Here is a 115,343-nt window from a genome sequence, read left to right on the forward strand (position 1 = left end):
CGCATACTTCGAGCGGCTGGGTGCACCCCGACTCTCATAACCTCAACTTCCCGAACCGCCCGGTGCGGACCCGCATGCCGGGTGGTGTGGCAGGGGCACGGCCTTATGGCCGTCCCCTATGCCGTTTTTGGCGGCGTTTTACCGCGACGCACCATTGCGCTTGCGGAATATTTCGGGGCCGAAATGAATGTAACCGGCTTTCATGCTGGTTCAGCGGGTAGAACGACAGCGCCGCCGTGTAAGCCTTGTTCAATGCAGTGAGAAAGCGAAATCGAGCTTCCGTCATCCGCCTCCGACTATGAAATGCGCGCTTACAAGTGCTAACGGCTTCACGCGATGCGGGCCGCTAAAGTGGGTCTCAAGCGTACGGCGTCTGTTCGGTAGCGAATCGCACGATTCGGGCAAACACGGACGCTGGCCAGGAATAAAACTTTGACGGGAGGTCATTATGAAAACCTTTGGCAAGGCATCGCGCTCGCTGATCGCAACGCTGCTCGCGGGCGGCGCACTCGTCGCGGCTGGTAGCGCATTCGCGCAAGACCGCGTGATCGTCGAGCACCGCCCGGCGCCGGTCGTGTACGATCAACCGCACATGATGCCGGCGGGCGTATCGATCAACATCGGCTGGCACGGCGATCGTTACTGGGACGGCCACCGCTACTGGGCGCACGACGACTGGATGCGCCGTCATCCGCGCGACTACGATCCGCACCATCGAGGCGGCGATCACGACGATCACCGCCTGCCGCCCCCGCGCTACTAATGCGCACCTGAGCGCGCCGCAACAGGCGGCGCGGGTCCACGAAGCCGGTCTTCCCTCCACGGAAAGACCGGCTTCGTCGCATTTGGGCTTGCAAGTCCCACCGGGGGAATGCAGCGTGCTGCGCTATGCTTCGGGACTTTGATCGACGGTAGCGGGAGTGCGTGTGGACAAGACGACGCAGGATGTGGCGATAGGGGTGGTGGGCACCGGACTGATGGGTGTCGGCATTGCGACGAAGGCTGCGCTGCATGGATACCGGACGATCGTTCACGACGTCGATCCGGCCCGGCTCGCGGGCGTCGCGCCGAAAGCGCAAGCGGTGCTCGACGAGCTGATCGACGCGGGCCGGATCGACGATGCCGCCAAACAGGCGGCGCTCGCGCGCATCGAAACGCACGTGCAGCTCGCCGCGGTCGCGCAAGCGCGCTTCGTGATCGAGGCGATTCCCGAGGTGCTCGAACTCAAGCATCGCCTTTACGCGACACTGACCGGCCTGCTCGCCGACGATGCGATCCTCGCGAGCAACACCAGCGGCTTCCCGCCCGACCAGCTCGCCACCCCGCTGCGTGCAAAGGAACGCTTCGTGATCGCGCATTTCTGGAACCCGCCGCACATGATTCCGCTCGTCGAGGTCGTGCCGGGCACCGAGACCGCGCCCGAAGTCGTGCAGCAAACCGCCGGGCTGATGAGCGCGATCGGCATGGAGCCGGTCGTGCTCGCGAAGGCGATTGCTGGCTTCGTCGGCAATCGGCTGCAGTTCGCGGTGCTGCGCGAGGCCTTGCATATCGTGCGTTCGGGGGCGGCAACGCCCGAAGTCGTCGATCGCGTGATGAAGGCTTCGCTCGGACGCCGCTGGGGCATCGTCGGACCGTTCGAAAGCGCGGATATGGGCGGGCTCGACACCTTCGTCGACATCGCGTCGCATCTGATGCCGCAACTCGCAAAGGACGAGGACGTGATCGATCTGCTGCGCGCGCAGGTCGACGCCGGGCGGGTGGGCGTGCGCAGCGGCTCGGGTTTTCATGACTGGGACGAAGCGCGGATCGCGCGGGTCAAGGAGGGGCGCAAGCGCGTGATCGGGCGCGGCTAGTGCTGTATAAGTAGCCGTTCCGGAGCTGCTTCTGCGCCGCTTTTTGCGCCGACCATCACACGAGTCTCAAGTCATGTCTCACTACTTCTACGATCCCGCCGCCGGCCACGGCCTGCCGCACGATCCTTTCAAGGCGATCGTCGCGCCACGGCTGATCGGCTGGATTTCGTCGCGCGATGGGCAAGGCGCGCTCAACCTTGCGCCATACAGCTTTTTCGGCGCGTTCGCGACCTTTCCGCCGATCATCGGTTTCAGCAGCGAGGGCCGCAAGGACAGCCTCGCCAACATCGAGGCGACCGGTGAATTCGTGTGGAATCTCGCCACCCGGCCGCTTGCCGAGCAGATGAACCGCTCGTCGGCACCGGTCGCGCCGCACGTAGACGAGTTCGCACTGGCCGGGCTCACGCCCGCGCCGGGCCGCAACGTCGCGGTGCCGCACGTGGCCGAATCGCCCGCTGCGCTCGAATGCAAGCTGCTGCAGATCGTGCGTCTGCAGGATGTCGACGGCAAGCCGATGGACAACTATCTGTCGCTCGGCCAGGTGGTCGGCGTGCATATCGACGAGGCCTATCTGAAGGACGGCCTGTTCGACACGCACGCCGCGCAGCCGATCATGCGCGCGGGCTATCGTGCCGACTATGCGCAGATCGGCGAAATGTTCCAGATGATCCGGCCAACGGCCTGAACGCTCAGGACGTCACGGACGGCGGTTTGCGTGACGGCTGCCCGGACGATTGGGCCGAGGAATCGCCGTTGCCGCTCTCGCTCCCGCCTACGGGCGCATCCACCTCCACTCCGACAACAGAGGCCGCGACCGGCGCGGCCGCCGTGACTTCGGCCGCGGTCGCCGCGGGCACCGGCTGGATCGGACGCGCGCGTGAACTGACGAGCACCGCGCGCGGCTCGTTGTCGTAAATCACGGCCCGCACGCGCGGATAAATGTGCCGCTCCCAGCGACGTCCGCTGAACACGCCGTAGTGGCCGACGCCCGTCTGCACGTAATGCGTCTTCAGGTACGGCCGCAGACGATCGCAGATGTCCTGCGCGGCGAGCGTCTGACCGACCGCGCAGATATCGTCCTTTTCGCCTTCCACGGTCAGCAATGCGGTGCGGCGAATCTTCGACGGCTCGACCAGACGCCCCTCGACTTCGAGCGCGCGCAACGGCAGCGCATGCTGCTGAAAGACCGTGTCGACGGTTTCCAGATAGAAGTCGGCCGTCAGATCCATCGTCGCGAAGTACTCTTCGTAGAACGTGCGAATGGTGTCGGCTTTTTGCGGATCACCCTTGCCGCGCTCGTAGTACATCGTTTCGAACGAGTCGGCGTGGCGGCCCGGATTCATCGCCATGAACGAGGCCAACTGAACGAAGCCCGGATACACGCGACGCTGCGCGCCCGCAAAGCCGAACGGCACCGCGCTGATCAGGTTGCGCTCGAACCACTCGATCGGCCGGCTCCTCGCCAGTTCGTTGACACGGGTCGGATTGATGCGCGTGTCGATCGGGCCGGCCATCAGAGTCATGCTGGCCGGCTGCGCAGGATGGTCGTCGGCGGCCATCAGCGCGACGGCGGCGAGCGCCGCGACGGTCGGTTGGCAGACCGCCAGCAGATGCGTGCCGGACCCGATCGTCGCGGTGAAGTCGATCACGTGGCGCACGAACTCGTCGAAGCCGAAGCGGCCCTCGCCGAGCGGGACGTCGCGCGGATTGTGCCAGTCGGTGATATAGACGTCGTGCTCGGGCAGCATCGTGCGCACGGTTGCGCGCAGCAGCGTCGCGAAGTGTCCCGACATCGGCGCAACCATCAGCACGCGTGGCTGCGGCGTCGAAAGCACGGCGTCCTTGCGAAAATGCAGCAGCGAGCAGAACGGCGTGCGCGCGACGACTTCCTCGACCACCGCGACCGGCCCGCCTTCGGTGACGACGCTGTCGATGCCGAACGGTGGCCGCGTCGGCGTGAGTCCGCCGAGTATCAGCAGTTCGCAGGTCGCGCGCAGCGAGCGTCCGTGGGGCGTAGCCGCGAATGTCGGCCACGCATCGAGCGAGTGGTTCGCCAGCGCCGCGCCGTGTCGCAGCGGTAGCAGCATGTCGGCGCAGGCCTGATAGGCGGGATAGGCGAACAGATTCATACTTTCACTCGAATGCGCCAGAAAAACAGGAACCCGAATAAAAGCAAGCGGTGCGCCAGGCGCTGGCGCGCGTCGCCCGGTATGCCGCGGTATGTCGCGGCATGTCTCGCGTGCGTCGGCATATCACTTGCGTGCGTAGGCGAAACGGGCCGGCCTTGCCGCGCTTTGGTGCGCGCGCGCACCGCGGCGTGCATGAGTGCAGGCACGCGCGGCGCGATACCCGATCTGGAGGACACACGCATGGGAAATACTACGCTCACGATTAGCAGCAGGAACTATTCGTCGTGGTCGCTGCGCGGCTGGCTGCTGACGAAGTTCAGCGGCTTGCCGTTCGAGGAACTCGTCGTGCCGATCGACGACCCCGCGACGCGCGCCGAACTACTGCTGCTCTCGCCGTCGATTCTGGTGCCATGCCTCGTGCACGACGGCGTCAAGGTCTGGGACACGCTGGCGATCGCCGAATATCTGAACGAGCTGAAGCCGCAAGCCGCGCTGTTGCCGCATGAGATCCGCGCCCGCGCGCATTGCCGCTCGATCTGCGGCGAGATGCATTCGGGGTTTGCGTCGTTGCGCTCGGCGCTGCCGATGAACCTGAAGGCGCATTTCCCGGGCTTCAAGGTCTGGGCGCGCGCGCAGTCGGATATCGAGCGGATCGTGACGATCTGGCGTGAATGCCTGAAGGAGTACGGCGGTCCGTTCCTGTTCGGCGAGCGGACCGCGGCGGACGCGATGTACGCGCCGGTGGTCACGCGTTTCGTGACCTATGACGTGCAACTCGAGCCGGATATCGTCGAATACGGGCAGCACATCATGGCGCTGCCCGAAATGCGCGAGTGGATCTCGCTAGCGCGGCAGGAGGTCGAGGAGATCGACGAACTGGATGTCGAGTTCTGAGCGCGGCGGGCGCCGTGCGCCGCCGCCCGCAGTAGGCAGATCCGTTAGCCGCGCTCCCCTTCCAGCTTGAACACGCTGACCAACTGCGCGAGCCGCGCAGCCTGCTCGCGCAATTCGGCCGCGGCGGTTTCCGCATCGACGACGATCGTCGCATTCTGCTGCGTCGCCTCGCCGATCTGCGTGACCGCCCGGTTGACCTGCTCGATGCCGCCCGACTGCTCGCGCGACGCGACGTTGATCTCGCTCATGATCGCGCGGACCTGACCGACCTGAGTGACGATGCCTTGCATCGTCGCGCTCGCTTCTTCGGCAATCCGAAAACCGCTGTCGACGTTCGCGCCCGACGCCGCGATCACTCCCTCGATCTCCTTCACTGCCGCCGCGCTGCGCTGCGCGAGCGCGCGCACTTCCGACGCGACGACCGCAAAGCCCTTGCCGTGCTCGCCCGCGCGCGCCGCTTCGACGGCCGCGTTCAGCGCGAGGATGTTGGTCTGGAAGGCGATGCCCTCGATCACCGTCGTGATCTCGGCGATTTTCTGCGACGAGCGGCCGATCTCGCCCATCGTCGACACCACGCGTTCGACCGCGCGGCCGCCTTCGAGCGCGGCGTCGGCGGCTTGCGTGACGAGCGTGTTCGCTTCGGTCGCGTGATCGGCATTCTGCTGCACGGTCGACGTGATCTGCTCCATGCTCGCGGCAGTTTCCTCGAGGCTGCTTGCTTGGGTCGCGATGCGCATCGCGATGTTGCCGCTGCCGGCGGCGATTTTCTCGGTACCCGCCGACATGCCGGCCGACGCGTTGCGCACCTGCGCGACGATGCGCGCGAGCCCTTCGCCGATGCCGTCGATCGCCTGCATCAGACGGCCGATCTCGTCGGCGCGCGTGCGGCCGTGTGCCACGCGCACGCTCAGATCGCCCGCGGCGAGGCGCTCGGACGCACGCGCGGCTTCCTCGAGCGGACGGCTGACGAGGCGCCGCACCGCGATGAGGAACACGATCGCGAACAGGCCGACCAGCGCGAGGCCGAGCAGCAGGAACGCGTTGCGGGTGCGCACGACGTCGGCCATCACTTCGTCGCGCGGCGCGACGCCGCCGACGAGCCACTGCCACTCCGGCACCGTGACGAACGACACGAACTTGTCGCCCGCGTCGCTCTCGCCGAGGGTTGCGTCGGCCGAGCGGTAGTCGAGCTCGCCCTGCTTCATGTCGAGCATGCGCTGATACGGTGCGTTCGCGTCGTCGGCTTTCTGGCCGGCGGCAGCCGGATGCACGAGCAGCTTGCCGCGCTCCGCGCCGCTCGACGCGTCGAGCACGAAGTAATAGCCGGTCGCGCCGATCTTCAGCGCGCGGATGCCGTCCTGGACCGACTGGATCTCCTTGTCCACGTCGACGCCGACGAACAGCGCGCCGATCACTCGGCCGCTCGCGTCGGTGATCGGCTTGTACTGCGTGATCATGCGCTTGCCGAACAGCGGGGCGAGGCCGGTGTACGTGCGGTTCGCGAGCAGCGGCGCATAGGCGGGCCCCTTGCGGTCGAGCAGCGTGCCGATCGCGCGGGTGCCGTCCTGCTTCTTCAGCGACGTGGTCACGCGCACGAAGTCGTCGCCGCTGCGCGCAAAAATGGTCGCGATCGCGCCGCTGCGTTGGAGGAACTGGTCGGGAATCGTGAAGTCGAGGTTCAGCACCTTGTCGCCGGCTTTGAAAGTCGGCGTCGCGGTGCCGCCGATATCGACCTTCTGCGTGTCGTCGAGCGAGAAGTCGGTGGGCAGGAAGCTAGCGAATAGCGCCATCGATCGATCGACCTCGGCCGACAGCGCCTTGTCGAACAGCGCGATCATCGCGGCGATCGAGCGGTCTTTGTCGGCGATGCGCGCGAGCACCTGGTCGCGCACCTGGTCGCCGGCGGCCCGTGCGAGCGCCCACGCGAAGGTGCTGAAAATGACCGCGACCAGCACGCACGAGAGCACGGCAAGCCGTGCGCCGACGCTGGCGCGGCGCGAGAAGAATGAGTTCATGGGCAGGCGTGAAATGGGGATTGGGCGATGCTCGTCGGGCGTGGCCGCGATCGGGCATCGATTGACTTGTTTACGGCTCGGGAGACGGCGGGCTTGAGGGTGTCTGAAAGGCGGCCGTAACAGGCTGAAAGGGCCGCAATGGGCCCCCCAAAAGGACGAGACGGAAGGCGGGAAGGGTGTTCCTATGCTGCTTGGCGCGCCTGAGCGACGGTGCGACCGGGCGCTGTGCGCCAAGTCCGCAACAGCAGCGCATTGGTGACGACGCTGACGCTCGAAAACGCCATCGCCGCGCCCGCGAGCATCGGATTGAGCAAGCCGAACGCGGCCAGCGGAATGCCGATCAGGTTGTACACGAATGCCCAGAACAGGTTCTGCTGGATCTTGCGCCAGGTTCTGCGCGAGATGTCGATCGCATCGGCGACCAGCGCCGGGTCGCCGCGCATCAGCGTGATGCCGGCGGCGTGCATGGCGACGTCGGTGCCGGTTGCCATCGCGATGCCGATGTCGGCGGCGGCGAGTGCGGGCGCGTCGTTGATGCCGTCGCCCGCCATCGCGACGATGCCGGCGTGGCGCATCTTCAGGTCGCGGATCACGCGGGCCTTGTCGTCGGGCAGCACCTCGGCGTGGAATTCGTCGATGCCGAGCGCCCGCGCGACGCTCGCCGCACTGCCGTGGTTATCGCCGGTCACGAGCACGCTGCGGATGCCCATTTGCGCGAGCCGCGCGACAGCCGCGCGCGCGGTCGGCTTCACCGTGTCGCCGAACGCGATCAGCGCGAGCGCTTCGGGGGAGTCGGGCGCGCGCGTCATCAGCCACGACACCGTGTTGCCCGCCGCTTCGAGTTCCTGCGCGCGCGCGGTGAGCGCGGGCGGCAGCGCGATATCGAGCTCATGCAGCCAGCGCGTGCTGCCGAGCGCGAGGGTGCGGCCGTCGACGTCGGCTTCGACGCCCCGGCCGGCGACGGCGCGAGCGGCGGTGGCGCTTAGCCCGCCGGCTTCGCCAGCGATTTGCCCGAGTTGAGCCTCGGACGCGCGCACCACCGCCCGCGCCAGCGGATGATCGCTATGCCGCTGCACTGCCGCCGCGAGCACGAGCGCTTCGTCGCGGCTCACGCCGCCGACCGGCTCGAACGCCGTCACCGATGGCTGGCCGAGCGTCAGCGTGCCGGTTTTATCGAACGCGACGATCGACACGCGATGCGCGACTTCGAGCGCTTCCGCGTCCTTGATCAGCACGCCGTGGCGCGCGGCGACGCCGGTGCCGGCCATGATCGCGGCGGGTGTCGCGAGTCCGAGCGCGCACGGGCAGGCGATCACCAGCACCGCGACCGCGTTCAGGATCGCGGTTTCCGCGCCCGCGCCGGCGAGCAGCCAGCCGATCAGCGTCAGAGCGGCGAGCGCGAGAATGGCCGGCACGAAGATTTCGCTGACGCGGTCAACCAGCCGCTGGATCGGCGCCTTCTCGGCCTGCGCGCTTTCGACGAGCCGGATGATGCGCGCGAGCGTCGTCTCCGCGCCGATCGCGGTGGTCGTGACCACGAGCGCGCCTTCGCCGTTGATCGAGCCGGCCGTGACGGCGTCGCCGGTCTGCTTCGGCACCGGCAGGCTTTCGCCGGTGATCAGCGCTTCGTCGATATGCGTGCGGCCTTCGAGCACCGCGCCGTCGACCGGCACGCGCTCGCCCGGCCGCACGATCACGATGCTGCCGACCCGCACCTGCGCGAGCGGCACCTCGCGTTCGCCGGCGCCGTCGCGGATGCGCGCGCGCTCGGGGCGCAGCGCGTTGAGCGCGCGGATCGCGTCGGTGGTCTGGCGCTTCGCGCGCGCCTCGAGCCATTTGCCGAAGCGCACCAGCGTGATCACGACTGCCGATGCCTCGAAGTACAGATGCATCGTGTCGCCCGGATGCACCGCGAGTTCGTAGACGCTGATGCCGTACGCGGCCGATGTGCCGAGCGCGACCAGCAGGTCCATGTTGCCCGCGCCGGCGCGCACCGCGCGCCAGGCGGCGCGATAGAAGCGCGCGCCGAACACGAACTGCACGATCGACGCGAGCACGAACTGCGGCCACGCCGGCAGCATCGCGTGCAGGCCGAACCATTCGCCGAACATCGGTGCGACGAGCGGCAGCGTCAGCAGCGCGCACGCGCCGACGCTCGCGAGGTCGCGGCGAATTTGAACCTGCTTGTGGTCGACGGCCGGGGCAGGCGTCGTGTCGATGATGTCGCTGACGGCGCCAGTCGAGGCGGCCGTCGCCGCCATTGTCTCGGCCGGAGCGACAGCAGCGGGCGGCGCGCTCAGCGTCGCTTCGTAGCCGGCCTTTCTGACGGCGGCGATCAGCGCGGCGGCATCGGCGGATGCGGTGCCTTGCGGATGAACGGTGGCGGTTTCGGTCGCCAGATTGACCGACGCGCGCGCGACGCCAGGCACCTTCGCGAGCGCCTTTTCGACGCGCAACGCGCAGGCTGCGCAGGTCATGCCGCCGATCTCCAGTTCGGTGGTCGGCGGCGTGTCGGCGGGTGTCGCGGCAAGCGTCGCGATTGTCTGTTCGGCGACATCGGCGTTGGCGACCGGTGTCGCTTCGTATCCGGCCTTGCGCACGGCCTCGGCCAGTTGCTGAGGCGCGAGCGTCGCGTCGCTTTCCACGCGGGCGCGCTCGGTCGCGAGATTCACCGATGCGCGCACCACCCCCGGCAGCCTGGTCAGCGCTTTTTCGACGCGGCTCGCGCACGACGCGCAAGTCATCCCGCCGATGTCGAGTTCGACGACGCGCGTGAGTGAAGGGGAAGGGGAAGGGGCAGCGTCGGCGGGGCGCTGCGGGTTGGCAAGTCCGGTCATGGCAGGCAAGGCTCGTGGCGGCATTGGGCCGCATGGTGAAGCCAGTATCGACCTTCCCATGACGGGAAGGTCAAGGCCGGATTATGCGCCCGCCGTCAAAACGCCGGCGGCGCATCGAGCATCGCCTGTCCCACCGCTTTCTGTTGATCGCCGTCGCGCGCGAGCAGCGTTTGCGCCGCGCCGCGCCGGTCTTCGGCCGCCTTGTTCTGGCCGAGCTTCCATTTGCCGACGAGCCGCGTCACTTCGATCTCGATACCGACGATCGCACCGAGCATCTGCGCGATGTAGTCGGCCGGCGCGTCGCCCATCTTCCACGGCACCGGCTCGCCGGCTTCCATCTTGCGCGTGAGTCGCGCGACGAGGCCGCGCACGAACGATTCATCGTCATGCACCACAATCCTGCCATGAGCATGTACGACCATGTAGTTGTAGGTCGGCACCTGTTTGCGCGTTTCGTGTTTGCTCGGGTACCAGCTCGGCGAAATATAGGCGGTCGGCCCCTGGAAGATCACGAGCGCTTCGGGATGAGTCGCGGCTTCCTGCCAGACCGGGTTCGCCCGCGCGACGTGCGCGCGCAGCACCAGACGTGACGAATCCGCCGCGTCCGCCTGCGCCTCGAACGGCAAATGATTCGCGTCGAGCCCATTGGGGCCGTGCGTAATCAGCGCGCCGAAAGAGTGCTCGGCGATCAGGCGGTGAAGAACCTCTGGACGGTTCTCTTCGAAATGGGCGGGCATGTACATTGAAACGCTCCGAATGCAGGACGACGAAAGAGTGAGGGCGAATCGGCAAGAAGGCGGATCGACGGATTCGCGAATCAAAAAGCATCGCGCGCTCGCGCTAGCCGTTGGCCCGGGAACATAATGTGGCAACGACGCTGCTTTGTGCTTGCCTGGCTAGGAAGGATACGATACAACGCGAGGTTGTCGGAATCGCAATCCGCGGACTCGCTGCGCAGTGTTTCGGGAGAACCGCGCATGCACGTGGCGCTGCACACCGGCATCTCCTATAGGACTGCATGCTCCGCACTCTGAACGAATGATAAAAAATCTCCGAGAACTGTTTTTGCTGCAACGAACCTGCATATCGCTCGCGGGTATCGCACTGCTGGCCAGCTGCGCGTCGACCCCCACCGCGACGCAACAAAGCAACGGCTGGGTCAAGGACGAAGTCGCCGACTCGTACGTATTCGGCTATCCGCTCGTGCTGATGAGCGCCGCGCGCGATGCGGCGGTCGGCACCGAGCCGGGCCAGGCTCCGTTCAACACGCTGCGCCACGCGCAGGCGCTGCCGCCGATCGGCGCGACCAACCCGCCGCAGCCGAGCATCGACACGCTCGACTCGACCGGCTGGCTCGACCTTGCAGCCGAGCCGGTGATCCTGGCGCTACCTGATTCGCATGGCCGTTACGTCGATGCACGCGTGCTCGACATGTGGACCAACGTCGCGTGGTCGACCGGACCGCAGTTCGCCGCGGGCACGGGCACGGCGAAGGGCCTGCGCGCGCAGACGATCGCGTTCGTCGCACCGGGCTGGAAGGGCGATCTGCCGAAGGGTGCGACGCGCGTCGAAGTGCCGACCCGCAACGCCTGGATCAGCGTGCGCATCCAGTCGAGCGGCGCGCGCGATCTGAACGCGGTGCGCAAGCTGCAGCGCGCGATCCGTCTGGAGCCGCTGAGCGTGTTCGTCGGCGACGCCGAGCCGGCGGTGCCGCCGCGCGGTTACGCAAGCAGCGTCGCAGGCCCGAGCGGCACGCCGGCGCAGCAGGTCGCCGCGCTCGATGCAAGCGGCTTCTTCGGCCGTCTTGCCGACGCGTTGCCTGACAATCCGCCGACACCGGCCGATCCGCATGCGCTCAAATTCCTCTCCGACCTCGGCGTGACGCCCGGCGATCCCGTGACGCTGCCGAAGTCATCCGCTGTGCTCGCGGCCGGTCTCGCCGATGGTCGCGAGCGCGTCGCGACGCCGCCGTCGAATCTGCTGAGCGCGAACGGCTGGAGCTGGCTCGGCGACGGCGTCGGCAACTATGGTCCCGACTACGCATTGCGCGCGTATGCGGCGAGCGCGGAGTTGGGGATCGGTACGAAGGATGACGAAGTACGCGCGGTCGTCACGCAGGACAGCGACGGTCACACGCTGAACGGCGCGAATCGCTACGTGATCCACTTCGCGGCGAACCAGTTGCCGCCGGTGCGCGGATTCTGGACCATCACCGCGTACACGAAGGATGGCGCGCTGAGCGAGAACGCGCCGGCGCGGCTCGCGGTTGGCGATCGCAATGGCGCGCGCCGCAATCGCGACGGTTCGCTCGACGTGGTCGTGTCGTCGACGCGCAGCCGCACCGGCAACTGGCTGCCCGCACCGCGCGCGGATATGCAACTGGTGCTGCGCCTGTATGCGCCGAAGCCGCAAGCCACCGACGGCAGCTGGCAGCCGCCGCCGGTCGTGCGGCAATGACGTGAACGGCGCGCGGGCAAACCGCGCGCCGTCCGGTGTCGTTATCTAACGCTCGCGATAATTTTCTTCGCGAGAAAACCGGTCGGTCAGCAGCACGAATCGTCAAGGTGGGCCTGACATTCCTGTCTAACCATTGATTCAAGACTTATACTGCCGCATGCGGGATTTCAGTTTTTCGCGGCGGGCTTGCCGCCGCATTCCTCCACGTCGAGCATGGCAAGCCTCAATAAAGCATCGTTAGCCTCCTCCATTCAGACTGTGCGCGCAGTCGCGCAGTCGCACCGTACGCGGCGAATTCTCGTCGGTCTGTTGATCTTCGTCGTCGTGATCGGCCTGCTCGGCTTTTTCGCGGCGCCGCCGCTGATTCGCCATATCGCGAGCCAGCAACTGAGCAAGCAGCTCGACCGGCCGGCGTCGATCGGCCGCGTTGCACTCAATCCGTACACCCTGCGTTTCGAAGCCGACAACGTGCATATCGGCGAGCGCGGCGGCGCGGGCGACTTCGTCGATATATCGCGGCTCATCGTGAAGCCGTCGTGGAGTTCGCTGTTTCGCGGCGCGCCGATCGTCGACGAAGTGCAGGTCGATTCGCCGCGCTTTCATCTTGTTCGCCTCGATGCGCAGCACTTCAATTTCAGCGACCTGATCGAGAAGTTCGCGAACCAGCCGGCAAAACCCAACAGCAAACCGACGCAGTTCTCCGTCTCCAACATTCGCGTCGAAAACGGCCAGGTCAAGTTCGACGACCGCGTGCTCGGCACGAGCCACGTGATCGATCAATGGAAGCTCGGCATTCCGTTCATCGCGACGTTGCCGTCGAAGACCGATATCTTCGTCGAGCCGCTGCTGCGTGCGCGCATCGACGGCGACAGTCAGCTCGCGATCGACGGCAGGACCAAACCGTTCGCGGCGTCGCGCGAGTCGGAAGTGTCGCTGCGCTTCGACGATCTCGACGTGCCGAAGCTGGTGTCCTACGCGCCATCGAAGCTGCCGGTGATCGTGCAGTCGGGCAAGCTGTCCACTGACCTGAAGCTGAACTTCGTGATGGCGAACGACACGCCGTCGCTGCGCGTGGCCGGCACCGTCGACCTGAACGACGTGGACGTGCAGGATCAGGGCAAGGCGCCGTTTTTCGCCGCGCGCGCGGTGCATGTAGCGGCGGCATCGCTCGAGCCGTTGAAGAGCGTCTATCATTTCGACGATATCCGCATCGACGCGCCGAGCGCGAGTGTCGCGCGCGACAAGAACGGTGTATTGAGCGTCGAGCATATGTTCGCGCCCGCGCCCGGAAAACCGGCGGCAAAGGAAACCGCGGACACGAATGGCAAGCCCAAAACCGCCGCCGCCGAAAAAGCGGCCCCGCCGTTCGACGTCGCGATCAAACGTTTCACACTCAACGATGGCACCGTCAACGTACACGACGAGGCCGCGTCCCGTCCGGTCGAAGCCGGTCTGCAAAATCTCGCGGTCACGCTGACCGATTTCTCGACGCTCGCGTCGGCGCCCGCCCATTACACGCTGAACACGAACCTGAAGGACGGCGGCGGTTCGCTCGCCGCCGACGGCACGGTCGGCCTCGCAGCCAAGACGGCGAGCGCGAAGCTCGATCTGAAGTCGCTGAAGCTGCCGCCGCTGCAGCCGTATCTCGACACCGCGACGTCCGCGCAGGTGCTCGATGGTGCGTTGTCCGCGACGACGAATATCGACGCGAACTGGTCGAAGTCGCCCATGGCGCTGATGGTTGCGGACACGAAGCTGGACATGCAGAAGGTGAAGCTCGCGGCGCGCGGCGACAAGACGCCGGTGATCTCGCTCGCGCAGGGCAACGTGGTGGTCAAGCAGGTCGACGTCGCGGCGCGCACGGCCGACGTGACGAGCGTCGACGCAACCGGCCTCGCGGTCGACGCGCAGCGCCTGAAGGACGGCACCGTCAATCTGAACGCGCTCGCGGGGGCGCATCAACAGGCGACGGAGCGCACGGCGATTCACGCGGCGAAAAAAGCGCAGGCCGAGGGCCCCGCATGGCGCTACAAGATCGGCGAATTGACGCTCAAAGACGCGACCGCCGAGTTCACCGACAACATGACGGCGCAGCCGGTCAAACTGAGCTTCACGCCGGTGCAGTTGAAGGTGCAGCAGATCAGCGACGACCTGAGCCGACCGCTGCCCGTCGATCTGCAGGCGACGTTGAACAAAAAGGGCACGCTCGGCGTAAAGGGCGACGTCACGACGACGCCGCTCAAGCTGGCCGTCAAGGTCAACGCGAATCAGCTCGACGCGGCCGCGTTCGAGCCGTACTTCGGCAGCCAGCTGAACGCGTCGCTCGCGAGCGCGCTGCTGAATGCGAACGGCGATCTCTCGGTCAGCCAGGCGAAGTCGCTGAAGGCGAACTTTCGCGGCGACATGGCGCTCGTCGCCGTGCGCATGATCGACAAGGCGACCTCCGACCCGTTCGCGGGCTGGGGCTCGCTTGCGCTGACGAACCTGAAGGCCGATTACGACGAGCACGGGGGGACCGTGGTCGACGCGGGGCGTGTGACGTTCTCGAAGTTCTATGGCCGCGTGCTGCTCGACGCGCAAGGCAAGCTGAACTTGAAGGATGTGGTCGCGCACGAGGGCGGTACGACGCAGTCGCTGACGCGCAGCAAGAGCGGCTCGCACCCGATTCCGCTGACGCCCGAGGCGGTGTCCGAAGCGGTCGCGGCGTCGGCGCCGGCGGCGGTCGCGGCAGCATCGGCTGCGGCGCCGGGCAAGGCAACCACCACGCCTGCGGCCACCGCCACGGCCACGACGCCGCCACAAAATCCGCTCAAGATGCACTTCGGGCAACTGGTGTTGCAACAGGGCCGCGTGACCTACACCGACAACTTCGTCAAGCCGAACTACACGGCGAACCTCGTCGACATTCAGGGCAGCATCGGCGCGTTCGGTACGGAAACGACCACGCCCGCACCGGTCGATGTCGCCGCGAAACTCGCGGCCAACGGTCCGCTGACGATTCGCGGCACCGTCAATCCGCTGATCGCGAAACCGGCGCTCGATCTGACCGCGACCGCGCACGACATCGAGCTGACCAACCTGACGCCGTATTCGGCGAAATACGCGGGCTATCCAATCACGAAGGGCAAGCTCAACGTCGATCTGCACTATCAGCTTGCGAACGACCAGCTGAACGCGAACAACCACCTGTTCATCGATCAACTGACGTTCGGCGATCATATCGACAACGACACCGCGACCAAGCTGCCGGTGCGTTTCGCAATCTCGCTGCTGAAGAACTCGCGTGGCGAGATCGACGTGAACCTGCCGGTGTCGGGCTCGCTGTCGAACCCTGAGTTCAGCATAGGCGGGCTGATCTGGCATGCGGTGCTCAATCTGCTCGAGAAGGCGGTGACCGCGCCGTTCTCGCTGATCGCGCATGCGTTCGGCGGCAATGGCGAAGACCTCGGCTACGTCGAATTCGAGGCCGGCTCGGCCACGCTCACCGACGCCGACAAGCAGAAACTCGACACGATCGTCAAGGCACTCACCGACAAGCCGTCAATCCGCATGGACCTGATCGGCCGCGTCGATCCGAAGGTCGACGAGCCGGCGCTGCGCACGCTGTACGTCGATCAGATGGTCAAGCGGCAGAAGATCAAGGACGCGGTGGGTAACGGCGAGAGCGTCGATCCGTCGACGGTCACGGTCGATCAGAAAGACTACGAAAAGTATCTGACCAAGGCCTACAAGTCCTCCGACTTCAAGAAACCGCGCAACTTCATCGGCATGACGAAGACGCTGCCGGACGACGACATGAAGAGCGCGCTCGCGGCCAACGCGCCGATCGACGACGCAAGCCTGCGCCAGCTTGCGCAGCAGCGCGCACAGAGCGTGCAACAGTACCTGGAGGGCAAGATCGACAGCAGCCGCGTGTTTATCGTCGCGCCGAAGATGAATGCCGACGATATCAAGGACAAAGGTGCGACGACGCGGGTCGATTTCGGCTTGAAGTGATGGTGGCGGGCGATCAGGTCTGTTGCTTGTCACCCGACAGATTTTGCCGCGGCGTATCGTGCAGGCTCGGGCACATGGCAGTGGGAAACCGCTTTCGTCCAGGGCGGAGGCGGTATCCCGAGCACCTTTCTGCGCAATGGCATAAGCCTTGCGAGTGGTCCGGTCACTCCCAATCCGGACACAAGGACCATTGCCATGACGACTCTTACCATCCACGATTTGCCGCGTCTCGATCTGCTTGATCGAAACGGCATGCACGCCATTCGAGGCGGTTTAGCGCTCTCCAGCGTGCTAGCTCCTACGGAGCCATGTCGATTGGCCATTCCGACTGATCCCTGTCGGTCGGTCATTCCCACCGAACCCTGCACGTCCTTCGCGGGCTAGGTGCGGTCCCGTCGAGTTAGGCACCAGAAAAACAAACGCGCCGGACATTGCGTACCGGCGCGTTTCATACAGGACACGTCTTCAGACGTATCTATCAGGACCGTTCAGTCCTGCGGGATGCTCGCTGGCTCTTACCGAAGCCACGCGAGCGGCTTACATAGCAGTGGTCAGAGTCAGTATTCAAAGGCATTCCCTCCAAGGTGAAGTTGAGCATTCAGCCTGCGTTGCATCAGGAGGACACGTCTCACGGGGCGCCGCAGCCTGGGACGGCGTGCGGCCGTCATATGTGCGCTGTGCACGAGCGCGGCGCTGACGCCCGGGGGTGAGACGCATCCCACACACGTCTTCTCATGATCGAAGACGCCCTCGGCGGCTACTCCAACTACTTCAACTGTTTGCCGCCTCAAGGAAAATGTAAGGTATTTCCGACGAAGAAGAAACCAGGCAGGTTGTCGCGCGGCATGTTGTCGTGATGCCGAACTTCGCATCAGGTTCGAGTCCCCTCCGCACGCTGCGTGACCAAAAAAAAAGCCCGACCTGAGGTCGGGCTCCAAAGTCGGCTGCGCCCTCCACAGGACGCAGCCCCTGCAAAACAGCGAGGCTACATGCGTTGCCGCGAGGCTCAAGCAGCCAGCAGCGAGCGCAGCACGAACGGCAGAATCCCGCCGTGCTTGTAGTAGTCGACTTCGATCGGCGTGTCGATACGCAGCAGCACCGGAACGCGCTTGTCGCCGTCCTTGCCGTGGATCACGAGCGTGACTTCCTGTTGCGGCTTGAAGTCGTCTCCGAGGCCTTCGATGTCGTACGTTTCTTCGCCGGTGATACCGAGCGACTGCACGCTATCCGAGCCCTTGAACTGCAGCGGCAGAACGCCCATGCCGACGAGGTTCGAACGGTGGATCCGCTCGAAGCTGCGTGCGACCACGGCCTTCACGCCCAGCAGCTGCGTGCCCTTGGCCGCCCAGTCGCGCGACGAACCCGTGCCGTACTCTTCGCCCGCGAACACGATGGTCGGCGTGCCGGCGTCGATGTACTTCATCGCCGCGTCGTAGATCGACAGCTGTTCGCCGCTCGGCTGGTGAATCGTCAGGCCGCCTTCGACGCGCGTGCCGTCCGCCTTTGCCGGGATCATCAGGTTCTTGATACGGACGTTCGCGAACGTGCCGCGCATCATCACGTCGTGGTTGCCGCGACGCGAGCCGTAGCTGTTGAAGTCGGCCTTCTGCACGCCGTTTTCCTTCAGCCAGCGGCCTGCCGGCGAGTCTTCCTTGATCGAGCCCGCCGGGCTGATGTGGTCGGTCGTGACCGAGTCACCGAAGATGCCCAGAGCGCGCGCGCCCTTGACCGGCGCGATGCTGGAGGCCGGCGTCATCGAGAAGTCCTTGCCGAAGAACGGCGGCTCGGCGATGTAGGTCGACTTCGGCCAGTCGTAGACCTGACCTTCTTCGCCCTCGATCTTGCTCCACAGGTCGCCCTTCTTCGTGAGCTGCGAGTAGTTCTTGCGGAACGCGTCGGCATCCATCGCGTACTTCAGCAGCGCGTTGACTTCGTCGCTGGTCGGCCAGATGTCGCCGAGGTAGATGTCCTTGCCGCCCTTGCCCTTGCCGACCGGCTCGGTCATCAGGTCGCGCGTGATGTTGCCGGCGATCGCGTACGCGACGACGAGCGGCGGCGACGCGAGGAAGTTCGCGCGGATGTTCGGGTGGATACGCGCTTCGAAGTTACGGTTGCCCGACAGCACTGCTGCCGCGACGATGTCGTTCTTCGTGATCGCTTCGTTCAGTTCCGGCGTCAGGTCGCCCGCATTGCCGATGCAGGTCGTGCAGCCGTATGCGGCCAGCGTGAAGCCGAGCTTGTCGAGGTACTTCAGCAGGTCGGTCTTCGTCAGGTACTCGGTGACGATGCGCGATCCCGGAGCCAGCGACGTCTTGATGTGCGGAGCAACCGTCAGGCCAGCCTCGACAGCTTTCTTCGCGAGCAGACCGGCGGCGAGCAGCACGCTCGGGTTCGACGTGTTCGTGCACGACGTGATCGCGGCGATCAGCACGTCGCCGTTCTTCACGTCGACGCCGTTGCTCGTCGTGTATTGCGCGTCGAGATCGGAGGCCTTTTTCGCGAAGCCGTTTTCAGAGACCGGCTTCGAGAACAGGTCGATGAAGGTCGACTTCACGTGGCCGATCTCGATGCGGTCCTGCGGACGCTTCGGGCCTGCCAGCGACGGCGCGACCGTGGCGAGATCCAGCGTGACGACCTTCGTGTAATCGATGTCGCCATCGGCCGGAATGCCGAACAGCTCCTGCGCCTTGAAGTAGTTCTCGAACGCGGAGATTTCCGCTTCCGTGCGGCCCGTGCCGTGGAAGAACTCGATGGTCTTTTCGTCGACCGGGAAGAAGCCCATCGTCGCGCCGTATTCCGGCGCCATGTTGCCGATCGTCGCGCGGTCCGGCACCGACAGCGAGCGCGTGCCTTCGCCGAAGAACTCGACGAACTTGCCGACGACCTTCTCCTTGCGCAGCAGTTCAGTGATCGTCAGCACGAGGTCGGTCGCGGTCACGCCTTCGATCAGCTTGCCCTTCAGGTGCACACCGACGACGTCCGGCGTCAGGAAGTACACCGGCTGGCCGAGCATGCCTGCTTCGGCTTCGATACCGCCCACGCCCCAGCCCACCACGCCGATGCCGTTGATCATCGTCGTGTGGCTGTCCGTGCCGACCAGCGAGTCCGGGTAGTACACGGTGTCCGCGCCGTCGGCCTTCTTGTGCACGCCGCGCGCGAGATATTCGAGGTTCACCTGGTGAACGATGCCGACGCCCGGCGGCACGACCTTGAACGTGTCGAACGCCTGCATGCCCCACTTCATGAACTGATAGCGCTCGTTGTTGCGCTGGAATTCCAGCTTCATGTTCAGGTCGAGCGCGTTCTTCTCGCGGAAGTGGTCGACCTGCACCGAGTGGTCGACGACGAGGTCCACCGGCACCAGCGGCTCGATCGACTTCGGATTCTTGCCGACGGCCTTCGCGACGCCGCGCATCGCGGCGATGTCGGCGAGCAGCGGCACGCCGGTGAAGTCCTGCAACACGACGCGCGACACGACGAACGGAATTTCATCGACGCGCGCCGCGTTCGGCTTCCAGTTCGCGAGTTGCGTGACGTGTTCTTCGGCGATTTTCTTGCCGTCGTAGTTGCGCAGCACCGATTCCAGCACGATACGGATCGAGACCGGCAGACGGTCGATTTTGAGGTTCAGAGCCTTGCCGAGTTGCGGCAGGGAGTAGAACTTGCCTTTGCCGGAACCGCTGTCGAATTCCTTGAGCGTTTTGTGGAGGTTGTGGGCCATGGTGTTTTCCTTGGTTTGGATCGCGGAACTACAGTACTCAGCCTAGATGACGTAAAGATCGACGTATTCATTGACCGGCGTCGCTTCGAGCTTGGCCTGGTCGAGCGAGACGTCGAGAATCGCCAGTTGTTGCTTGACCGGAAAGCGCCGCGCGAGGTTGGTCTTGAACTTCTCGACCAGCAACGGAATACCGTCCTCACGACGGCGCTTATGACCGATCGGGTATTCGACTACGACTTCCCCGAACTTCGACCCGTCGTTGAATTCGATCGTCAGTGCATTGGCGATCGAACGCTTCTCCGGGTCGTGATAATCCTTCGTGAACTGTGGATCTTCTACGCATTCCATTTTCGCGCGCAACGCATCGATACGCGAGTCCTGCGCCACTGAATCTTCGTAATCGGCAGCCGTCAGACGGCCGAAAATCAGCGGCACCGCGATCATGTACTGGATGCAATGATCACGGTCGGCCGGATTGTTCAGCGGGCCTTTTTTATCGATGATGCGAATCGCGGCTTCGTGCGTGCGGATCGTCACGCGGCGAATGTCTTCGACGCGCCGGCCTTGGCGCGAGAGCTGCGCATGCAGCGCGAGAGCGGCTTCCACGGCGGTTTGCGCGTGGAACTCGGCCGGAAACGAGATCTTGAACAGCACGTTTTCCATCACGTACGAGCCGTACGGACGCTGGAACCGGAACGCGTTGCCGTTGAACAGCACGTCGTAGAAGCCCCACGTTTTCGCGCTGAGCACCGACGGATAGCCCATCTCGCCGGTCTTCGAGATCAGCGCGAGGCGCACGGCGCGCGCGGTGGCGTCGCCGGCAGCCCACGATTTGCGCGAACCGGTGTTCGGCGCATGGCGGTAGGTGCGCAGCGCCTGCCCATCGACGAGCGCCTGCGATACCGCGTTGATCAGCTCTTCGCGCGTGAGGCCGATCAGCTGGCCGACCACCGCGGTCGACGCGAGCTTGACGAGCAGCACATGATCGAGCCCGACCTTGTTGAACGAGTTCTCGAGCGCGATGCAGCCTTGAATTTCGTGCGCCTTGATCATTGCGATCAGGACGTCTTTCATTGTCAGCGGCGCTTTGCCGGCTGCGATGGCGGTACGCGAGAGCCAGTCGGCCGTCGCGAGAATGCCGCCGAGGTTATCGGACGGATGGCCCCATTCGGCCGCGAGCCAGGTGTCGTTGAAGTCGAGCCAGCGGATCATCGCGCCGATGTTGAAGGCGGCCTGAACGGGGTCCAGCTGGAACGACGTGCCCGGCACCTTCGCGCCGTTGGGGACGATCGTGCCTGCCACGATTGGTCCCATCAGCTTGGTGCAGGCCGGGTAGGTAAGCGCCTCGAGTCCGCAACCGAGCGTGTCGATCAGGCAATGACGCGCGGTTTCCAGCGCGAGCGCGCTGTCGATCCGGTAATCCAGCACGTAGTCGACGATATCGACCAGGACGGCGTCCGGGGCGGGTCGTACGTTGGAGATCGGGGCGGACATCGGGGGCTTCCCTGGCGGCGAAAATCAGTTGCCGGTCTTGTTGATCGCGTTCGATTGCGTTGCAGCCGGCGCGCCCTGTTCCATCGCGACCGTCTTGCACTCGTCGGCGAGACGCGAGCTGTCCTTGTCCTGGAACAGCATGGCCTTCGTCGGGATCACGACGAGGTCCATACCGGTTGCTGCGTCGTGGAAGCGGTCAGCGCCCGTCGTGGTCGCTTCGCGCGGCAGGTTGTAGTTCTTGTTCGCCCAGTGAACCGTGACGATCTGGTCACGCTTCATGTCGCCTTTCATTTCGAAAGCCAGACCGTCCTTGCACGACCACTTTTCCGACCCTTCCGGGATCGGATCGACCTTCGCTTCCTTCACCGGATTAGCCTTGCGCTTGACGAGGCGGCGCGGCTCCGGGCGCTTGGCGACGGCCTTCTTCGTGGTGGTGGTGGCCGTGTCCGCAGCAGCGGCGTCAGTCGCGACGGTCAGCATCGTCGTAGACAGGGCGCCAATCATGGCGGCGATCATCAGCTTTTTCATGGAGAAAACCTTTCTATCAAATCAGTTAAACAGTGCGCGGACGACCGGTCCGGCGGCCGCGCGGGTTGAACTGCACGCGCTGTGGAGCGCACAGCGACCGCTATTTTCTCCTATTTAGCGGCACGTACTTTAAATTCTCGGGTCCGGTGTAATTCGCGCTCGGCCGGATGATCTTGTTGTCGACGCGCTGCTCGATGATGTGCGCGCTCCAGCCGGCCGTACGCGAGATCACGAACAGCGGCGTGAACATCGCGGTCGGCACGCCCATCATGTGGTACGACACTGCGCTGAACCAGTCGAGGTTCGCGAACATCTTCTTGGCGTCCCACATCACCGATTCGAGCCGATCGGCGATCGAGAACAGCTTCATGTTGCCCGCTTCCTTCGATAGCTTCTTCGCGACTTCCTTGATGACCTTGTTGCGCGGGTCCGAGATCGTGTACACCGGATGGCCGAAGCCGATCACGACTTCCTTGTTCTCGACGCGGCGGCGGATGTCGGCTTCGGCTTCGTCGGGTGTCTGGTAGCGCGACTGGATGTCGAACGCGGCTTCGTTGGCGCCGCCGTGCTTCGGGCCGCGCAGCGCGCCGATCGCGCCGGTGATCGCCGAATACATGTCCGAGCCCGTGCCCGCGATCACGCGGCCCGTGAACGTCGACGCATTGAACTCGTGCTCCGCGTACAGGTTCAGCGACACGTGCATCGCCTCGACCCACGCCTTCGACGGCTCGACGCCATGCAGCAGATGCAGGAAATGGCCGCCGATCGAATCGTCGTCGGTTTCGACCTCGATGCGCTTGCCGTTATGTGAATAGTGATACCAGTACAGCAGCATCGAGCCGAGCGAGGCCATCAGCTTGTCGGCGATATCGCGCGCGCCGGGCAGGTTGTGATCGTCCTTCTCCGGCAGCACCGTGCCGAGCACCGACACGCCGGTGCGCATCACGTCCATCGGATGCGCGGCGGCCGGAATCCATTCAAGCGCGGCCTTCACGTTGGCGGGCAGGCCGCGCATCGACTTCAGCTTGGTCTTGTAGGCGGTCAGTTCGGCCTGCGTGGGCAGCTTGCCGTGGACCAGCAGGTAAGCGATCTCTTCGAATTCGCACGCGCCGGCGATGTCGAGAATGTCGTAGCCGCGATAGTGCAGATCGTTGCCGGTCTTGCCGACCGTGCACAGCGCGGTGTTGCCTGCGGTCACGCCCGACAGCGCGACGGATTTCTTCGGTTTGAAGCCGCTTTGCGTTTCGTTGCCGCCTGTTGCGTCAGCGGCTTGCGTCGTCTCGCTCATGTTCCGCCTTCTCCTGTGTGCCGGCTCATCGCCGTCGCCGTTTGAAAAACGCGTCGCTTATGCCACTGACTGTCCGTTAGCGCCAACTTGCGCAAAGAGCGGCGCCGCTTCTTGCGGAACAGCGCGGCCGGTGCTCTGCGCGCGGCGCAGCACCGACCAGTAATAGCGGTAGCTCGCACGGTCGTGCAGCGTATCACCGTGACGCGTCGGGCCCCAATGCGCGGACTGCGCGGCCAACAGGATTTCGGTGGCCGTCGCGATTTCTTCGTCGCGCGGCGCGAACGCGGCGACGATCGCCTCGATCTGCGCCGGATGAATGCTCCACATGCGCGTGTAGCCGAATTCATTGCGGGCGCGCTGCGCGTCGTTCGCGACCACGCTCATGTCGCGCACTTCGGTGCTGACGTTGTGCGACGGCACCTTGCCGTACGCATGGCAGGCCGCCGAAATTTCGAGCTTCGCGCGCCGCACGAGCGGATGATCGAATTGGCCCGGCGAGCGCATCGCGGTATCGGGGATAGCGCCGTCGTGCGCGGAGACGAAGTCCATCAGGCCGAAGCTCAGCGCCTCGACGCCTGGCAGCGCGGCCAGTTCGAACACGCGCGTGAGCGCGCCGTGAGTTTCGACCAGCAACTGCACCGGCACTGGTTGCGCGATGCCGAGTTCGCGCCGCGTCGCCTCGATGAACGCGATCATTTCGGCGGCATCGTGGACGTTGCGAATTTTGGGCAGCGTGATGTAGGCGGGTGCCCGCTTTGCGGCGCGCAGAATCAGCCGCACGTCGTCGCGCCAGTGCGCGTGAGCGAAGTCGTGGATGCGTACGCCGACGCGGCCGAAGCGGTCATGCTCGCTGCCCAGCAGCGATGCGACCAGTTCCGCGTGCTCGGCCTCGCGGCCGACCTGCGCGCCGTCTTCGCAATCGAGCGTGATATCGAACACCGGACCGAGTTGCTGCTGTAACGCGAGCGACTTCAGCATCAGCTTTTCGCTTCCCGCGTAGTGGTCGCAGGCAGGCAGCACAGCGGGCGGCGCTTCGCCCTCAAACAGCACTTCGGCGGGTGTGAGAACGCGCATCTTCGGCGTGTGGGGCGTGGTGAGGATTAGGAATGTCGGATTCGGGTGTGCTCTGCGCAAGCGCGGTCGGGCGACGGCAAAGCACGTTCGAATCAGAGGCGAATGGCGACGATCGCAGCGCCATGCGCACGAAAAAAACCGGAACCCGCCGCGCTGACGCTTCGGAGTTCCGGTTCATCGGCATCAGATGATCAGATGCTTAGCCGAGCAGGTGCTGAACGCCGTCGCGCTCTTCCAGCAGTTCCTGCAGCGTGGCGTCCATCTTTTCGCGCGAGAACGCGTCGATTGCCAGACCTTCGACGCGCTTGTACTCGCCGTTTTCGCAGGTCACGGGCACGCCGTAGATGATGTCTTCAGGGATGCCGTACGAGCCGTCCGACGGGATGCCCATCGTGACCCACTTGCCGTTGGTGCCGAGCACCCAGTCACGCACGTGGTCGATCGCAGCGTTGGCCGCCGATGCCGCCGACGACAGGCCGCGCGCTTCGATGATCGCCGCGCCGCGCTTGCCGACGGTCGGGATGAACGTGTTGCGGTTCCATTCTTCGTCGTTGATCAGCTTGGTCAGGTCCTGACCTTCAGCCGTTGCGACGCGGAAGTCCGGGTACATGGTCGGCGAGTGGTTGCCCCACACCGCGAGCTTCTCGATCGACGCGACCGGCTTGCCCGACTTGGCCGCCAGTTGCGACAGCGCGCGGTTGTGGTCCAGACGCAGCATCGCGGTGAAGTTCTTCTTCGGCAGATCCGGCGCCGACTTCATTGCGATGTACGCGTTCGTGTTGGCCGGGTTGCCGACCACCAGAACCTTCACGTCGCGGCTGGCGACTTCGTTAAGCGCCTTGCCCTGAACCGTGAAGATTTCGGCGTTGGCCGACAGCAGATCCTTGCGCTCCATGCCCTTCGAACGCGGACGCGCGCCGACGAGCAGGGCGATGTCGGCGTCCTTGAACGCGACCTTCGGGTCGTCCGTGATCACGACGCCCGACAGCAGCGGGAATGCGCAATCATCCAGTTCCATCACGACGCCTTTGACGGCGGCTTGCGCTTGCGGCAGATCGAGCAGTTGCAGGATCACCGGCTGGTCCTTGCCGAGCAGGTCGCCATTGGCGATGCGGAACAGCAGGGAGTAAGCGATTTGACCTGCGGCGCCGGTGACGGCAACGCGCTTTGCGGGCTTAGCCATTGAGAAATCTCCAGGACGATGCGTTAGACGCTAGGGAAAACGCCATTCTATATGCGCGTTCAGCGAAGCGTTATGAAACACGGCGGAATTCACTGTTCGCGTGCGGGCTCGGAATGTGCCGAGACCGGGCGGCGCGTTGAGGCAAGACCGCCGTGCCGGAAATCCGTACTACCGAGCGGGACGGGATGGCCCAGGGCTTACGCCGGGGCCGCAACTGCACAGTGCGGGCTCCTGCGAACAGCGCGTTTCGGCGAGTGTCGGGCCAGCGGCTGCAACACGGAACAGCACGCGAATGCAACGGATGGCGGCGAATCGAAACCTGGACTGCGTAGGGGACGGCATGGTGCAGAGTGGCGGCCGGAGCGTCGCGGCGCTGCATCAAACAGCTGCCGCAAAATCCCGCAAACCCTTGCTCGACAAGGAGTGTAGGAGTCGAAACCGACAAAGTCAACAGTATCTTATGTCTTATATAAGACACATCTATCGAGGGGAAAACCCTAGACGTGCCCCGGCGCTTTATGATGAAATGCGCGCATGAATTCGAACCCGGCGAATCCTGTAAACCCGAATGGCCAGGGGGCCGCGGGCGAAGCTGTATCCGCTGTTTCCGCTGCTGCGTCGCCGACCTTCAGCCCCTTGTATCAGCAGATCAAGGGCTTGATTACGCAGAGCCTCGAAAGCGGCGAATGGAAGCCGGGCGAGATCATTCCTAGTGAAGTCGAACTGGCCGCGCGTTTCAAGGTGAGTCAGGGTACGGTGCGCAAGGCGATCGACGAGCTGGCCGCCGACAACCTGCTGGTGCGCCGTCAGGGCAAGGGCACGTTCGTTGCGACGCACAACGAGGAACGCGCGCAGTTCCGTTTCCTGAGATTGCTCGCCGACGACGGCGCGGAGCATCCGCACGTGAGCCGTCTGCTCGAATGCCGGCGGCTGCGCGCATCGGCGGAAATTGCCCGGCAACTCGATCTGAAGCCGGCCGATCCGGTCGTGCTGATCAAGCGTTTGCTGCAGTTCGACGGCGAAGTGACCGTGCTCGACGAAATCTGGCTGCCAGGCGCCGTGTTCCGCGGGCTCACACTCGAGCGGCTTTCAGAGTACAAAGGTCCCCTCTACGCGATGTTCGAGACCGAATTCGGCACCCGCATGATTCGCGCGACGGAAAAAATCCGCGCTGTCGCGGCGGAGCCTTCCGTGGCAGACCTGCTGCGTGTGCCGGCGGGTTTTCCGTTGCTCTCGGTCGAGCGCGTGTCCTATACCTATGGGGATCGGCCGGTTGAAGTCCGGCGAGGTTGGTATGTCACAACCGGGTATTACTATCAGAACGATCTGAGCTGAATCGGGCTGAAACGAGGCGCGGCGTCCCACACGCGTGCCGATCGGAAGGCGCTTTCATAGCGCGCGCAGCAAGGACCTGGCGTGGTTTTCGCTGCAGCGCGATATAAAAAGGCGCTAAAATTGCGGATTAGTGTGACTACATAGTAGGGGTCTAGCATGGCAGAAGCGGTAAAGAAACCGAGGCCGGAATTCCGGAACATCGGTATTGGGCAAATATTGACGGCATACCGTCTCCCGCTGGCGGGGCGCGTGTCGATTCTGCATCGTGTGAGCGGTGCCTTGTTGTTTCTTTTCCTTCCGTTCCTGCTGTTCCTCTTCGATCAGAGCCTGACTTCCGAACTGAGCTTCGAAGTCTTCAAGGGCTTCCTCTCCAACATCATCGTCAAGCTGATCACGCTGGTTCTCGCGTGGGCTTTCCTGTTCCATTTCTGCGCCGGCATCCGTCACCTCTTGATGGATACGAATCACGATGCCGTGTCGAAAGAAAAGGGCAAGTCGACCTCTATCGTCGTGTTTGTCGTGTCGTCGCTGCTCACCATCGCATTCGCGGCAAAACTGTTCGGAGCATTCTAAAAAATGGCAGCCAATAACCGAATCGGTTCGAAGCGTCTCGTCGTCGGCGCGCATTACGGTCTACGCGACTGGCTCGCGCAACGCGTCACCGCCGTCGTGATGGCGGTGTACACGGTGATTCTGCTCGCGTGGTTCTTCCTCGCGCGCGACTTCTCGTACGACGGCTGGGCGTCGATCTTCGCGACGCAGTGGATGAAACTCGCCACGTTCGTCACGCTTCTCTCGCTCTTCTACCACGCGTGGGTGGGTGTGCGCGACATCTGGATGGATTACGTGAAGCCCGTTGGCACGCGTCTCGTCCTGCAGGCGCTGACGATCCTCTGGCTGCTCGCATGTGCGGGCTACGCTGCGCAGATTCTCTGGAGAGTATAAAAGCATGGTTGCAATCAAGAATTCTCTGCCGCGTCGCAAGTTTGACGTGGTTATCGTCGGCGCGGGCGGCTCGGGGATGCGCGCGTCGCTGCAACTGGCGCGCGCCGGTCTGTCGGTATGCGTGCTGTCCAAAGTGTTTCCGACGCGTTCGCACACGGTCGCTGCTCAGGGCGGCATCGGCGCTTCGCTCGGCAACATGAGCGAAGACAACTGGCACTATCACTTCTACGACACGATCAAGGGCTCCGACTGGCTCGGCGACCAGGACGCGATCGAGTTCATGTGCCGTGAAGCACCGAACGCCGTCTACGAACTCGAACACTTCGGCATGCCGTTCGACCGTAACGCCGACGGCACGATCTATCAGCGCCCGTTCGGCGGCCACACCGCGAACTACGGCGAAAAGCCGGTGCAACGCGCTTGCGCAGCGGCTGACCGTACCGGTCACGCGCTGCTGCACACGCTGTACCAGCAGAACGTTGCTGCCAAGACGCAATTCTTCGTCGAATGGATGGCGCTGGACCTGATCCGCGACGCCGACGGCGACGTGCTCGGCGTGACCGCGCTGGAAATGGAAACCGGCGACGTCTACATCCTCGAAGGCAAGACCACGCTGTTCGCCACAGGCGGCGCAGGCCGGATCTTCGCGGCATCGACCAACGCGTTCATCAACACCGGCGACGGCCTCGGCATGGCGGCCCGTTCGGGCATCGCGCTGCAGGACATGGAATTCTGGCAATTCCACCCGACCGGCGTGGCCGGCGCGGGCGTGCTGATCACCGAAGGCGTGCGCGGCGAAGGCGGTATTCTGCGTAACTCGAACGGCGAGCGTTTCATGGAACGCTACGCGCCGACGCTGAAGGACCTGGCGCCGCGCGACTTCGTTTCGCGTTCGATGGACCAGGAAATCAAGGAAGGCCGCGGCGTGGGTCCGAACAAGGATCACGTGCTGCTCGACCTGTCGCACATCGGCGCCGAGACGATCATGAAGCGTCTGCCGTCGATCCGCGAAATCGCGCTGAAGTTCGCGAACGTCGACTGCATCAAGGAGCCGATCCCGGTCGTGCCGACCATCCACTACCAGATGGGCGGTATTCCGACGAACATCAACGGCCAGGTCGTCGGTACGCCGAAGGGCCACGAAGAAGTCGTCAACGGTTTCTACGCAGTGGGCGAATGCTCGTGCGTGTCGGTGCACGGTGCGAACCGTCTCGGCACGAACTCGCTGCTCGACCTCGTGGTGTTCGGCCGCGCTGCCGGCAATCACATCGTCAAGCACGTGAAGGAACTGAAGGAACACAAGCCGCTGCCGGCAGATGCAGCCGACTTCGCGCTGTCGCGTCTGGCGAAGCTCGATAGCTCGTCGTCGGGCGAGTACGCCCAGTCGGTCGCGAACGACATCCGCGGCACGATGCAGAAGCACGCTGGCGTGTTCCGCACCTCGGCGCTGCTGGCCGAAGGCGTCGAAGCCATCCGCGAAGTGGCGGCACGCGTCGACAACATCCATCTGAAGGATAAGTCGAAGGTCTTCAACACGGCCCGCGTCGAAGCGCTGGAAGTGGCGAACCTGATCGAAGTGGCACGCGCCACGATGGTCTCCGCCGAAGCGCGCAAGGAAAGCCGTGGCGCGCACGCGCATAACGACTTCGAACATCGCGACGACGAAAACTGGCTGCGCCATACGTTGTGGTTCAGCGAAAGCGATCGCCTCGACTACAAGCCGGTGCACATGAAGCCGCTGACCGTCGAATCGGTTCCGCCGAAAGCGCGTACCTTCTAAGGCACAAGTCAAAGGAATTCAGAGAAATGGCCAAGCGTACATTTGAAATTTACCGCTACGATCCGGACAAGGACGCCGCTCCGCGCATGCAAACGTACGAGATCGAAATCGACTCGCACGAACGCATGCTGCTCGACGCGCTCGTCAAGCTGAAGGCGCTCGACGAAACCCTGTCGTTCCGTCGCTCGTGCCGCGAAGGCGTGTGCGGTTCGGACGCAATGAACATCAACGGCAAGAACGGCCTCGCGTGCCTGACGAACCTGAACGACCTGCCGCAGAAGATCGTGCTGCGTCCGCTGCCGGGCCTGCCCGTCGTGCGTGACCTGATCTGCGACTTCACGCAGTTCTTCAACCAGTATCACTCGATCAAACCGTACCTGATCAACGATACGCCGCCGCCGGAAAAGGAACGTCTCCAGTCGCCGGAAGAACGCGACGAGCTCGACGGCCTGTACGAATGTATCCTGTGCGCGAGCTGCTCGACGTCGTGCCCGAGCTTCTGGTGGAATCCGGACAAGTTCGTCGGCCCGGCCGGTCTGCTGCAAGCCTACCGCTTCATCGCGGACAGCCGCGACCAGGCAACCGGCGAGCGCCTCGATAACCTGGAAGACCCGTATCGTCTGTTCCGTTGCCACACGATCATGAACTGCGTCGACGTTTGCCCGAAGGGCCTGAACCCGACCAAGGCAATCGGCAAGATCAAGGAATTGATGGTTCGCCGCGCTGTCTAGTATCAATGAGCCCCGCGCTCCCTGGCGCAGGCTGTCCCCGAGAGGGCAGTCAGCGCGCCTGGGCGCGGCGCGGGGTGTACCGACATGACCGATACATCGCATCAGTCCGACCCTCTCCGCCGCGCGCGTCTTCGCTGGCGCGCACGGCGGGGCCTGCTGGAAAACGACCTGATTTTCGAGCGTTTTTTCAGCCGATATGAGCATGACCTCAGCGATGCCGACGTTGGCGCACTCACGCGCCTGCTCGAGCTGAGCGATAACGACCTGATGGACTTGCTGCTCGCACGCAAGGAACCAGAAGGCGATCTAGCCGACCCGGACGTGGTCCGGGTTCTGGAGTTGCTGCGCAATGCTTGAGCGCCGCCAGTCCGTTGTTCCAGGCGTGCAATTATCGAAACCCTGTATCCATACTTCGATTGAGGATGTGCTATGACCCCGTCAGATGTTAAAGCCACGCTATCGTTCAGCGACAATTCGCCGAGCGTTGAAATGCCGATTTACAAGGGCACGATTGGCCCGGATGTAATCGACATTCGCAAACTGTACGGCCAGACCGGCAAATTCACGTACGACCCGGGCTTCATGTCGACGGCGGCGTGCAATTCGGCGATCACCTACATCGACGGCGACAAGGGCGAACTGCTCTACCGCGGCTACGCGATCGACAACCTCGCGCAGAATGCCGACTTCCTCGAAACCTGCTATCTGCTGCTGAACGGCGAACTGCCGAACGAAAAGCAGAAGACCGAATTCGTCGGCACCGTCACGAAGCACACGATGGTGCACGAGCAGATGCAGTTCTTCTTCCGCGGCTTCCGTCGCGATGCGCACCCGATGGCGATTCTGGTTGCCGCTGTCGGCGCGCTGTCGGCGTTCTATCACGACTCGCTCGACATCAATAACCCGCGTCACCGCGAAGTGTCGGCGATCCGCATGATCGCCAAGCTGCCCACGCTGGTCGCAATGGCGTACAAGTACAGCATCGGCCAGCCTTTCGTGTATCCGAAGAACGACCTGTCGTACAGCGCAAACTTCATGCGCATGATGTTCTCGAATCCGTGCGAAGAGTACGTGGTCAACGACGTGCTGGTGCGCGCGCTCGACCGTATCCTGATCCTGCACGCGGACCACGAGCAGAACGCGTCGACGTCGACCGTGCGTCTCGCCGGTTCGTCGGGTGCGAATCCGTTCGCGTGTATCGCGGCGGGTATCGCGTGTCTGTGGGGCCCGGCGCACGGCGGTGCGAACGAAGCCGCACTGAACATGCTGGAAGAAATCGGCTCGGTCGACAACATTCCCGAGTTCATCAAGCAGGTGAAGGACAAGAACTCGGGCGTGAAGCTGATGGGCTTCGGTCACCGCGTGTACAAGAACTATGATCCGCGCGCGAAGCTGATGCGCGAAACCTGCCACGAAGTGCTCGAAGAGCTGGGCCTGCACGACGACCCGCTGTTCAAGCTGGCGATGGAACTCGAAAAGATCGCGCTCGAAGACGAATACTTCGTGTCGCGCAAGCTGTACCCGAACGTCGACTTCTACTCGGGTATCGTGCAGCGCGCGTTGGGCATTCCGACGTCGATGTTCACGTGTATCTTCGCGATGGCACGCACGGTCGGCTGGATCGCGCAGTGGAACGAAATGATCGCCGATCCTGAGCAGAAGATTGGTCGTCCGCGTCAGCTGTTCGTCGGCGAGACGCTGCGTCAAGCGAAGCCGATCGCACAGCGCTAAGCGCTGATCGACCGCGATACGCGCGCCTGGCCGCGGCATTCGTGCCGCGCACAAGCGCGAAATCGGAGTAAATAAAACGCCTCAACGGGTCTGCCGTTGGGGCGTTTCTGTTTCTGCGGCCGCCGCGGATCGTGCATGCGGCGCATTGGCGCCGCCGCTCGCCGATGCTTGCCGGGTAACACCGATACAGGTATTGGCACTACCAGCCAACCCCATGTTTTTTATCGGTTTTTTCGCTGTTTAAGCAGCCCATCGCGGTGCGTCGCGTGGCATAATCGACCGACACAGTCAGCCCGCAGTCATTACTACCCCGCATACCATGGCACAGACTCTCTACGACAAATTGTGGAACACGCACGTGGTCCACACGGAAGACGACGGCACAGCGATTCTCTACATCGACCGTCACCTGCTGCATGAAGTGACCAGCCCGCAGGCGTTCGAAGGCCTGAAAATGGCTCACCGTCCGGTGTGGCGCATCAGCGCGAACCTGGCCGTGTCCGACCACAACGTGCCAACCACGGACCGCAGCCACGGCATCGCCGATCCGGTCTCGAAGCTGCAGGTCGACACGCTCGACGCGAACTGCGACGCCTTCGGCATCACGCAGTTCAAGATGAACGACCAGCGTCAGGGCATCGTCCACATCATCGGGCCGGAACAGGGCGCAACGCTGCCGGGTATGACGATCGTCTGCGGCGACTCGCACACGTCCACGCACGGCGCGTTCGGCGCGCTCGCGCACGGCATCGGCACGTCGGAAGTCGAGCACGTGCTGGCCACGCAAACGCTGCTGCAGAAGAAGAGCAAGAACATGCTCGTGAAGGTCGAGGGCCAATTGCCGCGCGGCTGTACCGCGAAGGACATCGTGCTCGCGATCATCGGCAAAATCGGCACCGCGGGCGGTACCGGTTACGCGATGGAATTCGGCGGCTCGACGATCCGTTCGCTGACGATGGAAGGCCGCATGACGGTCTGCAACATGGCGATCGAAGCGGGCGCGCGCGCCGGCATGGTCGCCGTCGACGACACCACGGTCGAATACCTGAAAGGCCGTCCGTTCTCGCCGCAGGGCGTCGAGTGGGATCACGCGGTCGAGTACTGGAAGCAGTTCAAGTCGGACGAGGGCGCACATTTCGATCGCGTGGTCGAGCTGAACGCGGCCGAAATCGTGCCGCAGGTGACTTGGGGCACGTCGCCGGAAATGGTCACGCCGGTCGACGGCCGCGTGCCGGATCCGGAGCGCGAGAAGGACCCGGTCAAGCGCGACGCGATGGAGCGTGCGCTCAAGTACATGGCGCTCGAGCCGAACGCGCCGATCGAGTCGATCAAGCCGGATAAAATCTTCATCGGGTCGTGCACCAACGCGCGCATCGAAGACATTCGCGCCGCGGCTTACGTCGTGAAGAAGCTCGGCCGCCGCGTCGCGCCGAACATCCGTCTGGCGATGGTCGTGCCGGGTTCGGGGCTCGTGAAGGCGCAGGCGGAGCGTGAAGGCCTCGACAAGGTCTTTACCGAGGCCGGGTTCGAATGGCGTGAGCCGGGTTGCTCGATGTGTCTGGCAATGAACGCCGACCGGCTCGAGCCGGGCGAGCGCTGCGCGTCCACGTCGAACCGGAACTTCGAAGGTCGTCAGGGCGCCGGTGGGCGCACGCACCTGGTGAGCCCCGCAATGGCCGCGGCTGCAGCCATCGAAGGGCATTTCGTCGACATTCGCAAGCTTGGATGAATCGCATGATGAAGAACATGAATCGCATCACTCTATTGCGCCGCTTCGCACTCGGCACGCTCGCCGGGCTTCTGCTCGGCCTGGCCGGATGCAACACGGTGCACGGATTCGGCCAGGACATGTCGCACCTCGGCAATTCGATCAGCAATCACGCTGAGAAATAAGCGGTTTTTGATTTTTGCCGGCGATGCGGCGCGGGGGTCCAACCGCCGGTCGCATCGCCCGGTCCTGAACAGGCGCAAGCGTCATGGATAAATTCATCGTACACACCGGCGTCGTGGCGCCGCTCGATCGCGAGAACGTCGACACGGACGCGATCATTCCGAAGCAGTTCCTGAAGTCGATCAAGCGCACGGGCTTCGGTCCGAACGCGTTCGACGAATGGCGCTACCTCGACCACGGCGAACCGGGTCAGGACAACTCGAAGCGTCCGCTGAACCCGGACTTCGTGCTGAACCAGCCGCGCTATCAGGGCGCCTCGGTGCTGCTCGCGCGCAAGAATTTCGGTTGCGGCAGCTCGCGCGAACACGCGCCCTGGGCGTTGCAGCAGTACGGCTTTCGCGCGCTGATCGCGCCGAGCTTCGCCGACATCTTTTACAACAACTGCTTCAAGAACGGCGTGCTGCCGATCGTGCTGACCGAACAGCAGGTCGATCATCTGTTCAACGAGACGTATGCGTTCAACGGCTTCGAGCTGACGATCGACCTCGAAGCGCAAGTCGTGCGCACAGCCGACGGCGGCACCGAATATCCGTTCGAAGTCGCGGCGTTCCGCAAGTACTGCCTGCTGAACGGTTTCGACGACATCGGCCTCACGCTGCGTCACGCGGACAAGATCCGCCAGTTCGAAGCGGAGCGTCTCGCGAAGCAACCGTGGCTGAACAATCGCCTCGTCCGTTAAGCGAACCCGTTAGAGCGTAGGCGCGTCTAGTCCGCGCCCGCGTCGGTTTGCGCGAGAAACACCCGAAAAAATCATCAAGGAATTCGCATGAAGATCGCAGTATTGCCGGGCGACGGCATCGGTCCCGAAATCGTCAAGGAGGCCGTCAAGGTCCTGAACGTGCTCGGCGAGAAGTTCGAACTCGAAGAAGCGCCGGTCGGCGGCGCGGGCTACGAAGCGAAGGGCCATCCGCTGCCCGATTCGACGCTCGCACTGGCGAAGGAAGCCGACGCGATCCTGTTCGGCGCGGTCGGCGACTGGAAATACGACAAGCTCGAACGCGCTCTGCGCCCGGAGCAGGCGATCCTCGGTCTGCGCAAGCACCTGGAACTGTTCGCGAACTTCCGTCCGGCGATCTGCTACCCGCAACTGACGGGTGCGTCGTCGCTGAAGGAAGAGATCGTTTCGGGCCTCGACATCCTGATCGTGCGCGAACTGAACGGCGACATCTACTTCGGCGCGCCGCGCGGCGTGCGTACGTCGCCGGACGGCCTGTTCGCCGGCGCGAAGGAAGGCTTCGACACGATGCGCTATTCGGAACCGGAAGTGCGCCGCATCGCGCACGTCGCGTTCCAGGCGGCGCAAAAGCGCGGCAAGAAGCTGACCTCGGTCGATAAAGCCAATGTGCTCGAAACGTCGCAGTTCTGGAAGGACGTGATGATCGACGTGTCGAAGGAATATGCGGACGTCGAGCTGTCGCACATGTACGTCGACAACGCCGCGATGCAGCTCGTGAAGGCGCCGAAGTCGTTCGACGTGATCGTGACGGGCAACATGTTCGGCGACATCCTTTCCGACGAAGCGGCCATGCTGACCGGCTCGATCGGCATGCTGCCGTCGGCGTCGCTCGACAAGAACAACAAGGGGTTGTACGAGCCGTCGCACGGTTCCGCACCGGATATCGCCGGCAAGGGCGTTGCGAATCCGCTCGCTACGATTCTCTCCGCCGCGATGATGTTGCGCTATTCGCTGAATAAGGCCGAGCAGGCTGATCGCATCGAAACCGCGGTGAAGAAGGTGCTCGAACAAGGCTATCGCACCGGCGACATTCTCACGCCGGGTTGCAAGCAGGTCGGCACCGCCGCGATGGGCGATGCCGTCGTGGCCGCGCTGTAAAACGCGTGCAGTAGTCAGGTCACCAATACTGATCGTTAAAGCGCGAATCCGCCTTGAAACAGGCCGATTCGCGCGTCATACGGCGAAGAACGCCGCCAGTTTTCTGTTTTCGTGTATATTGTTGCGATGGCTCAGATCTCCCAAATCTCCTCGATTTCCAAATTGCACGGCACAACGGCCCGTGCAATCGAGTTCGCCATTACCATCAAAACCATTACCCCGAAAACGATCACGAAGCGCTGATCGTCCGTCGTGCCCGCCCATCTTCCCCGCGCGGTCACTGCGGGCAAAGATGCGGGGAAGTTTCCATTCGAAGGGTATGAAGTCATGAACGTAGGTCTCGTAGGTTGGCGCGGCATGGTCGGCAGCGTCCTGATGCAACGCATGCAGCAGGAAGGCGATTTCGACTTGATCGAACCGGTGTTTTTCAGCACCAGCAACGCGGGTGGCAACGCGCCGTCGTTCGCCAAAAACGAGACCAAGCTCAAAGATGCGACAAGCATTGAAGACCTGAAGAAGTGCGACGCGATCATCTCCTGCCAGGGCGGTGACTACACGAACGAAGTGTTCCCGAAGCTGCGCGCGGCGGGCTGGAACGGTTACTGGATCGACGCGGCTTCGTCGCTGCGCATGAAGGACGATGCGGTCATCATTCTCGATCCGGTCAACCTCGACGTGATCAAGAACGCGCTCGTCAAAGGTCAGAAGAACTTCATCGGCGGCAACTGCACGGTCAGCCTGATGCTGATGGCGCTGGGCGGCCTGTTCCGCGAAAACCTCGTCGACTGGATGACGGCCATGACTTACCAGGCCGCATCGGGCGCGGGTGCGCAGAACATGCGCGAATTGCTGTCACAAATGGGCACGCTGAACGGCGCGGTGAAGAACGAACTGGCTGACCCGGCTTCGGCGATTCTCGACATCGACCGCCGCGTGCTCGAAGCGATGAACAGCGACAGCATGCCGACCGACCATTTCGGCGTGCCGCTCGCGGGCTCGCTGATTCCGTGGATCGACAAGGATCTCGGCAACGGCATGTCGAAGGAAGAGTGGAAGGGCGGCGCGGAGACCAACAAGATTCTCGGCAAGCCGGCCATGGGCACGCCGGGTTCGATTCCGGTCGACGGTCTGTGCGTGCGAATCGGCGCAATGCGCTGTCACTCGCAAGCGCTGACGATCAAGCTGAACAAGGACGTGCCGCTCGACGAAGTGAACAGCATCCTCGCGTCGGGCAACGACTGGGTCAAGGTCGTGCCGAACGAGCGCGAAGCGTCGATGCGCGATCTGTCCCCGGCGGTCGTCACCGGTACGCTGACGGTGCCGGTCGGTCGCGTGCGCAAGCTCGCGATGGGTGGCGAATATCTGTCGGCCTTCACGGTCGGCGATCAGCTGCTGTGGGGCGCGGCTGAACCGCTGCGTCGTATGCTTCGCATTGTGCTCGACAAGTAAAGTAAACTACGCGCTCACGACGCGTAGACAACTCAAGAAGCGTCGCGCTTGCGCGGCGCTTTTTTCATTCTGTGCTCCGATCATCTTGTCTCTTTCCATTCGCAAAAAAGGCTGCGCGCTGACGCGCCAGGAGTCCCGATGAACTTTCGACGCTCCGCTCTTCGGGCCATGTTCATTCGTCACGAGAAGGTGCGATCTAGCAGCCGTCCGGCGGCGATGGCCGCTGGTGCCGCTTTCGCCATTGCTTTGCTCGGCGGTGGCCCGGGCAATGCGCTTGCCGCGCCGGCTCGTGCCACGGGCACGCCGGATACCGCTTCCGCTGGCAGTTCCACTACCGCTGTCGTTGCCGTCGCCGCGGGCGCGCAGTACACCGTACACGCAGGGCAGTCGCTGAACGATGTCGCGATCGCTATTACTCAGTCGCATGACCGCGCGGTTCTCGCGCGCGCGACGCGCGCATTGTTCGACACGAATCCGGCTGCGTTCATGAATCACGATCCGAGCCGCATGCGTGTGGGCGCGGTGTTGATTGTGCCGGCTCTCGATGCGTCGGGGGCCTTGGCGGCTTCGTCGACCGGGGCTGCGGCGGGGGCGTCCGAGTCCACGGCGGCTGTGCCCGCTTCTGCGCCGACGGCGGCACCTGCCGAGGCTGCGGCCAGCACGGCGAGTGCGGCCAGCGCCGCAGCTCAAGCGACGACGCCAGCCGCATCCGAGGTCTCTGGCGCGGCCAGCGCGGCGGTATCGACTGGCGCGGCGGCGGGCGGCTTGGCTTCGTCCGCGCCAGTGGCCGGTTCGGCGCCCGTGGCGGCGAGTGGCACCCAGGAATGGACCGGATCGATTCAATCGGCGCCGAGCGCGCCTGCCGGGCAAGCGCCGTCGGCGGCAACCGCGACTGCACCGGCGGCCGCACCCGCGCAGGCGGCTTCGCAGCCGCGTCAGCAGGTGTCGAGTCTGCAGCAACTGCTGGCGCTGAAAAACCGTGTGCTGATGGAATTGCAGAAACACGGTATCGGCGGGGTGCCGGTCGCTTCGGGGCCGAAGCCGACGAGCGCTGCGCAGCCCGCAGCGGCAGGTTCAGCGGCGACAGTGCCCGTGGCGCCGCAGCACGCGAATGCGGCGACGTCGCCGTCGAATGAGGGCGGGCTGTCTCAGCGCAATTTGAGCATCGCGGCGGCCGTGGGCGCGGCATTGGTCGTTCTGCTCGCTGCTCTGCGCATGGGTCGCCGCAAGCGCGAAAAGGAGGCTGCGGCGCGGGCTACCGAGGCAACTGATACCGAAGTGGCCGGATCGGCGCGTGACGCCGATTCGCGCGATGGCAGCGCGGTGGCAGGGCAGGCAGCTGTCACGGAAGCATCGGACGCGCAAGATCAGGAGCGTGCGCGGCAGGCCGCTGCGGCGGCAGCGGCGGAGCATGCGGCTGCGGAGCTCGAGGCAGCTGAGCGGGCAGCGGCAGAAAGCGCAGCGGCAGAACGTGCAGCAGCCGAGCAAGCCGCCGCGGAAAGAGCCGCAGCCGAACAGGCCGCAGAGGAGCGAGCAGCAGCAGAGCGAGCAGCAGCCGAGGAACATGCCGCGGCCGAACGCGTGGCAGCGGAACGCGCAGCAGCCGAACAAGCAGCAGCCGAACAAGCAGCAGCCGAACAAGCAGCGGCACGCGTCGCCGCCGAACATGCGGAAGCGGAACGCACAGCAGCAGCGCGCATCGCAGCCGAGCGCGCCGCAGAGGAACAGGCGACACAGCATGCAGGCACGCCCGAACCTACCGCACCGACGGCGCCACTCGCCGGCATCCCGCCGTCCAGCGAAAGCGAGCCGTCCACTGAGCCTCCATCGGTCGCACCGGCCGCCGACGAGACGCTGCGCTCCGCGGCCACGGCCGCCAATCTCGCCGCCGCGGCAGAGCTCGGCGCCGACGCGTTGCCGCTGGGGCCGCTCGAACCGGCCATCGGTGCGACGCAGGACGAGAACGCGCATCGCGTGCAATGGGACGAGGAATCCACAGAAAGCCCGAGCGCACCGCACACCGCGACGGCCGAACCGCAGTCTCCCCTGGACGTTCCACCCCCAGTGATCGATTTCACGCAACAGCAGATCGAACCGCTCGCCACCACGTCGCTCGGTCAGCCGTTAGGCGACATCCCCGTGCCGACGCAACCCGCGCCGTCCGCGCCGACCGAATTCCCGCGCGACGCCGCCGACGCATTCGGCAGCCTGAACATGCCGCTGCCGCCGCGCATCGAAGTGCCCACCGTCGGCGAAGCGGTGCCGTCCGCGTCGCTGTCGACGCAACCGGTCGCATCGCCCGACACGACCGCGCAGCAGGCCTTCGGCGTCCACGGCGCGGACGACGACGCGCCGCACATCGCCGACCAGATCGCCGCCGGCACAGCGGGTCACGGCGCCGTCGCAGGTCTCGGCGCGGCTGGCTTCGGCGCGCTGAAGCTCGACTTCGACCTCGAGTTGCCGCCGAGCCCGGCCCAGCCGCTGCCGGCCTTCACGCCGGCCGATCTCGCCCGCATCGCGCGCAACAAGCTGGAGTTGGCCTCCGAGTACATCGAGCTCGGCGATCTGGGGGGGGCGCGCGCGCTCATCAACGAAGTGATCGAAGCGAACGATCCAGCCACGCGCACCGAAGCCCGCGCGTTGCTTTCGACCCTCGCGCCGCTGTCGTGAAGCGCATCGCATTAGGCGTCCAGTACGACGGCGCCGCGTTCGCTGGATGGCAGTCGCAGCCGCATGGCAACACGGTTCAGGACGAACTCGAACGGGCGCTGCGCGAATTCACGCGCACGCCCGTGCATACGGTGGTCGCGGGCCGCACTGACCGCGGCGTGCATGGCTTGGGCCAGGTCGTACATTTCGACACCGAACTCGACCGCGTCGATATCTCCTGGGTGCGCGGCCCGAACGCGTTTCTGCCGAAGACGATCGGGGTGCAATGGGCCAAGCCGATGCCCGACGATTTTCACGCGCGGTTTTCGGCATTCGAGCGGACCTATTACTACGTGCTGTACGTCAGTCCGGTTCGCTCACCGATGCTCACGACGCGCGCCGGCTGGGTGCACACGCCGCTCGACGTCGACGCGATGCGTTCTGCCGCCGAGCATCTGATCGGCGAGCACGACTTTTCGGCCTTTCGTTCGTCGCAATGCCAGTCGAAGACGCCGTTCAAGCATCTGTACCAGATCGACGTCAAACGACAGGGTAACTTCGTGCATTTTCGCTTTCGCGCGAACGCGTTCCTGCATCACATGGTGCGCAACGTGATGGGCTGTCTGATTGAAATCGGCAGCGGCCGCCGCCCGGCCGCGTGGATGGCCGACGTGCTCGCGAGCCGCAGCCGCGACTGCGCGGCGCCGACCTTCATGCCCGACGGCCTGTATCTCGCGCAAGTGGGCTATCCTGAGCAATTCGGCGTGCCCGACCCGGCGACGGGCAGCGTGCCGTGGAGCAGCGTATGGACCGAGCAACCGGAAACATGAAAGCCGCAGAGACCCCCGCCAACCAGGCCGACGCCGCCGCCTTGCAAAGCGTGCCGCATCGCACGCGCATCAAGCTGTGCGGACTGTCGAAGCCCGCCGACATCGCACACGCGATCGACCTCGGCGCCGACGCGATCGGCCTCGTGTTCTATCCGCCGAGCGCGCGCTCGGTGAGCGTCGCGCAAGCGGTCGAGCTCGTGCACGACGTGCCGCCGTTCGTGTCGGTCGTCGGCCTGTTCGTCAACGCGACGCCGGACTGGGTCCAGGAAGTCGCGAGCAATGTGAACCTGACGATGTTGCAGTTCCACGGCGACGAGACGCCGGAACAGTGCGAGACGCTCGCCGGCGTTGCGGGTTTGCCTTGGTTGCGTGCGCTGCGAGTCGCGGCGGATACTCGATCGGCCGATTTGGTAAAATCGGCGTTCAACTATTCAGCAGCCAGTGGTCTTCTGTTCGACACCCATGTCGAAGGCTACGGCGGCGGCGGGAAGGTTTTCGATTGGTCACTTATTCCAGCAGAGCTCGCGCATCGGGCCGTTTTGAGTGGTGGGTTGAACACGCAAAACGTCAGTGATGCGATCCATCGCGTGCGCCCGTACGCGGTCGATGTCTCGAGCGGCATCGAAGTGCCGGGCGCCCGGGGCGTGAAAGATCACGCCCGGATGGCGGCGTTCGTACGCGCGGTGCGCGCCGCGGACGCTGAATGATTCAGGCTCGCGGGCGCTTTCCGAGGAAAGCCGCGAGCCATCCTGAGAAGAGTGATCACCATGTACAACTTGCCTGACGAAAGAGGCCACTTCGGCCAGTTTGGCGGCGTGTTCGTAGCCGAAACGCTGTTTTCCGCACTCGACGAGCTGCGCGAAGCGTACGAGAAATATCAGAAAGACCCGGAATTCGTCGCCGAATACGAGCGCGAACTGAAGTATTTCGTGGGTCGCCCCTCCCCGATTTATCATGCACAGCGCTGGAGCGAATTGCTCGGCGGCGCGCAGGTTTATCTGAAGCGTGAAGACCTGAATCACACCGGCGCGCACAAGATCAACAACGTGATCGGCCAGGCGCTGCTCGCCAAGCGCATGGGCAAGCCGCGCGTGATCGCTGAAACCGGTGCCGGTCAGCACGGCGTGGCCACGGCGACGATCTGCGCGCGCTTCGGCATGGAGTGCGTGGTCTACATGGGCGCCGAGGACGTACGCCGCCAGGCCGCCAACGTGTACCGCATGAAGCTGCTCGGCGCGACCGTCGTGCCGGTCGAATCGGGTTCGCGCACGCTGAAGGATGCGCTGAACGAAGCGATGCGCGACTGGGTCACCAACGTCGAAAATACGTTCTACATCATCGGCACGGTTGCGGGTCCGCATCCGTATCCGATGATGGTGCGCGACTTCCAGCGTGTGATCGGCGACGAATGCCGCGTGCAAATGCCCGAACTCGCCGGTCGCCAGCCGGATGCGGTCATCGCATGTGTTGGCGGCGGTTCGAATGCAATGGGTATCTTTTATCCGTACATCGATGACAAATCCGTGCAGTTGATTGGTGTCGAAGCGGCCGGCGACGGCATCGAAACGGGTCGCCACGCGGCTTCGCTGATCGGCGGCAGCCCCGGTGTGTTGCACGGCAATCGTACGTATCTGCTGCAGGATGAAGACGGCCAGATCATCGAGACGCATTCGGTATCGGCAGGTCTCGACTATCCGGGCGTCGGCCCCGAGCACGCGTGGCTAAAAGAGAGCAACCGCGCGCAGTATGTCGGCATTACCGACGAAGAAGCGTTGAAGGCGTTCCACGACTGCTGCCGCATCGAGGGCATTATTCCTGCGCTGGAGTCGAGCCACGCGCTCGCGTACGCCACGAAGCTCGCGCCGACCTTGTCGAAAGACAAGATCCTGCTGGTCAACCTGTCGGGCCGCGGCGACAAGGACATGCACACGGTCGCCGAGCGATCGGGTATCCAGTTCTGAGCCGCGGCGATGCGCGACGAGTTCGACGAGCCGCAACCGGCGATTGAAACCACGAATCCGGCCGCCAAAGTACCGGCGGCCGCGGCATCTGCACCGCTGCTTGCGCAAGTGCCGGCCGGCATTCAGCTGTTGAACCGCGATTTTCTGACCGATGTAGCGAACATTCCCGACGGGTCGATCGACCTGATCGTCTGCGATCCGCCTTACGGACTGGGGAAGGACTATGGCAACGACTCGGACATGCGCACGGGCGAGGAATTTCTCGTCTGGACGCGTGGCTGGCTCGAGCGGGCTGTCCCGAAGCTCAAGCCGTCGGGTTCGCTCTACATTTTCTGCACCTGGCAATACGCGCCGGAAATCTTCAGTTTCCTGAAGACGAAACTCGTGATGGTCAACGAAATCATCTGGGACCGGCGCGTGCCGAGTATGGGCGGCACCACGCGCCGCTTCACGTCGGTGCACGACAACATCGGTTTTTTCGCGGTGTCGAAGGACTATTTCTTCGATCTCGATCCCGTCCGCATCCCGTACGATGCAGTCACGAAGAAGGCGCGTTCGCGAAAGTTGTTCGAAGGAAGCAAGTGGCTGGAGCTTGGCTATAATCCGAAGGATGTCTGGTCGGTCTCGCGTCTGCATCGGCAACATGCCGAGCGCGTCGCGCATCCGACCCAGAAACCCCTGGAAATCGTCGAGCGGATGGTGCTGTCCAGCTGCCCGAAGGGCGGCCGCGTGCTCGACCCGTTCATGGGCAGCGGTACCACCGCAGTCGCTTGCGTCCGTCATCAGCGCGAATTCGTCGGCTATGAGATCAACGAGAGCTATTGCGCGATAGCGCGCGAGCGCGTCAGCGCCGCCGCTACGCCTGCTCCAACGCGTCGGACCCGATCGAAGCCCAAAGTGCAGCCGTCGACCGAAGTGCAGTGAAAACCGCGAAATATGCCGCTAATTTCGCCTAAAGGCGCGCGCGGTGATGAGCGCGCAGTAGCCCTCATTCGAGAATACTTCCATGTCCCGTATCAAGAACACGTTTGCCGCGCTGTCGGCCCAAGGTAAGAAAGGCTTGATCCCGTTCATGACCGCAGGCGATCCGGACCCGGCTCGCACGGTCGAATTCATGCACGCGCTCGCCGCCGGCGGCGCCGATGTGATTGAACTCGGCGTGCCGTTTTCCGATCCGATGGCCGACGGTCCCGTGATCCAGCAGTCGTCCGAACGTGCGCTCGCAAAGGGCGTGTCGCTGCGTCACGTGCTGGCCGACGTCCAGCGCTTCCGCCAAACCGACGACAAAACCCCCGTTGTGCTGATGGGCTATGCGAACCCGATCGAGCGGATGGGCGCCGAGGCCTTCGCGAAAGCCGCGAAGGAAGCCGGTGTCGACGGCGTGCTGGTGGTCGATTATCCGCCTGAAGAATGCGTTAACTTCGCTGAACAGATGCAGTCTGCCGGTATCGATCCGATCTTTTTGCTCGCGCCGACCTCAACCGACGAACGTATCGCCGAAGTCGGCCGCATCGCCAGTGGTTACGTCTACTATGTGTCGCTGAAAGGGGTCACCGGCGCCGCAAATCTGGACGTTTCCAGCATCGCGAGTAAAATCCCGGCCATCAAGTCGCGCGTCCCCCTGCCAGTGGGCGTCGGTTTCGGCATTCGCGACGCGCAAACGGCGCGTGCGGTGGGCGAGGTGGCCGATGCCGTCGTGATCGGCAGCCGTATCGTTCAATTGCTCGAACAGGCAGCGCCCGACGCCGCTGCCGAGACGCTCAAGCGTTTCGTTGCCGAAGTGCGCGAGGCGCTCGATAGCGTCGCGACTGCCCGATAACAGTTATTTTTGTCGCGGTAACGTGAGCGGCGGGCTCGTCCCGCCGTTTGCGCGACTGCTGACCCAGAAGGATTCCCTATGAGCTGGCTCGATAAGCTGCTGCCGCCAAAAATCAAACAAACCGACCCGAAGAACCGCAAGGGAATTCCGGAAGGCCTGTGGATCAAGTGCCCGTCGTGCGAAGCCGTGCTGTATCGCAACGACGTGGAGGCCAATCTGCATGTTTGCCCGAAGTGCGACCATCACATGCGCATCGGCGCGCGTGAGCGGCTCGACAGCCTGCTCGATCCGGAAGGCCGCTACGAAATCGGCCAGGAAATCGTTCCGGTCGACGCGCTGAAGTTCAAAGATAGCCGCAAGTATCCCGAGCGCATCAAAGAGGCGATGGATGAAACGGACGAGACCGATGCAATGGTCGTGATGGGCGGCGCGATTCACACGCTGCCGGTCGTCGTGGCGAACTTCGAGTTCTCGTTCATGGGCGGCTCGATGGGTTCGGTGGTCGGCGAGCGTTTCGTGCGCGGCGCACAGAACGCGCTCGAACAGAAAGTGCCGTTCATCTGCTTCACCGCTTCGGGCGGTGCGCGGATGCAGGAAAGCCTGCTGTCGCTGATGCAGATGGCGAAGACCACCGCGATGCTCACGAAGCTGGCCGAAGCCAAGCTGCCGTTCATCTCGGTGCTGACCGACCCGACGATGGGCGGCGTGTCAGCGAGTTTCGCGTTCCTCGGCGACGTCGTGATCGCCGAGCCGAAGGCGCTGATCGGCTTTGCCGGCCCGCGTGTGATTGAACAGACGGTGCGCGAGAAACTGCCGGAAGGGTTCCAACGCGCCGAGTTCCTGTTGCAAAAGGGCGCGATCGACATGATCGTCGATCGTCGCAAGCTGCGCGAAGAGATAGCGCAATTGCTGGCGCTGTTGAGCCATCAGCCGGCGGACGCGGTCGCGTAAGAACCGGCACCGAAGCAATCAACAAAATAGCGCGCCGCGTGAGCAATCAAGCGGCGCGCTGTCATTTCCGGGATAATTACGGTCGCCTGCGATGCCGTTTCGAGGTTTATGCGCACAAACCCGGTCTCCACCCATGACCGGCGACCGCGATCCGGACCGCGACCGCCTGACCAGCACCCTTCGCAGCACTGCAGACAGAACTACCGCGACTCACTCAAGATTCACCCGATGACGACATTCCCCACCCTCGACGCGTGGCTCACGCACCTTGAATCCGCGCATCCGGTCGGCATCGACATGGGTTTGAGCCGCATCTCCCAGGTACGCGATGCGATGCAGCTGTCGTTCGCGTGCCCGATCATCACGGTCGGCGGCACGAACGGCAAAGGCTCGACGTGCGCGATTCTCGAAGCGATTCTGCTGCGCGCGGGCTACACCGTCGGCTGCCATACGTCGCCGCATCTGCTGTCGTTCAACGAACGCGCGCGCATCAACGGCGCAATGGCGAGCGACGCAGATCTGCTGCCGCACTTCGAAGCGGTCGAAGCCGCGCGCCAGAGCCTGGCCAAACCGGTTTCGCTGACCTACTTCGAATTTACGACGCTGGCGATCATGAGCCTGTTCGCGTCGCGCGGCCTCGACGCGGTGATTTTCGAGGTCGGCCTCGGCGGGCGTCTCGACGCGGTCAATATCCTCGATACCGACTGCGCGATCATCACCAGCATCGACATCGATCACACCGACTATCTCGGCGACACGCGCGAGAAAATCGCCTTCGAAAAGGCCGGTATCTTCCGCCCCGGCAAGCCGGCAATCTGCGCGGACCCGGTGCCGCCGCAATCGCTGATCGATCACGCGGAAAAGATCGGCGCGCAATTGTGGCTGTTCGGCCGCGACTTCCGTTACGAAGGCCAAGCCGGCAGCGAGCGTCAGCAGTGGAGCTACGTCGGACCGACGCTGCGGCGCTCGGCGCTCGCCTATCCGTCGCTGCGCGGCGCGAATCAGCTGATCAACACGTCGGCGGCGCTGGCCGGGCTCGAAGCATTGCGCGACCGTCTGCCGGTGTCGGCGCAGGACATCCGGCTCGGCATCGCCAACGTGGATTTGCCGGGCCGTTTCCAGGTGCTGCCGGGCAAGCCGTCCATCGTGCTCGATGTCGGCCACAACCCGCATGCCGCCGCGGTGCTTGGGCAGAATCTCGGCAACATGGGCTTTTTCCCTTACACGTACGCCGTGTTCGGTGCGATGCGCGACAAGGACATCGCCGGCGTGCTCAGTCATCTGAAAGGCGAGATCGATCACTGGTGCGTGACCGATCTGCCGACCCCGCGCGCCGCGTCCGCGCAAGAGCTGGAAACCGCGTTGCGCGAGTTGGGCGTGGACGACAGCGCCGACAGCAGCGTCACGCGTTACTCGACGCCGGCAGAGGCTTTCCAGGACGCGCTAAAACGTGCGTCAGAGAATGATAGAATCGTGGTTTTCGGCAGTTTCTATACGGTAGCGGGTGTGATGGCCTACCGGAAATCGCAGCAACACTGAGCGGGCGCCAGGCTCGAACCAAGCGATTCATGGGAATTTTCTCGTTCGGCAAGAAAGACGACGCGCCTAGCCGGCGCGGCGCAAACACCAGTTCCAATCGGGCCGCCCGCGGTGAGCGCGTCGAGCGGCGTACCCGCCGCACCGAGCGCACCGTCGATGCAGATGCAATGCTGCTCGACCCCACGCTGCCGGAAAAGCAGCGCGCGCGCCGCCGGCTCGTCGGCGCAATCGCACTGGTCGTCGCGGCGGTAATCATTCTGCCGATGGTGCTGGATTCGCACCCGAAGCCCGTCACCGACGACATCTCGATCGACATCCCCAACCGGCCCGCGCCGAGGCTCTCCAGATCCACCGCCAACGAAGACGTGCAAGCTGGCGTCGCGCCGGACAATCCGCCGGCCGCCGACAGCGGCATCGCGGCGTCCAGCCTCGCGCCGGCAGCGACCGCGGCATCCGCGGCGACAACGGCGGCGGCCCCGGCCTCTGCCGCGAAACCAACGCAATCGGCTCAATCGACCGCAGCGAAACAGGGCACGGCCCCGTCCGTCGCCACCGGCACCGTTACCGCCGCGACGCCGAAGCCCGCCGCGAAGCCGCAAACGCAGTCACTTGCTGCCAACCCCAGTCCCGCCGCGCCCGCCAAACAGACGAAACCACCCGCCGCCGCACCGTCGGCATCGACCGACGACGACGCGAATCCGGCCACCGCCAGCGCCGACGCGAACTCCGGCACGCCGGCCTCGCCGCCGGGCAACCGTTTCGCGGTGCAGCTCGGCGCCTTCTCGAACGAAGCGAATGCGCGCAATTGGGCCGCGAAGTTGAAAGCGGCGGGCGTGCCCACATATACCGAGCACCGGAAGCAAGCCGACGGTTCTACGCTGACATTGCTGCGTGCGGGCCCGTTCGCCGACCGCGCCGCGGCCACCGCCGCTGTCGCGAAGGTCCGCGAGGCGGGCCTCGTATCGGGCTCGAACGGCGGCAGCGCACAGTAAGCGAGCGATGTTCACTGCCTTCGACTACGCTGTAATGGCGGTGATCGGTTTGTCGGCGCTGCGAGGCGCCTGGCGCGGTTTGCTGTCGGAAGTGTTTGGTTTGATCGGCTGGGTCGCGGCGTTTTTCGTCGCCTGCGAGTTCGTCGGCTACGTGGTCCCGTACATCCCGTCCACCTGGCCGGGCGGCGCGTTGACGCAGTGGCTGCTGGCTTTTTCGCTCGTGGTGATCGGCGTAGTGCTGGTCGCGAGCGTGGTGAGCGCGCTGCTCAGCCGTCTCGTGCAGGTCACGGGCCTGGGCGGTGCGGACCGCTCGCTCGGTTTGATGTTCGGCCTCGTCCGCGGGGTCGTTCTGGTGCTGATTCTGGTCGCCCTCGCAGGCTTGACCGAACTGCCCAAAGAGGAATTCTGGCGCAACGCGCTGCTTCGTCCATATGCGGTTGCGGGCGTACGCGCGATGAAACCGCTGCTCCCCGAGGCGCTCGCCGCTTACGTCCATGTGGACGATCTGGGCGCCCCGAGCAACGCGCAACAGGACTCCGGCGCATACCGGCTGCCATGACGGCGTAGCGCGTCCCGTCGCATCGAAGCGCGGGCGCGAGCATAGGCACCGGTCGCCATCACGAATTTTGTACCTTTGAAGGACATGCCATGTGCGGCATCGTAGGCGTAGTTTCCCACTCCCCGGTCAACCAGCTGATCTATGACAGCCTGCTGCTGCTGCAGCATCGCGGTCAGGACGCTGCCGGCATCGCGACGGCGAACGGCAGCAATTTCCACATGCACAAGGCCAACGGCATGGTGCGCGACGTGTTCCGCACGCGCAACATGCGTAGCCTGCCGGGCACGACCGGCATCGGCCAGGTCCGTTACCCGACCGCCGGTTCGGCGTCGAGCGAAGAAGAGGCGCAGCCGTTCTACGTGAACGCGCCGTTCGGCATCATCCTCGCGCACAACGGCAACCTGACCAACTGGCAGCAGCTGAAAGATGAGATGTTCCGCATCGATCGCCGCCACGTGAACACCAATTCCGATACCGAAGTGCTGCTCAACGTGTTCGCGCACGAATTGCAACTGTCGAGTTCGGGTCTGCAACTCGATCCGGCCGCGCTGTTCAAGGCGGTATCGGGCGTGCATCGGCGGGTGCGGGGTTCTTATGCGATCGTCGCGCTGATCGCCGGCTACGGTCTGCTCGGCGTCCGCGACCCGTTCGGTATTCGCCCTCTGTGCCTCGGCAAGCTGGAAACGGCTGAAGGCGTCGAGTGGATGCTGGCGTCGGAATCGGTGGCGATCGAAGGCATCGGTTTCGAATTCGTGCGCGACGTGCAGCCGGGCGAGGCGGTTTTCATCGACGCGGAAGGCCAACTGCATTCGCAGCAGTGCGCGACGGCTCCGAGCCTGAACCCCTGCATCTTCGAACTCGTGTATCTGGCGCGTCCGGATTCGGTGCTCGACGGCGTGCCGGTCTACAACGTGCGTCTGCGCATGGGTGACTACCTCGCCGAGAAGATCAAGCGCGAGCTGCCCGACGTCGCGATCGACGTCGTGATGCCGATTCCCGACTCGTCGCGCCCGGCCGCGATGCAGGTCGCGAAGAAGCTCGGCGTCGAGTATCGCGAGGGCTTCTTCAAGAACCGCTATGTAGGCCGTACCTTCATCATGCCGGGCCAGGCGGTGCGCAAGAAGTCGGTGCGCCAGAAGCTGAACGCGATGAACATCGAGTTCAAGGGCAAGAACGTGCTGATCGTCGACGACTCGATCGTGCGCGGCACGACGTCGCACGAAATCGTGCAGATGGCGCGCGATGCGGGCGCGAACAAGGTGATTTTCGCGTCGGCGGCGCCGCCGGTGAAATTCCCGAACGTCTACGGCATCGACATGCCGACGCGCGGCGAACTGGTCGCGCACGGCCGCTCGGACGAGGAAGTCGCGCGCATGATCGGCGCGGATCACCTCGTGTACCAGGACGTCGACGCGCTGAAGCAGGCGGTGCGCGATATCAACCCGGCGCTGAAGGCGTTCGAGGCTTCGTGCTTCGACGGCAACTACGTGACCGGCGACATCACGACCGAGTACCTCGACCGCATCGAAAGCGCGCGTCTCGCGCCGTCGTCGCAATCGGATCGCGATGCCGCGAGCGAAGCGATCGACGGTGGCGGCCCGGCGCGTTCGCAGCTGCATCTGCAACTGTCGGTGGGTTGAGCGCACACACCGCACCTTTCCGCACACGAAGCCCGCTTATGCCGATGCAAAGCGGGCTTTTTTGTTGCTGCCTCATTTAGCCGCCGAGGCAGCGACCGACTCCTGGAGACCAGACCCAACATGGACGACTCCCTGAACCTCGACTTCGACACGCTGGCCGTCCGCTCGGGCACCGCGCGCAGCGACTTCAACGAGCACTCGGAAGCGATCTTCCTCACCTCGAGCTTCGTGTTCGCGAGCGCCGCGGAAGCCGCCGAGCGCTTCAGGAACTCCGAAGACTATTTCACGTACTCGCGCTTCTCGAATCCGACCGTCTCGATGTTCCAGGACCGGCTGGCCGCGCTCGAAGGCGGCGAGGCCTGTATCGCGACGGCGTCGGGGATGGCCGCGATCATGTCGGTCGTGATGTCGACGTTGCAGGCGGGCGACCACCTCGTGAGCTCGCGGGCGCTGTTCGGCTCGACGCTCGGCATGTTCTCGCAGATCTTCAGCAAGTTCGGCATCACGACCACGTTCGTCGATCCGACCGATTTGAACGCGTGGAACGAAGCGGTGCGTCCCGAAACGAAGATGTTCTTCCTCGAAACGCCTTCCAACCCGCTGACCGAGGTTTCGGATATCGAAGCGATCGGCAGGATCGCGAAGGCCGCGAATGCGCTGTTCGTCGTCGATAACTGCTTCTGCAGCCCGGCGTTGCAGCAACCGCTGAAACTGGGCGCGGACGTCGTCATGCATTCGGCGACCAAGTTCCTCGACGGCCAAGGCCGTGTGCTCGGCGGCGCGCTGGTCGGTTCGAAGCAATTCATCATGGAAAAGGTGTTTCCGTTCGTGCGCAGTGCCGGGCCGACGCTGTCCGCGTTCAACGCGTGGGTACTGTTGAAAGGCATGGAAACGCTGTCGCTGCGTGTCGAAAAGCAGTCGGCGAATGCGCTCGAAATCGCGCGCTGGCTCGACTCGCATCCGGCCGTCGATCGCGTGTTCTATCCGGGGCTCGAATCGCATCCGCAGCATGCGCTCGCGATGCGTCAGCAGAAGTCGGGCGGCGCGATCGTGTCGTTCGAACTGAAGGGCGACACGCCGGAACAGATGCGTGCGAACGCATGGCGCGTGATCGACGGCACTAAGGTCTGTTCGATCACCGGCAACCTGGGCGACACGCGTACGACGATCACGCATCCGGCAACGACCACGCACGGCCGCATCACGCCCGAAGCGCGCGCGGCGGCGGGCATCAGCGAAGGTCTGATCCGGCTTGCGGTGGGGCTCGAAAACGCGGCCGATATCCGTGCGGATCTGCAGCGTGGATTAGAAGGCTGACAGGAACCTTCGCCGCCCTCAGTGCCGCAACGCGCGCCACTGCCCGGGCGCCAGCCCAAAACGCCGCGTAAATGCGTGCGTGTAAGCGCTCTGATCGCCGAAGCCAATGTCGAGCGCGATATCGGTCAACGAAAGACGTGGGTCCGCGAGCAGCGTGACCGACGTGTCGAGCCGCAGCCGCTGCAAATAGCGATGCGGTGTCTCGCCGAACGCATCGGTAAACAGTTGGTGAAAACGCCGCATGCCGAAGCCGCAGTGCGCGGCGAGGTCGGCGATCTTCAGCGGCTCGGACAGATGCGCGCGCAGCCAGCGGTCGATGCGCGCGAAATCGAGCCGAACGCCTTCGCTCTGGGCACCGGCGAGCGCCCCGGAATCGACGACCAGCGCGGCGCCCAGACGTGCGGCGGCATCCCAATGGAAGCGACGGTGACCGAAGGCATCGTCTTGCGCTTCGCCCACGCCGCCCGCCGCATGCGCGGCAATCGTGTGCACGAGTTGCGCGAGCGCTGGATCGACGGCCACGGCTCGCGCGCGCTCAAACAGCCGCTCGGGCACCGCCAGCGACGTCGCGGGCAAATCGAGTACGAGCTGCCGGTTGGTGCCGACGCCCGAATATTCGTGCCGCGCGCCGGCCGGGATCAGCCATGCGGAGCCGGCGTCGATCTGCTCCGCGACGCCGTCCACCGCCATCACCATCGCGCCGTCGAGCCCCAGCACGACCTGGTGGAAGTCGTGCACGTCCGACGCTTCGATCGCGCCATAGCAGCGCAGCGAAACGTTAGGGGCAGTGACGGCGGCGTGGCCCATGACAATATTTACGTGCAGCTCAGACTGCGAGCAGTTCGACTTCGAACACGAGCGTCGCGTTCGGCGGAATCACGCCGCCCGCGCCGCGCACGCCGTAGCCGAGTTGCGGCGGAATGGTCAGCTTGCGCTTGCCGCCGACTTTCATGCCTTGCACGCCTTCGTCCCAGCCCTTGATGACCATGCCGCCGCCCAGCACGAACGCGAACGGGTCATTGCGGTCCTTGCTCGAATCGAACTTCTGGCCGTCGGTCAGCCAGCCCGTGTAGTGCACGGTCACGGTCTTGCCGGCGACGGCTTCGGCGCCGGTGCCTTCCACGAGGTCTTCGTACTTCAGGCCGGATTCGGTCGTCACAGTCGACATGCGTTGCTCCTCAGATCAAAAAACGTAAAAGCGACATTGTAGGCGCGTTGACGCCGATCGCCGAATCTTGTCCGGTTCCGCGCATGGCATGCGGATTGCGGCGCGCCTCGCGGTTCGGCCCGGACTGGTCGGTCGGAACGGGATGCCTATAATGAGGCTTCCCCCCATCATCCAGCACTGCCTGAGAGGACTCGATCGTGACTACGTCACCCACCGGGACTGCTGGCGCCCAGCCGGCGTCGGCCGGCTTCGTCATCTCCGAACGCAGCGCGCTGCTGCGCGCGGAAACCGCGTTGTTCATGCGCGATCATGTGCTGTCGCTGGTGTCGCACGACCTGCGCGGTCCGTTGAATGCGATTCATAGCTGGGCGTACGTGCTCGAGCGCAAGCTCGACGCGAACGATCCCAACTCGCAGCGCGCGATCACCGGCATCCGCAGCGGCGTCGATCAGCAGGTGAAGCTGCTCGAGACGATCGTCGACGCGACGCGCGCCGAAACGAAATCGCTCGCGCTCACGTATGAACCTTTTCCGCTGCATCCGCTGCTCGCCGAAACCATCGAGGAAGTCCGCGCCGGCCTCGCCCGCGCGCGCGGCGTCGAAGTGCGGCTCGACTCGCAGATCGCCACCGAGCAACTGAACGGCGACCGCGCTCGTCTCGCCGCCGCGCTGTGGCTGATGCTGACGTTCGCCGTCGAAGCGAGCGCGCGGGGCGCCGAGGTCGCACTGGCCGCGCGCGCGGACAACGGCACATGGCATGCGAGCGTCGCGTACGAGCCGAACGAGGCCGCGTTGAACGACGCGGCGCTGCCGCACGTGCTCGAAGCGTTCGCGCGCAAGCAGGCGGGCGAGCCGCGCGAGGCGAAGCGCATCGCGTGGGTGTTCGCGTTGTGCAAGCGCGTCGCGGAGGCGCATGGCGGCAGCTTCGAGCAAAGCGATTCGACGGAAGCGGGCAGCGTCACCGCGACGCCCGCCACGCTCGTGCTGCGCGTGCCGTTCAGCGCGGCGGTGCCGAAATGAGCGTCGCGCGCGAATGCGTTCGCGCACAATGAAGATTTCATAGGGCTTTCAACCCTATACTGACAACTTTTGTTGCCGGAGCCCGTCGCTTTGATTCAGGTTGTCGCCCTCATCGGTGCAATGTTTCTGGTTGCACTCAATGGCTTTTTCGTCGCTGCCGAATTCGGTCTGGTCAAACTTCGGCAGACCCGCGTGCAAAGCCTCGCCACCCAGCATGGCATGCGCGGCCGTCTGCTCGCGAAGGTGCACGGACAGCTCGACGCATATCTGTCGGCGTGTCAGCTCGGCATCACGCTAGCGTCGCTCGGGCTCGGCTGGATCGGCGAGCCGGCTTTCGCGCAACTGCTGATGCCCCTCTTCTCGTTGATCGGCGTCGAGTCCGAGAGGCTGATCCACGGCATTTCGCTGTTCTTCGCGTTTTCGTGCATTTCGTTCCTGCATATCGTGGTCGGCGAGCTCGCGCCGAAGTCTCTGGCGATCCGCGAGGCGGAGAAAATTTCGCTGTGGGCCGCAACACCGCTGTACGGTTTCTACTGGGCGATGTACCCCGCCATCTGGTTGCTCAACACGAGCGCGAACACGGTGCTGAAGGCCGCGGGCCTCGATACCGACCACGGCCACGACTCGCATTACTCGACCGAGGAACTCAAGCTGATCCTGCGCGGCCGCCGCGCGAACGTCGCGAGCGAACTCGGTTCGTCGACCGGCGCGTACAGCCAGGACGAATGGAACACGATCGCGCATTCTCTCGACTTCTCGCGTATGACCGTATCGGATCTGATGCGGCCGTCGCATGAAATGGTCTGCCTGCGGCGCGATCTGCCGCTGCGCGAGAACATGCAGGTGGTCGCGCGGCACCGCTTCAGCCGCTATCCGCTGTTCGAGGATGCCTCGGGCGAACGCGTGGCCGGCATGATCCATCTGAAGGACCTGCTGCTCGCGCGTCAGGCGGGCAGCACGCTCGAAGACCTGTCGCGCTACGTGCGCCCCGTGCAGTACGTGAAGCCGGACATGCCGGCGCTCGAACTGTTCCGGCGCTTTCGCAAAGGCGCGCCGCACTTCGCGCTGGTCGGCCACAAGAACGAAAAACCGATCGGCTTCCTGACGCTCGACAACCTGCTCGGCGCGCTGGTCGGACAGATCCACGACGAGTTCCGCCAGGGCGACGCCGACTGGACCCGCATGGACGACGGCACGCTGATGGGCAAGGGCAGCTTGCCGGTGGTGTCGCTCGAACGGGCGCTGGGTATCGACATCGACGAGGGCAAGGCCGAGTCCGTGGGCGGCCTCGTGATCCAGGCCCTCAACGATCTGCCCGGCGAAGGGCAGCGCGTCGAGTTCGAAGACTTCGACGTCGTGGTCAAGAAGATGAAGGGACCGCGCATCGTGCTGGTGCGCGTGTATCCGAAGGTGTTCGACGACGAGGGTGGTTGAGGCCCGAGCGGACCCGAAGCCTCCACCCTGTTCATCCGCCTCAGCTTCGAGGCACCCCATCCTCCACCAGCACCGCGACCGGCATCGCGGCGAGCGCGTCGCGCAGATACAGCAGCGCGTGATCGTCGACTTTCGGCGCGGCGGGGCTCAGCCAGTCGAACAGCGCGCGCGCCGACAGATCGGGCGGCATTTCGACGGCCGTATCCGCCCATTGCGCGGATTCGACGAGCGGCAGATCGGCATCGTCGCCAAGCAAGCCCGCAGCCAACCGGCTGGCGATCACTACGGCCCACGCATTGCCGTGGCGCCGTGCAAACGCGATCACATTCGACGCATGCGCGCCGCGCACCGTGAGCGGCAGATACGTGCCCTGACTCAGCAACTCCGGCAGATGCGTGCGCAGCGCCAGCACGCGTTGGATCACCGCGAGCTTCACGCGTCCGTCGCGCCAGTCCGCGAGGAATTCCGACGGCGGCGTTTGCGCTTGGGGCAGCCACGCCTCGCGTTTCGCGAAATCCACGGGCCGCCGATTGTCCGGATCGACGAGGCTGAAGTCCCACAGCTCGGTGCCTTGGTAAAGATCGGGGATTCCGGGTGACGCAAGACGCAGCACCGTCTGCTGCAGACTGTTGAGCGCGCCCGCGCGGCCAATCCGCTCGACGAACGCCGACAGCTCCTTTAGAAAGGCGTCGCGCCGCTGCGGCGCGAGGATGCCGAACAGGAACTCGCGGCAGCCGGCTTCGTAGGCTTCGTCGGGGGCGAGCCAGCTGGTTTGCAGCTTCGCCTCGCGCAGCTCCTTCAACTGCCATTGCGCGACGCGTTCGGCCAGCTCCTTGACGCCGGCTTCGTCGTCGGCACGCAGATCGGGCGGCCAACAACCCACCAGCGTCTGGTACAGCATATCCTCGGCGGCGGGGCCGGGAGCCCATGCGTCGCTCTTGTCCTGGCTCACGCTGCTGATCGGCGTGCCGTCGAGCGCGCGACGCTGCGGCGCGTTCAACGTCGACCACGCACGCAGCGTCGCGCCCCATTCGTCGGCGATCTCACTCAACACCGCGAGCCGCGCGCGCACGTCTTCACCGCGCTTGTGATCGTGCGTGGCGGTCGCCAGCATCGCATGCGGAAAACGTTGCGCGCGCTCGAGATTGCCCGCGTGAAACTGCTCGACCGACAGCGCGAACTCGCCCGGGTCCGAGCCGACTTCGTTGCGCGACAGCAGACGGCCATAGCGATAGCAGGCGGTGTCTTCGATCGCCTTCGCAGCGAGCGGCGCGGTCAGCTGCGAAAACAGCGTTTGCGCGCTGCGCCGGGACGATCCCGCATGCGGCGGCGCGCCGCCGCCTTGCGCCTGCTGCTGCGACTGCGCGCCGGGCCGCGCGGGCGGCGCCTCTTCCGCGCTGCCGCCGAGCCATGCATTCACGCGCTCGAGCGCCGCGTCGTCCGAGCGCGGCAGCGAAGCGCGCGCGCCTGCGAGCGCCTGCTCGAAATAGACGTTGTCGGCGGCGCTGCGCAGTCCACCCAGCGGATACATGCGGTACACGGGGAAATGCACGACCAGTTCGGTCAGCACGCGGCGCAGCGCCGGGTACGTGAAGTCGCGCGTGCTCAGCGAATCGCGTGCGATCCGATGCAGCGCGCGCGCCGCGCGGTCCAGTTCCGCCGAGAAGTTTTCCGCGAGAATCTTGCGCCGTGCAGCGTGCGCTTCATCGGCGAAGCGCGCGCTGCGGCCGGTCAGTTCGGCCCACGTGTTGGCGAGCGGCTCGGCGCCGGCCGGATCGTGCAGCAGCGCGCCGACGTCGCGCATGAAGTCGTAGCCGGTCGTACCGTCGACGGGCCAGTCGTCGCGCAACGGCTCGCCGCGGCCGAGAATTTTTTCGACCACCACGTACGGCGCGGTGTCGCGCAACTCGCTGAGCCGCTGGCGCAAACGCTGGCAGTATTCGCGCGGCTCGGCGAGCCCGTCGATATGATCGATCCGCAAGCCGTCGATGAGCCCTTCGCGGTAGAGGCGAAAGATCAGTGCATGCACCGCCTCGAACACCTCGGGCCGCTCGACGCGCACGGCGGCGAGCGTCGAAATGTCGAAGAAGCGCCGCCAGTTCACTTCGTCGGAGGCGGTGCGCCACCACGCGAGCCGGAAATGCTGCCGCTCGATCAGCCGATGCAGCCGGTCGCGCGTGACCGGATCTTGCGGCGCGTAAGTCTCCAGCACGAACTCGATCGCCGACGCGCCCTCGCGCGCGACGAACTCGCGCAGCGCGTCACGCGCCTCGGCGGCGCGCGGCTGATCGGCGGGCTGCGTCGTGAGTCCGTGAAAGCGATTGGCGAGCGCGCTCAGATCGGCGCGGTCGGCGCCTTGCAGGATCGCCGCGTAATCGACCGGGCAGACCGGGAACACGTGCGGGCCGTAGCCGATATAAAAGCGACCGCTGTCGGCGGCGAAATGCAGCGCGATGCGGCCCGCCACCAGTTCATCGCCGTACGACGCCCCGAGCGTCGGCAGCAGCACCTTGCCGCGCAGCGCGGGATCGGGCGAATGCCAGTCGACGTCGAAATGACGCGCAAACGCGCTGTGGCGGCCCCATTCGAGGATATCGAGCCACCACGCGTTGCTCGAACCGCCGACGCCCATATGATTCGGCACGATGTCGACGATGAGCCCCATGCCGTGCGCGCGCAGCTTGTCGACGAGGCGCTTCAAGCCCGCCTCGCCGCCGTATTCGGCGCTGACCTGGGTGTAGTCGACGGTGTCGTAGCCGTGCATCGAGCCGGGCTCGGCCGTCGTGATCGGCGACGCGTACAGATGGCTGATGCCGAGCGCGGCGAAGTATTCGACGTGGCGCACGGCGTCGTCGAACGTGAAGCCCCGATGGAACTGGAGGCGCAGTGTGGAGCGTGGGACGGTCATGGCGTGTCGGGCTCCGCGGAAGTGTTCGGTGAAGGCGCGGCGGCGCGGCGAGCGCCGTCGACGGCCAGCAGTCGGTCGGTGAAGACGGGGTCGTCGAACATCGCGTCGATGGGCAGCGCCATGCGGCGGCGCCAGTTCGGATGTTCGTCGATCGAGCCCGGCAGATTCGGCTGCTCGGCAAGCGCGAGCAGGTCTTCGAGCGGGAACGTGACGAGCGGCCCGGGCGTCGCGGCGACGAATGCGAGCGCTTCGTCGACCGGCGGGTTGTCGGCGTCGGGCGGCGCGACGCCGGGTGCGGCCACGCCCGCTCGCTGGAACGCGCGCCACAAGTCGGCGCGCTGCTGCGCGCGCTCTTCGAGCGCCGCGTCTTCGGGGTCGCGGCCGTCGGCGCGCGCCATCGTCTGGCCGATGCGGTTGCGCCACATGATGTCGCTGCCGCGCCACCAGCCGGCGACTGTTGGCAGATCGTGCGTGGTCGTGGTGGCGACCGCATAGCGGTCCCACTCGGCCGGCGCCTTGAAGCCGTGGCCGTCGGGCGCGGCTTCGAACCACAGCACGCGAATCCCTTCGATGCCGTGCTCGTCGAGCCGCTCGCGAAAACCGGACGGCACGGTGCCGAGATCCTCGCCGATCACGATCGCGCGATGCCGCCACGATTCGAGCGCGATCAGCCGCAGCAGGTCTTCGAGCGGATAGCGCAGATACGCGCCGTTGCGCGCGCTTTCGCCTTCGGGCACGAGCCACAGACGCCGCAAGCCGAGAATGTGATCGATGCGGATGCCGCCGGCATGCGCGAACGCCGCGCGCAGCATGTCGATGAACGCGGCGAAGCCTTGCGTGCGCATCGCGCGCGGCGAAAAGGTGGTGAGTCCCCACGACTGGCCGGCCTGGTTGAACAGATCGGGTGGCGCGCCGACCGACACGCCCTGCAGCATGTCGTCGGGGTAGGACCATGCATGACTGCCTGCGCTGTCGCAACCCACCGCGAGATCGGCGATCAGGCCGACCGCCATGCCGGCTTCGCGCGCGGTCTGCTGCGCGTGCAACAGGCCGCGCGATGCCAGCCACTGCAGGAACAGATGAAAATCGACCTCGTTGCGATGCGCGGCAGCGAACGCGTCGACTTCGGGGCTGCGCGGGTCGCGCAACGCGTCGGGCCAATTGCGCCAATGGCCGTCGCCGCCTTGCGCGAGTTGCGCGGCTTGCAGCGCTTCGAAGCGCGCGTGATCTTCGAGCGCGCGCCCCGCGCGTTCGCAGAAGCCGTGAAATTCGAGTGCTCGCGGCGAGTGCTGCGGGCGCTCGTTCGCGTTGAACTGCTCGTACAGCGCGCGCAATATCGTGAGTTTCAACGCTGTCGCGTGCGGCCAGTCGATCAGCGGTAGGTCTTCTAATTTCGACGATGCGTTGCCGGCCTGCGCCGATGCCGATGCGCACGCGTGGGCGCCGAACACCGCCGCCGGATCGATATGTGTGACGTTGAGCCACAAACGCGACGACGGTGCGTACGGGCTGAAGCGCTCGGGCTGTGCGCTGAACATTGCGTGGGTCGGACTGACGGCGAGCGCGTGCGCGCCGCGCTGCGCGCCGTGCCGTGCAAGCTGCGCGAGCGCCGTGTAATCGCCGATGCCGCCATCGCCGACGCGACGCAAGCCATAGAGCTGCGCGGCGATGCCCCACAGGGGCGGCATGGGCGGCACGCCTTTGCGTTCGCCATCGCCATCGCCGCCGTGCAGCGTGCGCCATGCGTCGGCGACGGTGTAGCAGCGCGGCGGCGCGACCGCGAGCGTCATGCGCTGGTCGTTGATCACGAGCGTGTGATAGCCGGCTTCGTCGATCGGCGCGAGCAGCGCTTCCTCGCCTTTCGGCGCGGTGAAGCGGCCGTCGATGATCGCGCCGCTCTCCAGCTCGATCCGGTAATGGCTGCCCGACTTGACCGCGGCCGCCGGCAGCGCGATGCCACGCCCGATCACCGCGGTCATCAGCGGCGGCAGCCTGCGGCCCGATAGTTCGGCCTCCAGGGCAGCGGCGCTGTGGCGGATATCGGTGGCATTGCCGCACGGCAGACCCATGCGTTCGAGCAGCGTGCCAAGTGTCTTCTCGGGCACGTGCTGCGTGTTGTGGTGCGCGTCCTGCCACTCCACCTCGAAGCCTGCGCGGGTGGCGAGCGCGGCGAGCCGGTCGTTGGGGCGTCGGGTCGTCACGCGCGCTGCTCCTCGTGCGACGCGATGCGCGCGTCATGGCGGCTCGCGAATTCGTTGATGTCGCCGGTCAGCCATGCGATGCACGCATCAGCGGGCAATACCCGCGCGTCGGCCTGCTCGCGCGCGCGTGGCGGCGTCTCGAAAACGATCTTGCCGGCGGGGATGTCGTCGAATGCGACGTTCTGTTGCGACAGATTCAGCGCGATCGACAGCGTCTCGCCATCACCGAGTTTCCAACGCGCGACCAGCGCGTTCGCGTCGCCGCCACCCGCGTCGCGCAGCACGGTCGCGCCGCACGCCTTCGTATGTTTCAGGCGCGGCGTGATCAGCTTCGCGCGCACCGCGAGCGCGGACTTGTAGTAGTGCATCCAGTCGAGCCGATCCGGTGTCGGCTTCGCATCGGGCGCGGGTGGCGACGACGCGGCGAAGGTCTGGGCATCGTTCGGATCGGGAATCTGCGCGCGGCTTTTCTCGTCGCTGAACGCGGCGAAGCGCGCGAATTCACGGCGTCGCCCTTCGCGCACGGCATCGGCGAGAGCGCCGGTGTAATCGGTGAAAAACAGGAACGGTTGCGTCGAGCCGTATTCTTCGTCCATGAACAGCAGCGGAATCTGCGGCGACAGCAACAGCAACGCGGTCGCGGCGCGCAGCGCGTCGTCCGAAGTCAGCTTGCGCAGACGTTCGCCGAACGCACGGTTGCCGACCTGATCGTGGTTCTGCAAAAACATCACGAACGACGTGGGCGGCAGATGCGCGCTCGCTTCGCCACGCGGCGCACCATCGTGCAGCGGCGACGGCTCGCCCTGATACGCGAAGCCTTCGGACAGCACGCGCGCGAGCCGGCGAATCGGTTCGCTCGCATACGCGTGGTAATAGCCTTCGGTTTCGCCGGTCAGCAGCACGTGCAGCGTGTTGTGCGCGTCGTCGTTCCATTGCGCGTCGAAATGCGCGTCGAGCAGGCTCGCGCTGTTGTGCTCGTTTTCGAGCACCAGATGCACGTGGCGGCCATGCTGCACGCGCGCGCGGATATGGTCCGACAGCTCGCGCAGCCACGCGGGGTTGTCGATCGCATGCACCGCGTCGAAGCGCAGTCCGTCGAAGCGGTACTCGTTGATCCAGTAGACCGCGTTGTCGGTAAAGAAGTCGCTGACTTCGCTGCGCTCGAAGTCGATCGCGGGGCCCCATGGCGTGTTCACTCCCGCGCGGAAAAACGGCTCTGCGTACGTATGCAGATAGTTGCCGTCCGGTCCGAAGTGGTTGTAGACGACATCGAGAAACACCATCAGGCCGACACCATGCGCGGCGTCGATCAGTGCCTTCAGTTCTTCGGGACGGCCGTAGGCGGAATCGGGCGCGTACGGCAGCACGCCGTCGTAACCCCAGTTGCGACCGCCGGGAAAGTCGTTCAACGGCATCAGTTCGATTGCGGTGACGCCGAGCGCGGCGAACTCCGGCAGGCGTTTTTGCACGCCCGCATAGCCGCCCATTGCACCGACGTGCAATTCGTACAGTACCGTTTCTTCCCAGGGCCGGCCGTGCCATTCGGTGTGTTCCCAGTGGTACGCGCGCGGATCGATGACCTCGCTCGGGCCATGCACGTCCCGCGGCTGGAATCGCGAGGCCGGATCGGGCACTGTCTGCTTGCCGTCGAGCTGGAACCGATACAGCGTGCCCGCACCGGCCTCCACGGTGGCCTCGAACCAGCCGTTGCCGGTCGGCGCCATGTCGTGCGTACCTTGCGCGTGGCCGCTTTCGATGACCACCTGCACGCTGTTGCACGACGGTGCCCAAAAACGGAACCGCGTGCGCGGTCGCGTGCCGCTCGCGCCGATCAACTGCGCGCTGAACGGCAGGCAGTGCGCGTGATGATGCGTGTGAGGATCAATCGGACTATCGGACATGTCTTCACCATTCGACTCTGCAAACGCGCCTGGATAGCAAGGTGACGCGACGCAAGCATTGCGTTGCAACATTCTTGCCACCTCGGCTGCGTTGCGATTTGTCCACGCTCAAACTATGTCGCCGCAGTGCATCGTTCATTGCGAACCATCGTCGTTTGGTGGCTGCGCGCCGGGGTCGGGCGGCAGCGCGGTCAACAACCGCGGCCCGTGCTGCGCGCCGGCCACCCAGCCGGCTTGCCAATCCGCTTCGCCGGTCGGCTGCGCGGCGAGTATCACGAGGCCGTGTGCGCCGACCTCGAGTTCGGCCGTCGCTAGCCGCTGCGGCGCGCGGTCCGGATCGGCGGTGTCCAGCAGCACATGCCATTCCAGGTGCGGCGCGGGAGGCGAGAACTGCAGCGGTTCGTCGTGAGCGTTGAGCATCAATAACAATACTTCGGTTTCGCCATTCAGGCCCGGTCCCGCGCGACGCAATGTGAACGCACGGCCCTCCGGGTCCTGCCACGCTTCGATCGTCAGCGGATCGCCGTGTTCGTCGAACCAGCCGACGTCGAACAGGCCGGGCAGCACCTCACGGTCGCCGAACAGAAAGCGCGTTTCACGCAACAGCGGGTGGCGCTTGCGCAAGCCGATCACGCGCGCGACGAACTCGGTCATGCGCCGGCCTTCCGGCGAATCCGCAAGGTCCCAGTCGATCCAGGATAGGTCGTTATCCTGACAGTAAGCATTGTTGTTGCCGCGCTGGGTGCGCAGCGCTTCGTCGCCGGCGAGCACCATCGGGGTGCCGAGCGCGATCATCAGTGTCGCGATCAGCGAGCGCGACACGCGGCGGCGCGTGGCGAGAATCGCGGGGTCGTCGGTCGCGCCTTCGACACCCCAGTTGCGGCTGCAATTCTCGTTGTGGCCGTCGTTGTTGTCTTCCTGGTTGGCTTCGTTGTGCTTCTGCTCGTACGCGGTGACATCGGCCAACGTGAAGCCGTCATGCGACGTGACGAAGTTGAGCGATGCCCAAGGCTTGCGATGCCGCCGGTTGAACAGATCGGCCGAACCGGTCAGGCGCGCGGCGAGGTCGGGCCGCAGGCCGGCGTCGCCGCGCCAGAACCGTCGCACCGTGTCACGGAAACGGTCGTTCCATTCGCTGAAACCCGGCGGATGATTGCCTAGCTGATAGCCGCCAGGGCCGAGATCCCAGGGCTCGGAAATCAGCTTGCGTTGCGACAGCACCGGGTCCTGGCGCAACGCGTCGAACAGGCCCGAACCCGGGTCGAAGCCGTGGCTTTCGCGCCCGAGCGTCACGCCGAGATCGAAACGGAAGCCGTCGATGTTGAACGCGGTCGACCAGTAGCGCAGCGAATCCATCACCATCTGCATCACGCGCGGATGGGGCAGATTGACCGTATTGCCGCAGCCGGTGTCGTTGATATGGTGACGCTCGTCGCCGGGGATCAGCCGGTAGTAGCTGGCGTTGTCGAGGCCGCGCCATGAGACGGTCGGGCCCATCTCGTTGCTTTCGCAGGTGTGGTTGTAGACCACGTCGAGAATCACCTCGATGCCGGCCGCGTGAAGTTGCCGCACGGCGATGCGCATTTCGTCGAGCCGGTGCGTGCTCAGGTAGGTCGGCTCCGGCGCGAAGAACGCGGCCGTGTTGTAGCCCCAGTAGTTGCGCAGGCCGCGCTCCACGAGGAAGCGGTCGTTCAGAAACGCGTGCACGGGCAGCAGCTCGACCGCGGTCACGCCAAGCTTCAGCAGATGCTCGATGAACTCGGGCGCCGCGAGCGCCGCGAACGTGCCGCGTTCATGCTGGCGCAGGTCGGAGCGCAGCATCGACGCTCCGCGCAAGTGCGTTTCGTAGATCACGGTTTCGCCCCACGGCACGTCGGGACGCCGGTCGTGCGACGAGTCGAACGCCTCGTCGACGACAACGCACTTGGGCATCGCGGGCGCGGAATCGCGCCGGTCGATCGAAAGGTCCGCGCGATTCGAATGCACGCGATAGCCGAACAGCGCGTCGGACCAGCGAAACTGCCCGACGAGCTTGCGCGCATACGGGTCGAGCAGCAGCTTGTGCGGATTGAAGCGATGCCCGAAATGCGGCTGATACGGCCCGTGCGCGCGAAAGCCGTACGCGGTGCCAGGATGCGCGTTCGGCAGATAGCCGTGCCAAATCTCGTCAGTGCATTCGGGCATGGCGAAGCGGCGGATCTCCTTGCGTCCAGTGGAATCGAACAGGCACAGCTCGATTTTTTGCGCATTGGCCGAGAACACCGCGAAGTTGACACCCAGCCCGTCCCAGCTCGCGCCGAGCGGATACGGTGAGCCGGGCAGCAACCGGTCGGGCAACGCATGCGACATGTTTTCCCTTTCCTGTTCTGATTGTCGAGCTAGAGCCCGGGTCTGTCCGAGTCTTCATGCAACGGGGGCGCGGCGCTTGCCTTCGCGCCGCGCGCCTGTGCTGCGGCACGTTTCGTTAGTCCGCGCGCAAGACGATCGTTGCGAGTGGCGGCAAAGTCAGCGCGGCCGAATGCGGCCTGCCGTGGCTCGATAGCTGGTCGGAATGGATCAGCCCGCCGTTGCCGATGTTCGAGCCGCCGTATACGGCCGCATCGGTATTGAGGACTTCCACCCAGCGCCCGCCGCGCGGCATGCCGAGCCGATAGCCGAGTCGCGGCACCGGCGTCATGTTGCACACCACGACGAACTCCTGGCCCGCGCCGTCGGTGCGCCGATAGGCGAACACGCTGTTGGCGCTGTCGTCGCCGATCAACCATTCGAAGCCGCCCGGTTCGCTGTCGAGTAGATGCAGCCCCGGCTCGTTGCGATACAGATGGTTCAGGTCGCGCACCAGCAACTGCACGCCGTGGTGGGCCGGATCGTCGAGAAGATGCCAATGCGGCGAGCCGTCATGGTCGAACTCCGCCATCTGGCCGAATTCGCCGCCCATGAACATCAGCTTCTTGCCCGGGTGCGTCCACATGAAACCGAAATACGCGCGCAGATTCGCGAAACGCTGCCAGCGGTCGCCGGGCATCTTGCCGAGCAGCGAGCCCTTGCCGTGCACCACCTCGTCATGCGACAGCGGCAGCACGAAGCGCTCGGAATACGCGTACACCATGCCGAACGTCATGTTGTGGTGGTGATACTGGCGATACACCGGGTCTTCGTGCATGTAGTGCAGCGTGTCGTGCATCCAGCCCATGTTCCACTTGAAGTCGAAGCCGAGACCGCCATCCGCGACGCGCGCGGTGACGCCCGGCCATGCGGTCGATTCCTCGGCGACCGTGATCGCGCCGGGTGCGCCCGGCACATAGCGGACTTCATGATTCAAGCGCTTCAGGAACGCGATCGATTCGAGATTCTCGCGGCCGCCATAGATGTTCGGCACCCACTCGCCGGCCGCGCGCGAGTAGTCGCGATACAGCATCGACGCGACCGCATCCACGCGCAGGCCGTCGACGTGATAGCGCTGCAGCCACGCGAGCCCCGACGCGATCAGGAACGCGCTGACCTCGTTGCGGCCGAGGTTGTAGATCATCGTGTTCCAGTCCTGGTGATAGCCCTCGCGCGGGTCGGCATGTTCGTAGAGCGGGGTGCCGTCGAAATCGATCAGGCCATGCGCGTCGTTCGGGAAATGCGCGGGCACCCAGTCGAGAATCACGCCGAGCCCCGCTTCGTGCGCGCGATCGACGAAACGCGCGAACTGCTCGGGCTTGCCGAAGCGCGCGGACGGCGCGAACTGTCCGAGCGGCTGGTAGCCCCACGAGCCGCCGAACGGATGCTCGGCGATCGGCAGAAATTCGATGTGCGTGAAGCCCATGCTCTTCGCGTACGGAATCAGCCGCTCGGCGAGCTCTTCCCAGACGAGACCGCGCTGGCCTTCCTCGGCGATGCGCAGCCACGACTCCGCGTGCACTTCATAGATCGCGATCGGCGTGCGCGCGGTCTGCTTGCCGGCGCGCGACTGGATCCACTCGTGATCGGTCCAGGGAAACTGCTCGATCTCGTCGACGTGCGCGACGATCGACGCGGTGCCCGGCGGCTTTTCCGTCTGCATCGCGCACGGATCGGCCTTCAAAGGCAGCGGATGGCCGTCGCGCGACAGCAGCTCGTACTTGTAGCGCGTGCCGGCGCCGACGCGCGGCACGAACAGCTCCCACACACCCGCCTCGTGACGCAGCCGCATCGGATGACGGCGGCCGTCCCACGCGTTGAAGTCGCCGACCACCGACACGCGCCGCGCATTCGGCGCCCACACGGCAAAACGCACGCCCGGCACGCCGTCGATGTCGACTGGCCGCGCGCCCAGACATTCGAGCACCGCGTACGGATCGCCGTGTGCGAGACGTTGGAGCGGCTCGTCGCCGAGCACCGGACCGAACGAATAGGTATCCTCCACTTCCTGCACGACGCCATGCCAGTCGATGCGCAAGCGATACGGCATCGCCGACGTGATGCGGCCCGCGAACAGGCCAGGCCGCAATTGCTCGAGCTCGCCGAGCGTCGCGCCATCGGCGCGCGAAATCACGGTGACGTGCGCGGCATTCGGCAGCAGCGCGCGCACGATCGGACCCGCGTCCGTCTGATGCAGCCCCAGCTGCGAAAACGGATCGGGGTGGCGCGCTTCGACGAGCGCGTCGATATCGACGGGTTGAAGGCCTGCGGCCGGATCATGCTCACTCATAGTCGCCCTCGGCCGGGTTGGGCGGCGTAGCGGAGCCGGACACCCGGGTTGATGGATCGTAATGCGGCGGTGCGCCGGTGTCGCCGAGCAGACGGCTCGTGAGCGCGGCGAGGCCGCGCACCGGTAAGCCGAGCCACGTCGGCCGGTTGGCCGCCTCGTAGCGAATCTCGTAAGCGGCCTTCTCGATCAGGAACAGATCGAGCAGCGCCTCTTCGGATTCGGGCGCGACGAGCGGTTCCGACGACTGCGCGGCGGCCGCCCGGTATTCGGCGAGGAACGCCGCGGTCGCGTGGGAGCGGAAGCGCTCGAACAGAGCACGCTTGCGATCGGCGGTCTGTTGCGGCGCGCTTTCGGTGGTCGATTGCGCGGCCGCGCTCGCATACGACAGCGAGCGCATCAGACCGGCCACGTCACGCAACGGGCTCGATTTCTGGCGACGCTCCTCGAGCGAACGCGCGGGCTCGCCCTCGAAGTCGATCAGATACGCGTCGCCGTGCGCGACCAATACCTGACCGAGATGGAAGTCGCCGTGGATGCGGATGCGCAACGCCCCCGCGTCGCCCGGCACGAGATTGTCGACCGCCTTGACCAGCGCGGCGCGCCGATCGATCAGACTTTGCGCGAGCCCCTTCGTGTCCGCGTCGCTCATCTCCGCGATGCGCGGCGCGAGCAGATCGAGCGCGCTCGCGAGCATCGTCTGCGTTGCGTCGACCCATGCTCTCACCTGCTCGGCGTTGGCATGTTCCGGCGCGAACGCGGGGTCGTCGCTCGGCGTGGCGAGCGCGACGTGCAGCTCGCCGAGCCGTCGGCCGATGATGCCCGCGAGTTCGCCGTAGCCGTCCAGCAGAATCGACTCGTTCGTGCGGTCGGGTGCGGTCTGCGTTTCGGTGTCGACCGCGATCGCGAGTTCGTCGACCGAGCGGCGCAGATAATCGAGCGACCAGTTCCACGCATCGCCCTGATTGTCGATAAAGCCCTGCAGGATCGCGAGCGTATGCGGCACGCCCTCGGGATCGACGCGCACCACTTCGCCATACAGCGGCGCGGTGTTCGCATAACCGAGCTGCGTCAGATAGCGGCTGATTTCCGCTTCCGGATGGATGCCGCTGACGAGCCGCCGCACCAGCTTCAGCACCGCCGCATCGGCGATGATGAGCGAGCTGTTGCTCTGCTCGGCCGCAAGCCACCGAATCTCGGGCCGCTCGCCGAGATTGTCGAGTTCGGCGAAGCGCTCGGTCGGCAGGAACTTGATTTCGCTCTTCTGCACGGTCGGCACGACCGCGTGTTCGCGCATCTTGCGCAGCACGTTGTGCGCGAAGATCGGCAGCGAGAACGCGTCGGTCAGATGGCCGACGTTGCGGCCGCGCCGCACGCGCGCCAACGCGAGTTGCAGGAATAGCGGCGTGGTGGTTTCGCCGCCCCACGTGATCGCGATCGGCACCACGTAGCGCTCGGTGTGATCGCCGACGTCCGCTTCGATTTCAGTGAATGCGAAGCCGCCGTTCGGAATCGTGGTCAGAGCGGCGAGCCGCACCGCATGCATCTTCTGATCCTTCGACGCGAACCAGCGGCGCCGGCTCAGCCACGACGGCAGCACTTCGGATTCGAGCAGCCGCACGTTTTCGGGTGTCGGCCCGGTCTGCCCCTCGCGGATCACGATCGTGACGAACTCGGGCAGCGGCTCGGAATGCGCCTGCGCCCACGTCGGACGCCCACCGCCTTCGCACAGCATGAACCACAGGAAGCCGTACGGCGGGAACGTCAGCAGATAGGTCAGCTGGCCGATCGCGGGGAACACCGAATCGGCGGTCATCTCGATCGGCACGAAGCCGTTGAATTCGGACAGGTCCAGCTCGACCGCCTGCGGCGCGCGCGACAGATTCGCGACGCACAGGATCGGCGCCTCGCCGGGCATCTCGCGCAGATACGCGAGAATCTTGCGGTTTTCCGGCTTCAGAAAGCGGATCGTGCCGCGCCCAAAGGTCTGCTTCGCGCGCCGCGTCGCCAGCATGCGGCGCGTCCAGTTCAACAGCGAATGCGGGTCGCGGCTCTGCGCTTCGACGTTGACCGCGTCGAAGCCGTACAGCGTACCCATCACGGGCGGCAGCACCAGTTGCTCGGGGTCGGCGCGCGAGAAACCGCCGTTGCGATCCGACGACCACTGCATCGGCGTGCGCACGCCGTCGCGGTCGCCGAGGTGGATGTTGTCGCCCATGCCGAGTTCGTCGCCGTAGTAGATGACGGGGGTACCGGGCATCGACAGCAGCAGCGAGTTGATCAGCTCGATGCGGCGGCGGTCGCGCTCCATCAGCGGCGCGAGACGGCGGCGAATGCCGAGATTCAAACGTGCGCGGCGATCGCTCGCATAGGTGTTCCACAGATAGTCGCGCTCGGAATCGGTGACCATTTCGAGCGTCAGCTCGTCGTGATTGCGCAGGAAGATCGCCCACTGGTTCGAATCGGGGAGGTCCGGCGTCTGCTTCATGATGTCGGTGATCGGGAAGCGGTCCTCGCTCGCGATCGACATATAGATGCGCGGCATCAGCGGGAAGTGGAACGCCATATGGCATTCGTCTTCGTTGCCGAAGTACTCCTTCACGTCCTCGGGCCACTGGTTCGCCTCGGCGAGCAGCATCCGGTTCGGATACTCGGCGTCGATGGTCGCGCGAATCCGCTTCAGGATCTCGTGCGTTTCCGGCAGGTTCTCGTTGTTGGTGCCTTCACGCTCGACCAGGTACGGCACCGCATCGAGCCTTAGCCCATCGATGCCCATGTCGAGCCAGAAGCGCATCACCTGCAGCACCTCTCTCATCACTGCCGGATTGTCGAAGTTCAGATCGGGCTGGTGCGAGTAGAAGCGGTGCCAGTAGTACGCGCCCGCAACCGGATCGTGGGTCCAGTTCGACGGTTCCGAGTCGATGAAGATGATGCGCGTCTCCGCGTACTTCTGATCGGTATCGGACCACACGTAGTAGTTGCGATAGTTCGAGCCGGCCTTCGCGCGCCGTGCGCGCTGGAACCACGGATGCTGATCCGACGTGTGATTGATGACGAGCTCGGTGATCACGCGGATGCCGCGCGCGTGCGCTTCCTGGATGAAGCGCCGCACGTCCGCGAGCTGACCGTAGTCGGGATGCACGTTGCGGTAGTCGGCGATGTCGTAGCCGTCGTCACGGCGTGGCGACGGATAGAACGGCAGCAGCCAGATCGCGTTGACGCCGAGCTCGGCGATATAGTCGAGCTTGGCGATCAGGCCGGGGAAATCGCCGACGCCGTCGTTGTTCGCATCGAAAAACGACTTGATGTGCACCTGGTAGATGATCGCGTCCTTGTACCACAGCGGATCGTCGCTGAGCGCCGCGGGCTTGCCGCGCCGGCGCGTGCGTACCTTCGCCGCGGTGCCGACGGCCGTGGCCGTTTGCGCCTCGTGCGTGGATTGGGCTGGATCGTCGCGCTTCATGTTCCACCTTCCATCCAGGTTGGGGTGACAGCGTCTGCGTGAAGAGTGCTGTCGTGTTCGTGGTCGCTGTCCTCCGGGCGATCGGCGGGCAGGCCGCCTAGCGGCGCGATGCGCCAGATCGAGAACGGTTGGCCCGAGCCGAGCCGCACGTGCTGCCAGCGTCCGTGCCATTCGAAGCGTGCGCCGGTCATCTGGTCGATCACTTCGAGCGCGGCGTGGTCGTCCAGATGCCAGCGCTGGAACGTGTCCCACGACAACTCGATGTCCGCGCCCTGCTCGTTGAACGGATCGAGATTGATCGCGACGACGATCACGTTGTCGCGCGACTCGGTCGCTTTCTCGAAGAACAGGATGTGATCGTTGTGCGCGGTGAGGAACGTGAGACCGAGATGCGTTTGCAGCGCCGGATTCGCGCGCCGGATGCGATTCAGTGCGGTGATCTCGCCGACGATATTGCCGGGCCGGTGCCAGTCCCACGCGCGCAACTGATACTTCTCGGAGTCCAGGTACTCTTCGCTGTTCGGCAGCGCGGTGGCCTCGCACAGTTCGAAGCCGCTATACACGCCCCACAGACCGGCGAGTGTCGCGGCCAGCGACGCGCGGATCAGAAAGCCCGTGCGTCCCTGCGATTGCAGATGGCGCGGGTTGATGTCCGGCGTATTGACGAAGAAGTTCGGCCGGTAGAAATCGCGCGCGCCGGTCTGCGTGAGCTCAACCATGTACTCGGTGAAGTCGCGCTTCGACTCGCGCCACGTGAAGTACGTGTACGACTGCGAGAAGCCGATCTTGCCGAGCCGGTTCATCATGCGCGGCCGCGTGAACGCTTCCGCGAGGAAAATGACATCAGGGTGGCGCGCGCGCACGTCGGCGATCATCCATTCCCAGAACGGCAGCGGTTTGGTGTGCGGATTGTCGACGCGGAAAATGCGCACACCCGCGTCGACCCAGAACAGGATCACGTCGCGCAACGCGAGCCACAGGTCGGGCTTCGCATCGCGCGCGTAGAAGTCCGGGTTGACGATGTCCTGATACTTCTTCGGCGGATTCTCGGCGTAGCGCAGCGTGCCGTCGGGGCGCCACGCGAACCACGTCGGATGCTCCTTCAGCCACGGGTGATCGGGCGAGCACTGGATCGCGAAGTCGAGCGCGATTTCGAGGCCGTGCGCATGCGCGGCGGCGAGCATCGCCTTGAAATCGTCGAGCGTGCCAAGCTGCGGATGCACGGCGGTGTGGCCGCCTTCGGCCGCGCCGATCGCATACGGACTGCCCACATCGCCCGGCTGCGCGGTCAGCGTGTTGTTGCGGCCCTTGCGGTTCGCGAGGCCGATCGGATGAATCGGCGGGAAGTACAGCACGTCGAAGCCCATGTCGCGGATGCGCGGCAGTTTCGCGGTGACGTCCGCGAACGTGCCGTGGCGCGATTCGTCGTCGCTCATCGAGCGCGGGAAGATTTCGTACCAGCTCGCGAAATAGGCGGCGGTGCGTTCCGCGTCGATCTTGTAGGTGACCTGATCGCGGCTCAGAAACGGCCGGTGGCGCGCGGCGGTCATCGCTGCCGCGGTGGCGGGCGCGAGAATCAGCGCGAGCTTCTGTTCGGCGTCGGCCTTCTGGAAGTCGCGCACGATGTGTTCGAGCTGTTCCTTGTCCGCGCCTTCGCCGGTCTCGACTTCGGCGAGCACGAGCGCGAACAGGTGCGCGGCTTCGTCGAGTTCGATCTCGACGGTCTGATTCGCCTTCAGCTTCTTCTGGATGTGCTCGACCAGCGATGCAAAGTCGTCGCGCCACGCGATCACGGTGAATTCGTAGCGACCGATCCGCTCGAGCGGAATGCGCGCGCTCCACAAGTCGAGACCGGCCGGCGGTGCGGGCGACATCAGTTCTTCGTGCCACGCGGTTTCGTCGGCCGCGCGCCACAGCACGGCGGCCGCGATCTTGTCGTGACCTTCGGCGAAGATCGCCGCGCGAATCTCCGCGCGCTCGCCGACGCTGCGCTTGGCCGCGAAGCGGCCGTTTTCGACCGACGGCGACACGCTCTCGATCGCGACGCGCGGCGCCTCGATCGCGTCGAGCACGGTCTTGTGGCCGCTGCGCTTGCTGTTCGACTTGTCGATGGGCGGCGCGAGGTAGATCGGCTGTTCCGCGAACGCACGCAGCAGCCGCACCGCGCCGGGCGCAAGCGCGAACGGCGCGAGGGCCGCGGGTTCGTTTCGGCCGCGTGCATCGAGCGGCACGAAGCGCGTAAAGCTGCCCGGCACGCCCGCGAGGAAGCGCGCGGGATCGACCCGCACTGGCGCGCCGAGTTCGGGATTCACGGCGATCAGGAGTGCTTCGCTGGCGTCGCGCAGATCGGCCGCGTCGGCGCGCAGCAGAACCGCGGCCGATGCCCCGGGTCCGCTCAATTGGCGCAATTCACCGTTGGCGTGCAGCGTCGGCGTATTGCGCGCGAAGTCGTTCGCTTGAGTGACGGCGGCGCTCAGATCGAAGCGGCGCGACTGCACCGCGCGCGCGAACTGCGCGGCGTCGCCGCGCGTTTGCGACATCGGTTCGGCGATGCCGTATTCGAAGCCCATCGGCATCATCCAGCCGCTGCCCACTGCAACCGACGTGAACAGCGCGCGTCGATACGCCCGCTCGACGATCGCCGCATCGTGCACGTCGCTCAACTCGGCGGCGAGGCGCGTGCCGTACGGCGCCTCGGGAAAGGCGATCGGCGCGCCGACGCGCGCGAGCGCCGCATGCTCCTCGGCCATCCAGCTCGAACGGAAGTCCCACCAGCGCACCGACGAAAACGCGCTGTCGAAGCCGGCTGCCTCGAGCCCGGGCAGATCGCCGCGCGCGAGGCCCGGCGTGGCCGCGAGAAAGCGCACGTGCGGATGCTTCGCACGCACTTCATCGCCGAGCTGACGCCATACGGCAGCCGGCACGCGATGCGGCGAATCGAAACGGAAGCCGCCGACCCCCGCCTCGGCGAGCGCGAGCAGTTGCTGGGCCCACCAGACGCACAGCGGGGCACTCGTCGCAGGGTCGTCGAAATTCGCGTAGGCGACGTTGTCTTCGCGATGCACGTGGCGCGGATCGAGCCGCGCGAGCTCGGACTCGCGCGCGTGAAACCAGTCCGAATGTTCGCTGTACAGCACGCCGTCGGCGGCCACGCGGTCGATCACCAGATCGATCAGGAGCGTCAGATTATTGCGGCGCGCGGCATCGGCGAGCATGCGCACGGCGTCGGGCACCGAATGCTGTGCCTCGAACACCGGATGCAGCCGCGCGTGATTGCCAACCACCTGAGCGTGGCCCGCCTGGCCCGGCTCGAACAGCCCGGCGATCAACGCGTGATCGAAGCCGAGCCCGGCCGCGTGAGCGAACTGCGCGGGCCAGGCATCGAGGGGCCCGACGAGAAGAGAGTGAAAAAAGTAAATCCGCGGCGCGTACCCGTTTGGAGGTTCCATCGGTCGTTTCCAGAGTTGTCCTGCTGCGGTGTGGATGCAGTGGGCATGCGATCACAGCGCTCATTGGGCTTCCCGAGCCGGATACCGCGCGATGCGTCAGCGGGGGCACGTACTGGTCAATGTAGTGCAAAGATCGTCACCCCGCTGGCCAGTCGCGGGTGCTTTCGCGCCAGACGCCGGTCCGGTGGGACTGGTCGTCACTCGTCGCGGAAAGGGAGCAAACCATGTGCCAACGCGGCGGCCCGCTAGCGGGAAAAAGGGGGAGGTTACGTTGAGATGGCGGGTGCCGAAGGTGCGCGCCCGCACGGAGCGCGTGCGATTAAGCAGGCATTGTTACGCACGCCGCGGATGGCGCGGCATGTAAAACGGGACGACGAGGGTCGGATTTACACGGACGGACGCGCGCAGCCAGGGTGACGCTCACGTGGCAGCCGTGTGGCACGCCCGTGGCATTCGCATGAAATTCATCCGAGCGCCGCGCAATGGCCGAGTCACGAACCCAGCAGCCCCGCCGCGATGTTCACGCACAAGCCGAGCACCGCGACGTTGAAGTAGAACGACAGGACCGATTGCGCGAGTGTCGCGCGACGAATTTCGCGCGAACGCAGCACCACGTCGGAGGTCTGCGACGCGACCGCGATCGTGAACGAGTAGTACAGGAAGTCCCAGTAGTTCGGCAGTAAATGATGATCGGGAAATTTCAACGCGGTCTCTTTCGCGTCGGTGCCGTAGTAGAGGCGCGCGTAGTGCAGCGTGAAGATCGTCGGAATCAGAAACCATGCGCCGATCAGCGTCAGACCGGTCAGCAGGTAGTGCCAGAAGGTCGTTGCGCCGCCCGAGCCCTTCGCCGTCGCCAGTTCGAGCACGATCGCGGCGATGCTTGCGATCGTCGCGATGCAGATCACGACCAGCACGACGCCCGCGTTTTCGTCGTCGCGTATCGCGCGTTCGCGCACGCGGTGCTCGTCGGCGAGAGCCATGTGCACCCAGATCATCAGCAGGTAGCTCCAGATGGCCGCGTCCCAACCGATCAGTGTGCGCGCCATCGGGCTCGTATGATCGGGCACGAGGAACGCGACGACGATCCCGATCACGAGGCCGATCACCGTGCGGGGCCGATTGCGAAGAACTTGCGGATAGTAGTTGATGGACATGAGTCGAGATGTACGACGAAGTGTAGGGCACTCGGTGTCGCCGATTCTACGCGTGCAACGAGGACCGATTGTCGAATGGTGGGTCACAGGCTATAGTCTTTCGCAGCGGCCTTGCGCGCCGCTTTCAGTTGAAAGGCGATTGGCAGAAAACGGCAGCAATCGTTGCGTTCATGCATACAACGCCACACATGCGGCGCGCGTGAATCGCGCGCACGGATTCGAGACCGCTGAAGCGGCGTCAGACCAGGTTTGGGGAAGAGCAAACGAAGCGGCACGCGAACGGCATCATGCCTTCTCCGTGCAGCTCGTCGAGAACGACTCATCATCTGGAGCCCCCATGACAGATGTTCCTGAGGATAACGATGCGCATCCCCACATGACGCATCGGCAAGGAGCGAAGTCCTATCGCAGTGCCACGCGTTTCACCGGTTTGTCCCCGTCGTTTTCCGCTTCGCGCAGGGCCTGGGTGCTCGGTTCGTGCGCGGCGGCCGCGGCGCTCGCGTTCGCCGGCGCGAGCCGTTCGCTGTCGTGGATCGCGCCCGCGTTCGCCGCTACGCCGCCAGCCGGCGGCGGACTCGATGCCTTCCTCGCGCTTTCGCAACACCTCACCGGCCGGAGCAGTTTCGACACCGTGCTCGGCCAGCGTGTCTACGATGCGCTGTCGCGTGCCGATAAGCAGTTCGCGCAGAACGTCGCCGCGCTGAACACCTGGCTGCAAGGCCACGGCGGCGTGCCGTCCGATACCGTCACGCAGGCGCTGCAGACCGACCAGCCCGCACTCGCAAAAGCGGTCGGCGCGATCATGCGCGCGTGGTATCTCGGACTCGTCGGCGACATGCCGCACGTCCAGGTGATCGCGTATGAAAAGGCGCTGATGTTCGCGCCTGTGCAAGACGTGCTCACGATTCCCTCCTATTGCCGCGACGTGCCGTTCTACTGGACGCAGAAGCCGCTGCACGCGTGAGCCGCGCGGGCTCGCCAGCGGGCCACGCCAGCAGCGCACGAACCAAGCCCGCAACAGGCAGGGCACCGGAGAGAGAAACGATGGCAAACACACAATCCGCCGATATCGTCGTGGTCGGCTCGGGCGTCGCCGGCAGTCTGGTTGCGCACCAGCTGGCACTGGCGGGCGCGTCGGTGATCCTGCTCGAAGCCGGGCCGCGCATTGCGCGCTGGCAGATCGTCGAGAACTTCCGCAATTCGCCGGCCAAGTCCGACTTCGCGACGCCGTATCCGTCGACGCCTTACGCGCCGCATCCCGAATACGCGCCCGCGAACAACTACCTGATCCAGAAGGGCGATTATCCGTACAACTCACAATACGTGCGGCTCGTCGGCGGCACGACGTGGCACTGGGCGGCCGCCGCGTGGCGGCTGCTGCCGTCGGACTTCCAGTTGCACAAGCTGTATGGCGTCGGGCGCGACTGGCCGTATCCGTACGAAGCGCTCGAGCCGTGGTACGTGGCCGCCGAAGTGCAGCTCGGCGTGTCCGGTCCGGATAGTTCGATCGATCTCGGTTCGCCGCGCTCGAAGCCCTATCCGATGCAGCAGTTGCCGCTGTCGTACATGGATCAGCGTTTCAGCGACGTGCTCAACGCGCAGGGCTTCAAGGTCGTGCCCGAACCGGTTGCGCGCAACAGCCGGCCGTACGATGCGCGGCCGACCTGCTGCGGCAACAACAACTGCATGCCGATCTGCCCGATCGCCGCGATGTACAACGGCGTGATCCATGCGGAGAAGGCCGAGCAGGCCGGTGCGAAGCTGATTCCCGAAGCGGTCGTGTATCGCATCGAAGCGGACGATAAAGGGCTCATCACCGCGGTCCACTACAAGGACCCGAACGGCAATAGCACACGCGTCACCGGCAAGCTGTTCGTGCTCGCGGCGAACGGCATCGAAACGCCGAAGCTGATGCTGATGTCGACCTCGGACAAATTCCCGCACGGCGTCGGCAACAGCTCCGATCAGGTTGGCCGCAACCTGATGGATCATCCGGGCACCGGCGTCACGTTTCTCGCCAACGAACCGCTATGGCCCGGCCGCGGCCCGATGGAGATGACCTCGATCGTCAACTTCCGCGACGGCGCGTTCCGCTCCGACCACGCGTCGAAGAAGCTGCATCTGTCGAACGGCGTGCCGACCATGGGCGTTACCGCCGATCTGCTGAAAAAAGGCCTGACCGGCGCCGAGCTCGACCGGCAGATTCGCGACCGCGCGGCACGCACGCTGAGCATCAACAGCTTTCACGAACATCTGCCGGAGCCGCAGAACCGCATCGTGCCGTCGGCGGATCACAAGGACGCGCTCGGCATTGCGCAGCCCGAGATCTACTACTCGATCAACGACTATGTGAAGAAGAGCGCCGCCGATACGCACGAACAGTATGCGAAGATCGCGGCGCTATTCGGCGGCACCGAAGTCTCGTTCGACGACAGCTTCGCGCCGAACAATCACATCATGGGCACGACGATCATGGGCAGCGATGCGGCGAGTTCGGTCGTCGACGCGGACTGCCGCACGCACGATCATGCGAACCTGTTCATCGCAAGCAGCGGCGTGATGCCTACCGCCGCGTCGGTGAACTGCACGCTGACGATCGCGGCCTTGTCGCTGAAGCTGGCCGACAAGCTGAAGCGCGAAATTTGAGCTCTGACCGGAGAGCCACAATGCTGAAGAACACCTCTCGCGCGCAGCCCGATTCTGCGCGGATGCAGGGCACCCGCCGCCGCTTCGGCGGCGCGGCGCTCGCGGCCGCGTTTTCGCTGTTCGCGCTGTCGATTGCGTGGCACGAGTCGCACGGCCCGGACGCAGTTTCGACCGACGAAATGCCGATCACCCAGGCGCGCGCCGACGACGCGGCGCAGGCGTCGGACGGCGGCCCGGCCACGCTCGACGGTAGCGCCGCGAAGAATGGCGAACTCGTGAAGCGCGGCCAATACCTGACCCGTGCCGCCGATTGCGCGGCCTGTCATACGGCCGACAAGTCGCGCCCATTCGCGGGCGGCCTGCCGATCGGCACACCGTTCGGCACGATCGTGACGCCCAACATCACGCCCGATCCCGACACCGGCATCGGCCGATGGAGCGACGCCGATTTCATGCGCGCGATGCACGAAGGCATCGGCAAGGGCGGCGAGCGGCTCTATCCGGCGTTTCCGTACACGGCCTACACGCGCGTGACCAATGAGGACGTGCTCGCGATCCGCGCTTATCTGAACACGCTCACGCCGATTCACTACACGCCGCCCGCGAACAGCCTCAAGTTCCCGTTCAATCAGCGCTGGCTGATGGTGTTCTGGAACATGTTCAACTTCACCGAAGGGCGCTTCGTGCCGGACCCGAAGCAGAGCGCCGAATGGAACCGAGGCGCGTATCTGGTCGAAGGGCTCGCGCATTGCGAGGAATGCCATACGCCGCGCAATTTCATGCAGGGGCTGCAGTCCAGCGCGCGTTTCTCCGGTGCGGTGCAGGCCGGCTGGCATGCGTTCAACATCACGCCGGACAAGCTGAGCGGCGTCGGCAGCTGGCGCGACGACGAACTCACGTCGTATCTGTCGACCGGCGCGGCGCCGGGCCGCGCGAACGCGGCCGGACCGATGGGCGAAGTGGTCGCGAACAGCACGCAGTATCTGACGCCGGTGGATCTGCGCTCGATCGTCGCATTCTTGCGCTCGGTGCCGGCCGTGAGCGGCGGTGACGCGCGTCCTCGTCATCAATGGGGCAATCCCGCCAACGATGTCGCTGCGCTGCGCGGCACCGCGATCACCGGCGTGAACGGCGCGCAGCTGTTCGTCGCCAATTGCGCGACCTGCCATAACTGGACCGGGCAGGGCGTGGGCGCGAGCGCGCCGGGCGCGTATCCGTCGCTGATCCACAACTCGACGGTCGGCGCGAACGACGCGAACAATCTCGCGTTGGTGATTCTGCACGGCGTGAACCGCACCACCACGCACGCGGACGTGCTGATGCCCGGGTTCGGCGGCCATCTCGACGACGAGCAGATCGCGGCGATCACCAACTACGTGACGAAACAGTTCGGCAATCCGCAGGCGACGATCACGACCGGCCAGGTGGCGAAGCTGCGCACGCTGCAATAGCAGGCGAGGGGACACGGGCGCCGCGGCAGGAGTGATTCGCGAAAATATGCAATTCCGGTAACGCATGCCGCAAATGTGTCGTTTCAGCGTGGTTTTTGCGTCGTTCGATGTCTTTCTTGCTCGATGAGGCGTGCGGATACGATAGGCACCCCGCATACGCGGGCGCGTCGGCGGCATTATCATGATGAGATGAATGCCACTCCCGCCAACTTCGTTCAACATCACGACGCCAACGTGGCCGGCCGCGATTTCGTGGTCGGTGATCTGCACGGTTGCGTCGATGCGTTGCGCTACCTGCTGCGTCAGATCGCGTTCGATCCGACGTGCGACCGGTTGTTTTCCGTCGGCGACCTGGTCGATCGGGGCGAGCACTCGGAGCAGGCGCTCGCGCTGCTCGCGAAGCCGTGGTTCTATGCGGTGCTCGGCAATCACGAAGACGCGCTGTGCGCGGTCGCCGACGGCCGCTTGCGGCGGCAGTGGTGGTACGGCATCGGCGGCGCGTGGGCGGCCGACGTGCCCGACGAACGTCTGCGTTACTACGCCGAGCATCTGCGCGCGCTGCCGCTCGTGCGCGTGATCGGCAGCGGCAAGACGCGCTTCAACGTTCTGCACGCCGAATTTTTCGGCTCGGATGCGGATCTCGACGCGGGCAATTATTCGGCCGAAACGCGCCAGCAATTGCTGTGGGGTCGCGAGCTCGCGCTCGGTCACGGCGATCCGCTGCGGCAGCGCGGGCTGTCGCTGACCTATTGCGGCCATACGCCGGTACGCGACATCACGCAGATCGGCTCGCAGGTGTTCATCGATACCGGCGCGTTCGGGCCGGACGGCACGCTGACGATCGTGCAGCCGCAGGCGCTGCGTCGCTGGTCGATCTCGGTCGAGGCCGCTCGCGCGGAAGGCGCGGCGGAACTGGCCTTGCCTTGAGCGGCTGAAGTCGCCACGCGGCTGCGCCGCTCCTCCGTCACCCGACCTGGCTCAACTCGAACACCATATCCACGCTCGTGCCGTTCCAGTTGTATTCGAGGTATGCCGCGTGATGGCAGTCGCGCAGCAGCGTCGTGCGGAACGCCGCGAGGCATTCGCCGGCGCTGTCGCGCACCGACGGATAGACGATGCCCGGCGCGCCCGCCTCGCGAACCGCGCGCCCGAGCGCCTGGCCGGCAACGTAGTCGTCGGGCGATAGCACGGCTTCATCGAGCTCGGGGTCGCGACGCAAGTCGACCACGCCGCCTTGCGCGACTACCGTGTAAAGACGCATCTGCTGACGCATCGGCGGCTCGGCGGTCGCTTTGAGGAACTGACCGGTGTGATAGCGCGTTTCGGCGATCGCCGTCTCGCGTGAACGCGCGCAGTAGAACACCCCATACGTGCCGTCGGAAAAGCGGCTGCCAAGCGGATTCAGATGCGTAAGCGCGGCCATGATCGGCCCGTAGCCCGGCCCGAAGCGGCGCTCCTCGCGCGGCACCAGATCGAGTTCGCCGATTTCGGTGCGCAGTCGGTCGTTGGTCATCGCTTCGAGCGCGTACAGCGCTTCGAAATCTTCCGGCGACGCGACGCGGTCGAACAGGTTGATGGCCGGAAAGCGCGTCGGAATCACACGATACGCGGGCGTCCAGTCGAGCGCGGCGCTGGTCCAGCGGTCCTGCCATTGCGGTTTTGTCACGCCCAGCCGCCTCGCATTGCGTCGAGATACTGGCGCACGGCCACGAGATCGCTGATGTTGCCCGCCAGCATGCGGTCCAGCGCGCGTTTGCCGCCGAACGGCGGCGCGCTGTTGGGGCGTTTGACCCAGGTGTCGGCGGCGCTCGGCTGCGGCAGCAGAATCTGCAGCGCCTTGTAGATGCCAAGCAGCAGCGACAGTCGCTCCAGCGTGTCGTGGCTGAGTCGCGCGGTCTCGGGCGTCGCCCTCCACTTGAAGAACGTCGAGCGGCCCGGCTTGCCGAGCAGCACGATCTGCTCGTCGGCGCTCAGGTCCCAGTCGCGCGCGATGTTGAAGAACGCACGCAGACCCGCCGCGGACATCTGCGTCAGCGTGGGTTCGGAAAGCGATCGTCGCGGCGATGCCTCGGGCGAGGAAATTCGGGCAGCGTGAGCCATTTCGGGTAAGTCCCTATGTGTACTTTTTAAGGATATTAGTCCATAAATGGATTTTTGCAAGAGAATATAATCCCGGCTCGTTTTGGCAGTCGTCGATCAGGAGAGCAGCAGATGCGGGTTCGAGCAGTGGCAGCGGCGCTGGCCGTGTGGTGTGTGTCGGAGGCGGCGTTGGCCGCCGGTTATGCGGAAGTATGGAATCCGCCGGAGGCGAGCGGACACGTTACCAGGCAGGCGCACGCGCGGAACCAGCCCGGAGCGGCGAAGGTGAAGGTGAAGGCGGCCACGCGGAGCGGCGTCAAGCCCAAGGCCGATGCGCATGCGCAGCAGGCTACCCGTGTCCGGCACGCGGTGCCTCATGTCGCATCGGCCGGCGCGGGCCACGGCGGCAAGCTCGCGGCGCATGGCGGCGGCGTGAAAGTCGCGGCCTCGAGCCAGAACCGGTCGCACGCCACCGTCACCGCGCGGGCCGCGAAGCACGCGCAGCCGCATGTACAACTGGCGCACGCGAAACCGGCTCCGGGCAAGGTCGTGCATGCCGATTTCGCGGCAGCTCACACCGCGCGTCCGCACGTGGACAAAGTCGGGGCCAAGCCGGCGGTTTCCCGTGCGAATCCGGTCAGGCCCGCGGTGCAGACTTCGCCGGATACGTCCGCAAACGTTAGCGACATCGCGCCAATGGGCTCCGCGCCCAATCCGGCGACTGCCAGCAGCGGTTCGCTGCCGCCGATCATCCACTGAGGCCGCTTCGAGCAGTGGGGCGTGGTCCGGCATCGGTCGCCGTGTCACGCCGCGGCGAGGCCGTTTGCGAGCAGCCGCAGCGTTTCCGCCGAGCGAGCCTCGCGCACGCGCGAATGCAGCGTCACACGCGATTCCGGCAGTGCCGGCAGGCCGAGCCGCGCGCCGACGTCGAGCAGACCGCGCGGCGCAACCCGGCGCGCGAGCGGCGACACGGCGAGCCCGGCGGCCACGGCCGCGCCCACCGCCGCGACACCACCACCCACAAACACCTCCTGCCATGCGACCCCCGCCGCTGTGAGCGTGCGCAGCGCGACGTCGCGCACGTTACACGGCGGGCTCAATAGCGCGAGCGCCAGCGGCTCATCGAGTCGGGGCAGCCACGTCGGCGTCGCGAGCCAGCCGAGCGGTTCGCTGAACAGCGTCTGCGCGTCGTCGCGCGGTGGTTCGTCGGCGCCGTAGCGGACGATCGCCGCATCGAGCCGGCGTTCGTCGAACTGCGCGAGCAGCGCCGCCGACGTGCCCATGTGCAACTCGACCACCAGACCCGGATCGTGCGCGTTGAGCCGGCCCAGCAGGTGCGGCAGATCAGGTCCCGCGACGTGCTCGCTGAGCCCGAGCACGAGCCGGCGCCGCTCCACCGACAGCGCACCGAGCGCGCGCTCGTGCGCGTTCAGCAACTCGCGCGCGGCGCCGAGAAACGCGTGACCGTCGGCGGACAGACGCACCACGCGCGGAGTGCGCTCCAGCAACTGCTTGCCAAGGTGCGCCTCCAGTCGCTTCAACTTCAGGCTGACGGCCGATTGCGTGGTGTCGAGCGCGTCGGCGGCGCGCGTGAAGCTGCGCAGATCGGCGACCAGCACGAAGGCCCGCACCGCATCGAGATCGAGGACTTTCATTTCAGATGGAAATGGATGAAATAGGCATGGATATCTGTTTATTATGATCTAGCGCGCCTAAGCTGTGTTCAACCCAACACCGCAACAAGGAGCCCGTCATGCCGCTCACCCGAATCTCACTGCGCGCCGGCAAGCCGGCCGACTACCGCCAAGCGCTGACCGCCAGTATTCAGCGCTCGCTGGTGGACACGTTCAACGTGCCGAAGGACGACATGTTCATGCTGATCACCGAGCACACCGCCGGCAACATGATCTACGACCGGCAATACCAGAATATCGAGCGCGGCGACGATCTCGTCGTGATCCAGCTGACCGTCAGCAACACACGCTCGGTCGAGCAGAAGAAGGCGCTGTACCGGCGCATCGTCGATGAACTCGGCAAGTCGCCCGGCGTGCGGCCCGAGGATGTGTTCATCAATCTCGTCGAGGTCGAGAAGGAGAACTGGTCGTTTGGGAATGGGATTGCGCAGTACGCCTCCCCGTTGTAGCCACGCATTGGGCGGGCGCAGATGGCTCACATGGGACGCCCGCCGCTTTAGCGCTGACTGGGCGCTATTCACAGCGAAGTCGCCACCCACCCTTGTTCTCCCGATCCGTCGAGCATCACGATCGATATTTCCATAAATCTTGAAATGTCGAAGCCATTGACGTATGCTCTGCTCATGAACCCGAACCTTGCTGTCCGTGCGCTCGGCGCGCTTGCTCATGACTCGCGACTCGCGATCTTCCGTCTTCTGGTTGTCGCGGGCCGCGAAGGCATGCCCGCCGGCGAAATCGGCCAACAGTTGGGTCTTGCGCCGTCGAGCCTGTCGTTCCACCTGAAGGATCTGTCTCACGCCGACTTGGTGAAGTCTCGTCAGGACGGACGCTTCGTCATTTACACGGCAAATTTCGACGCGATGACTGACCTGATCGGTTTTCTTACGGAGAACTGCTGTGCCGGCGCATCCTGCGCCGCAGGCGATGTTCCCAACGTCTGCAGCAGCAGACAATGACCGGAACTCCGTCATGACCACGAATGTTCTGATCCTCTGCACCCACAACTCGGCGCGCAGCGTGCTGGGCGAAGGCATGCTCAATCATTGGGCCAAAAAGCTTGGCAAGGATGTGCGCGCCTATAGCGCAGGCAGCGCGCCGAGCGGCCGCCTTAACCCGTTCGCTCTGGAAGCGCTCACGAACGCGGGTATCGATACAGCGGGGTATCGCAGTAAAAGCTGGGATGAGTTCGTGGCGCAAGGCGCTCCGCAAATGCGCGTGGTGATCACGGTGTGCGACAGCGCTGCGGCGGAGGAATGTCCGTACTGGCCCGGTAGTCCCGTCAAGGTGCATTGGGGATACGCCGACCCGTCCAATGCGCCGGGAGGCGACGAAGGCAAACGGCAGGCGTTCGAGTTGACGCGCCAGGCGATTGGCTATCGCATGCTGCAACTTCTGGCATTGCCCCTGGATACCTTGAACAATGCCGACCTTCAGCGAGCCCTGAACCGCATCCAGCAAAGCTGATTTCCGTCGAACAGTCGAATGAATATCCCAAACATCGCGTCGCCGACACAAGCGCCGAGGCCCGCCATCAGTTTCTTCGAGCGATATCTGACCGTATGGGTCGCGCTGTGCATCGTCGTCGGGATCGTGCTGGGCCAGGTCTTTCCCGGCGTCTTTCAGCACATCGGGCGGATGGAATACGCCCACGTCAACCTCCCGGTCGGACTGCTGATCTGGGTGATGATCATCCCGATGCTCATCAAGGTCGATTTCGGTTCACTGCATGAGGTCCGTCAGCACGTTAAGGGGATCGGCGTCACGCTTTTTGTGAACTGGCTCGTCAAGCCGTTCTCGATGGCATTTCTGGGCTGGCTGTTCATCAAGAACCTCTTTGCGCCCATGCTGCCCGCCGACCAGCTCAATAGTTATGTCGCCGGGCTGATCTTGCTGGCCGCCGCGCCGTGTACGGCGATGGTGTTCGTTTGGAGCCGGCTGACCGGTGGCGATCCGTTGTTTACGCTGTCACAGGTCGCCTTGAACGACAGCATCATGATCATCGCCTTCGCACCACTGGTCGGGCTGCTGCTTGGCATGTCGGCCATTACCGTGCCGTGGGCGACGCTGCTCACATCCGTCGTGCTCTACATCGTCATTCCGGTCATCCTCGCGCAGTTCTTGCGGAAGGCGCTGCTCGCAAAGGGGCCGCAGACATTCGACGCGTTCATGGCGAAGCTGGGCCCCTGGTCCATTACGGCACTGCTGGTGACGCTCGTGCTGCTGTTCGCGTTCCAGGGCGAGGCGATCATCAGGCAGCCGCTGGTCATCGTGCTGCTGGCTGTTCCGATCCTGATCCAGGTGTTTTTCAACTCGGCCCTTGCGTACTGGCTCAATCGTGCGGTTGGTGAAAAGCACAACATTGCCTGCCCGTCCGCGCTGATCGGAGCATCCAACTTCTTCGAGCTGGCTGTCGCGACCGCGATTGGTCTGTTCGGCTTCGAATCGGGTGCTGCGCTCGCAACCGTGGTCGGCGTGCTCGTCGAAGTGCCGGTGATGCTGGTCGTAGTGCGCGTCGTGAACCGTTCCAGGAACTGGTACGAATGTGCCTGAATGGCACCGGGGAAAGTACATGAACCACGTTACCCTCTTGCCGAACCCTCAGCGCGGACCGTTCCGCAAGGAAGACGGCGAAGTGGTCATCGATGCAGAGGGCAAACGTGTCTGAGCGCATCGTTGATCTACCCCAACTCGACGCGGCGCTGTTTCGCGTACCCGACATCGACCAGTTGCGGCCCGCGACCGCATCGACTCATCCGCCGCGTATCCTGCTGCTCTACGGCTCGCTTCGCGAGCGTTCGTTCAGCCGCCTGCTGACGGAAGAAGCCGCGCGCCTGCTCACGGCGATGGGCGCCGAGGTACGCACGTTCAACCCGAGCGGTCTGCCGCTGCCGGACGATGCACCGGATACCCACCCGAAGGTGGCCGAACTACGAGAACTGGTGCAATGGTCGGAGGGCATGGTCTGGTGCTCGCCTGAGCGCCACGGTGCGATGACCGGGATCATGAAGTCGCAGATCGACTGGATTCCTCTTTCGGTCGGGGCCGTCCGTCCGACGCAGGGAAAAACGCTCGCGGTAATGCAGGTGAGCGGCGGATCGCAGTCGTTCAACGCGGTAAACCAGATGCGTGTCCTCGGGCGCTGGATGCGCATGTTGACCATTCCCAACCAGTCGTCTGTCGCGAAGGCGTTCCTTGAGTTTGACGAGGCTGGACGCATGAAGCCTTCCTCCTATTTCGACCGTGTCGTGGATGTGATGGAAGAACTGGTCAAGTTCACCTTGCTGACCCGCGACATTGGCCCGTATCTGGTCGACAGATACAGCGAGCGCAAGGAAAGCGCCGAGGAACTGTCGAAGCGCGTGAATCAGACTGGCCACTGACTCCGCCATACGCAATCGCTTTGCTCTCGACTGCATAGAAACTACCTACTCAGGAGTTAGCCGTGTCTTCATGCTGCCGCCCGAAGAGCGCCTCTGCGCCCCAGGTGTCCAAACAACAGTTCGACTCGTTTCCGCCCGTCGCAATCATCGGTGGAGGCCCAGTTGGTCTCGCTGCGGCCGCTCATCTGATCCAGCAAGGGTTGAATCCGGTCATCTTCGAAGCGGAAGAAACGGCAGGCGCTGCGCCGCTGGCCTGGGGCCATGTTCATATGTTTTCGTCGTGGCAGTACAACATCGACCGCGCTTCGCGTGCGTTGCTCGAACGGCAAGGATGGTCGGCACCTGACGCTGACGCCTATCCGACGGGGCGGGAACTGGCCGAGCAGTATCTGCTGCCGCTCGCGCGCACGCCTGAGATTGCTGGTTGTCTGCGTCTTGGCACGCGCGTCACCGGTATCGCCCGCATTCGCACGGGCAAAGTCAAGAGCGCGCAGCGCGAGCAGCAGCCGTTCGAAATCCGCTTCGAGGAACGAAATGGCGAAGAAGGGCGCTTCGTTGCGGGCGCCGTCATCGTTGCGACGGGCACGTGGGGGAATCCGGCTCCGGCTGGCGCGTCCGGATTGTCGGCTATCGGTGAAAAGGCGGCTCACGCACATATCCGTTACGGCATGCCCGACGTTCTGGGCTCAGACCGTAGCCGTTACGCGGGCAAAAAGGTGCTGGTCATCGGCTCTGGACACTCGGCTATCGGCACGCTGATCGACCTCGCCAAGCTGGCAACGCAGGAGCCTGGCGCGACACTCGTCTGGGCGATGCGACGCTCGCAGCCAGGTCAGGTCTACGGCGGGGGCGACGCTGACCAGTTGCCGGAGCGCGGCGCACTGGGTCAGCGGCTCAAGCAACTGGTCAACGCGGGTCGCATCGAACTGCTGACGCCGTTTGCCGTCGACGAAATCAGGGTGAACCGTAGTGCCCTCGAGGTTCGGGACGCTGACGGGCGTGCCGTCGAGGTCGACGAAATGATCGTAGCGACGGGGCTTCGACCGGAACTGCAGATCCTGCGAGAAGTCCGTCTCGATCTCGACGCGGCGCTGGAATGCCCTCGCGCCCTCGCCCCGCTGATCGATCCGAATCTCCATTCATGCGGCACGGTGCGGCCGCATGGCGCCGAGATACTGGCGCAGCCCGATACGGGACTCTACATCGCCGGAATGGCCAGCTATGGCCGCGCTCCGACTTTCCTGATGGCGACGGGCTACGAACAGGTGCGCTCCATTGCGGCATGGCTCGCGGGCGACATCGAGGCCGCGCGTCGCGTCGAACTCGAGCTGCCGGAAACGGGTGTATGCAGTACCGACCGTGATGTGAGCGGGCAGGACGGCAGCAAGAGCTCGTGCTGTGCGCCGGCAACGGTGCCGGTCGCAGGGAAGGCATGTTGCGCGACGTTGTAACAGGCAGCATTAATTCAGGTTAAACCGGGCGCACAACAGGGGCATAAGGAAGTGACAGCGTTCGCGCAGCAGCAGGATCAAGGTTCGATCGCGACATGGGCACTAGCCACCGCGCAACTCGTTTCGTGGGGAGCGATCTACTACGCGTTCTCGCTCTTTGTCGTACCGATGGAACATGCGCTCGGTTGGAGCCGGACATCGACCAACGCGGCGCTGTCTGTCGGGTTGCTCGTGTCCGGGCTGGCTGCGTATCCGGTCGGCACCTGGATCGACCACGGACACGGCCGGGCCGTCATGGTGGTGGGATCGCTGCCCGCATCCGCAATGCTCGTGATGTGGTCACAGGCAAACAGCCTGGCGATGCTATTCGTCGCATGGGTGGGCCTCGGCATCTCGATGGCGGCCACGCTGTACGACCCGGTTTTCGCAGTGATCACGCGAAATTATCCGGGCAGCTTCCGCACGAAGATCACGCTGATAACCCTTGTCGCTGGATTCGCGAGCACCGCATTCATTCCGCTCACGCAGTTGCTCATCAATCTGCTGGGGTGGCGTCACGCGCTGCTCGCGCTAGCGGCGATAAATCTTTGCGTATGCCTACCCATTCACGCACTGGCGATCCGCGGAAACGACGCGCGCCATGCTGCTGCGGTCGACAAGGGCGCGGTCAAGGCGGTGAACGCCGCGTCCACCCGGCGCGCGCTACGCTCACCGGTGTTCTGGGCGCTCGCGGTGTGCTTTACCGCCTACTACGTCACGTTCGCGGCGTTGACTTTTCACCTTGTTCCGCTGATGGCCGAGCGTCATGTCCAACAGTCAACCATCCTGTTGACGATGGCGCTCATCGGCCCGGCTCAGGTTCTCGCGCGTGTTCTGTGGTTCGCATTTGGACGCAACGTCTCTCCGAAGATCGTCGGCTTGGTCATCACGACCGCTTTTCCGGTGTCGGTGGTGATCCTGCTGATTGCCGGGGCATCGCCCGTGCTGCTGATCGTTTTCGCGCTGATCTACGGCGGAGCGAACGGCATGATGACCATCCTGCGTGGAACGATTGTGCAGGACGTAATGTGGGTCGAAGGATTTGGCGCGATTAACGGGCTGCTTTCTACGCCGTCCAATATTGCAAAGGGCGTCGCGCCGATTTCAGCCGCGATGATCTGGACAATCGGGCAGAGCTATTTTCCAGTGGAGTGGGCTGTGCTGTTGGTGTCACTGGTTTCTCTGGCGGCGTTTGGCGTGGCAATGGCTTGCGCGCGTCGAACCAATATTTCCGTGAATCCGGTGACGGAGCGCGCCGGCTAGTCCTTACCCCACCGCCAGCGCGGCGGCTCGCCCTTCAGCCTGCACACGACCGTGAGGGCCGCGGTTAATAGCGCGACCAGCAACGCGAACGTGAGCGGATGCACCACGGGTTGAACCCGGAAAACGACCACTCCGAGCAACACGAAATACGCGAGCAGCGTCATCCATCCTTGCCAGCGCACGGGAAAGCCCCAGCCCCAGCCATAGCGTTTGGCCGGGAACCAGTATTCATGAGAAGGTGACATCGCGCGGTCTCCTGATTTGGGCGCTTGTTCATTGTCGACGATTTCGCGCGTGACTATATTTCGTTGACCGGTTTCAACCCGAGTCCATCGACAGGAAACGCTCCATGCAACCCGCAACCGAACAAAAAACCGTGCTTCTGATCGGCGCCTCGCGCGGCCTCGGCTTCGCAATGGTCGAGGAGTACCTGAAACGCGGCTGGCGAGTCATCGCCACCGGCAGGCAAAATTCCACGACCAGGCTTCTGCAGCTAGCGAAGACGTATGCGGCGCTCGAAGTCGAAACGGTCGACATCACGATTCCCGAACAGGTCGCCGCGCTGCGCAGCCGCCTTGAAGGACGCCCGATCGACATCCTGTTCGTCAATGCCGGCGTCAAGAACGACGATAGCGAAACGATCGCTGATGTATCGACCGACGAATTCGTGCGCGTGATGGTGACCAATGCGTTGAGTCCGATGCGGGTCGTCGAGGCGCTGCAGGATCTCGTCCGGCCGAGCGGCACGATCGGCGTGATGTCGTCGGGGCAGGGCAGCGTCGCCAACAACGAGAACGGCAACTACGAGGTCTATCGCGGCAGCAAGGCTGCGCTGAATATGTTCATGCGCAGTTTTGCTGCGCGTCATCGAAGCGACACCAAAACCTTGCTGCTGATGGCGCCCGGCTGGGTGCGAACCGATCTGGGCGGGCCGGACGCGCGTCTGAGCATCGACGAAAGCATCCCGAACCTGGTCGGCACGATCGACGCGTACCAAGGCCGCGCCGGTTTGCATTACCTCGACTACCTCGGCAGAGTCGTGCCGTGGTGATCGGCAAGCGCAGCGGCCAGTGGCGCAAGAGCGCGTCGCTATAATGATTTTCCGCCCTACCACGTACTTTCGACCGCTGTCCGCCATGACCACCGACCGCCCCGATCCTCCGCGCGACGCCCTCGAACTCGGCGGCTCCGTCTGGTTTCAAGCCGGCACCCAGACGCTCGGCGGCGCGGCCCGTATCGCGCTGCTGGCGGCGATCGGCGAGACCGGCTCGATCACGAGCGCGGCGAAGGCGGTCGGCATCAGCTACAAAGGTGCGTGGGATGCCGTCGATACGATGAACAACCTCGCCGGCGAGCCGCTCGTCGTGCGTCTGACCGGCGGTAAGGGCGGCGGCGGCACGACGCTGACGCCGCGCGCGGTGAAACTGATCGACACGTTTCGCGCGGTCGAGCGCGAGCATCGGCGCTTTCTCGAACGCGCCGGCGAGGCGATCGGCGAGGGCTTCGCGACGGACTGGGACCTGATCGGCCGCATCGGCGTGAAGACGAGCGCGCGCAATCAGTTCTACGGCACGGTGTCGGCAATCGAGCGCGGCACCGTCAACGACGAAGTGTCGCTCGCGCTGCCCGGCGGCCACACGATCGTCGCCGTGCTCACGCACGAGAGCACCGAAGCGCTCGGGCTCGCGGTCGGCGTGGCGGCGTTTGCGCTGATCAAGGCGTCGTGGGTCGTGCTGCTCGTAGCGGGTGACGGCGATGGCGATGCGCCGTTGAAGTTATCGGCGCGCAATCAGTTGCGCGGCACCGTGCAGAGCGTGAAGCGCGGTGCGGTCAACGCGGAAGTGTCGCTCGGGCTCGAAGGCGGCGCGGTGATCACCGCGATCGTCACCAATGGCAGCGTCGACACGCTCGGTTTGCAGGAAGGCGCGAGCGCGGTCGCGGTGTTCAAGGCGTCGAGCGTGATACTCGGCGTGAAGGATTGAGGGTTGCCGGGGCGTAGTGGAGGCGCAAGCCAAGCCGCAAAGCGATGGCGCCAAGCCAGCCGTTCAACGAGGTGACGCTTCGCTGCGCGCATACCCGGTAAAAGGATGATCTTCGCGGCCCCGGCCGTCGCTGATCTGCACCACCTGATCGCCGAATGCGGCAACGTCGTCGGGATCGTGCGTGATCAGCACCATCGGAATATCGAGCCGCGTTTGCAAGTCCGATAGCTCGCGCCGCATGCGCTGGCGCAACTGGCTATCGAGCGCGGAAAACGGCTCGTCGAGCAGCAGCAGGCGCGGCTGCGAAACCAGCGCGCGCGCGAGCGCGACCCGCTGCTTCTGACCGCCCGACAGTTGCGCCGGATGATTGCCGGCCACGCCCCTCAGTTCGAGCGCGTCGAGCCAGTAATCGACCTCCGTGTGCGCGCCGCACGCACGCGGATTGAGCCAGCCCCGGTGCAGCCCGAAGCCGATGTTCTGCCGCACGTTCAGATGCGGAAACAGCGCGTAGTCCTGAAACAGATACGCGATCTTGCGCGCCTGCGGCTTTTGATCGATGCCGACCGCGCTATCGAACAAAGTGGTGCCGTGCAGTGTGATGGTCCCTTCATCGGGACGCAGCAAGCCGGCGATCGCCTGCAAGGTCAGGCTCTTACCCGCGCCCGAAGGTCCGAACAGCACGAGCCGCTGCGTGTTCGCGCTGAACGCGATGTCGAGCGTGAAGCGCCGTTCGGCGGTCTCGAAAGTCTTGCGGATGGCGACGTTGAGCGGCATGTCAGCGGGCTCTAAGAAGCGTGTGCTGCGGCACGAGGCGTCCCGCGAGCAGCAGGATCGTCACGCACGCGACCGAGGTCACGAGCACGAGGAAGTTGGCCGTGCTGTCGTCGCCGGCCTGCACCGCCGAATAGACCGCGACCGACAGTGTCTGCGTGCGGCCCGGCAGATTGCCTGCGACCATCAGCGTCGCGCCGAATTCGCCGAGCGCGCGCGCGAATGCGAGCAGGCCGCCGGCGAGGATGCCGCGCGCCGCGAGCGGCAGCGTCACGCGGAAAAACACCGCGCCCTCGCTGATCCCGAGCGTGCGCGCCGCGTGCTCCAGCTGCGGATCGACGCCTTCAAAGGCGGCGCGCGCCGACTTCAGCACGAGCGGAAACGCGACCACCGTCGACGCGATCACCGCGCCCTGCCACGTGAAGACGAGCTGGATGTCGAAGCGGTCGAGCCACGCGCCGATCACGCCACGTCGGCCGAGCAGCACGAGCAGGTAGTAGCCGAGCACGGTGGGCGGCAGCACCAGCGGCAGCATCAGCAGCGAATCGATCACGTCGCGCGCGCCGGAGCGCCAGCGCGACAGACCGAGCGCCACCGCGACGCCGAGCACGAGATTGAGCGCGGTAGCCCAGCCCGCGACCTTCAGCGACAGCAGCAGCGGAACCCAGGCCTGTTCCATGAGCGCGTGCTCTCCGCGTGACTCAATGCGCCGGCTTGAAGCCGTACTTCGCGAGCACCGCCTGGCCGGCGGGCGACAGCACGAAGTCGATAAATGCCTGAGCGTCGGCCGCGTGATGGCTGCCTTCGACCTGCGCAATCGGATAGGTGATCGGCGTTTGCGTCGGCAGGCTCATCGCGACTTTGACCTTGTCGGGCATGATCGCGGCGTCGGTGCCGAACACGAAACCGGCGTCGACTTCGCCGCGCGCGACGTAATCGAGGCTCTGACGCACGTTCGACGCAAGCACCGCCTTCGCGTTGACCGCGTCCCACACGCCCGCGGCCTGCAGCGCGCCCTGCGTGTAGCGGCCGACCGGCACCGAGGCCGGATCGCCGAATGCGACGCGCTTGACGTTCGCGGTCGTCAGCGCGTTGAGGTTGGCGGGCGCGAGATGACTGTCGGCCGGTACGATCAGCACCAGCGAGTTGGCGGCGAAGTCGCGCCGCGTCGCCGGCACGATCACCTTTTCGGCGGCGGCCTTGTCCATTGCCTTCTGATCGGCGGACGCGAAAACGTCGACGGGCGCGCCTTTGACGATCTGTTGCATCAGCACGTCGGACGCGCCGAAGTTCAGCAGAACCTTGGTGCCTGGATGCTGCTGCTCGAACGCGTCGCCGACCGCCTTGAACGCATTGGTCAGGCTGGCGGCGGCCGAAACCACCAGTTCATCGGCGTGCGCATTCGCGCTGACGATGACGGAGGCGGCGGCTGCGACGCACAGCGCGTATTGCTTCAGATGGCGAGAGAGGGTCATGGAGGACCGGAAGTCGGACTAGAACGGGATGCAGTAGCTTAAAAACTCTATCGTAATATATGCGCGGTTATAGCGGTGGGCGAAACGACCGACTCGGCGTTGCGCTTCACGCGCGGCGCGAGCGCAAGCGAAGTGTTACGAAACTGTAAAAGGAAGCTCGAAAACGCGCCGGAAGGGCTGGCGCAGCGTTCAGATGTCCGACCTGCGCATGGGCTCGAGCGTATTGCGCGTTTGCGACAGCGGCGCGGGCGACGGTCGAATGATGCGGGTGGACCGCCATGTTGCGCGGATGAACGGCCGGTCGTGGCCGGACACCTTCAACGCAATGTGCGTGACCCAGCGCTGCGTGGGCACGTGCACGCCGTGCATCAAGAGTGCGAGCACCATCATGCTGACGGCGACCGGCAGCGCCGATAGCCGGTCCGCTTCCGCATTCCACGCGATCCGCACGAACACGAGCGCGGCAAGCGCGCCGACGAGGCAGCCAGTCACCGCTTCGGACGGCGAATGCGCGCTCAGCACGACGCGCGACAAACCCACCGCCAGCCCGGCGGCAAGCCCCGCAAGCACGCCGAGCAGCCGGATGGCGCGGCGCGCGGGCAATAGCATCAAAAATAGCGCGACCGGATAGACGGCCGTGGACAGCATGGAGTGACCGCTGACGCCGGTGAAATCGAACTCGCGCACGCCGACGCCCCAGCCGAGGAAGGCGAGCTTGGTCACCGTCACGACGCCGATCGCCGTACCCAGCAGCGCGAGCCAGCAGGCCGCGAGCCGCCACGAGTAGCCGACCGCCAACCACAGCGCTATGGCGAACGCGAGCGGCAGCGTCAAGCCGGCGCCGCCGAGGCTGGTGATCGAATACCACAGGTGGATCGGTAAATCGGGCATGGGCGAAGCGCGACGGGGTCGCGTGAAATCGGGTTGGTGGAAATCGGCGCGCAGCCGGCATGAAACGCCGATGCGGCCCGGATCGAGACGTCGGGAGATCAACCGCCAGTATAGTCGGGTGTCGCGTGAACGGTCTCGCGGCGCGGAGCGCTTTTGCACGCCGAAGTGTGCGCTGCCGAACAGCTATCGCGCAGTTTGACGACAGGCCGCCGGCAAGGTTCGCGGTGGCTGGCATCGGCGCGAAGAGCGGCCCCGGTATTCAGCAACGCAGGAGGAATGATGTTATTGTGCATTGCACAACTCCATTCTTCCGCAGTATCTGCGGTCCGTATTTGTCCCTTTTGCGAGGTTATCGCCGATGGCAAAAAGCCTGTCGAAAATCTGGCTGCGCGGTTTCAAGCGGCTGCTCGCGATCCAAACCGAACACGCGCAAAAAACCGCCAAGCGAGCACAGGCGCGACCGGCTCGCGCCGCTACCACCAAACCGTCGAGCAAGGCTCATCCACTGAAGCCGACTGCCGCGCTGCGCGCGCCCGCGAAACGCGAAGCGCCGCGCGAGTCGCGCGTGCGTCCACGCGCGGCCGCATGGGCGAGCGGGGCGTGGACGCGCTCGTTCCATTCCGCGCCGGCCGCACCGGGCCGGCTGGTCAATCATCTGCAGTACGGGCTCTATATACCGTCCGGGCACGCGCACGAGGCGATGCCGCTCGTCGTGATGCTGCACGGCTGCACGCAGTCGATCGACGAGTTCGCCGAAGGTACGCGCATGAACCTGCTCGCCGACCGCTACGGCTTCGCGGTCGTGTACCCCGAGCAATCGAAGCACGCGCACTCGCACCGCTGCTGGCATTGGTACGACGCCGGCGACAACGCGGGCGGCGCGGAAGCGCGTGCGGTCGTATCGCTGGTGGATGCGCTGATCGAGCAGCATGGCTTTGACCGCGAGCGTGTGTACTTGGCGGGGATTTCGGCGGGCGCGGGGCTGACGGCGCTGTTGGCCGTCAAGTATCCGCAGCATTTCGCCGCTGTCGCGCTGCATTCCGGCCCCGCCTTCGGCGAGGCCCGCTCCGGCATTACCGCGATGGACGTGATGCGGCGTGGCGCGCGTCGCGAGCCGGTCGAACTCGTCGATGAAACGACGAACGTCGCGCAGTACCCGGGCATGCCGGCATTGATCATCCACGGCGACGCCGACCATGTGGTCGCGCCGGTCAACGCGGACCAGTTGGCGGCACAGTTCGTGCGCCTGAACCGGCTCATCGACGTAAATGGCGCGCGCAAAGCCGGCGAGACGCGCGAAGATCGCAAAAATGGCGTCGTGGTGCGCGATTATCTGCGCGGCGGTCGGCGTGTGGTGCGGGTATGTCGCGTGCAGGGGCTCGGCCACGCATGGGCCGGCGGCGACGATGCGCTGCCGTTTCATTCGTCCAAGGGACCGGACGCGAGCGCCATGCTGTGGGAGTTTTTCCGGCATCAGCGTCGCACGGACGCGGGCCGCATCGCGGAAGGATTGGCGGCATCGTCGGCCGGCCGGTGACGCCCGAGCAACACTTCGAAAATGAATAGTGGCATGAACTCAGGGTTTTCCCTATAATGCGGGTTATCCCTTAGGCGTAAACGCCTAGCTATCATTGCCGAGGTGAACCATGTATCTGCTCAGCCGCCTGTTCCTGTTTTTGACCAAGTCGCCTGACCAGCTCGCAAAAGAGCGCGCTGACGCTTATCTGGCTGAAGCGACCGATCTCTACGACCTCGAATTCCGTATGCGCAAGCTCGATCAGGAATCGAACGTGCGCGCGCCGTCGTGGATGAGCCAGCACTACGGCTAAGCAGCCGGATTCAGCTGCCACAACGCGTAGTTCAATAGCGCTGCATACGCGACCCACACGACGTACGGCGCGAGCAGAACGCCCGCGAGGCGATCGCGCCGCCAGAACACATACGTCAGCATCACGATCAGCAGCAGCAAGATCAAGATGTCGATCAGCGCCATTTCCGGCCGATGCAGGCCGAAAAACAGCCACATCCACGCAGCGTTGAATAGAAGCTGCACAACCCACAGTACGATCGCCGCACTAGGGCCGTCGCGCTTCCACACGCGCCACGCGGAAAACGCCATCAGCACGTAGAGCACGATCCACACCGGCGGGAAAACCCAGTTCGGCAGATTGAACGCGGGCTTTTGCAGGCTCGTGTACCACGCGTCCGGCAGCGACAGACTCGCGGCCCAGCCGGCCGCCAGCGTCAGAATCAGAAACACGAGCAGCGACGGCAGACGGCGCATCTCCATCCCTCCAGACTTTCTTTTTGATGTGAGCGGGCACTCACTTTCCGTATCTGGCCAGTGTGCGCTCGCGGGCCTGTGCGTGATCGACGATCGGCTCGGGATAATTCCCGCCTAGCACCACGCCGAACTCCGCGAGCCGCTCCGCGCCCGCCAGCCACGGCGCGTGAATCCATTTTGCCGGCAACCTGGCGAGCTGGGGTAGATATCGTTTGATAAAGCGTCCGTCGGGGTCGAATTTTTCGGATTGCGTGACTGGATTGAAAATGCGGAAGTAAGGCTGCGCGTCGCAGCCGGTCGAGGCGGCCCACTGCCAGCCGCCGTTGTTGGCCGAGAAATCGAAGTCGTTCAGCAGATCGGCGAAGTAGCGCTCACCGAGCCGCCAGTCAATGCCGAGATCCTTCGCGAGGAAGCTCGCTGTGACCATGCGCAGGCGGTTGTGCATATAGCCGGTCCGGTTCAACTGGAGCATCGCGGCATCGACGAGCGGATAGCCGGTGCGGCCGTCGCACCAGGCGGCGAACGCTGCGTCGGCCGAGGGGCCTTTTTCCCAGCGCAAATGCTCGTATTCCGGTTTGAACGGCGCGCCTTTCGCGATGCGCGGATGGTGCGCGAGGACCATGAAGTAGAAGTCCCGCCAGATCAGTTCCGACAACCACGTTGCCGCGCCTTTGCCGTCGGGTTGCAGCGACATCTCGTACGCGAGCCGCGCGAGCGTGCGGATCGATACCGTGCCGAAGCGCAAATGCACCGACAGATAGCTGGGCCCCTTCGTGGCGGGGAAATCGCGCCGCTCCGCGTAGCTATCGATGCGCGTCAGGAAATCATCGAGCAACTGTTGCGCGCCGTTCATTCCGGCGGGCAGTTGCAAGTCCGTCAGGTTGCTCGGCGCGAAGCCTAGCTGATCGAGTGTGGGCAACCGACGGTCGAGCTTGCGCGGCAGCGCCGCCAGATGCTTCGCGTAGGTCTCCACCGGGTAGGGCTTCAGGTCGAACGCGCTCAATTGCTTGAGCCACGCATTCCTGTACGGCGTGAAGACCGTGAACGGCTTGCCTTGGCCGTTCAGCAGTTCGTCGCGCTCGAAAATCGTCTGGTCCTTGAACGTTAGCCACTGCCGGCCCGCATTCTTAAGACGCTCGCCGACTGTCGCGTCGCGTTCGATCGCAACTGGCTCGTAGTCGTGATTCGCGAACACCGCATCGACGCGCAACTCCGCCGCGAGCTTCGGCACCAGCTCGGCCGGATCGCCGTATCGCACGATGAGGCCGCCGCCGAGCGCGCGCAACGCGCCGTCGAGTTCAGCCAGTGACGCGAGAATGAAGTCGATGCGGCGATCCCGCACCGGCTCGCCTGGGTGGCGCGTCTGCCAGGCATCGACGATCGGCTGCAGGATCGTCGTGTCGAACACGAACACGCACCAGACGCGCTCGCAATGCTTGAGCGCGTAGTACAGCGCGGCATGATCGGTGCTGCGCAGATCGCGGCGGCACCAGACGAGGCCGGCGTCGAAACTGTCGCGCAGGCGGCGGGCGCGTGTCATCGGGAGGGGCAGTCGGGATGAAGGTAGTTGACGACCGGCATCGCACATAGCGTGCCCCACGCGCCAAAATGATCAGCGCCCGTCCCTATTGTGCAGGGTGCGGGCGCTGGTCGCGACGGCGCCGGGTAATGCGCCGTCAGCGGTTCTGCCTGGGCATTGCTGATCGGCGCGACGGCCGACCTGACCTCAAGCGACGTGCAGACGAACCGCGACGTTGTTACGCGTGGCGTTCGAGTACGGGCAGACCTGGTGTGCTGCGTCCACCAGTTCCTTCGCTGCTTGCGCAGCGAGGCCCGGCAGCGAGATACGCAGATCGATGTCGAGCGCGAAGCCGCCCTTGTCGTTCGGGCCGATGCCGACGTCGGCGGAAACCTGTGTGTCGGCCGGCAGGGCCTGCTTGCGCTGGCCGGCGACGAACTTCATGGCGCTCAGGAAACAGGCCGAGTAGCCGGCCGCAAACAGCTGCTCGGGATTCGTGCCTGCCGCGCCATTGCCACCGAGCTCACGCGGCGCGGCCAGCTTCACGTCCAATGCATTGTCCGACGATACGGCGCGGCCGTCGCGGCCGCCGGTGCTCGTTGCGCTTGCCTTGTAGAGGATGTTCATGGTGCAGCTCCTGGTCTTGGGTGTCGGGGTTGGCATGTTTGCCGCTGGCTGCCGGTTCGCCGGTCTGGCGAAGTGCTAGCGAAGCGGCATGTGAGTAAGATAGTACACAAATCATTTGTGTGCAAATTAATTTTGCGGCGAAGCCGGAACTAGTCCGTTTCAGTTATCGCCCTACTGGTCCATGAAGTCGTTGAGCGTCGTGCGCAGGCGTGTGAGGTCGTCGCGCAGACGCAGCAGGAAGTCCGGCGACTGCTGCGTCGCGCAGAGGATCTCGCCGGGCACGTCGCGCGCCTGACGCTTGAGCGCCTTGCCCGCGCCCGTCAAGCGAATGTAGACGAGGCGCTCATCGTCAGTGCCGCGCGCGCGCTCGACGAGTCCCTGCGCTTCGAGGCGCTTGAGCAGCGGCGTGACCGTCGCCGGATCGAGATTCAGACGCGTGGCCATGTCCTTGACGGTGACGTCGTCGGTTTCCCACAGCACGAGCATTGCCAGATACTGTGGATACGTGAGTCCGAGCCTTTCGAGCAGCGGCTTGTATGCTTTCGTCATCGCGAGCGAGGTCGAGTAGAGCGCGAAGCACAGTTGCTCGTCGAGCGTGAAGGGCAGAGCGGGGCGCTGGTTCATGATCCACCTCGGCAAAAAAGGAGCGTGCAAATCGATTGCACGCAAATTATTGTGCCGCAAATCGATTCGGGATGCCGGGCGTCGGGCAGGCGTTTCGACAGAGAGGTCGGGAATTTGCGTGCGGAACACGCAACGCGCGGGCGCCAGAACGGCACCCGCGCGGGAACGAAGGATCAGGCCGCCGGCGTGGTCGGCAGATCCGGCGTTTGCGGCGTCTGCACGCCGAAGCAGCCGCGATAGGTGGCGTAGAACGAGCAGTACAGCATGGTCGTGACGATCATCGTCGCGGGCATCAGGATCGCGAACGCGAAGTCCGCCGCACCGAGCGCCTGCATCAGCGCGGACAGCCCGATCGACACGACCGTTGCGACTGCGAACCACAGCGCCGCGAACACGATGAAAGCGCCGCGATTGCGCCAGCAACTGACGACGCTGAAGAACATCGCCTTGACGGGCGGCACGTCGTGCCAGGCGGCGAGGATCGGCGAGAACCAGAACAGCATCGCGACGGGCACATAGAACGCGAGCGCGGTGACCACCGCGAGCGGGATATTGCTGTTGGCGATTGCGTTTTCATCCATCGACGCGTTGCCAAGCATGACCTTCAGCAGCATGCCGCCGTCGGCGAGCGCCGAGCCGGCCAGCACGAGCGCCATCGCGATCACATACAGCGCGCCGAGCACGAGCAGCCGCCGCGCAACCACCGAGCCATACGAATGAAAGCCGTCGACGAGAATGGTCGGAAACACCGGTTTGCCCGCGATCGTGTTGCGGCAAGCGGCCATGAAGCCGACCGCGACACCCGGAATGAACAACAGCGGCAACACGCCGCCGACCAACGGAATCTGCGACACGAGCGTCATCACCAGCAAATAGGTGAAGAACAGCGTCAGGAAGGCGAGCGGATTCTTGCGGAACAGCCAGATGCCCTGGCGGAACCACACGTAGCCGGTTTTCGCGGGGACTTCGATCAGTTGCATGGGGTATGGATGCCTGGATTCGCGACGCCCAGCAGGCGCTCGCGCAGAATGCGTTCGAAATGACCGGGGTCGTGCGGCTTCAGCAGTTCCGCCGCGCGCGGCAAATGAAAATCATACAGGCGCGAGACCCAGAAACGGTATGCACCCGCACGCAGCATGTCGCCCCAGTGATGGTTTTCCTCGACGGTGAACGGCCGCACCGTCTGATACGCGCGCAATAGCGCCTCGGTGCGTTCGGAGTCGAGCTTGCCGGTCGCGAGGTCGACGCACCAGTCGTTGACCGTGACCGCGACGTCGAATAGCCACTTGTCGCAGCCGGCGAAATAGAAATCGAAGAAACCGCCGAGACGCACTTCGTGGCCGGTCTCGGGCGCCGCGTGCGCGAACATCGCGTTGTCGCGGAACAGGTCGGCGTGGCACGGACCCGAGGGCATTGCCGCGTAATCGGCGGAGGCGAAGAACGCCTCCTGATGCGCAAGCTCGGACGCCAGCAGATCGCGCTGCTCGCCTTCCAGATACGGCAGGATCGTCGGCACGGTTTCCCGCCACCACGGGAGGCTGCGCAGGTTCGGCTGATAACGCGGATAGTCGCGGCCCGCCAGGTGCATGCGCGCGAGCATGTGGCCGACCTCGGCGCAGTGCTCGACGCCGGGCGCGAGTTCGGGCGCGCCTTCGAGCTTCGTCACGATGGTCGCGGGTTTGCCGAGCAGCATGCCGAACAGCGCGCCGTCGAGGCGCGGCATCGGATCCGGTACCGGCACGCGATGCGCGGCAAGATGACGCATCAGGTCCAGATAGAACGGCAGTTGTTCAGCTGTCAGCTTCTCGAAAATGGTCAGCACGTATTCGCCGCGCGTCGTCGTCAGAAAGAAGTTGCTGTTTTCAATGCCGGACGAAATGCCGCGAAACTCGACGACATCGCCGAGATCGTAGTGACTCATCCATTCTGCGAGTTGGGATTCGTTGACAGCGGTGAAGACGGCCATGCGGAAACGTCGGATCAGGTTGTTGGGGCTGGCGCGGTGCGGCCAGTGCGAGGTGAGACAAGCGAATGGGGTGCAGCGGGCGACGAGTGCGGACCGGCGAAGTGTACGCGTCGCCGCATTCAGCGCAAGTTCATCGCGCAGCGGCCGCGATCGGTGGAACCGGGGCACGACCGCGCCGCGGCCGCCGTTGCCGGCGTGCCGCTTTCGTAACGATCAATAGTGGAGATTCACCGACGGCAGGCGCGTGCTGGGCTTGCCGCTGTCGTGGACGGTGGGCGACGTGTCGGGCGACGCGCTCATCTGGTAGCGGGTACCGAAATTCGATTGCACGTTGATTTCGACCGGCTTGCCCTTGTCGCGGAATTCAGTGATTTCGGTGCCGTTCGGGCTGACTTCGTGAAAGCTCGGCGTGCGCGGAACGTTGTTGATGTCGACCTTCGAGCTGACCTCTGCGGCTGGACGATTGATCTTGGCGAGATCCGGCAGACCGGCCCGTTCGTTGGCGGACTGGGGCACGCCGGCGGGCGGCGGTTCGTCGACGGGCTGGGCAGCCATCGCGGCGTTGCCGAAGGCGAGAGCCAGCGCAACAGCGATGGGAAGGAGCGGCTTCATGGTGATTCTCCAATTGGGTGCCCGGATTCTAGCAAATCCGGCTTGGCGTACGGGCGCTAAGCCTTATTTTGCGCCGCTTTCGCACAACACGCGCGCGTTCTCGCCAGCGCTGTTGCAAGCGTCGCCGCCGACATTTGGCAACAGCGGGTTCCGTGGTAATGTCGTCTCATCAAAAAGGGTGAACGATGATGATGAACAACGATATCAATCAGCGCACGGTGCAGACTCCAGCCAGCAGCTTCCCGACCGAGGGCTTCGACGACGCGGCCGAAGCCGTCACCCGCCTCGCCGCGATCTACGAGGCGAACACGTCATTCCTGCGCGATGCGTTCGCGCGCTATCGCCGCAACGAGCAGTTCCACCATCGCGTGCGCGCCTGCTATCCGTTCGTGCGCGTGCGTACCGAGGTCAACACGCACATCGATTCGCGCCGCTCGTACGGGTTCGTCGCGGGGCCGGGCGTGTTTGAGACGACCGTCACGCGGCCCGATCTGTTCGGCAACTACTATCGCGAGCAACTGCGGCTGCTGGCGAAGAACCATCACGTGCAGATCGAGGTCGGCGTGTCGGACCAGCCGATTCCGATTCATTTCGCATTCGCCGAGGGCATCCACCTCGAAGGCGATCTGGACCGCGAGCGCCTGTTCCTGATGCGCGACATCTTTGATACGCCGGACCTCGCGCTGCTCGACGACCGCATCGTCAACGGCACGTACGAGCCGCTGCCGGGCGAGCCGCATCCGCTCGCATTGTTCACGGCGGCGCGCGTCGATTTTTCGCTGCATCGGCTGAAGCACTACACAGCGACCTCGCCGACGCATGTGCAGAACTACGTGCTGTACACGAACTATCAGTTCTATATCGACGAATTCGTAAAGCTCGGCCGCGCCATGATGGCCCGTACCGACGACGCGGAGTTGCGCGCCTATCGCAGCGAATACACGTCGTTCGTCGAGCCCGGCGACGTCATCACCTACAACGAGAATCTCGGCGAGCAGGCGCAGGAGGGCACGCCGCCGCCGCGTTTGCCGCAGATGCCCGCGTATCACCTGAAACGCGCGGACGGCAGTGGCATCACGATGATCAACATCGGGGTCGGGCCGTCGAATGCGAAGACCATCACCGATCACATCGCGGTGCTGCGCCCGCATGCGTGGATCATGCTCGGCCACTGCGCGGGGCTGCGCAACACCCAGCGTCTCGGCGACTACGTGCTCGCGCACGGCTATGTGCGCGAAGATCATGTGCTCGATGCCGATCTGCCGCTGTGGGTGCCGATCCCGGCGCTCGCCGAAGTGCAGGTCGCGCTCGAGCGCGCGGTCGCGCAGGTCACGCAGCTCGATGGCGCCGAACTGAAGCGCGTGATGCGCACCGGTACCGTGGCGAGCGTCGACAATCGCAACTGGGAGCTGCGCGATCATCGCGAGCCGGTCCAGCGGCTGTCGCAGAGCCGCGCGATCGCGCTCGATATGGAAAGCGCGACGATCGCGGCGAACGGCTTTCGCTTCCGCGTGCCTTACGGCACGCTGCTGTGCGTGTCGGACAAGCCGCTGCACGGCGAGTTGAAGTTACCGGGCATGGCCGATCAGTTCTATCGCGCGCAGGTCGATCAGCATCTGCAGATCGGCGTAAAGGCGATGGAACTGCTGCGCATGAACGGGCTGCATCGGTTGCATAGCCGCAAGCTGCGGAGTTTCGCGGAAGTCGCGTTTCAGTGACTCGGGCCACTCAGGCCGAGGTGCTGATAACAGCCGAGAGGAGGGTAGTCTTCCTTATCAATCGGTTTCGTCAGGTGTCGAGGTGCTCGCCGCCACCGAAGGCCCGGCGGCAACGCGCCCGCCATGTGCGCGACCTGATGTGTGCGCAGTGCATCGTGCTACGCGTAATGCGAGGCGCGCAGCGTCATGCGATCACAGGTAGAACATCCGGTCTTCGTCCGACTTGACCGGATGCGCTTCCGCTTCCTCGCGGTCTTCGTAGAACTTGAGCACCGCTTCGAGCACCTGGTCCGGATTGTCGATCACCTGCATCAGATCGATATCGGTCGGATCGATCAAACCCATCGGGATCAGCGAGCTTTTGAACCACGCGAGCAGACCTTCCCAGAACTCGGCGCCGACCAAGATGATCGGCACATGGCGCGACTTCTTGGTCTGGATCAGCGTGAGCACTTCGGCCAGTTCGTCGAGCGTGCCGAAGCCGCCGGGCATCACGATCACCGCATCCGAGTTCTTCACGAACGTGACCTTGCGCGTGAAGAAATGGCGGAAGCGCAACGAGATGTCCTGCCACTGGTTGCCCGACTGCTCGTGCGGCAACTCGATGTTCAGACCGACCGAGGGAGCCTTGCCCGCATGCGCGCCCTTGTTGGCCGCTTCCATAATGCCGGGGCCGCCGCCGGAGATCACCGCGAAGCCGGCATCCGACAATTTGCGTGCGATCTGCGTGGCGAGTTTGTAGTACGGCGAGTTCGGTTTCAGGCGCGCCGAACCGTAGATGCTGACCGCCGGGCGAATCTCCGACAGGTACTCGGTCGCCTCGATAAACTCTGCCATAATCGTGAACATCTGCCACGATGCGCGGGCTTTTTTGGCCGTTGCGCGCTCTTGATCTGCGAGCGATCGCAGACTCGGAATCACTTTTCTCTTAGTCATAATGCCTGAAGAACGAAGCCTTGAAGGTAAGACCCTGCTGTTGGTCGACGGTTCGAGTTATCTGTACCGGGCCTACCATGCGATGCCTGATCTACGCGGCCCCGAGGGTGGCCCGACGGGTGCGCTCTACGGGATGATCAACATGCTGCGGCGCATGCGCAAGGAAGTCACAGCAGAGTATAGCGCGTGCGTGTTCGACGCCAAGGGCAAAACGTTTCGCGACGACTGGTATCCGGAGTACAAGGCGAACCGTCCATCGATGCCGGAAGATCTTGCCCGTCAGATCGAGCCGATTCACGTCGCGGTGCGTGCGCTCGGCTGGCCGCTCCTGATGATCGATCGTGTCGAAGCGGACGACGTGATCGGCACGCTGTGCACCGAGGCGGAAAAGCTCGGCATGAACGTGGTCGTGTCGACCGGTGATAAAGACCTCGCGCAGCTCGTGTCGAACCGCGTCACGCTCGTCAATACGATGACCAACGAAACGCTCGACCGCGACGGCGTGGTCGCGAAGTTCGGTGTGCCGCCGGAGCGCATCATCGACTATCTGTCGCTGATCGGCGATACCGTCGACAACGTGCCGGGCGTCGAGAAATGCGGTCCGAAAACCGCGGTCAAATGGCTGACGCAGTATGAGTCGCTGGATGGCATCGTCGAGCATGCGAGCGAGATCAAGGGTGCGGTCGGCGATAATCTGCGCCGCGCGTTGGACTTCTTGCCGATGGCGCGCAAGCTCGTCACAGTCGAGCGTCATTGCGATCTGACCGGGCACATCGTGTCGATCGAAGAAAGCTTGCCGAGCCTACCCGAGTCGCGCGAAGAGTTGCGAGATTTGTTCACGCGCCACGGCTTCAAGACGTGGCTGCGCGAAGTCGAGATTGCCGACGCGGTCGAAGGTCCGGAAACCGACGTGCCGCCCGCGTTGTCCGTCGATCACGAGCGCCACTACGAGACCGTGCAAACATGGGAGCAGCTCGACGCGTGGCTGGAGAAGATCAATGCGGCCGAGATCACTTCGTTCGATTCCGAAACCACGTCGCTCGACCCGATGATTGCGCGGATCGTCGGCTTGTCGCTGTCGGTGGAAGCCGGCCGCGCCGCGTATGTGCCGCTCGCGCATCGCGGCCCCGACGCGCCGGTGCAGCTGCCGCTCGACGAAGTGCTCGCGAAGCTCAAGCCGTGGCTCGAAAGCGCGGACCACAAGAAGGTCGGCCAGCATCTGAAGTACGACGAACAGGTGCTCGCGAATTACGGCATCGAAATGCGCGGCGTCGAGCATGACACGCTGCTCGAATCGTACGTGCTCGAATCGCATCGCACGCACGACATGGACAGCCTCGCGCTGCGTCATCTCGGCGTGAAGACGATCAAGTATGAAGAGGTCGCGGGCAAGGGCGCGCAGCAGATCGGCTTCGACGAAGTCGCGCTCGACAAAGCCGCCGAATATGCGGCCGAAGACGCAGACATCACGCTGCGTTTGCACCAGGCCTTGTATCCGCAAATCGCCGCGGAGAAGTCGCTCGACCACGTGTATCGCGAGATCGAAGTACCGACTTCGCGCGTGCTGCGCAAGATGGAGCGCACCGGCGTGCTGATCGACGCGGAGAAGCTGCGTCAGCAGAGCAGCGAGATCGCCACGCGTCTGATCGAGCTCGAAGGCAAGGCATACGAACTGGCCGGCGGGGAATTCAACCTCGGCTCGCCGAAGCAGATCGGGCAGATTTTCTTCGAGAAGCTCGAACTGCCGGTCATCAAGAAGACGCCGAGCGGCGCGCCGTCCACCGACGAAGAAGTGCTCCAGAAGCTCGCCGAAGACTACCCGCTGCCGAAGATCCTGCTCGAACATCGCGGCTTGTCGAAGCTGAAGTCGACCTATACCGACAAGCTGCCGCGCATGGTCAATCCGCAAACCGGCCGCGTGCATACGAACTACGCGCAGGCCGTCGCGGTGACGGGGCGGCTCGCGTCGAACGATCCGAACCTGCAGAACATTCCGGTGCGTACCGGCGAAGGCCGGCGCATCCGCGAAGCGTTCATCGCGCCCCCGGGTCACAAGCTCGTATCCGCCGATTACTCGCAGATCGAATTGCGCATCATGGCGCACATCTCCGGCGACGAATCGCTGATGCGCGCATTCTCGCAGGGCGAAGACATTCACCGCGCCACGGCATCGGAAATCTTCAACGTGACGCCGCTCGAAGTGTCGAGCGATCAGCGGCGCGTCGCGAAGGTCATCAACTTCGGTCTCATCTACGGCATGAGCGCGTTCGGCCTCGCGTCGAATCTCGGCATTACGCGCGATGCGGCGAAGATGTATATCGACCGCTATTTCGCGCGCTATCCCGGCGTCGCTCGCTATATGGACGAGACGCGCTTGAGCGCGAAGGCGAAGGGCTACGTCGAAACGGTGTTCGGCCGCCGTCTGTGGCTGCCCGAGATCAACGGCGGCAACGGTCCGCGCCGCCAGGCCGCGGAGCGGGCCGCGATCAACGCGCCGATGCAGGGCACCGCTGCCGACCTGATCAAGATGTCGATGATCGCCGTGCAGAACTGGATCGAAGACTCGAAGATCGGCACGCGCATGATCATGCAGGTGCACGACGAACTGATTCTCGAAGTGCCCGACGCCGAGTTGTCCGAAGTCCGCAAGCGTCTGCCAGAACTGATGTGCGGCGTCGCCGCGCTGAAGGTGCCGCTGGTCGCCGAAGTCGGCGCGGGGCTGAACTGGGAGGAGGCGCATTGACATGCCCGTGACACCCGCACGATAACGTCGTGCGCATGTCACACATGAGTATTGGCCACTTGTGACTTCCCAGCCGGGTCGAGGACAATCGATTGAGGACGGCGCATTCATGCGCCGCGTCGCGACAGATAATTCATCGGCAACACGGAGAAGTGCAATGCATCGATTTATCGTCGTTGGCGGAGGTGCGGGAGGACTGGAACTGGCGACGCGTCTTGGCGATCGCTATGGGGCCGGCAAGAAAGGGCGCAGCGCGCAGGCCCAGGTCACGCTGGTCGATCGCTTTCCGACGCATATCTGGAAACCGCTGCTGCACGAGGTGGCAGCGGGCAGCATGGACCCGTTCACCCAGGAGCTCCCATACGCGGCGCAGGCGCGCTGGCATGGCTTCGAGTTCCAGCAAGGCGATCTGACCGCACTCGACCGCGCGAACCGGCGCATTACGCTCGGCACCGTGCTCGACGACGACGGCGCTGAACTGCTGCCCGAACGCGTGCTCGAGTACGACACGCTGGTCATCGCGATCGGCAGTACCACGGCCTTCTTCGGCGTCAAGGGAGCGGCCGAATTCTCGATTGCACTGGATACGGTTAGCGAGGCGGAGCGTTTCCGCAAGCGCCTGATCGCGGCGTGCATGCGCGCCGAACATCACGCGCACGAGCCCGTCGAGTCACGACCGGGACCCGGCACGTGGACGTCCAGCGAGCCGCGCATTCAGGTGGCGATCGTCGGCGGCGGCGCGACGGGGGTCGAGTTATCGGCGGAGTTGCGCAATACCGCCCAGGTGTTATCCGCGTATGGCTTGCACAAGCTCGATCCGCGGCATGACGTCGGCATCGTGCTGATCGAGGCGGGGCCGCGCATCCTGCCCGCGTTGCAGGAGCGCGTTTCCACGGCCACCGCCGAATTGCTGACCAAGCTCGGCGTGAAGCTGATGATCGGCGAGACCGTGGCCGAGGTTGCGCCGGGCTACATCCGCACCGCGAGTGGTCACACGGTGCGAGCCGATCTGACCGTGTGGGCGGCGGGCATCAAGGCGCCGGGGGTGCTCACTCAACTCGACGGCTTGCCGGTCAACCGGCTCGGTCAGCTGATCGTGCGCCGTACGCTGCAAACCGAGATCGACGACAACATCTTCGCGCTCGGCGACTGCGCGGCCTGCGAGTGGCCGGGCAACGAGCGCAACGTGCCCCCGCGCGCGCAGGCCGCGCATCAGCAGGCGAGCTTTCTGATGAAGGGACTGGCGGCGCGCCTCGAGAACAGGCCGCTACCGGAGTTCACTTATCGCGACTTCGGCTCGCTGGTCTCGCTCGGGCACTTCAGCGCGGTCGGCAATCTGATGGGCGGGGTGATCGGCGGCAATATGCTGATCGAAGGGCTGTTCGCGCGCTTCATGTACATGTCGCTGTACCGGCTGCATATCGCGGCGCTGCACGGCTATCCGCGCATGGTGCTGGACACCTTTGCGCATTGGTTGCGCCGTACCACGCTGCCGCGCGTCAAGCTGCACTGACTGCATCGGCGCGTGCGGACAATCTCCTCAGTTGAATCTGCAACGGGATGCGCGCAAGGCGTATCCTGTTGCCTCTAACAATTCTTCGAGGAGCGCCCCATGCTGAAGCCTGAAGTTGATTGTCTGATTCCGCACGTTCCCTTCGATCGGCGCACCTTCATGAAGGCGGCGCTCGGCACTGGTTTCGCGGCAGCGGTGCTGCCCGTCTCGGCGCAGACCATCCATACCGACAGCGACGGCCTCGAAGCAGGGGAAGTGGCGTTCCATTCGGGCGGTACGCTGATACCGGCCTATCGCGCGCAGCCGAAGGGCAAGACGCATCTGCCGGTGATCCTCGTCGTGCATGAGGCCTTCGGCGTGCACGAGCATATCGCTGACGTCTGCCGGCGCTTCGCGAAGCAGGGCTATCTGGCGATTGCGCCGGACCTGTTCGAGCGCGAGGGCGATCCGATGGTCTACACGAGCATCCAGCAACTCAGCGAGAACATATTGAGCAAAGTGCCCGACGAGCAGGTGCTGGCCGACCTCGACGCGGCCGCCGCGTGGGCTGGCGAGAACGGCGGCGACTTGAACCGGCTCGGCGTCAACGGCTTCTGCTGGGGCGGCCGCATCTCGTGGCTGTATGCGGAGCACAATCCGCGCGTGAAGGCGGGCGTCGCCTGGTATGGTCGCGTGACCGGCGAGAAGAATGCGATGACGCCGGCCAATCCGCTCGATCTAGTCGCCGACCTGCATGCGCCCGTACTCGGCCTGTATGGGCGCCAGGATCAAAGCATTCCGCAGGACACGCTCGAGCAGATGAAGCAGGCGGTCGCGCAAGGGCCGCAGGCGGGACGCGGCTCGCAGTTCGTCGTTTATGACGACGCGGGTCACGCGTTTTTCGCAGATTACCGTCCAAGCTACAAGAAGGCCGATGCCGAGGATGGCTGGCGTCGCACGCTCGTATGGTTCAAGCAACATGGGGTTGCTTGAAGCCCTCGTGTGTGTTTGTTTGGCTAGCGATAAATCCGATGAAAAAAGGCCGTTGCCGCTTCGAAGCGGCAACGGCCTTTTTGTCTGGTCACGACTCGTCGCGGCAAGTGCTCAGGGGTTCGGCCCGGTCGCCACCGGCCGTTTCGGATCGGAACTCCACTCGCTCCACGAGCCCGGGTATAGCGCTGAGCCATGCAGGCCGGCAACCTCCATCGCGAGCGAATTCACGCACGCGGTCACGCCCGAGCCGCATTGCAGCACCACGTGCTCCGGCGACGTGTCGCCGAGCAGCGCATGGAATTCCTCGCGCAGAGTGTGCGCCGGCTTGAAGCGGCCATCGGCGGTCAGGTTGTCCTTGAAGAAGCGGTTCAGCGCGCCCGGAATATGGCCGCCGACGCGGTCGAGCGTCTCGTTTTCGCCGCGATAGCGATCAGGCGCGCGCGCATCCACGACGACTCGCTCCTTCGAGACGAGGTTGCGCTCGACCGCCTGGCTATCGATGGTCACCGCGAGCGGCGCGGCCGCCTTGAAGTCGCCGGTGTTCTGCGCGGGCACGGCCTGAGTCAGCGGCTGGCCGGCCGCTTCCCATGCCTGCAGCCCGCCGTCGAGCAGCGCGACCGCGTCGTGGCCGAGCCAGCGCAACAGCCACCAGACGCGCGCCGCGTACATGCCGCCTTGCGCGTCGTATGCGACGACCTGTTGACCTTGCTTCAGTCCTCGCGACTCTAGCGTTTCGACGAGCCGCGCGCGATCGGGCAGCGGATGCCGGCCGTTCGAGCCGTTCTTGGGCCCGGACAGATCGCGATCGAGATGCAGATAGTGCGCGCCCGGCAGATGGCCGGCCAGCCAGGCTTTCTCCCCCGCGTCGGTATCGGCGAGGTCGAACCGGCAGTCGATCACGAACACGCTGCCCGGCGCGGCCGTGAGCAGCTCGGCAAGATTGGTCGCTGAGATCAGGGTGGTGTAATGAGTGTGGGGCATGAGCGTCTCCTCGATACGGGCGATGGCGGCTGCGGGCCGCGTCGTTCACACGGCTGGCGCAATCGCCGGTCTATGTTGTTAGTCTAAACAAAAAAAGACGGGTCGAAGCCCGTCTTTCCTTGAGTCGATCGATGCGCCGCGCGGCGCGGATCAGATCGTGCCGAGTTCGCGCCGCAGAAACTCGTGGAAGTGCTGCATGCCGTCTTCCATCGGGCTCTGATACGGACCGACCTGCGATTCGCCTCGCTCCATCAGCGCGAGACGGCCAGCGTCCATGCGCTCGGCGATCTCGTCGTCTTCGCGGGCCGTCTCCATATAGGCGGCGCGCTCGGCTTCGACGAAATCGCGCTCGAACAGCGCGATTTCCTCGGGGTAATAAAATTCCACCACGTTGGTGGTCTTCTGCGGACCGCGCGGAATCAGCCATGACACCACCAGCACGTGCGGATACCACTCGATCATGATGCCCGGGTAGTACACCATCCAGATCGCGCCGAACTCGGGCGGATTGCCGTCGCGAAAGCGCAGCACTTGGTCGTGCCACTTGCGATACGTCGGGCTTCCCGGTTGCTCGAGCGCCTTGTGCACGCCGACCGTCTGCACGCTGTACCAGTCGCCGAACTCCCACGTCAGATCATCGCAGTTGACGAAGCTGCCGAGGCCCGGATGGAACGGCGCGACGTGATAGTCCTCCAGATAGACCTCGATGAAGGTCTTCCAGTTGTAGTTGCACTCGTGGACTTCCACGTGATCGAACATGAAGCCCGAGAAGTCGAAGTGGCGCTTGGTGCCGAGGCGTGCGAGATCTTTCGCGACGTTGCGACCTTGTGCCTCGAACAACAGACCCTGCCAGTTCTGCAGCGGCGTGGCGCCGAGATTCAGGCACGGGTTGTCGGCGAAATGGGGCGCGCCGAGCAGCTCGCCCTTCAGGTCGTACGTCCAGCGATGCAGCGGACAGACGATGTTCTGCGTCTGCCCGCGGCCGTTGAGCATGATGGCTTGCCGGTGGCGGCACACGTTCGACAGCAACTGGACTTGCGACTGCTGGTTCCGGACGAGTACCCGCCCCTCGCGTTCGCTGGGCAAGGCAAAATAATCCCCCGCTTCGGGCACCATGAGATCGTGGCCGATGTAGCGAGGACCTTTCTTGAAAAGGGTGTCGATTTCGCGCGTAAGAAGCGCTTCGTCAAAGTAAGCCGTGACTGGCAGCTGGCTGTGAACAGACCGCAACTGCAATGCATTGCTCAGATTGGACATTCCCACTCCCGATGAAGACGTGAAAGCAGTGAACAACCCAACCATCGAAGATTCGATTTAGGGAGCCCGCGATTATACCCGTTTCCCTGTGACAGGGACACTTAAGTCCCTGATTTGGGTTAAAAATGTCAAGAAAGTTCGGCATTTTCGCCGCAGACCTCGAGCTTTTTTTCTGCGAGACTTCAGGGTCGAAGCGGGGCAAAGGTGGGCATCGGACAGGCTCGAAGCAACGTCGCTAGGCGGGGCGCGGGCCTTCGAGCGGATCGAAAATGTCGCTTTTGCCGTAGAATGTCCGACTTGTTTTAATTTTGCGACTATTCATGGCGAAGACCGCATCGAACGATTCCGCCGCCGCGCCAGCCGAGAGCGGCGATAGCGCGCCGCTGCCGGAGAATTACGAGGCAGCGCAGACGGAGCTGGAAGAGCTCGTCGCGCGCATGGAAGGCGGCAGCCTGAGCCTCGAGGAATCGCTGGCCGCGTACCGTCGCGGGGCGGCACTTGTCGCATTCTGTCAACAGCAGCTCGAAAAGGTCGAGCAGCAGGTGCGGGTCCTCGATGGCGAGACCCTCAAGCCTCTGCCCATGAATACCGCAGGCACAGCCGCGACTGAGAGCGGGGACGACCTATGACATTCGAACAATGGACGCGCTCGGTGCTCGAACGCGTCGAAACGGCTCTGGAACACTATCTGCCGGCCGAGACGACCGAACCCGCCAAACTGCACGAGGCGATGCGCTATGCGGTGCTCGGTGGCGGCAAGCGGGTGCGGCCGCTCCTGTGCCACGCGGCCGGCGAGCTGACCGGCGCGCGCGCCGAATGCCTCGATGCGGCGGCGGCGGCCCTGGAAATGATCCACGTCTACTCGCTCGTGCATGACGACATGCCCTGCATGGACGACGACGAACTGCGCCGCGGCAAGCCGACGGTCCACGTCAAGTATGACGAAGCCACCGCGCTTTTGGTCGGCGACGCTTTGCAATCGCAGGCATTCGTCGTGCTCACGTCCGACGTATTGGGCGAGCCGCAGCAGGCCTCGCTCGTGCGCGAACTCGCGCTCGCCAGCGGCTCGATCGGCATGTGCGGCGGTCAGGCCATCGATCTGGCGAGCGTCGGCCACACGCTGACCCGCCCGCAGCTCGAGACCATGCATCGCATGAAGACCGGCGCGCTGCTGCGCGCGGCCGTGCGCATGGGCGCACTGGCCGGCGAGACGCCGGACGCGCAGGCTCTGGCTTCGCTCGACGCCTACGCCGCCGCGGTCGGTCTCGCGTTTCAGGTCGTCGACGACATTCTCGACGTCACGACCGACTCCGCAACGCTCGGCAAGACCGCCGGCAAGGACGCGAAGGACGGCAAGCCGACCTACGTGTCGATTATCGGGCTCGACGCGTCGCGTGCGCTCGCGGCGCAACTGCGCAGCGACGCTCACGCCGCGCTTGCACCGTTCGGCGCTCGCGCACAGCGTCTTGCCGAACTGGCCGACCTGGTGGTGAACCGGGTCAGCTGAACGCGAAAGCCCGCCGCCGCGCACCCTCCATCCCCCGGGGTGCATGTATGAAGTGCGGGCGCGTAAGTTTTCCTACAATGGAACGACGATGTACGACTTGCTGAAAACCATCGACGACCCGGCAGCCCTGCGCCGCCTCGATCGCCGTCAATTGCAACCGCTTGCCGACGAGTTGCGCGCCTTTGTGCTCGACAGCGTATCGCAGACGGGCGGCCATCTCTCGTCCAACCTCGGCACGGTCGAGTTGACCATCGCGCTGCATTATGTGTTCGATACGCCGCACGACCGGATCGTCTGGGACGTAGGCCATCAGACCTATCCGCACAAGATCCTCACCGGTCGTCGCGACCAGATGCACACGCTGCGTCAGTTGGGCGGCATCTCGGGCTTCCCGAAACGCGACGAATCGGAATACGACACTTTCGGCACGGCGCACTCGAGCACGTCGATTTCGGCCGCGCTCGGCATGGCGATCGCGAGCAAGCTGCAGGGCGACAACCGCATGGGTATCGCCGTGATCGGCGACGGCGCGATGACGGCCGGCATGGCCTTCGAGGCCATGAACAACGCGGGCGTCGAAGACGACGTGCCGCTGCTCGTGATCCTCAACGACAACGACATGTCGATCTCGCCGCCGGTCGGCGCGCTCAATCGCCATCTCGCGCGTCTGATGTCGGGGCGCTTCTATGCGGCCGCGCGCGCGGGCGTCGAGCGCGTGCTGCGCGTCGCGCCGCCGGTGCTCGATCTCGCGCGCAAGCTCGAGGAGCACGCGAAGGGCATGATCGTGCCGGCCACGCTGTTCGAGGAGTTCGGCTTCAACTACATCGGGCCGATCGACGGTCACGATCTCGATTCGCTGATTCCGACGCTGCAAAACATCAAGGAACTGCGCGGGCCGCAATTCCTGCACGTGGTCACGAAGAAAGGCCAGGGCTACAAGCTGGCCGAGGCCGATCCGGTGCTTTACCACGGCCCGGGCAAGTTCAATCCGGCCGAGGGCATCAAGCCGGCCGCGACGCCGTCGAAGAAGACCTACACGCAGGTGTTCGGCGAATGGCTGTGCGATGCGGCCGAACTCGACTCGCGCGTGGTCGGCATTACACCGGCGATGCGTGAAGGCTCGGGCATGGTCGAGTTCGAAAAGCGCTTCCCGGATCGTTACTTCGACGTCGGCATCGCCGAGCAGCACGCGGTGACGTTCGCGGGCGGCCTCGCCGCGGACGGCATGAAGCCGGTCGTCGCGATCTATTCGACCTTCCTGCAACGCGCGTATGACCAGTTGATTCACGACATCGCGCTGCAAAACCTGCCGGTGGTTTTCGCCATCGATCGCGCGGGTCTCGTCGGTGCGGACGGCGCGACGCATGCGGGCGCGTACGACCTCGCGTTCATGCGTTGTATCCCGAACATGACCGTGATGGCGCCGTCAGACGAAAACGAGTGCCGTCAGATGCTGTACACCGCCTTGCAGCAGTCGCATCCCACCGCTGTGCGCTACCCGCGCGGCGCGGGTACCGGTGTCGCGACCGTCAAGCAGATGGCCGCGTTGCCGCTCGGCAAGGGCGAAGTGCGTCGCGAGACCTCGGCGCCGGCTGGCAAGCGCATCGCGATTCTCGCGTTCGGCACGATGGTCGCGCCGTCGCTCGCGGCGGCCGAGCAATTCGACGCCACCGTGGCGAACATGCGCTTCGTGAAGCCGCTCGACACCGAACTCGTGCGCAAGCTCGCCGAGACGCACGACGCGATCGTCACCGTCGAGGAAGGCTGCATCATGGGTGGCGCGGGTTCCGCCTGCATCGAAGCCCTGCTCGCAAGTGGGGTTATGCGCCCCGTACTACAATTGGGCCTCCCCGATCGGTTCATCGATCATGGGGACCCGGCCAAGCTGCTCGCCGCGTGCGGTCTCGACGCCGCGGGTATCGCCCGGTCGATCCGCGAACGCTTCCTCGCAAGCGGCGCGGTCGGCGGTCAGTCGTCGGTGAAGCGCGTCGCTTAAAGCGCTGTCGCCTGTCGTGCCGCCGTGGGTACGACTCATGCCGCCGTCATGCGACGGCGGCTTCGCAATCTCCAGTTTGAACCGACGGGTCCTGCGGCCCGTCACCCAACGCCGG

General features: G+C 64.7%; 94 protein-coding genes and 1 pseudogene. 56 read left to right on the forward strand and 39 right to left on the reverse strand.

The window, feature by feature from the left end; all coding sequences use genetic code 11:
- The first annotated feature begins 448 nt into the window (after nucleotides 1-448).
- The 3 genes from AB3X95_RS29855 (at nucleotide 449) to AB3X95_RS29865 (ending at nucleotide 2,538) form a co-directional block, all read left to right on the forward strand.
- Nucleotides 449-763 (forward strand): hypothetical protein, encoded by a 315-nt coding sequence (locus AB3X95_RS29855; protein ID WP_368623245.1) that lies wholly within the window; start codon nucleotides 449-451, stop codon nucleotides 761-763.
- A gap of 214 nt (nucleotides 764-977) precedes the next feature.
- Nucleotides 978-1,853 carry a 3-hydroxyacyl-CoA dehydrogenase family protein gene (locus AB3X95_RS29860; RefSeq protein ID WP_368623301.1) on the forward strand — a complete coding sequence of 292 codons (876 nt, stop codon included), beginning with the start codon at nucleotides 978-980 and terminating at the stop codon, nucleotides 1,851-1,853.
- A 73-nt stretch (nucleotides 1,854-1,926) separates the two neighbouring features.
- A complete protein-coding gene (locus tag AB3X95_RS29865) occupies nucleotides 1,927-2,538 on the forward strand; it encodes a flavin reductase family protein (protein WP_368623246.1) in 612 nt (203 codons plus the stop codon).
- Between the two features lie 4 nt (nucleotides 2,539-2,542).
- On the opposite strand, the gene AB3X95_RS29870 is transcribed toward AB3X95_RS29865, so the two are convergent.
- The gene (locus tag AB3X95_RS29870) at nucleotides 2,543-3,982 is read right to left on the reverse strand and encodes a polyhydroxyalkanoate depolymerase (protein ID WP_176369674.1); all 1,440 of its coding nucleotides are present in this window, start codon (nucleotides 3,980-3,982) and stop codon (nucleotides 2,543-2,545) included.
- Nucleotides 3,983-4,222: 240 nt separating this feature from the next.
- Between AB3X95_RS29870 and AB3X95_RS29875 the strand changes: the two genes are divergently transcribed.
- Complete coding sequence (locus AB3X95_RS29875) at nucleotides 4,223-4,876, forward strand: glutathione S-transferase family protein (protein WP_176107154.1); 654 nt, start codon at nucleotides 4,223-4,225, stop codon at nucleotides 4,874-4,876.
- A gap of 44 nt (nucleotides 4,877-4,920) precedes the next feature.
- Here the strand turns inward: AB3X95_RS29875 and AB3X95_RS29880 are convergent, their stop codons facing one another.
- From AB3X95_RS29880 to AB3X95_RS29890, 3 genes are all read right to left on the reverse strand, one after another.
- Nucleotides 4,921-6,891, reverse strand: coding sequence for a methyl-accepting chemotaxis protein (locus tag AB3X95_RS29880; protein ID WP_176369675.1), 1,971 nt, complete (start codon nucleotides 6,889-6,891; stop codon nucleotides 4,921-4,923).
- A 182-nt stretch (nucleotides 6,892-7,073) separates the two neighbouring features.
- Complete coding sequence (locus AB3X95_RS29885; protein WP_368623247.1) at nucleotides 7,074-9,728, reverse strand: heavy metal translocating P-type ATPase; 2,655 nt, start codon at nucleotides 9,726-9,728, stop codon at nucleotides 7,074-7,076.
- A gap of 95 nt (nucleotides 9,729-9,823) precedes the next feature.
- Nucleotides 9,824-10,471, reverse strand: coding sequence for an FMN-binding negative transcriptional regulator (locus tag AB3X95_RS29890; protein WP_368623248.1), 648 nt, complete (start codon nucleotides 10,469-10,471; stop codon nucleotides 9,824-9,826).
- 295 nt (nucleotides 10,472-10,766) lie between these two features.
- Here AB3X95_RS29890 and AB3X95_RS29895 point away from each other — a divergent pair, with 295 nt between their 5' ends.
- The gene (locus AB3X95_RS29895; protein ID WP_368623249.1) at nucleotides 10,767-12,185 is read left to right on the forward strand and encodes a DUF1254 domain-containing protein; all 1,419 of its coding nucleotides are present in this window, start codon (nucleotides 10,767-10,769) and stop codon (nucleotides 12,183-12,185) included.
- Between the two features lie 213 nt (nucleotides 12,186-12,398).
- Nucleotides 12,399-16,181, forward strand: coding sequence for a DUF748 domain-containing protein (locus AB3X95_RS29900; protein WP_368623250.1), 3,783 nt, complete (start codon nucleotides 12,399-12,401; stop codon nucleotides 16,179-16,181).
- A 1,006-nt stretch (nucleotides 16,182-17,187) separates the two neighbouring features.
- Here AB3X95_RS29900 and acnA read toward each other — a convergent pair.
- From acnA to AB3X95_RS29930, 6 genes are all read right to left on the reverse strand, one after another.
- Nucleotides 17,188-19,902 carry an aconitate hydratase AcnA gene (gene acnA / locus AB3X95_RS29905; protein ID WP_176123367.1) on the reverse strand — a complete coding sequence of 905 codons (2,715 nt, stop codon included), beginning with the start codon at nucleotides 19,900-19,902 and terminating at the stop codon, nucleotides 17,188-17,190.
- Between the two features lie 42 nt (nucleotides 19,903-19,944).
- Entirely contained in the window at nucleotides 19,945-21,396 is a 1,452-nt protein-coding gene (locus AB3X95_RS29910; protein ID WP_176123366.1) for a bifunctional 2-methylcitrate dehydratase/aconitate hydratase, read from the reverse strand.
- Nucleotides 21,397-21,420: 24 nt separating this feature from the next.
- Nucleotides 21,421-21,924 carry a hypothetical protein gene (locus AB3X95_RS29915; RefSeq protein ID WP_013092926.1) on the reverse strand — a complete coding sequence of 168 codons (504 nt, stop codon included), beginning with the start codon at nucleotides 21,922-21,924 and terminating at the stop codon, nucleotides 21,421-21,423.
- A 100-nt stretch (nucleotides 21,925-22,024) separates the two neighbouring features.
- Entirely contained in the window at nucleotides 22,025-23,212 is a 1,188-nt protein-coding gene (gene prpC, locus AB3X95_RS29920; protein ID WP_368623251.1) for a 2-methylcitrate synthase, read from the reverse strand.
- A gap of 57 nt (nucleotides 23,213-23,269) precedes the next feature.
- Nucleotides 23,270-24,286, reverse strand: coding sequence for a CoA ester lyase (locus AB3X95_RS29925; protein WP_368623252.1), 1,017 nt, complete (start codon nucleotides 24,284-24,286; stop codon nucleotides 23,270-23,272).
- Nucleotides 24,287-24,485: 199 nt separating this feature from the next.
- On the reverse strand, nucleotides 24,486-25,469 hold the full coding sequence (locus AB3X95_RS29930; protein ID WP_013092929.1) for a malate dehydrogenase: 984 nt from the start codon (nucleotides 25,467-25,469) through the stop codon (nucleotides 24,486-24,488).
- Nucleotides 25,470-26,003: 534 nt separating this feature from the next.
- Here AB3X95_RS29930 and AB3X95_RS29935 point away from each other — a divergent pair.
- From AB3X95_RS29935 to leuB, 11 genes are all read left to right on the forward strand, one after another.
- Nucleotides 26,004-26,804 (forward strand): GntR family transcriptional regulator, encoded by an 801-nt coding sequence (locus AB3X95_RS29935; protein WP_176367558.1) that lies wholly within the window; start codon nucleotides 26,004-26,006, stop codon nucleotides 26,802-26,804.
- Nucleotides 26,805-26,960: 156 nt separating this feature from the next.
- A complete protein-coding gene (gene sdhC / locus AB3X95_RS29940; protein WP_013092931.1) occupies nucleotides 26,961-27,377 on the forward strand; it encodes a succinate dehydrogenase, cytochrome b556 subunit in 417 nt (138 codons plus the stop codon).
- 3 nt (nucleotides 27,378-27,380) lie between these two features.
- On the forward strand, nucleotides 27,381-27,749 hold the full coding sequence (sdhD, locus tag AB3X95_RS29945; RefSeq protein ID WP_013092932.1) for a succinate dehydrogenase, hydrophobic membrane anchor protein: 369 nt from the start codon (nucleotides 27,381-27,383) through the stop codon (nucleotides 27,747-27,749).
- Nucleotides 27,750-27,753: 4 nt separating this feature from the next.
- Nucleotides 27,754-29,529, forward strand: a complete 1,776-nt coding sequence (gene sdhA, locus AB3X95_RS29950; protein ID WP_176123363.1) for a succinate dehydrogenase flavoprotein subunit — start codon at nucleotides 27,754-27,756, stop codon at nucleotides 29,527-29,529.
- Between the two features lie 26 nt (nucleotides 29,530-29,555).
- Complete coding sequence (locus AB3X95_RS29955) at nucleotides 29,556-30,260, forward strand: succinate dehydrogenase iron-sulfur subunit (protein WP_008924387.1); 705 nt, start codon at nucleotides 29,556-29,558, stop codon at nucleotides 30,258-30,260.
- An 84-nt stretch (nucleotides 30,261-30,344) separates the two neighbouring features.
- On the forward strand, nucleotides 30,345-30,617 hold the full coding sequence (locus tag AB3X95_RS29960; protein WP_008924386.1) for a succinate dehydrogenase assembly factor 2: 273 nt from the start codon (nucleotides 30,345-30,347) through the stop codon (nucleotides 30,615-30,617).
- 72 nt (nucleotides 30,618-30,689) lie between these two features.
- Entirely contained in the window at nucleotides 30,690-31,991 is a 1,302-nt protein-coding gene (gene gltA, locus AB3X95_RS29965; RefSeq protein WP_176107167.1) for a citrate synthase, read from the forward strand.
- A gap of 319 nt (nucleotides 31,992-32,310) precedes the next feature.
- Nucleotides 32,311-33,720 (forward strand): 3-isopropylmalate dehydratase large subunit, encoded by a 1,410-nt coding sequence (gene leuC / locus AB3X95_RS29970; protein WP_176123362.1) that lies wholly within the window; start codon nucleotides 32,311-32,313, stop codon nucleotides 33,718-33,720.
- A 5-nt stretch (nucleotides 33,721-33,725) separates the two neighbouring features.
- Nucleotides 33,726-33,884, forward strand: a complete 159-nt coding sequence (locus AB3X95_RS29975) for an entericidin A/B family lipoprotein (RefSeq protein WP_013092936.1) — start codon at nucleotides 33,726-33,728, stop codon at nucleotides 33,882-33,884.
- Nucleotides 33,885-33,967: 83 nt separating this feature from the next.
- Nucleotides 33,968-34,621 (forward strand): 3-isopropylmalate dehydratase small subunit, encoded by a 654-nt coding sequence (gene leuD, locus AB3X95_RS29980; RefSeq protein WP_018424120.1) that lies wholly within the window; start codon nucleotides 33,968-33,970, stop codon nucleotides 34,619-34,621.
- Between the two features lie 87 nt (nucleotides 34,622-34,708).
- Nucleotides 34,709-35,776 (forward strand): 3-isopropylmalate dehydrogenase, encoded by a 1,068-nt coding sequence (gene leuB, locus AB3X95_RS29985; protein WP_018433950.1) that lies wholly within the window; start codon nucleotides 34,709-34,711, stop codon nucleotides 35,774-35,776.
- A 131-nt stretch (nucleotides 35,777-35,907) separates the two neighbouring features.
- Here leuB and AB3X95_RS29990 read toward each other — a convergent pair whose 3' ends face one another.
- On the reverse strand, nucleotides 35,908-36,105 hold the full coding sequence (locus AB3X95_RS29990; RefSeq protein ID WP_168991556.1) for a hypothetical protein: 198 nt from the start codon (nucleotides 36,103-36,105) through the stop codon (nucleotides 35,908-35,910).
- Here AB3X95_RS29990 and asd point away from each other — a divergent pair.
- The 13 genes from asd (at nucleotide 36,104) to AB3X95_RS30055 (ending at nucleotide 51,482) form a co-directional block, all read left to right on the forward strand.
- A complete protein-coding gene (asd, locus tag AB3X95_RS29995; protein WP_176107169.1) occupies nucleotides 36,104-37,225 on the forward strand; it encodes an aspartate-semialdehyde dehydrogenase in 1,122 nt (373 codons plus the stop codon). The two genes, AB3X95_RS29990 and asd, sit on opposite strands and share 2 nt — an antisense overlap.
- 138 nt (nucleotides 37,226-37,363) lie before the next feature.
- The gene (locus AB3X95_RS30000; protein ID WP_368623253.1) at nucleotides 37,364-39,895 is read left to right on the forward strand and encodes a FimV/HubP family polar landmark protein; all 2,532 of its coding nucleotides are present in this window, start codon (nucleotides 37,364-37,366) and stop codon (nucleotides 39,893-39,895) included.
- On the forward strand, nucleotides 39,892-40,704 hold the full coding sequence (gene truA, locus AB3X95_RS30005) for a tRNA pseudouridine(38-40) synthase TruA (RefSeq protein WP_176123359.1): 813 nt from the start codon (nucleotides 39,892-39,894) through the stop codon (nucleotides 40,702-40,704). Before AB3X95_RS30000 ends, truA begins: the two co-directional genes overlap by 4 nt.
- On the forward strand, nucleotides 40,701-41,411 hold the full coding sequence (locus tag AB3X95_RS30010; RefSeq protein WP_176123358.1) for a phosphoribosylanthranilate isomerase: 711 nt from the start codon (nucleotides 40,701-40,703) through the stop codon (nucleotides 41,409-41,411). The genes truA and AB3X95_RS30010 overlap by 4 nt, the downstream gene beginning before the upstream one ends.
- 60 nt (nucleotides 41,412-41,471) lie before the next feature.
- A complete protein-coding gene (gene trpB / locus AB3X95_RS30015; protein ID WP_013092943.1) occupies nucleotides 41,472-42,665 on the forward strand; it encodes a tryptophan synthase subunit beta in 1,194 nt (397 codons plus the stop codon).
- A 9-nt stretch (nucleotides 42,666-42,674) separates the two neighbouring features.
- Nucleotides 42,675-43,589 carry a site-specific DNA-methyltransferase gene (locus AB3X95_RS30020; protein WP_368623254.1) on the forward strand — a complete coding sequence of 305 codons (915 nt, stop codon included), beginning with the start codon at nucleotides 42,675-42,677 and terminating at the stop codon, nucleotides 43,587-43,589.
- An 82-nt stretch (nucleotides 43,590-43,671) separates the two neighbouring features.
- Entirely contained in the window at nucleotides 43,672-44,484 is an 813-nt protein-coding gene (gene trpA, locus AB3X95_RS30025) for a tryptophan synthase subunit alpha (RefSeq protein ID WP_176367565.1), read from the forward strand.
- A 78-nt stretch (nucleotides 44,485-44,562) separates the two neighbouring features.
- Nucleotides 44,563-45,435 (forward strand): acetyl-CoA carboxylase, carboxyltransferase subunit beta, encoded by an 873-nt coding sequence (gene accD, locus AB3X95_RS30030; protein ID WP_176123354.1) that lies wholly within the window; start codon nucleotides 44,563-44,565, stop codon nucleotides 45,433-45,435.
- 228 nt (nucleotides 45,436-45,663) lie between these two features.
- On the forward strand, nucleotides 45,664-46,974 hold the full coding sequence (gene folC / locus AB3X95_RS30035; protein ID WP_176123353.1) for a bifunctional tetrahydrofolate synthase/dihydrofolate synthase: 1,311 nt from the start codon (nucleotides 45,664-45,666) through the stop codon (nucleotides 46,972-46,974).
- 29 nt (nucleotides 46,975-47,003) lie between these two features.
- Entirely contained in the window at nucleotides 47,004-47,966 is a 963-nt protein-coding gene (locus AB3X95_RS30040; protein WP_368623255.1) for an SPOR domain-containing protein, read from the forward strand.
- Nucleotides 47,967-47,973: 7 nt separating this feature from the next.
- Entirely contained in the window at nucleotides 47,974-48,525 is a 552-nt protein-coding gene (locus AB3X95_RS30045) for a CvpA family protein (protein ID WP_176367568.1), read from the forward strand.
- Nucleotides 48,526-48,614: 89 nt separating this feature from the next.
- On the forward strand, nucleotides 48,615-50,165 hold the full coding sequence (gene purF / locus AB3X95_RS30050) for an amidophosphoribosyltransferase (RefSeq protein ID WP_176107179.1): 1,551 nt from the start codon (nucleotides 48,615-48,617) through the stop codon (nucleotides 50,163-50,165).
- Between the two features lie 120 nt (nucleotides 50,166-50,285).
- Nucleotides 50,286-51,482, forward strand: coding sequence for an O-succinylhomoserine sulfhydrylase (locus tag AB3X95_RS30055; protein WP_368623256.1), 1,197 nt, complete (start codon nucleotides 50,286-50,288; stop codon nucleotides 51,480-51,482).
- Between the two features lie 18 nt (nucleotides 51,483-51,500).
- On the opposite strand, the gene AB3X95_RS30060 is transcribed toward AB3X95_RS30055, so the two are convergent.
- Both AB3X95_RS30060 and AB3X95_RS30065 read right to left on the reverse strand, forming a co-directional pair.
- Complete coding sequence (locus AB3X95_RS30060; RefSeq protein WP_368623257.1) at nucleotides 51,501-52,289, reverse strand: AraC family transcriptional regulator; 789 nt, start codon at nucleotides 52,287-52,289, stop codon at nucleotides 51,501-51,503.
- 19 nt (nucleotides 52,290-52,308) lie between these two features.
- Nucleotides 52,309-52,650, reverse strand: a complete 342-nt coding sequence (locus AB3X95_RS30065) for an FKBP-type peptidyl-prolyl cis-trans isomerase (RefSeq protein ID WP_176107182.1) — start codon at nucleotides 52,648-52,650, stop codon at nucleotides 52,309-52,311.
- A gap of 197 nt (nucleotides 52,651-52,847) precedes the next feature.
- Here AB3X95_RS30065 and AB3X95_RS30070 point away from each other — a divergent pair, with 197 nt between their 5' ends.
- Nucleotides 52,848-53,669: a sensor histidine kinase KdpD gene (locus tag AB3X95_RS30070; protein WP_176123347.1), complete on the forward strand. Its 822-nt coding sequence runs from the start codon at nucleotides 52,848-52,850 to the stop codon at nucleotides 53,667-53,669.
- Nucleotides 53,670-53,759: 90 nt separating this feature from the next.
- Nucleotides 53,760-55,103, forward strand: a complete 1,344-nt coding sequence (locus AB3X95_RS30075) for a hemolysin family protein (protein WP_176123346.1) — start codon at nucleotides 53,760-53,762, stop codon at nucleotides 55,101-55,103.
- 40 nt (nucleotides 55,104-55,143) lie between these two features.
- On the opposite strand, the gene treY is transcribed toward AB3X95_RS30075, so the two are convergent.
- From treY to AB3X95_RS30115, 8 genes are all read right to left on the reverse strand, one after another.
- Complete coding sequence (treY, locus tag AB3X95_RS30080) at nucleotides 55,144-58,011, reverse strand: malto-oligosyltrehalose synthase (RefSeq protein ID WP_368623258.1); 2,868 nt, start codon at nucleotides 58,009-58,011, stop codon at nucleotides 55,144-55,146.
- On the reverse strand, nucleotides 58,008-60,212 hold the full coding sequence (gene malQ / locus AB3X95_RS30085; RefSeq protein ID WP_368623259.1) for a 4-alpha-glucanotransferase: 2,205 nt from the start codon (nucleotides 60,210-60,212) through the stop codon (nucleotides 58,008-58,010). Before malQ ends, treY begins: the two co-directional genes overlap by 4 nt.
- Nucleotides 60,209-62,113, reverse strand: coding sequence for a malto-oligosyltrehalose trehalohydrolase (treZ, locus tag AB3X95_RS30090; RefSeq protein ID WP_368623260.1), 1,905 nt, complete (start codon nucleotides 62,111-62,113; stop codon nucleotides 60,209-60,211). Before treZ ends, malQ begins: the two co-directional genes overlap by 4 nt.
- 135 nt (nucleotides 62,114-62,248) lie before the next feature.
- Complete coding sequence (glgX, locus tag AB3X95_RS30095; protein WP_368623261.1) at nucleotides 62,249-64,462, reverse strand: glycogen debranching protein GlgX; 2,214 nt, start codon at nucleotides 64,460-64,462, stop codon at nucleotides 62,249-62,251.
- A 115-nt stretch (nucleotides 64,463-64,577) separates the two neighbouring features.
- On the reverse strand, nucleotides 64,578-66,788 hold the full coding sequence (glgB, locus tag AB3X95_RS30100; protein WP_184228079.1) for a 1,4-alpha-glucan branching protein GlgB: 2,211 nt from the start codon (nucleotides 66,786-66,788) through the stop codon (nucleotides 64,578-64,580).
- The gene (treS, locus tag AB3X95_RS30105) at nucleotides 66,781-70,248 is read right to left on the reverse strand and encodes a maltose alpha-D-glucosyltransferase (RefSeq protein ID WP_176123340.1); all 3,468 of its coding nucleotides are present in this window, start codon (nucleotides 70,246-70,248) and stop codon (nucleotides 66,781-66,783) included. Before treS ends, glgB begins: the two co-directional genes overlap by 8 nt.
- Complete coding sequence (locus tag AB3X95_RS30110) at nucleotides 70,245-73,697, reverse strand: maltotransferase domain-containing protein (protein ID WP_368623262.1); 3,453 nt, start codon at nucleotides 73,695-73,697, stop codon at nucleotides 70,245-70,247. The genes treS and AB3X95_RS30110 overlap by 4 nt, the downstream gene beginning before the upstream one ends.
- A gap of 491 nt (nucleotides 73,698-74,188) precedes the next feature.
- Entirely contained in the window at nucleotides 74,189-74,851 is a 663-nt protein-coding gene (locus tag AB3X95_RS30115; RefSeq protein ID WP_176367579.1) for a DUF1345 domain-containing protein, read from the reverse strand.
- Between the two features lie 337 nt (nucleotides 74,852-75,188).
- On the opposite strand from AB3X95_RS30115, the gene AB3X95_RS30120 reads away from it, so the two are divergent.
- The 4 genes from AB3X95_RS30120 to AB3X95_RS30135 all read left to right on the forward strand — a co-directional run bounded on the left by AB3X95_RS30120 (nucleotide 75,189) and on the right by AB3X95_RS30135 (nucleotide 79,875).
- Nucleotides 75,189-75,815, forward strand: coding sequence for a sugar dehydrogenase complex small subunit (locus AB3X95_RS30120; protein ID WP_176123337.1), 627 nt, complete (start codon nucleotides 75,189-75,191; stop codon nucleotides 75,813-75,815).
- 80 nt (nucleotides 75,816-75,895) lie between these two features.
- On the forward strand, nucleotides 75,896-77,497 hold the full coding sequence (locus AB3X95_RS30125) for a GMC family oxidoreductase (RefSeq protein ID WP_368623263.1): 1,602 nt from the start codon (nucleotides 75,896-75,898) through the stop codon (nucleotides 77,495-77,497).
- A gap of 20 nt (nucleotides 77,498-77,517) precedes the next feature.
- A complete protein-coding gene (locus tag AB3X95_RS30130) occupies nucleotides 77,518-78,948 on the forward strand; it encodes a cytochrome c (protein WP_368623264.1) in 1,431 nt (476 codons plus the stop codon).
- Between the two features lie 189 nt (nucleotides 78,949-79,137).
- Nucleotides 79,138-79,875, forward strand: a complete 738-nt coding sequence (locus AB3X95_RS30135; protein WP_368623265.1) for a metallophosphoesterase — start codon at nucleotides 79,138-79,140, stop codon at nucleotides 79,873-79,875.
- 37 nt (nucleotides 79,876-79,912) lie between these two features.
- Here the strand turns inward: AB3X95_RS30135 and AB3X95_RS30140 are convergent, their stop codons facing one another.
- A complete protein-coding gene (locus AB3X95_RS30140; RefSeq protein ID WP_176123333.1) occupies nucleotides 79,913-80,614 on the reverse strand; it encodes an RES family NAD+ phosphorylase in 702 nt (233 codons plus the stop codon).
- The gene (locus AB3X95_RS30145; RefSeq protein ID WP_018424156.1) at nucleotides 80,611-80,973 is read right to left on the reverse strand and encodes an MbcA/ParS/Xre antitoxin family protein; all 363 of its coding nucleotides are present in this window, start codon (nucleotides 80,971-80,973) and stop codon (nucleotides 80,611-80,613) included. Before AB3X95_RS30145 ends, AB3X95_RS30140 begins: the two co-directional genes overlap by 4 nt.
- 186 nt (nucleotides 80,974-81,159) lie before the next feature.
- On the opposite strand from AB3X95_RS30145, the gene AB3X95_RS30150 reads away from it, so the two are divergent.
- Complete coding sequence (locus AB3X95_RS30150) at nucleotides 81,160-81,786, forward strand: hypothetical protein (protein WP_368623266.1); 627 nt, start codon at nucleotides 81,160-81,162, stop codon at nucleotides 81,784-81,786.
- Between the two features lie 44 nt (nucleotides 81,787-81,830).
- On the opposite strand, the gene AB3X95_RS30155 is transcribed toward AB3X95_RS30150, so the two are convergent.
- Complete coding sequence (locus tag AB3X95_RS30155; RefSeq protein WP_176367584.1) at nucleotides 81,831-82,682, reverse strand: LysR substrate-binding domain-containing protein; 852 nt, start codon at nucleotides 82,680-82,682, stop codon at nucleotides 81,831-81,833.
- 98 nt (nucleotides 82,683-82,780) lie between these two features.
- Here AB3X95_RS30155 and AB3X95_RS30160 point away from each other — a divergent pair, with 98 nt between their 5' ends.
- The 8 genes and pseudogenes from AB3X95_RS30160 to AB3X95_RS30195 all read left to right on the forward strand — a co-directional run bounded on the left by AB3X95_RS30160 (nucleotide 82,781) and on the right by AB3X95_RS30195 (nucleotide 88,854).
- Entirely contained in the window at nucleotides 82,781-83,170 is a 390-nt protein-coding gene (locus AB3X95_RS30160) for a tautomerase family protein (RefSeq protein ID WP_184228073.1), read from the forward strand.
- A gap of 174 nt (nucleotides 83,171-83,344) precedes the next feature.
- Nucleotides 83,345-83,677, forward strand: a complete 333-nt coding sequence (locus AB3X95_RS30165; protein WP_176367585.1) for a helix-turn-helix transcriptional regulator — start codon at nucleotides 83,345-83,347, stop codon at nucleotides 83,675-83,677.
- Nucleotides 83,678-83,690: 13 nt separating this feature from the next.
- On the forward strand, nucleotides 83,691-84,185 hold the full coding sequence (locus AB3X95_RS30170; RefSeq protein WP_184228072.1) for an arsenate reductase ArsC: 495 nt from the start codon (nucleotides 83,691-83,693) through the stop codon (nucleotides 84,183-84,185).
- Between the two features lie 18 nt (nucleotides 84,186-84,203).
- Nucleotides 84,204-85,271 carry an ACR3 family arsenite efflux transporter gene (arsB, locus tag AB3X95_RS30175; RefSeq protein WP_368623267.1) on the forward strand — a complete coding sequence of 356 codons (1,068 nt, stop codon included), beginning with the start codon at nucleotides 84,204-84,206 and terminating at the stop codon, nucleotides 85,269-85,271.
- Between the two features lie 28 nt (nucleotides 85,272-85,299).
- A pseudogene (locus AB3X95_RS30180) lies at nucleotides 85,300-85,386 on the forward strand (arsenate reductase (glutaredoxin)); the annotation flags it as partial.
- Entirely contained in the window at nucleotides 85,379-86,101 is a 723-nt protein-coding gene (gene arsH / locus AB3X95_RS30185; RefSeq protein ID WP_309235080.1) for an arsenical resistance protein ArsH, read from the forward strand. The pseudogene AB3X95_RS30180 and the gene arsH, both read left to right, overlap by 8 nt.
- A 104-nt stretch (nucleotides 86,102-86,205) precedes the next feature.
- Nucleotides 86,206-87,552, forward strand: a complete 1,347-nt coding sequence (locus tag AB3X95_RS30190) for an FAD-dependent oxidoreductase (protein ID WP_176367588.1) — start codon at nucleotides 86,206-86,208, stop codon at nucleotides 87,550-87,552.
- A gap of 51 nt (nucleotides 87,553-87,603) precedes the next feature.
- Nucleotides 87,604-88,854 (forward strand): MFS transporter, encoded by a 1,251-nt coding sequence (locus tag AB3X95_RS30195; RefSeq protein ID WP_368623268.1) that lies wholly within the window; start codon nucleotides 87,604-87,606, stop codon nucleotides 88,852-88,854.
- Here AB3X95_RS30195 and AB3X95_RS30200 read toward each other — a convergent pair.
- Nucleotides 88,851-89,099 (reverse strand): hypothetical protein, encoded by a 249-nt coding sequence (locus AB3X95_RS30200; RefSeq protein ID WP_368623269.1) that lies wholly within the window; start codon nucleotides 89,097-89,099, stop codon nucleotides 88,851-88,853. The genes AB3X95_RS30195 and AB3X95_RS30200 overlap by 4 nt on opposite strands.
- A 104-nt stretch (nucleotides 89,100-89,203) precedes the next feature.
- Here AB3X95_RS30200 and AB3X95_RS30205 point away from each other — a divergent pair, with 104 nt between their 5' ends.
- Nucleotides 89,204-89,905: an SDR family NAD(P)-dependent oxidoreductase gene (locus AB3X95_RS30205; RefSeq protein WP_176367591.1), complete on the forward strand. Its 702-nt coding sequence runs from the start codon at nucleotides 89,204-89,206 to the stop codon at nucleotides 89,903-89,905.
- A gap of 85 nt (nucleotides 89,906-89,990) precedes the next feature.
- Entirely contained in the window at nucleotides 89,991-90,836 is an 846-nt protein-coding gene (locus AB3X95_RS30210; protein ID WP_368623270.1) for a TOBE domain-containing protein, read from the forward strand.
- Between the two features lie 63 nt (nucleotides 90,837-90,899).
- Here AB3X95_RS30210 and AB3X95_RS30215 read toward each other — a convergent pair whose 3' ends face one another.
- From AB3X95_RS30215 to AB3X95_RS30230, 4 genes are all read right to left on the reverse strand, one after another.
- Complete coding sequence (locus AB3X95_RS30215; protein ID WP_368623271.1) at nucleotides 90,900-91,610, reverse strand: sulfate/molybdate ABC transporter ATP-binding protein; 711 nt, start codon at nucleotides 91,608-91,610, stop codon at nucleotides 90,900-90,902.
- A 1-nt stretch (nucleotide 91,611) separates the two neighbouring features.
- On the reverse strand, nucleotides 91,612-92,286 hold the full coding sequence (modB, locus tag AB3X95_RS30220) for a molybdate ABC transporter permease subunit (protein ID WP_176123321.1): 675 nt from the start codon (nucleotides 92,284-92,286) through the stop codon (nucleotides 91,612-91,614).
- A 22-nt stretch (nucleotides 92,287-92,308) separates the two neighbouring features.
- Complete coding sequence (gene modA / locus AB3X95_RS30225) at nucleotides 92,309-93,082, reverse strand: molybdate ABC transporter substrate-binding protein (RefSeq protein WP_368623272.1); 774 nt, start codon at nucleotides 93,080-93,082, stop codon at nucleotides 92,309-92,311.
- A gap of 189 nt (nucleotides 93,083-93,271) precedes the next feature.
- Entirely contained in the window at nucleotides 93,272-93,973 is a 702-nt protein-coding gene (locus AB3X95_RS30230) for a phosphatase PAP2 family protein (RefSeq protein WP_368623273.1), read from the reverse strand.
- A gap of 358 nt (nucleotides 93,974-94,331) precedes the next feature.
- On the opposite strand from AB3X95_RS30230, the gene AB3X95_RS30235 reads away from it, so the two are divergent.
- Together AB3X95_RS30235 and AB3X95_RS30240 are read left to right on the forward strand one after the other, a co-directional pair.
- Entirely contained in the window at nucleotides 94,332-95,510 is a 1,179-nt protein-coding gene (locus AB3X95_RS30235) for a PHB depolymerase family esterase (RefSeq protein WP_368623274.1), read from the forward strand.
- 109 nt (nucleotides 95,511-95,619) lie between these two features.
- Nucleotides 95,620-95,802 (forward strand): DUF3563 family protein, encoded by a 183-nt coding sequence (locus tag AB3X95_RS30240; RefSeq protein ID WP_176107213.1) that lies wholly within the window; start codon nucleotides 95,620-95,622, stop codon nucleotides 95,800-95,802.
- Here the strand turns inward: AB3X95_RS30240 and AB3X95_RS30245 are convergent.
- From AB3X95_RS30245 to AB3X95_RS30275, 7 genes are all read right to left on the reverse strand, one after another.
- Complete coding sequence (locus tag AB3X95_RS30245; protein ID WP_176123317.1) at nucleotides 95,799-96,257, reverse strand: TspO/MBR family protein; 459 nt, start codon at nucleotides 96,255-96,257, stop codon at nucleotides 95,799-95,801. The two genes, AB3X95_RS30240 and AB3X95_RS30245, sit on opposite strands and share 4 nt — an antisense overlap.
- A gap of 40 nt (nucleotides 96,258-96,297) precedes the next feature.
- Nucleotides 96,298-97,797 carry a deoxyribodipyrimidine photo-lyase gene (locus AB3X95_RS30250; protein ID WP_368623275.1) on the reverse strand — a complete coding sequence of 500 codons (1,500 nt, stop codon included), beginning with the start codon at nucleotides 97,795-97,797 and terminating at the stop codon, nucleotides 96,298-96,300.
- Between the two features lie 186 nt (nucleotides 97,798-97,983).
- Nucleotides 97,984-98,403, reverse strand: a complete 420-nt coding sequence (locus AB3X95_RS30255) for an organic hydroperoxide resistance protein (protein WP_176123315.1) — start codon at nucleotides 98,401-98,403, stop codon at nucleotides 97,984-97,986.
- Between the two features lie 171 nt (nucleotides 98,404-98,574).
- Nucleotides 98,575-99,027: a MarR family winged helix-turn-helix transcriptional regulator gene (locus AB3X95_RS30260; protein ID WP_176367595.1), complete on the reverse strand. Its 453-nt coding sequence runs from the start codon at nucleotides 99,025-99,027 to the stop codon at nucleotides 98,575-98,577.
- Between the two features lie 173 nt (nucleotides 99,028-99,200).
- A complete protein-coding gene (locus AB3X95_RS30265) occupies nucleotides 99,201-100,007 on the reverse strand; it encodes a BPSS1780 family membrane protein (protein WP_176107218.1) in 807 nt (268 codons plus the stop codon).
- On the reverse strand, nucleotides 99,998-100,993 hold the full coding sequence (locus AB3X95_RS30270; protein ID WP_176107219.1) for a homoserine kinase: 996 nt from the start codon (nucleotides 100,991-100,993) through the stop codon (nucleotides 99,998-100,000). The genes AB3X95_RS30265 and AB3X95_RS30270 overlap by 10 nt, the downstream gene beginning before the upstream one ends.
- A 213-nt stretch (nucleotides 100,994-101,206) precedes the next feature.
- Nucleotides 101,207-101,548, reverse strand: a complete 342-nt coding sequence (locus AB3X95_RS30275) for a hypothetical protein (RefSeq protein ID WP_246392159.1) — start codon at nucleotides 101,546-101,548, stop codon at nucleotides 101,207-101,209.
- Between the two features lie 248 nt (nucleotides 101,549-101,796).
- Here AB3X95_RS30275 and AB3X95_RS30280 point away from each other — a divergent pair, with 248 nt between their 5' ends.
- Nucleotides 101,797-103,323, forward strand: coding sequence for an AMP nucleosidase (locus AB3X95_RS30280; RefSeq protein ID WP_368623302.1), 1,527 nt, complete (start codon nucleotides 101,797-101,799; stop codon nucleotides 103,321-103,323).
- A 192-nt stretch (nucleotides 103,324-103,515) separates the two neighbouring features.
- On the opposite strand, the gene AB3X95_RS30285 is transcribed toward AB3X95_RS30280, so the two are convergent.
- Entirely contained in the window at nucleotides 103,516-104,259 is a 744-nt protein-coding gene (locus tag AB3X95_RS30285) for a TIGR00730 family Rossman fold protein (RefSeq protein WP_368623276.1), read from the reverse strand.
- 1 nt (nucleotide 104,260) lies between these two features.
- On the opposite strand from AB3X95_RS30285, the gene polA reads away from it, so the two are divergent.
- The 3 genes from polA (at nucleotide 104,261) to AB3X95_RS30300 (ending at nucleotide 109,487) form a co-directional block, all read left to right on the forward strand.
- Complete coding sequence (polA, locus tag AB3X95_RS30290) at nucleotides 104,261-107,002, forward strand: DNA polymerase I (RefSeq protein ID WP_368623277.1); 2,742 nt, start codon at nucleotides 104,261-104,263, stop codon at nucleotides 107,000-107,002.
- 157 nt (nucleotides 107,003-107,159) lie between these two features.
- The gene (locus AB3X95_RS30295; RefSeq protein WP_368623278.1) at nucleotides 107,160-108,515 is read left to right on the forward strand and encodes an NAD(P)/FAD-dependent oxidoreductase; all 1,356 of its coding nucleotides are present in this window, start codon (nucleotides 107,160-107,162) and stop codon (nucleotides 108,513-108,515) included.
- Nucleotides 108,516-108,614: 99 nt separating this feature from the next.
- Nucleotides 108,615-109,487 carry a dienelactone hydrolase family protein gene (locus AB3X95_RS30300; protein WP_368623279.1) on the forward strand — a complete coding sequence of 291 codons (873 nt, stop codon included), beginning with the start codon at nucleotides 108,615-108,617 and terminating at the stop codon, nucleotides 109,485-109,487.
- Nucleotides 109,488-109,598: 111 nt separating this feature from the next.
- Here AB3X95_RS30300 and AB3X95_RS30305 read toward each other — a convergent pair whose 3' ends face one another.
- Both AB3X95_RS30305 and AB3X95_RS30310 read right to left on the reverse strand, forming a co-directional pair.
- Nucleotides 109,599-110,468 carry a sulfurtransferase gene (locus AB3X95_RS30305; protein WP_176123309.1) on the reverse strand — a complete coding sequence of 290 codons (870 nt, stop codon included), beginning with the start codon at nucleotides 110,466-110,468 and terminating at the stop codon, nucleotides 109,599-109,601.
- Between the two features lie 150 nt (nucleotides 110,469-110,618).
- On the reverse strand, nucleotides 110,619-111,725 hold the full coding sequence (locus tag AB3X95_RS30310; protein ID WP_176123308.1) for an aromatic ring-hydroxylating dioxygenase subunit alpha: 1,107 nt from the start codon (nucleotides 111,723-111,725) through the stop codon (nucleotides 110,619-110,621).
- Between the two features lie 320 nt (nucleotides 111,726-112,045).
- Here AB3X95_RS30310 and AB3X95_RS30315 point away from each other — a divergent pair, with 320 nt between their 5' ends.
- The 3 genes from AB3X95_RS30315 to dxs all read left to right on the forward strand — a co-directional run bounded on the left by AB3X95_RS30315 (nucleotide 112,046) and on the right by dxs (nucleotide 115,228).
- The gene (locus AB3X95_RS30315; RefSeq protein ID WP_090808406.1) at nucleotides 112,046-112,354 is read left to right on the forward strand and encodes an exodeoxyribonuclease VII small subunit; all 309 of its coding nucleotides are present in this window, start codon (nucleotides 112,046-112,048) and stop codon (nucleotides 112,352-112,354) included.
- Nucleotides 112,351-113,232, forward strand: a complete 882-nt coding sequence (locus AB3X95_RS30320; RefSeq protein ID WP_368623280.1) for a polyprenyl synthetase family protein — start codon at nucleotides 112,351-112,353, stop codon at nucleotides 113,230-113,232. The genes AB3X95_RS30315 and AB3X95_RS30320 overlap by 4 nt, the downstream gene beginning before the upstream one ends.
- Before the next feature lie 88 nt (nucleotides 113,233-113,320).
- On the forward strand, nucleotides 113,321-115,228 hold the full coding sequence (dxs, locus tag AB3X95_RS30325) for a 1-deoxy-D-xylulose-5-phosphate synthase (protein WP_368623281.1): 1,908 nt from the start codon (nucleotides 113,321-113,323) through the stop codon (nucleotides 115,226-115,228).
- Nucleotides 115,229-115,343: the final 115 nt, after the last annotated feature.

Source organism: Paraburkholderia sp. BR13444 (genome assembly GCF_040948755.1).
Classification (GTDB): Bacteria; Pseudomonadota; Gammaproteobacteria; order Burkholderiales; family Burkholderiaceae; genus Paraburkholderia; species Paraburkholderia youngii.

What these genes read in the sequence shown, in the direction of transcription:
- AB3X95_RS29855 (WP_368623245.1), top strand. Translation starts at nt 449, where the DNA reads ATGAAAACCTTTGGCAAGGCATCGCGCTCGCTGATCGCAACGCTGCTC.
- AB3X95_RS30060 (WP_368623257.1), bottom strand. Translation starts at nt 52,289, where the DNA reads ATGGGCCACGCCGCCGTCACTGCCCCTAACGTTTCGCTGCGCTGCTAT.
- AB3X95_RS30065 (WP_176107182.1), bottom strand. Translation starts at nt 52,650, where the DNA reads ATGTCGACTGTGACGACCGAATCCGGCCTGAAGTACGAAGACCTCGTG.
- purF (WP_176107179.1), top strand. Translation starts at nt 48,615, where the DNA reads ATGTGCGGCATCGTAGGCGTAGTTTCCCACTCCCCGGTCAACCAGCTG.
- AB3X95_RS30160 (WP_184228073.1), top strand. Translation starts at nt 82,781, where the DNA reads ATGCCGCTCACCCGAATCTCACTGCGCGCCGGCAAGCCGGCCGACTAC.
- AB3X95_RS29975 (WP_013092936.1), top strand. Translation starts at nt 33,726, where the DNA reads ATGATGAAGAACATGAATCGCATCACTCTATTGCGCCGCTTCGCACTC.
- AB3X95_RS30245 (WP_176123317.1), bottom strand. Translation starts at nt 96,257, where the DNA reads ATGCGCCGTCTGCCGTCGCTGCTCGTGTTTCTGATTCTGACGCTGGCG.
- leuB (WP_018433950.1), top strand. Translation starts at nt 34,709, where the DNA reads ATGAAGATCGCAGTATTGCCGGGCGACGGCATCGGTCCCGAAATCGTC.
- AB3X95_RS30210 (WP_368623270.1), top strand. Translation starts at nt 89,991, where the DNA reads ATGACCACCGACCGCCCCGATCCTCCGCGCGACGCCCTCGAACTCGGC.
- AB3X95_RS30150 (WP_368623266.1), top strand. Translation starts at nt 81,160, where the DNA reads ATGCGGGTTCGAGCAGTGGCAGCGGCGCTGGCCGTGTGGTGTGTGTCG.
- AB3X95_RS30170 (WP_184228072.1), top strand. Translation starts at nt 83,691, where the DNA reads ATGACCACGAATGTTCTGATCCTCTGCACCCACAACTCGGCGCGCAGC.
- AB3X95_RS30250 (WP_368623275.1), bottom strand. Translation starts at nt 97,797, where the DNA reads ATGACACGCGCCCGCCGCCTGCGCGACAGTTTCGACGCCGGCCTCGTC.
- AB3X95_RS30045 (WP_176367568.1), top strand. Translation starts at nt 47,974, where the DNA reads ATGTTCACTGCCTTCGACTACGCTGTAATGGCGGTGATCGGTTTGTCG.
- AB3X95_RS30215 (WP_368623271.1), bottom strand. Translation starts at nt 91,610, where the DNA reads ATGCCGCTCAACGTCGCCATCCGCAAGACTTTCGAGACCGCCGAACGG.
- dxs (WP_368623281.1), top strand. Translation starts at nt 113,321, where the DNA reads ATGTACGACTTGCTGAAAACCATCGACGACCCGGCAGCCCTGCGCCGC.
- AB3X95_RS30265 (WP_176107218.1), bottom strand. Translation starts at nt 100,007, where the DNA reads ATGCAACTGATCGAAGTCCCCGCGAAAACCGGCTACGTGTGGTTCCGC.
- polA (WP_368623277.1), top strand. Translation starts at nt 104,261, where the DNA reads ATGCCTGAAGAACGAAGCCTTGAAGGTAAGACCCTGCTGTTGGTCGAC.
- AB3X95_RS29925 (WP_368623252.1), bottom strand. Translation starts at nt 24,286, where the DNA reads ATGCGCGTTCTCACACCCGCCGAAGTGCTGTTTGAGGGCGAAGCGCCG.
- AB3X95_RS30155 (WP_176367584.1), bottom strand. Translation starts at nt 82,682, where the DNA reads ATGAAAGTCCTCGATCTCGATGCGGTGCGGGCCTTCGTGCTGGTCGCC.
- AB3X95_RS29930 (WP_013092929.1), bottom strand. Translation starts at nt 25,469, where the DNA reads ATGGCTAAGCCCGCAAAGCGCGTTGCCGTCACCGGCGCCGCAGGTCAA.
- AB3X95_RS30200 (WP_368623269.1), bottom strand. Translation starts at nt 89,099, where the DNA reads ATGTCACCTTCTCATGAATACTGGTTCCCGGCCAAACGCTATGGCTGG.
- AB3X95_RS29900 (WP_368623250.1), top strand. Translation starts at nt 12,399, where the DNA reads ATGGCAAGCCTCAATAAAGCATCGTTAGCCTCCTCCATTCAGACTGTG.
- AB3X95_RS29935 (WP_176367558.1), top strand. Translation starts at nt 26,004, where the DNA reads ATGAATTCGAACCCGGCGAATCCTGTAAACCCGAATGGCCAGGGGGCC.
- AB3X95_RS30130 (WP_368623264.1), top strand. Translation starts at nt 77,518, where the DNA reads ATGCTGAAGAACACCTCTCGCGCGCAGCCCGATTCTGCGCGGATGCAG.
- AB3X95_RS30260 (WP_176367595.1), bottom strand. Translation starts at nt 99,027, where the DNA reads ATGAACCAGCGCCCCGCTCTGCCCTTCACGCTCGACGAGCAACTGTGC.
- glgB (WP_184228079.1), bottom strand. Translation starts at nt 66,788, where the DNA reads ATGAGTGAGCATGATCCGGCCGCAGGCCTTCAACCCGTCGATATCGAC.
- treZ (WP_368623260.1), bottom strand. Translation starts at nt 62,113, where the DNA reads ATGTCCGATAGTCCGATTGATCCTCACACGCATCATCACGCGCACTGC.
- AB3X95_RS29895 (WP_368623249.1), top strand. Translation starts at nt 10,767, where the DNA reads ATGATAAAAAATCTCCGAGAACTGTTTTTGCTGCAACGAACCTGCATA.
- AB3X95_RS30205 (WP_176367591.1), top strand. Translation starts at nt 89,204, where the DNA reads ATGCAACCCGCAACCGAACAAAAAACCGTGCTTCTGATCGGCGCCTCG.
- AB3X95_RS29990 (WP_168991556.1), bottom strand. Translation starts at nt 36,105, where the DNA reads ATGACTTCATACCCTTCGAATGGAAACTTCCCCGCATCTTTGCCCGCA.
- AB3X95_RS30240 (WP_176107213.1), top strand. Translation starts at nt 95,620, where the DNA reads ATGTATCTGCTCAGCCGCCTGTTCCTGTTTTTGACCAAGTCGCCTGAC.
- treY (WP_368623258.1), bottom strand. Translation starts at nt 58,011, where the DNA reads ATGACCGTCCCACGCTCCACACTGCGCCTCCAGTTCCATCGGGGCTTC.
- AB3X95_RS30120 (WP_176123337.1), top strand. Translation starts at nt 75,189, where the DNA reads ATGACAGATGTTCCTGAGGATAACGATGCGCATCCCCACATGACGCAT.
- AB3X95_RS30320 (WP_368623280.1), top strand. Translation starts at nt 112,351, where the DNA reads ATGACATTCGAACAATGGACGCGCTCGGTGCTCGAACGCGTCGAAACG.
- AB3X95_RS29955 (WP_008924387.1), top strand. Translation starts at nt 29,556, where the DNA reads ATGGCCAAGCGTACATTTGAAATTTACCGCTACGATCCGGACAAGGAC.
- trpA (WP_176367565.1), top strand. Translation starts at nt 43,672, where the DNA reads ATGTCCCGTATCAAGAACACGTTTGCCGCGCTGTCGGCCCAAGGTAAG.
- gltA (WP_176107167.1), top strand. Translation starts at nt 30,690, where the DNA reads ATGACCCCGTCAGATGTTAAAGCCACGCTATCGTTCAGCGACAATTCG.
- AB3X95_RS30000 (WP_368623253.1), top strand. Translation starts at nt 37,364, where the DNA reads ATGAACTTTCGACGCTCCGCTCTTCGGGCCATGTTCATTCGTCACGAG.
- AB3X95_RS29875 (WP_176107154.1), top strand. Translation starts at nt 4,223, where the DNA reads ATGGGAAATACTACGCTCACGATTAGCAGCAGGAACTATTCGTCGTGG.
- AB3X95_RS29960 (WP_008924386.1), top strand. Translation starts at nt 30,345, where the DNA reads ATGACCGATACATCGCATCAGTCCGACCCTCTCCGCCGCGCGCGTCTT.
- AB3X95_RS30010 (WP_176123358.1), top strand. Translation starts at nt 40,701, where the DNA reads ATGAAAGCCGCAGAGACCCCCGCCAACCAGGCCGACGCCGCCGCCTTG.
- AB3X95_RS29865 (WP_368623246.1), top strand. Translation starts at nt 1,927, where the DNA reads ATGTCTCACTACTTCTACGATCCCGCCGCCGGCCACGGCCTGCCGCAC.
- leuC (WP_176123362.1), top strand. Translation starts at nt 32,311, where the DNA reads ATGGCACAGACTCTCTACGACAAATTGTGGAACACGCACGTGGTCCAC.
- AB3X95_RS30300 (WP_368623279.1), top strand. Translation starts at nt 108,615, where the DNA reads ATGCTGAAGCCTGAAGTTGATTGTCTGATTCCGCACGTTCCCTTCGAT.
- AB3X95_RS30310 (WP_176123308.1), bottom strand. Translation starts at nt 111,725, where the DNA reads ATGTCCAATCTGAGCAATGCATTGCAGTTGCGGTCTGTTCACAGCCAG.
- leuD (WP_018424120.1), top strand. Translation starts at nt 33,968, where the DNA reads ATGGATAAATTCATCGTACACACCGGCGTCGTGGCGCCGCTCGATCGC.
- sdhC (WP_013092931.1), top strand. Translation starts at nt 26,961, where the DNA reads ATGGCAGAAGCGGTAAAGAAACCGAGGCCGGAATTCCGGAACATCGGT.
- folC (WP_176123353.1), top strand. Translation starts at nt 45,664, where the DNA reads ATGACGACATTCCCCACCCTCGACGCGTGGCTCACGCACCTTGAATCC.
- AB3X95_RS30270 (WP_176107219.1), bottom strand. Translation starts at nt 100,993, where the DNA reads ATGGCCGTCTTCACCGCTGTCAACGAATCCCAACTCGCAGAATGGATG.
- AB3X95_RS29915 (WP_013092926.1), bottom strand. Translation starts at nt 21,924, where the DNA reads ATGAAAAAGCTGATGATCGCCGCCATGATTGGCGCCCTGTCTACGACG.
- AB3X95_RS30055 (WP_368623256.1), top strand. Translation starts at nt 50,286, where the DNA reads ATGGACGACTCCCTGAACCTCGACTTCGACACGCTGGCCGTCCGCTCG.
- trpB (WP_013092943.1), top strand. Translation starts at nt 41,472, where the DNA reads ATGTACAACTTGCCTGACGAAAGAGGCCACTTCGGCCAGTTTGGCGGC.
- AB3X95_RS30280 (WP_368623302.1), top strand. Translation starts at nt 101,797, where the DNA reads ATGAACAACGATATCAATCAGCGCACGGTGCAGACTCCAGCCAGCAGC.
- AB3X95_RS30165 (WP_176367585.1), top strand. Translation starts at nt 83,345, where the DNA reads ATGAACCCGAACCTTGCTGTCCGTGCGCTCGGCGCGCTTGCTCATGAC.
- AB3X95_RS29860 (WP_368623301.1), top strand. Translation starts at nt 978, where the DNA reads ATGGGTGTCGGCATTGCGACGAAGGCTGCGCTGCATGGATACCGGACG.
- glgX (WP_368623261.1), bottom strand. Translation starts at nt 64,462, where the DNA reads ATGTCGCATGCGTTGCCCGACCGGTTGCTGCCCGGCTCACCGTATCCG.
- AB3X95_RS30040 (WP_368623255.1), top strand. Translation starts at nt 47,004, where the DNA reads ATGGGAATTTTCTCGTTCGGCAAGAAAGACGACGCGCCTAGCCGGCGC.
- arsB (WP_368623267.1), top strand. Translation starts at nt 84,204, where the DNA reads ATGAATATCCCAAACATCGCGTCGCCGACACAAGCGCCGAGGCCCGCC.
- AB3X95_RS30125 (WP_368623263.1), top strand. Translation starts at nt 75,896, where the DNA reads ATGGCAAACACACAATCCGCCGATATCGTCGTGGTCGGCTCGGGCGTC.
- modA (WP_368623272.1), bottom strand. Translation starts at nt 93,082, where the DNA reads ATGACCCTCTCTCGCCATCTGAAGCAATACGCGCTGTGCGTCGCAGCC.
- AB3X95_RS30230 (WP_368623273.1), bottom strand. Translation starts at nt 93,973, where the DNA reads ATGCCCGATTTACCGATCCACCTGTGGTATTCGATCACCAGCCTCGGC.
- AB3X95_RS29870 (WP_176369674.1), bottom strand. Translation starts at nt 3,982, where the DNA reads ATGAATCTGTTCGCCTATCCCGCCTATCAGGCCTGCGCCGACATGCTG.
- AB3X95_RS30115 (WP_176367579.1), bottom strand. Translation starts at nt 74,851, where the DNA reads ATGTCCATCAACTACTATCCGCAAGTTCTTCGCAATCGGCCCCGCACG.
- AB3X95_RS30285 (WP_368623276.1), bottom strand. Translation starts at nt 104,259, where the DNA reads ATGACTAAGAGAAAAGTGATTCCGAGTCTGCGATCGCTCGCAGATCAA.
- sdhA (WP_176123363.1), top strand. Translation starts at nt 27,754, where the DNA reads ATGGTTGCAATCAAGAATTCTCTGCCGCGTCGCAAGTTTGACGTGGTT.
- prpC (WP_368623251.1), bottom strand. Translation starts at nt 23,212, where the DNA reads ATGAGCGAGACGACGCAAGCCGCTGACGCAACAGGCGGCAACGAAACG.
- AB3X95_RS30275 (WP_246392159.1), bottom strand. Translation starts at nt 101,548, where the DNA reads ATGGCTGCCCAGCCCGTCGACGAACCGCCGCCCGCCGGCGTGCCCCAG.
- AB3X95_RS30305 (WP_176123309.1), bottom strand. Translation starts at nt 110,468, where the DNA reads ATGCCCCACACTCATTACACCACCCTGATCTCAGCGACCAATCTTGCC.
- AB3X95_RS29890 (WP_368623248.1), bottom strand. Translation starts at nt 10,471, where the DNA reads ATGTACATGCCCGCCCATTTCGAAGAGAACCGTCCAGAGGTTCTTCAC.
- AB3X95_RS30235 (WP_368623274.1), top strand. Translation starts at nt 94,332, where the DNA reads ATGGCAAAAAGCCTGTCGAAAATCTGGCTGCGCGGTTTCAAGCGGCTG.
- AB3X95_RS30295 (WP_368623278.1), top strand. Translation starts at nt 107,160, where the DNA reads ATGCATCGATTTATCGTCGTTGGCGGAGGTGCGGGAGGACTGGAACTG.
- AB3X95_RS29880 (WP_176369675.1), bottom strand. Translation starts at nt 6,891, where the DNA reads ATGAACTCATTCTTCTCGCGCCGCGCCAGCGTCGGCGCACGGCTTGCC.
- AB3X95_RS30315 (WP_090808406.1), top strand. Translation starts at nt 112,046, where the DNA reads ATGGCGAAGACCGCATCGAACGATTCCGCCGCCGCGCCAGCCGAGAGC.
- modB (WP_176123321.1), bottom strand. Translation starts at nt 92,286, where the DNA reads ATGGAACAGGCCTGGGTTCCGCTGCTGCTGTCGCTGAAGGTCGCGGGC.
- AB3X95_RS30020 (WP_368623254.1), top strand. Translation starts at nt 42,675, where the DNA reads ATGCGCGACGAGTTCGACGAGCCGCAACCGGCGATTGAAACCACGAAT.
- AB3X95_RS30145 (WP_018424156.1), bottom strand. Translation starts at nt 80,973, where the DNA reads ATGTCCGCGGCGGGTCTGCGTGCGTTCTTCAACATCGCGCGCGACTGG.
- sdhD (WP_013092932.1), top strand. Translation starts at nt 27,381, where the DNA reads ATGGCAGCCAATAACCGAATCGGTTCGAAGCGTCTCGTCGTCGGCGCG.
- asd (WP_176107169.1), top strand. Translation starts at nt 36,104, where the DNA reads ATGAACGTAGGTCTCGTAGGTTGGCGCGGCATGGTCGGCAGCGTCCTG.
- acnA (WP_176123367.1), bottom strand. Translation starts at nt 19,902, where the DNA reads ATGGCCCACAACCTCCACAAAACGCTCAAGGAATTCGACAGCGGTTCC.
- AB3X95_RS29910 (WP_176123366.1), bottom strand. Translation starts at nt 21,396, where the DNA reads ATGTCCGCCCCGATCTCCAACGTACGACCCGCCCCGGACGCCGTCCTG.
- treS (WP_176123340.1), bottom strand. Translation starts at nt 70,248, where the DNA reads ATGAAGCGCGACGATCCAGCCCAATCCACGCACGAGGCGCAAACGGCC.
- accD (WP_176123354.1), top strand. Translation starts at nt 44,563, where the DNA reads ATGAGCTGGCTCGATAAGCTGCTGCCGCCAAAAATCAAACAAACCGAC.
- AB3X95_RS30135 (WP_368623265.1), top strand. Translation starts at nt 79,138, where the DNA reads ATGAATGCCACTCCCGCCAACTTCGTTCAACATCACGACGCCAACGTG.
- AB3X95_RS29885 (WP_368623247.1), bottom strand. Translation starts at nt 9,728, where the DNA reads ATGACCGGACTTGCCAACCCGCAGCGCCCCGCCGACGCTGCCCCTTCC.
- AB3X95_RS30255 (WP_176123315.1), bottom strand. Translation starts at nt 98,403, where the DNA reads ATGAACATCCTCTACAAGGCAAGCGCAACGAGCACCGGCGGCCGCGAC.
- AB3X95_RS30110 (WP_368623262.1), bottom strand. Translation starts at nt 73,697, where the DNA reads ATGGAACCTCCAAACGGGTACGCGCCGCGGATTTACTTTTTTCACTCT.